A 111,890-nucleotide genomic window follows, 5' to 3' on the forward strand; every position below is an offset into this window, starting at 1 on the left:
GAAAGTAGGTCTTAGTGATCCGGTGGTTCTGTATGGAAGGGCCATCGCTCAACGGATAAAAGGTACTCCGGGGATAACAGGCTGATACCGCCCAAGAGTTCATATCGACGGCGGTGTTTGGCACCTCGATGTCGGCTCATCACATCCTGGGGCTGAAGCCGGTCCCAAGGGTATGGCTGTTCGCCATTTAAAGTGGTACGCGAGCTGGGTTTAGAACGTCGTGAGACAGTTCGGTCCCTATCTGCCGTGGACGTTTGAGATTTGAGAGGGGCTGCTCCTAGTACGAGAGGACCGGAGTGGACGAACCTCTGGTGTTCCGGTTGTCACGCCAGTGGCATTGCCGGGTAGCTATGTTCGGAAGAGATAACCGCTGAAAGCATCTAAGCGGGAAACTTGCCTCAAGATGAGATCTCACTGGAGCCTTGAGCTTCCTGAAGGGCCGTCGAAGACTACGACGTTGATAGGTCGGGTGTGTAAGCGCTGTGAGGCGTTGAGCTAACCGATACTAATTGCCCGTGAGGCTTGACCATATAACACCCAAACAATCTGACCGCAGGTCAGAGCGTGAGGAAGACGACGCCGAAAACGGGCGCGTGGGTTCGCAAGACCCAAGACGAGTTGTCTACTTCGATCACCGACCCAATTGGGCTAGCCAGGTAAGCTTCAACGCCTGGCCAGCCAACCGAATTGCTTGACGAACATAGAGCATTGGAACCACCTGATCCCTTCCCGAACTCAGAAGTGAAACGATGCATCGCCGATGGTAGTGTGGGGTTTCCCCATGTGAGAGTAGGTCATCGTCAAGCGCCTAACACCCAGCACCCCCGCTCAGATCACTCTGGCGGGGGTGTTGTCTTTGGGGCGGAAGAAAGTCGAACGGAGTTCGAGGATGCCGTTGCTGAAATTGCTGAGTGATGGAAAATTTCATTCCGGCGTCGAGCTTGGTGAGGCCTTGGGCGTCTCCAGAAGTGCCATCTGGAAGCGGCTGAAGACGCTGGAAGATGACCTGGGCGTCGAGGTGTTCAAGGTTCCGGGGCGGGGTTACCGCCTGGAAGAGCCCCTGTCGCTGCTCGATGCCGAACGGATCGCGGGGGAGGGTGGTTGGCCGGTAGCGGTCCTGGCTTCCATCGACTCCACCAATGCCGAGGCACAACGCCGTTTGCAACAACAGCAGCAACCGCCGTTCGCCTTGTTGGCCGAGCATCAGCAGGCCGGACGTGGCCGGCGTGGCCGCGCCTGGGTCAGTCCCTATGGCAAAAATCTCTATCTCACCGCCGTGGTCTCCAGCCAGGGCGGGATCCAGAAGCTGCAGGCCTTGAGCCTGACCATGGGCCTGGCGGTGATCCGTACCCTGCAACAGCTGGGAGTGGAGGATGCCTGGCTGAAGTGGCCCAACGACGTCCTGGTTCGTGGTCGCAAGCTGGCCGGTATCCTCATCGAATTGTCGGGTGATCCGCAGGACGTCTGCCAGGCCATCATCGGCATCGGTATCAACGTCAACATGCGCATGGCCAACGACATCGATCAGCCATGGATTTCCATGGCCGAGGTCCTGGGCGGTCTGCAGGATCGCAACCAGGTCGCCAGTCTGCTGCTGCGGGAGATCGACAGCCTGTGGCAGATTCACCGCCAATCCGGATTCGCCGCCCTGCGCGGCGAGTGGGAGCGTTATCATGGCTGGCAAGGTCGAGCGGTAACCCTGTCTTCGGGGGTTCGCTGTATTCAGGGCACAGTGGCAGGAGTTGCCGAAGATGGGGCTATCCTCATGCGCGTAGATGGGCAGATACAGGCATTCAGCGGTGGCGAATTGAGCCTGAGCCTAGATCATGATTCTTGAACTCGATTGCGGTAACAGCCTGATCAAGTGGCGACTGCTCTCCGCGGGAGCCGAAGTGGTCGACACCGGCATCGTCGACAGCGACGACGCCCTGATCGCGGCCCTGTCCCAGCCGGATACTCCCACCCTGGCGGCCTGTCGGTTGGTCAGCGTGCGCAGCGACGAAGAGACCCAGCAGCTCAAGGAGCGGTTGACGGCGACCTTCGCCATCCCCTGTCACCAGGCCGTGCCGGTAGAGGTGTGGAATGGTGTGCGCAATGGCTATCGGGATCATCAGCGTCTGGGTATGGATCGCTGGCTGGTGATCCTGGCCGCGGTGCAACTGGCCGAGGGCAAGGCCTGCGTGGTCCTGGATCTGGGCACTGCGGTGACGGCCGATCTGGTCGACGCCCAGGGTGAGCATCAGGGCGGGTTCATCTGTCCGGGGATTCCGTTGATGCGTCGGGAACTGCAGACCCATACCCGTCGGATCCGCTACGATCCACATTGGGCCAGTGGTGAACGCTACGAGGCGCCGGGACGTACGACCATCGAGGCCGTGGAGCGTGGGTGTCTGTACATGCTCAAGGGCTTTGTCCGCACCCAGTACGAACTAGCTCAGGAGATGTTCGCCGAAGGCTGCGAGGTGTTTCTGACCGGGGGTGACGCGGAACTGGTCAAACATGTCGTTCCGGGCGCGCGGATCGTGCCCGATATGGTGTTTGCTGGATTGGCTTTGGCGTGTCCGCTCGAGAACGAATGATGCGTTGGTTGTTTCTGCTATTGATGGTTTTGAACGTTTTCTACTACATATGGCATCAACAGCAGGTGCCTTTGCTAGGTAAGGAAATCGCCCCTCTGACGCTGTACAAAGGCGAGCGTGAAAACATTCGTCTGTTGAACGAGACGGCATCTGGTGACGCTGCACGGCGTCAGTGACGGCGGTACCCTTCGATGAGGAGCGAAGATGCTGACGCTAGGTAATCTCTGCCTGTTGCTGGGCGCAGTCGGCATCGGTCTGTGGTTTTGGCACGCCCACGGCATTCGCGAGCAGGCACTGGTGCTGGCCGAGCAGGAGTGTCGTCGCCGCAAGGTCACGCTGCTCGATGGCGCCGTGGCCTTTTCCCGTTTTCGCTGGCTGGCCGATGCCAAGGGCCGCAAGCGCCTGGCGCGGTTGTTCTCCTTCGAATTCACCGTGACGGGAGAGGAGCGACTCGACGCCTCTCTGGCCCTGTTCGGCAAGACGCTGGCCAAGGTCGAGTTCGCGCCTTTCGTGGTACCCGAGGTCGAACGCCCGGCGGCGGATTCGGTGGTGGCTTCGGCCCCTGCCTATCAGGCCAAGCCCGAGCACGGCCAGGTGGTCTATCTGGATCAATGGCGACAGCGCCAGCGTACCGAGACTAACAGGCGCCAGGAGCCGGAGTGATCCCCGGCACTATCTCCTGATATTTTTTCCTTCCGTAGTCTGACGGTCAGTTCCGGCTGATCCGTTCTGGCTTTCTGCTTCTTTTCATGTGATCCCTGATGTTCAGCCCTCTCGTTACCTTTCCTGCGCTCTATTTCGCCACCCTCCTGATGTTGGCCGGCTCCGGTCTGTTCACCACCTATATCGGTCTGCGACTGACTGAGCAGGGGGCAGGGGATTTCTGGACCGGCGCCCTGATGGCGGCCTACTACTTCGGGCTGGTGTGCGGCGGCAAGTTCGGCCATCGGCTGATCGCCAGTGTCGGCCATATCCGTTCCTATGTGGCCTGCGCCGGTGCGGCCACCGTTACCGTGCTCATTCACGCCCTGATCGACGACCTGAACGTCTGGATCGCGCTGAGATTCATCATGGGCGTGGTGATGATGAATCAGTACATGGTGATCGAGAGCTGGCTCAACGAGCAGGCGGAGAATCACCAGCGCGGCAAGGTGTTTGCCGGCTACATGGTGGCGGTGGACCTGGGGCTGGTGATCGGCCAGGCGCTGCTGGCTTGGCATCCGCAACTCGACTACAAGCCGCTGTTGCTGGTGGCCATCTGCTTCGCCTCTTGCCTGATTCCTCTGGCGATGACGCGGCGGGTGCACCCGGCCAAGCTGGTGGCGGCGCCGCTGGAGATCCGCTTCTTCTGGCAGCGGGTGCCCCAGTCACTGGTGACCATCTTTACCGCAGGCCTGCTGGTGGGGGGCTTCTATGGCCTGGCACCGGTGTTCGCCAGTCGCAGTGGCCTGGATACGGCGCAATCGAGCTTCTACGTCGGGCTGTGCATCGTCGCGGGCTTCTGCGCCCAGTGGCCGCTGGGCTGGCTGTCGGATCGACTCGACCGCTGCAAGCTGATCCGCGCCAATGCGGTGCTCCTGTGCCTGGCGGCGGTACCGCTGTGGGGACTGATCACCTTGCCCTATCCCTGGTTGCTGGCTGCGGGCTTCGTCTCGGGCATGCTGCTGTTCACCCTCTATCCGCTGGCGACCGCCTTTGCCAACGACCACGTCGAGCCCGAACGGCGGGTGGAACTGTCGGCGATGCTGCTGACCACCTATGGCGTCGGTGCCTGCATCGGGCCGCTGCTGGCCGGCGCGGCCATGGAGCATTTCGGCCCGGGCACCTTCTATGTGCTGACCTCGGCCTATGCGCTGATCCTGATCGTCTTCGTGCAGCCCCGGTTCGTCAGTGGCGAGCACCGGCTGGACGCGGCACCGCTGCATCATGTGGCCATGCCGGATTCCGTCAGTCCGATGGCAGCGGCGCTGGATCCGCGTATCGACGAGGTGCCGCAGGAAATGGTGGTGGAGGCCCCCGCCAGCATCGGACCGGGTAGCGAGAAGACCTGATAGGCGAGCCCGGCGCGAGGCCGGGCAGGAAGGAGCGGGTAGCGCTTAGGCCTGACGGGTCTGGCCGGGCTTGATCAGGCGGTCCAGGGTCTGGGCCGAGCCGTTTTCGGCCAGGGCGCCCTCCTGCAGACGATGCTGCTGATGCTCGATCAGTCGACCCACGGGACGCTGACCGCTTTCTTCGGCCACTTCGTCGCCACCGAGACGCTGTTGCTGGTCTTCGATCACCTGGCCCAGGGGACGCAGACTGGACTCTTCGGCGATCCGGCGGTCCTGCAGTTGGCGTTGCTGCTGCTTGATGACTTCACCCAGCGGACGCAGGCTGGATTCTTCGGCCAGGGTGCGCTGCTGCAGGCGCTGCTGCTGTTGCTTGATCAGATGGCCTAGCGGACGCTGGCTGGATTCCTCGGCGATCTGGGTGGCAGGGCTGGGGGTGAAGGAGAAGTCCTGGGCGAAGGTGTTCAGGGCCAGGGCGGTCAAGGCGAAACCGAAGGCGATACGCAGGTTCATGATGGTGTCCTCTGGGGAAACTGTGCTGGAGTGAGTTCAGTATCCCGAGCAGGACCGCTCGAAAAAAATAGACTGGCGAGATAGTGACTATCAGCGCCGTCGATGCCTTTCAAAAAACCTCTAGCCTCCCGTCGATGATTCCTGCTTTTCCGCTTCGCTCAGGTGCGTGCCACCGAACAGCTCGCGCAGAGCGGCGGCATAGGCACGTGTGCCTATCACCATGCTGTTGGAATGGGTGCCGCCCGGGATCAACAGCAGCCGCTTGGGGGGTTGCGCGGCGGCATAGAGGGCCTCGCTGAAGCGGGGCGGCACATAGCGGTCGTCGCTGCCGTGAACGATGAGCACCGGGATATGGATCTCCGGGATCTTGTCCAGGGAATCGAATTTCTCCGTCATCAGCCAGCGCAGGGGAAAGCGGGTGTCGACCACCGCCGAGGCGGCATCGGCCAGGGTGGTGAAGGTGGATTCGATGATCAGACCGGCCGCGGCGGGATAGTCGCCCGTGGGATCCCCGTCGCGGGCGATGCGCCAGGCCAGATCCACCGCCACGGCGCCACCCAGGGAATGGCCATAGAGGTATCTCTTGCGCGGATCGGGCTGCAGGCTCTGCAGGTGCTTCCAGGCGACCCGGGCGTCCTGGTAGACGCTGCGTTCGGAGGGAACGTCGCCAGGACTTTCGCCAAAGCCGCGATAGTCGATGGCCAGCACCGAGTAACCCAGTTGTCGCAGGGTGGCGATGCGCCGGACCTGGGCGGTGAGATTCCAGCGGGTGCCGTGCAGATAGAGCAGGGTGGGGGCGTCCGGGCGCCGGGCGGGCCACCACCAGGCATGCAGGTAGTCGGTGCCGGTCAGACCGTCCGGGACCGGCAGATTGAACTGGCGGACGCCTTCCGGCACCCCGGTGAACCAGCTGGCATTGCCGGGCTCGATGCTGAACACCCATTGACGTTCGCGGTAGGCCAGTTCCGAGCAGCCATAGGGGACCCCGACACCCACCAGCAGGGTGACGAAGAGCAGCGGGATCAGGCGACGGCGGAGCAGGGTGGCAAGGGGCATGGGTTTCTCTGGATACCGGAAGACGCAGGGTAGGGGCGTTCGTCGCCTGGCGCGAACCCCCGTTTCGGTTGGGCAGTCATCCTAGAGACAGCGACTGCAGTGACCCCACACCTGAGGTGAGCCATGAGTGCTACGGCCAAGAAGAGCGATCCCGAACTCTGGGAAAAGGTGAAGAAAGAGATTACCGAGGGCGACAAGGGCGGCAAGCCCGGCCAATGGTCGGCGCGCAAGGCGCAACTGGCGTCCCAGGAGTACCAGAAGCGCGGTGGTGAATACCAGGGCGGCAAGGGCAAGGACAATCATCTGCAACAGTGGACCGACGAGAAGTGGGACACCCGCTCCGGCAAGAAATCCGAAGAGACCGGCGAACGCTATCTGCCGGAAAAGGCCCGGGATTCCCTGAGCAAGGAAGAGTACCAGCGCACCACCGCCAAGAAGCGTCGCGACACCCGCCGCGGCAAGCAGCATTCCAAGCAGCCGGCCGATGTGGCGCGCAAGACGGCGACCGCGCGTGAGTCGGGTCTGGCCGGTCTGACCAAGGACGAATTGATGAAGCGTGCCGCGCGTCGCGAGGTGCGGGGCCGGTCGCGCATGAAGAAAGACGAACTGGTGAAGGCGTTGCAAAAGGCAGGTGAAAAATGAGCACCAAGAAGGCTTCCAACGACGACAAGAAAGACGACAGGAAAGAGGTTCGCAGCGAATTCAAGCAGGTGGTCAACATGACCCGCAGCCAGCTGCGCAAATGGCTCAGCGGAGATACCAGCAAGGGTGTGGGCATGACCAAGGGCGGCAAGAAGGTCACGGCCGCCAACGATGGCAAGGCGGTCGGCCATGCCATGGGTGAGCGCATCCTGGAGCTCAAGGGCAAGCGCCAGGCCGAGCTGGAAGACGATGACTACCAGGCCATGCGCAAGGTCATCGGCTATGTGCATCGCCATCTCAAGCAGCGACCGGAGGGCGATATCGAAGACTCGCGCTGGCGTAAGTCGCTGATGAACTGGGGCCATGATCCCCTGCGTGACAAGCGCAGTGCCTGATCCCGACGAACCGCAGCCCAGGCTGCGGTTTTTCGTTGCTAGGGAGTGACTGGCCGAATTTGTGGGCAACTGTGACGCCGCAGCGCGGACGCAAAGGAGTAGGGTAGCCGCCTATCTATCTAAAATCCTTCAAGGAGTTGGGAATGGCACCCCGGGATCTGTTGCTGGCATTGGTCGTCATCCTGGCCTGGGGGGTGAATTTCGTCGTCATCAAGGTTGGCCTGCATGGCGTACCGCCCATGTTGCTGGGCGCCCTGAGATTCTGTCTGGCGGCTTTTCCCGCCATTCTCTTCGTACGGCGGCCCCAGGTGTCCTGGCAGCTGCTGCTGGCCTACGGCCTGACCATCTCGCTCGGCCAGTTCGCCTTCCTGTTCTCGGCCATGTACGTGGGGATGCCAGCGGGGCTGGCCTCGCTGGTATTGCAGGCCCAGGCCTTCTTTACCCTGGCCTTCGCCGCGACCTTCCTGGGTGAGAAGGTACGGCGGGCGAGTCTGGTCGGGCTGCTGGTGGCGGCCCTGGGGCTCTTGCTGATCGGTACCGAGCATGGCGTCACCATGACCCTGGCCGGTTTTCTGCTGACCCTGGCGGCGGCGGCCATGTGGGGCCTGGGCAATATCGTCACCAAGAAGATCGGCAAGGTGGACATGCTCGGCCTGGTGGTCTGGGGCAGCCTGATTCCGCCCATCCCCTTCTTCCTCCTGTCGTTGCTGCTGGAAGGCCCGGAACAGATCGCCACGGCGCTAACGTCGCTGTCGGGCGGCTCGGTCTTTGCCATCGTCTACCTGGCCTTTATCGCCACCCTGGTCGGCTACGGCATCTGGAGCCGGCTGCTGTCGCGCTATCCGGCGGGCCAGGTGGCGCCCTTTTCGCTGTTGGTGCCGGTGGTGGGGCTGACTTCGGCCGCGGTGCTGCTGGGGGAGCAGATGACCATCCAGCAAGCGGTAGGTGGCCTGGCGGTCATGCTCGGCCTGTTGATCAATGTCTTTGGCGGTCGCTGGCTGGATGCGCGGGACAAGGCCTCAGCCTCTGCATGATGTTGCACGTTTATAAATGATTGTGCATGATCTGCTGATCCTCCAGGAGTATCAGCATGACTGCATCCATCCACCTCCCCGAAGAACGCCAGGCCGCGATCCTGGGCCTGTTGCGTGAGCAGGGCCGGGTCCTGTCGGCCGAACTGGCCGCCACCTGGGGCATTTCCGAAGACAGCGTACGTCGCGACCTGCGTGAACTGGCCCGCCAGGGCCTGTGCCGCCGGGTGTACGGTGGGGCGCTCTCGCTGCTGACACCGCCGCAGGCACTGCCGGCGCGGATCAGCCAGGACGAGACGGCCAAGCAGGCGCTGGGCCACGCCGCGGCCAGGCTGGTACAGCGGGGGCAATTGCTGCTGCTGGATGCCGGCTCGACCAACCTGGCCATCGCCCAGGCGCTGCCCACGGATCTCGACCTGACCGTGGCCACCAATGCGCCGGTGATCGCCACGGCGCTGCTGCAGCGGCCGGGCATCCGGGTGCTGATGATCGGCGGCCTGGCTGCGCCGCAGTCCGGCGCCTGCCTGGGCGCCCGGGCCCTGCGTGACCTGCGTGGCGTGCGCGCCGACCTGGCCTTTCTCGGGACCTGCGCCCTGGCGGTGGAAACCGGGGTGACCGGCTTCGACCTGGAGGAGGCCGAGTTCAAGGCGGCCGTGGCCGAACAGAGCGCCCAGGTCGCCGTCGCGGTGACCGCCGAAAAGCTCGACAGCGTGGCCTTCTATCACGTGCTCCGGCTCGATCAGCTGAACCATCTGGTGTTGGAGCCGGGGTTGAGCGAGGAGCGCCTGCAGCCCTATCGCGATGCCGGCCTGCACCTGCATTCGCTCGCTAGCGACCGCTGATCTCTCGCCCAAGGATTCCCATGACCTCTGCCGTACTGCGTCGCCAACGCCGCGCCACCTTTACCGTCTTTCTCGCCAATGGTTGCGGGATCGGTGGCTGGGCGGCCGCCATTCCCGAACTCAAGCGCGATCTGGCGCTGGGCGACGGCCAGCTGAGTCTGGTGCTGCTGGCGGTCGCCTTGGGCGCCCTGCTGACCATGCCCTTCGCCGGGGTGCTGGTGCCGCGCCTGGGCGGTACCGGACGCCTCACCCGGCTGAGCATCCTGGCCTTCGTACTGGTGCTGATCTGGCCTGGGGTGGCGCCGTCGCTGGGCTGGCTGCTGCCTTGCGCGCTGCTGCTCGGTGCCAGCAATGGCCTGATCGACGTGGCCATGAATGCCCATGCCAGCGATGTCGAAAGCCGCTGGAACGGCCCGCTGATGTCGTCCTTCCATGCCGCCTTCAGCCTGGGCGGATTTCTCGGTGCCGGCCTGGGGGCACTGGTGCTGCACCTGGGCGCCTCGGCGCTGGTGGTGTTGCTGGCCGCTGCCCTGGTGGCGCTGGTGCTGGCCTTGCCCGCGGCCCTGGCCCTGGACGAAGGCGATCGCAGTCCGGTGAGCCATGCCCTGCGGCTGCCGGATCGACGCGTGCTGGCGCTGGGGTTGATCGCCATGGGCTGCCTGATGCTGGAAGGGGCCATGACCGACTGGAGCGCCGTCTACCTGGGCCAGGTGGGCGGCGCGAGTCCGGTGGTGGCGACCCTGGGCTATGCGGCCTTTTCGCTGACCATGCTGGTGGGGCGGCTGTTCGGCGACGGCATCCGAGCTCGCTTCGGCGGCCCCCAGGTGATCGTTGGCGGGGCCTTGCTGGCGACCCTGGGGCTGGCCCTGGCGGTACTCCTGCCCGCACCCTGGACGGCGATCCTCGGTTTCGCGCTGGTCGGCCTGGGCCTGTCCAATGTGGTGCCCGCGGCCTTCAGCGCCGCCGGCCAGGTGGCCGAGACGCCGGCTGCGGGCATCGCCATGACCGCCACCGCCGGTTATCTCGGGTTCCTGCTCGGTCCGCCGCTGATCGGTGCCGTGGCGGGGCAGGTGGGCCTGCGTGGCAGTCTGTTGCTGCTGACCCTGATCGGGGTGGCGGTGGCGCTGCTGGCGCTACGCCAGCGCAAGGCATGACGTCTATTCAGGGAACCCCGCTGCGCTGCGCAGACCCAAGAGGGAACGGAAATCCAAGGAGGCGGCCATGACGCGCCCACGCAAGATCCTCGCCTGGCTGCTGGGAATCATCCTGCTGCTGTTCGTGCTGCTGCTGGTGGTCCTCGCCACCTTCGACTGGAATCGGCTCAAGCCGACCATCAACGAGCAGGTGTCGAGCGCCTTGCACCGGCCCTTCGCCATCGAGGGCAACCTGGGCGTGGTCTGGCATCGCGAGCCGGATCAGGGCGGCTGGCGCGCCTGGATTCCCTGGCCGCACATCGCCGCCGAGGACCTGACCCTGGGCAACCCGGACTGGGCCAAGGAAAAGACCTTCGTCCACCTCGACCGGGTGCAACTGCGGATCTCCCCGCTGGCACTGCTGGCCAAGCAGATCTATATCCCGCGCATCGACCTAAGCGGGCCGGTGGTCAATGCCCAGCGGCTGGCCGATGGGCGCAACAGCTGGACCTTCGAGACCGCCGAAAAGGATCCCAAGGCCGAGCCTTCGGCCTGGACCGTGGATATCGGCACCATCGGCTTCGACGCCGGCCAGGTCGGCTTCGACGATGCCCAGACCGCCACCCGGCTAAGGGCGCGGATCACCTCCCTGGATGCCCCCATCGCCTACGCCGATCTGGTCGGCAAGCAGGGCACTTCGCGCCAGCGCTCCCACGTCAAGCAGACCCAGCCCTTCCAGTTCGCCCTGGCGGTGGACGGCAGCTACAAGCAGGTCCCGGTCAGTGGCCGGGGCCAGATCGGCGGACTGCTGGCCCTACAGGACGCCGATGTACCTTTCCCCATCCAGCTCGATGCGCGGGCTGGCGAGACCCGCATCCAGGTCTTTGGCACCCTGACCGATCCGCGACGCCTGGGCGCCCTGGATCTGCACCTGGTACTGGAAGGCAAGAGTCTGGCGCAGCTCTATCCGCTGACCGGGGTCACCCTGCCGGAGACGGCGCCCTACGCCACCGATGGTCATCTCACGGTCAAGCTCAACGATCCGGCGGGCGCGCGCTTCAGCTATGAAGACTTCAACGGCCGGGTCGGCAAGAGCGATCTACATGGCGAGGTGCTGTTCACCGGTGGCAAGCCACGACCCAAGCTCAGCGGGACGCTGCGCTCCGATCAGTTGCTGTTCGAAGACCTGGCACCACTGATTGGCGCCGATACCAAGGAGCAGCAAGCCGCCAAGGGCGAAACCAGCCAGCAGCCGACGACCAAGGCGCTGCCCGTGTCCGAGTTTCGCACCGATCGGTGGCGCGCCATGGATGCCGATGTGCGTTTCACGGGTAAGCGCATCGTGCAGAACGCGCAGTTACCGATCACCGACCTCAACACCCATGTCCGCCTGACCGACGGGGTGCTCTTGCTCGACCCCCTGCGCTTCGGCGTGGCCGGTGGCGATCTGAACACCACAGTGCGCCTGGAAGGCGACAAGACGCCGCTGCAAGGGCGGGTCGATCTGCACGTGCGCCGGGTCAAGCTGAACCAGCTGTTCCCTACCGTGGAGACCATGAAGCGAAGCATGGGTGAGCTCAATGGCGATGCCACCCTGAGCGGCACTGGCAATTCGGTGGCGGCGCTGCTCGGCACCAGCAACGGCGAACTCAAGCTGTTGATGAACGACGGCCGCATCAGCCGCAGCCTGATGGAGCTGGCCGGACTCAACGTCGGCAACTACCTGGTCGATCGGTTGTTCGGCGATGACGAGGTGGAGATCAATTGCGCGGTCGCCGATCTCGACTTCAAGAAGGGCCTGGTGCAGCCCCAGGTCTTCGTGCTCGACACCGAGAACGCCCTGATCAACATCACCGGCACCATCAACCTGGCAAGCGAGCGACTGGATCTGACCGTCGATCCCCACAGCAAGGGCCTGCGCATCTTTTCCCTGCGCTCGCCACTTTATGTGCGGGGCACCCTGAAGAATCCCGCGCCGGGGGTGAAGGCACTGCCCCTGGCGGCCCGTGGCGCGGCAGCGGCGCTGCTCGCCACCTTCGCGGCACCGGCGGCCGGTCTGCTGGCGCTGGTGGCGCCCAGCAACGAGCAGGGTGCCCAGTGCAGTGCGTTGTTGCAACAGATGCGCACAGGGCGTTGAACTCCTGCGCTAGAGCCGGTTCGTGCGCCTTGACAGACGACCGTTCGGCGGCGTCTGACGGGTGGAAAAGAACCGCTCTGGTTGCCCAGGCTCTATAGAAATAACCCGAGTCGGGCAGCCTTTTCGCGGAGATCCCTCATGCGTGACGACACCGATAGCCATTACGAAATCCACTATAAATTGCTGGGCGAAAGCTATACCGACCGTATCAGCAATCTGGACGTGCCCATCACCGACGTGGTCCGTGACTTGGCCTGTCGGCACCTGGATGCGATCAACGACGAGCGCTTCCACCTGGCCGACATCGAGTCCGGTCAGGCGCTGGTGGCGCTGCACGATGTGTCCATCCATCGCGTCGCACCGGAAGCCCCATGAAGCGGCTACTGAGCGGTGGGTTGCTGGCCCTGACCCTGACGGGGCTGGCGGCCTGTTCCACCGAGACGGTAGTGACCCTGCAGGACGGTACCCAGTACATCACCGAAGATCGTCCCAACACCAAGACGGCCGACGGCTTCTATGAATTCACCGATGTGGCGGGTCGTCACGTGCGGGTGAAGGCAGCCGATGTAGCCACCATCAAGGCGGAAGACTAGGCCTTGCCTGACCTTCGCTCGGCGACTTTTCAAACAGGTCCTTCCCTGGAGACTGCCATGCCCCGCGGCGACAAATCCAAGTACAGCGACAAACAGGAACGCAAGGCCGAGCACATCGAGGAGAGCTACGAGAAAAAGGGCGTTTCCAAGGATGAAGCCGAAGCGCGGGCCTGGGCGACGGTGAACAAGCAGTCCGGCGGTGGCGAGAAGGCGGGTTCCGGCAAGGCTAAGAGCGGCACTGCCAAAAGCGCGGACCGCAAGGATTCCGCCAGGCGGGCGGTGGCGACCAAGCAAGGCCAGTCGCCCAACAGCGGTCGCGCCTCGGCGCGGCGTTCGCGCACTGGCAGCACCTCGCTAAGTGACCTGACTCGCGAGGAACTGGTCAAGAAGGCGGCCGAGCAGAACATTCGCGGTCGGTCGCGAATGAAGAAGGACGAGTTGATTCGTGCCTTGAGCTGATATTCCGACGCGCACAAAAGAGCCATACCACGCTGGAAGCCAAACAACGCCACGTTCTCTTCAAGGAGACGAGGCGTTTTTTCTTAGCTGGCGGGCATGAGAACCCGGCGCTCGGCGCGATAGAAAAGCGCTTGGTGATGGATAGGGCAGTAACGGGTGACACTTGGATCTGGCTTTAGACCTGCTATCGCGGCCATGGGCCGCTCCTACAAACACGAGCGTCACACGGGCGCCACCGTAGGAGCGGCCCATGGCCGCGATAAGACGTTGCTCCTACGATGCTCTGACTGTAGGAACGGCCGTGATCGGCTGCTTCTTTGCCTGGCGTTTAGCTGGGTAGCAGACGGCAGGTGAGGCTCTTGATGTAGCGGGTTTCCGGGATGGCCGGGTGCACCGGGTGATCCGGGCCCTGGGCACCGCGTTCGAGGATCTGCAGGTTGCGATCCAGATGGCGGGCGCTGCCGAGCAGGATGTTTTGCAGGTCGTCTTCGGGCAGGTGCATGGAGCAGGAGGCGCTGACCAGGATGCCGTCCTTGTTCAGCAGCCGCATGGCCTGTTCGTTGAGGCGACGATAGGCGGCCTCGCCGTTCTTCAGGTCCTTGCGCTTCTTGATGAAGGCTGGCGGGTCGGCGACGATGACGTCGAATTTCTCTTCACCGGCCTTGAGCTCCTTGAGCGCTTCGAAGACATCGCCCTCGACGCACACCAGCTTCTCCGCCAGGCCGTTGAGGGTGGCGTTGCGTTCCACGCCGTCGAGGGCAAAGCCCGAGGCGTCCACGCACATGACTTCGCTGGCACCGAAGGCCGCGGCCTGCACGCCCCAGCCGCCGATGTAGCTGAACAGGTCGAGCACCCGCTTGCCTTCGACATAGGGCGCCAGGCGCGCACGATTCAGGCGGTGGTCATAGAACCAGCCGGTCTTCTGGCCTTCGCGGACCGGCGCCTCGAAGCGCACGCCGTTCTCTTCCAGCGCTACCCAGTCCGGTACCTCGCCGTAGGCCACTTCCACGTAGCTGGAAAGACCCTCGGCCGTGCGGGCGCTGCCATCGTTCTTCCACAGCACGCCCTGGGGCTTGAACACCTGCAGCAGGGCGGCGAGGATGGCCTCGCGCTGGCGCTCCATGGTCGCCGAGGCGATCTGCACCACCAGGATATCGTTGAAGCGATCCACCACCAGGCCGGGCAGGAAATCCGCATCGCCATAGACCAGGCGATAGCAGTGGCTGCCGAACAACCGCTCGCGCAGGCTCAGGGCGACCTTGAAGCGATGCACCAGCAGCGACTTGTCCAGCGGGTAGCCGGTGTCGCGGGAGAACAGGCGGGCGCAGATCAGGTTGTTGGGCGACAGCGCCACCAAGCCCAGCGGCTTGCCGCTGGTGGTTTCCAGGATGGCCTGGTCGCCCGGTTCGAAGGCGGTGAGCGGGGTGGCGACGACGTCCACCTCGTTGCTGTACACCCAGAGGTGCCCGGCGCGCAGACGGCGGTCGGCATTGGCTTTGAGGCGCAGGCGAGGCAGGGTCATGAATCACTCCAACGAAGGGGGCAAAAGCGCGGAATTATAGCGCAAAGCCACCTGCCTGGGCCGGCCGTCAGTCCCGCTGGCTGACCTCGATATCGCTCAGCCCGGCTTCCTGGGCGCGACGGGCGATGCTCGGCTGGGCATGGCGCTCCCAGGGCGCATCGACCACCACCTGGGGTTCCTCGACGTGCTTGATGAGCAATTGCAGCAGCGCTTCCTCCTCGGTGACCGGCTCGAAGCTCTCCAGCTCGTGGCTGAGTGGCTCGCCATTGAGGCGATAGCGGATCTGGTAACGGTGCAGGGTCTGCATGGGGGTACCTCGGCAGCGGGGGATAAGCGATGGACTCCGCCAGGCGGCCGCGGTTGCGTCAGAACCTGTTCACGATCTGCTGCGCGTCGGCCAAACGGCGTTGAAAACGCCCTGGAAGGCCAGCCCCGTCAGAATGCTCATTTACCACTTGTAAACTCGAGCGCGAGTCCGATCCGCTTCCTCAGGCATTTTCGTGGGGCCGCCTAGGCCTTGTTTGGCTCTAGCTCGCGAGATCGTGAACAGGTCCTCAGCCGCCGAGGGTATCGAGAATCGGGCAGTCGGGACTGGCGTCGCCATGGCAGCAGGACACCAGCTCGCCCAGGGTGCTGCGCAGGCGGGTCAGTTCGGCTATCTTCAGATCCAGCTCGGCGATGTGCCGTTTGGCCAGCGCCTTGACGTCGGCACTGGCACGCTGCCGGTCCTGCCAGAGGCTGAGCAGCTGGCGGATCTCCTCCAGGCTGAAGCCCAGTTCCCGCGAGCGGCGGACGAAAGCCAGCACCCGCAGATCCTCGGCGCCGTACTGGCGATAGCCGCTGTCGGTACGCCCGGCAGGCGCCAGCAGACCGATGCGCTCGTAGTAGCGCAGCATCTTGGCGGTGAGTCCGCTGGCCTTGGCGGCCTGGCCGATGTTCATGACGAGAGGTCTCCAGACGGGCGCCAGCGGCCCAGTAGCAGGGCATTGGCCAGGACACTGACGCTGGAAAAGGCCATGGCGGCGCCGGCATAGACCGGGTCGAGCAGGCCAAAGGCCGCCAGCGGCAGGCCGATGACATTGTAGACGAAGGCCCAGAACAGATTCTGGCGGATCTTACGCTGGGTACGCCGGGCGATGTCCAAGGCCGCCACCACCTGGCGTGGATCCTCCTGCAAGAGGGTGATGCCGGCGGCATGGCGCGCGGCGGCGGTGCCCGAGCCCATGGCGATGCCCAGTTCAGCGGCGGCCAGAGCGGGGGCGTCATTGAGGCCGTCGCCGACCATGGCGACGCTGCCCTGGGTCGCTTGCAGACGGGCGACCACCGTGGCCTTGTCGGCGGGCAGTACCTCAGCCTCCCACTGCGCGATGCCCAGCGCCGCGGCCACCTGGCGGGCGCTGCCGCGGTTGTCACCGGTCAGCAGCCAGCTGTCGATACCGTCATGGCGCAGCTGGGCGATGGCCGCGGCGGCACCCGGACGGATCTCGTCGCCAAAGGCCAGCAGGCCCAGCACCCGCGGTTGGGCGCCGGTTTCCAGCAGCCAGGACAGGGTCAGTCCCTGGTCTTCCCAGGCGCGAGCGGCGTCGGCCAGGGGGCCGGCGTCCAGCTGCCGTTCGGCCAGCAGGCGGGCATTGCCCAGCAACAGCGGCCGTCCTTGCCAACTGCCCTGGAGGCCGCGGCCGGGGAGGGCGCGGACGTCCTGGGCGGGCGGGGTGTCCAGGTCACGGTCACGACAGGCTAAAAGCACCGCTGCGGCCAGGGGGTGTTCGCTGCCGCGTTGCAGGCTGCCGGCCAGACTCAGCAACTCGGCTTCCTCGATGCCAGGCGCCGTGGCCAGGTGGCGCAGGCGCAACTGGCCGGCGGTCAGGGTGCCGGTCTTGTCGAAGACCACGGTGGTGATGCCTTGGGCGCGCTCCAGGGTTTCGGCGTCCTTGATCAGGATGCCGTGCCGCGCCGCCACCCCGGTACCGGCCATGAGCGCGGCAGGAGTAGCCAGGCCCAGGGCGCAGGGGCAGGCGATGACCAACACAGCGACGGCGGCGAGCAGGCTGGGCTCCAGGGCGTGACCGACCAGCAGCCAGCCGAGCAGGGTGACCAGCGCCAGGGCCACCACGACCGGGACGAACACCCGGCTGATGCGATCCACCAGTTGCTGGATGGGCGCCTTGGTGGCCTGGGCGTCTTCCACCAGGCGGATGATGCCGGCCAGCACCGTCTCGCCGCCCAGGGCGGTGACCTCGACCTGCAGATTGCCCTCGCCATTGATGGCGCCACCCACCACCTCGTCGCCGGGGCCCTTGGCGACCGGGCGGCTCTCGCCGGTGAGCAGGGCTTCATCCACCTGGCTTTCGCCTTGCAGGATGCGGCCATCGGCGGGGATGCGTTCACCCGGACGAAGCTGCATGCGATCGCCCAGGCGCAGCCGGTTGAGGGCGACCTCCTCTTCGTTGCCGTCGGCATCCAGGCGGCGGGTGCTTTCGGGGCGCAGAGCTTCCAGAGCGCGCAAGGCCGCGCCAGTACGGCGCTTGGCACGGGTCTCCAGATATTTGCCCAGGCGCACCAGGGCGATGACCATGGCCGCCGTCTCGAAGTAGAGATGGGGGCTGTCCTTGACCAGCCAGAGATAGAGACTCAAGCCGTAGGCGGCGCTGGTGCCCAGGGCGACCAGCACGTCCATGTTGCCACTGCGGGCGCGCAGGGCATGCCAGGCGCCACGATAGAAGCGCGCGCCGATGAGGAATTGCACCGGTGTCGCCAGCAGAAATTGCAGCCAGGCGGGCGGCATCAGGTGCCAGCCGAAGGGCGTCAGCAGCATGGGCAAAATCAGCGGCGCGGCCAAGAGCAGCGCCAAGGCCAGCTCCAGGCGTTCCCAGCGCAGGCCCTGACGTACCGGGGCAGGGCGGTCGTCTTCGGCCAGGCGATCCTCGGCGCCGTAACCCGCCGCTTCCACCGCGACGATCAGGGCCTGCGTCTCGACCGCGGCCAGGGTCTTCACCCGGGCTCTTTCGCTGGCCAGATTGACCTCGGCGGTCAGCACCCCGGGCACCGTACGCAAGACCTTTTCGATCCGCCCGGCGCAGTTGGCGCAGCTCATGCCGGACAGTGACAGGTCATGCTCGACCTCGGCCACCTGGTAGCCAGCCGCGCTGACCGCCTCGGCCAGCGCCGGCGCCGCGTCGATTGGCGCGCTGACACGGGCCTTTTCGCTGGCCAGGTTGACACCGGCCGTACTGACGACCGGGACCTTCTGCAGGGCGCGCTCGACCCGCCCGGCGCAGGCCGCGCAGGTCATGCCGCTGATGGAGAGTTCGAATTCGTGCATGGGCACCTCCTGAGCTCAGTGTTGACCTTGACCTCGGGTCAAGGTCAACACTGGAACCCGGTCCTGGCGCTGGCGTCAGGAGAAAGAGGTCAAGACAGACAGGAGCAGACCATGCATGTCATCAAGGTAGTCGGAATGAGTTGCGCCCACTGCGTGAGCGCGGTCGAGGCGGCGGTCCTCAAGGTCGATGCCCGGGCGCGGGTCGAGGTGGATCTGCAGGCGGGCGAGGTGCGCATCGACAGCGCCGAGGTTGATGCGCCCTTCCGCGCGGCCATCGAGCAGGCGGGCTATACCGTCGTCGACTGAGTCCAGTCGCGCACGATGGCGCGGAAGAAGGTGGTGAACACCTGATCGGCGGCCAGCAGCGGGGCGAAGGTCTGTTCGTCGCGCAGCAGATCGGAGAGGGTGCCGAGAAACAGGCTGTGCAGCATCCGACTGGCCAGTTGTGGCGTCACGCCCGGCTGCAGGCGGTGCGCCTGGGCGGTGAAGAGGGCGTCGGTAATGCGAATGAACTGCCGCAGGAACTGCAGATCGCGTTCTTCGGCCTCGCGCAGCTCTTCGGTGAATTCGCAGCGGTGCAGCATGATCGTCATCACCCGCTGCTCGCGGCCAGGCTGGGTGAACTTCGCCATGCCTTCGATGCACAGTTTGAACAGCCGTTGCAGGCTATCTTCCTCGCCGTCGACGCGCAGGCGTTCGCTCAGTTCGTCGGCGGGGATCCTTATCTGGCTAAGCATTTCGTGGAACAGGTGGGCCTTGTTCTGGAAATGCCAGTACACTGCACCCCGGGTGACGCCGCATTCGCGGGCGATCATTTCCAAGCTGGTACGCGCCACGCCATTGGTCAGGAACAGGGCTTCCGCCGCATCGAGAATGGCTTGGCGGGTCTGTTCGGCTTCTTCTTTCGTACGACGCATGGGCGATCTGACTGGCAGTGGGTCTGCCACGCAGTCTAGCGCGCCTCGGCGCTTTTACAAACATGATTGTATGTAACTGCGCGACACTTCCGCTTCCATCGGATCAGGCTTCATGACTTTTCGCTTATTGTTGATTCTCGGGGCCCTCTCGGCCTTCGCTCCCTTCGCCATCGACATGTACCTGCCCAGCTTCCCGTCGCTGGCCAGGTCGTTCGCCACCGACATCGAACACGTGCAGCTGAGTCTGGCGGTGTATTTCGCCGGTCTGGCCAGCGGTCAGCTGTTCTATGGCCCCCTGGCGGACCGCTTCGGTCGCCGCCTGCCGCTGCTGATCGGCATCGGCCTGTTCTGCCTGGCGTCGCTGGGCTGCGCCCTGGCGCCGAGTCTGCCCTGGCTGATCGCCGCGCGCTTCGTCCAGGCCCTGGGCGGTTGCGCCGGCATGGTGATCGCGCGAGCCGTGGTGCGGGATCTCTGCGAGCCCATGGCCGCGGCGCGGGCCTTCTCGCAGATCATGCTGGTGACCGGGATCGCCCCCATCATCGCGCCCTTCGCCGGCAGCCTCCTGCTCAGCACCTTTGGCTGGCAGGCGATCTTCGTCAGCCTGGCGCTGTTCGCCGCCGCCTGCGGCACCGCCGTGGCGCTCTGGTTGCCCGAGTCCTTGCCGGCGCACCATCCGCGGCCGCCGCTGCGGGGGGCCTTGCGCAACTACCTGCGGCTGCTGCGTGATCGCACCTTCATCGGCCACACCCTCACCGGCGGTATCGCCATGGCCGGCATGTTCGCCTACATCTCCGGCTCGCCCTTCGTGCTGATCGAACTCTACGGCGTCAAACCCGAGCACTATGGCTGGGTCTTTGGTCTCAATGCCGCCGGCTTCATCCTGCTGGGGCAGCTCAATGCCCGCCTGGTGGTCCGCCAGGGACCGGCCTTCTGGTTGCGTCGCGCGGTGGTGGCCTATGCCGCGGCGGGGCTGGTCCTGCTGCTGGTGGGCGCCTTCCAGCCCAAGGCGCTGCCGGTGCTGATGATCCCGTTGTTCTGCGCCATCGCCCTGCTCGGTGGCATCGTGCCCAACGCCTCGGCCTGCGCCCTGGCGGGGCAGGGCGCCAATGCCGGCAGTGCCTCGGCGCTGATGGGCAGTCTGCAGTTCATCCTGGCGGCGCTGGCCTCCAGCAGCGTGGGCGCGCTGCACAACGGCACCGTGGTGCCCATGTGCGCGGTGCTGGCGCTCTGTGCGGTGGCGACCGCGCTGATGGCCCGCTGGACCCACAGATCCGCACCCGCCTGAAGCGGAGTGGATTTTTCCCGTCCAGGCAGGTCAGATAGGCGAACCCTCACACTTCCAGGGACGCCGACATGACCTTCGCCTACTGGTGCATCTTCCTCGTCTATCTCGTGCCCTATGGCGCGGCCTATTACGCCAAGTTCAAGGGCAGCGGCTTCACGCCCGAGGACAATCGGGATCCGCGCAGCTTCCTCGGCAAGCTGGAAGGCGCCCGGGCCCGGGCCAATGCCGCCCAGCAGAACGCCTTCGAGATCAATCCGCTGTTCGCCGCGGCAGTGATCGTCGCCCACGTCACCGGTGGCGCCGACCAGGGCACCATCAACTTCTGGGCCTTCCTCTTCCTGCTCAGCCGCATCGCCTACACCTGGCTGTATATCCGCGACCACGCCACCCGCCGTTCCCTGGCCTGGGCCGGTGGTTTCTTCTGCTGCCTGTGCCTGTTCATCGCCGCGGCCTGAACCTGCGGTGAGCCGACGTCATCGGTCTTGACCGGCGGCGTCGGCTCCGGCTTCATTAGCGGCCTATCTTTCCTGGCCAGCCGCCATGACTTCCGCTTCGCCCGCCCAGCAGGTGCTGGAGCATTTCGCCGATCTGGCCCAAGCCCGTGGGTACACTCTCGATAGCGCTCAACAGGCCGCCATCGAGCGCTTCGCCGTCTTGGCCGACGAACTCCTGCGCCCGCGCCTGTTTCGCCGCCAGACGCCGCGCAGCCTCTATCTCTGGGGGCCGGTGGGGCGTGGCAAGAGCTTCCTACTGGACGGATTTTTCGCCGCCCTGCCATTCGCCGAAAAACGCCGGGTGCACTTCCATGCCTTCTTTCGCGAGCTGCACGAGCGGATGTTTCGCCAACCGCCGGGGGGCGATGCCCTGGCCGCCAGCCTGGACGACTTGCTCGCCGGCTGCCGACTGCTCTGTTTCGATGAATTCCATGTGCATGACATCGGCGATGCCATGCTCATCACCCGGCTGTTCAAGGCCTTGTTCAGCCGCGGTGTGGTGCTGATCACCACCTCCAACTATCCGCCGGAGGGGTTGCTGCCCAATCCGCTCTACCACGAGCGCTTCCTGCCGGCGATCCGGTTGATCGAGACGCGCATGGACATCCTCTCGGTGGGCGGTCCCCAGGACTATCGCGGCGCCAGCCCTGCCGAGCCCGATCCCTTCGGCGTTGGCGCCTATCTCTGGCCGGGTAGCCCGGAGCAGCGTCGTCGGCTGACGCTGCCGCCATTGGCGCAGACCAGGATCAAGGTGCCGGTAGGCCATCGCAGCCTGCCCGCCATCAGCGCCGCGGGGGGTCTGCTGCACTTCAGCTTCGCCGACCTCTGCGAAGGCCCCACGGCAGTCCTCGACTACCTGACCCTGAGCGAAAGCTGGCAGCGCTGGCTACTCGATGCGGTGCCGCCGCTGCGCGACGCCAGCCCCGCCGCCCGTCAGCGCTTCATCAACCTGGTGGACGTGCTCTATGACCGTCGCCTGGCGCTGTTCCTGATCAGCGCCGCGCCGCTCGACGAGACCCTGGCCGACAGTGAGATCGCCGACATGTCGCGGACGCGTAGTCGGCTGTCACAGCTGCGGCAGATCGGCCCCGGTTAGTGCTGTTGCCGTAGCTTCGCACTGTCCAGATGCCAATGGCGCTGCTCGGCCGAGGCGCCGTCGACGTCGTTGACCCGGCGTAGCTGATAGCGGCCGCTGAAGGTCTGGCGGGTACCGTCGGCGAGGCGCGCCTTGACCGTCACCGGGATGCTGACATAGCTCGAACCGGCCGCACCCTCGACCGGGCCAGGTTGACCGAGGGTCACCTGGACGCTGCGAGTCCTGGCATAGCCCTGGCGGAATTTCTCGTAGCTGTTGCCGGGCTGGCCATCGCTTCCCCATAGCTGCCAGGCGGTGCCGTAGTCCCGCGCATCCAGCGCCCCGTAGTAACGCCGGACCACGGCCGCCGCCGCCTCGGCGCTACTGGGCAACGGACCGCAACCGGGTTCCCTGGCCGCCTCGCCATCGCCGAACAGGGCACAGCTGCGAGCGATCTCGTCCTGCATCAGCGCGCAGCTGTTGGCCGCGTTGCAGGGCGGTCGCGTGGCGGGGGAGAGCGCTCGGCAGGTGGTGGCCAGGGCCTGAGCGGGCCGCTGCCCGATTTCCTGGACGCAACTGCGCGGTGAAGGTCCGGTGGCAGCCATGGCGCCGGTGACGAGGGACAGCAGCAGGGGGCAGAGCAGCCAGCGCGGGGACATCGGCGAGATCCTTGAGCAAAGTCCCAGCCTAGCAGGGCAGGGGCGACGTGGAAAAAAGCCCGCGACGGTCATCCGTCGTCTGGCCACTTGGCTGACGTAAAAGCGTCATGTGGCCGGCGCAGGGTAGCCAGATCCCGTGTCGGAGTTCGCCCCATGCCTTCGTCCAGTCCAGCCGCCTCCCTGTCGCCGCTGTCCCATCCCCTGCACAGTTCGCGCAAGCCCGGTCCGCTGCGGATCGTGCTGTTCATCGTGCTGCTGCTGACCGGTCTGGCCGTGACCCTCGGCGGTATCCATAACGATGTCAGCGATGCCCAGTCGTCGCCCACCACCTGGCTGCCCTTCGCCGGGCTGACGCTGGCGCTGGTGATCGCCCTCGGTTTCGAATTCGTCAATGGTTTCCACGACACCGCCAATGCCGTGGCCACGGTGATCTACACCCATTCGCTGCCGCCCAATGCGGCGGTGCTCTGGTCCGGTTTCTGCAATTTCCTCGGGGTGCTGTTCTCCAGCGGTGCGGTGGCCTTCAGCGTCATCGCCCTGCTGCCGGTGGACCTCGTGGTGGAGATGGGCGCGGGCCGGGGCTTCGCCATGATCTTCGCCCTGCTGATCGCCGCCATCGTCTGGAATCTCGGCACCTGGTGGCTGGGGTTGCCGGCGTCGTCCTCCCATACCCTGATCGGCTCCATCATCGGCGTCGGCCTGATGCATGCCTGGCTGGGCGGCCTGGATGGCAGCAGCGGTGTGGACTGGGGCCAGGTGGCCAAGGTCGGTTATGCGCTGCTGTTCTCGCCGCTGATCGGCTTCGTCTGCGCGGCGCTGCTGCTGGTGCTGCTCAAGCGGATCGTGCGCGACCAGACACTCTATCAGGAGCCGAAAAGCGCCGAGCCGCCGCCACCCTGGATCCGCGGCCTGCTGATTCTGACCTGCACGGGGGTATCCTTCGCCCATGGCTCCAACGACGGCCAGAAGGGTATGGGGCTGATCATGCTGATCCTGGTCGGCGCCCTGCCGACCGCCTATGCGCTCAATCGAGCCGTACCGGCCACCGCCACTCCGGCCTTCGCCGCCGTCGCCGAGGTCACCGCCAGCGGGCTGCGCCAGGCGGCGCCCCAGGCCGCACCGGCCGATCCCCATGGGGTGCTGCTGGAATTCGTGCGTAAGCGGCAGAGCAATCCCGAGGTGCTGCCGGCGCTGGCGGCCATCACCGACGACATCGCCCGCGAGGTGCGCCAGTACGGCGCGCTCAACAACGTGCCGGCGCAGAGCATGCCCAACGTGCGCAACGCCATGTACCTGGCGTCGGAATCCATCCGCCTGCTGGAAAAGGAGCATCTGCCGGGGCTGGCGCCCAAGGCGCAGGAGGACCTCAAGGAATTCAAGCGGCAGATCGACCAGGCCACCCGTTTCATCCCGCTGTGGGTCAAGGTGGCGGTGGCCATCGCCCTGGGCCTGGGGACCCTGGTCGGCTGGCGGCGCATCGTCATCACCGTCGGTGAGCGTATCGGCAAGACCCACCTGACCTATGCCCAGGGCGCCTCGGCCGAACTGGTGGCCATGGGCACCATCGGCGCGGCGGACGCCTTCGGCCTGCCGGTCTCCACCACCCATGTGCTCTCTTCGGGCGTGGCCGGGACCATGGCCGCCAATGGCTCCGGATTGCAGTGGGCCACGGTGCGCAACCTGGCGCTGGCCTGGGTGCTCACCCTGCCGGTGGCCATGGCGCTGTCCGCGTCACTCTACTGGTTGCTGGTGCACCTGTTCTAAGAGCCTGTTCAAAATCTGCTGCGCGTCGGCCAAACTGTGTTGAAAATGGCTTCGGAATGCTCATTTACCACTCGTAAACTCCGCTTCCTCAGCCATTTTCGCCTTGTTTGTCTCTAGCTCGCGAGATTTTAACCAGGCTCTGACACGACCTCGGTCAGGCACTGGCGAAACAGCGCCACCGCCGGCAGATCGCGTCCGGCGTGGCGAGTGATGACCTGCAGTTCGCGATGGAAGGTGAGGGCACCGAGCGATAGCCGGCGCACCCGCGCATGCTCCAGCCAGAGGCCGGCGCAGGGCACCAGGGCCACCCCCAGGCCGTGTTCGACCATCTTGACGATGGCATCGAGTTCGTCCAGTTCGAGCACCTGGCGCACCGCCAGGCGCTGCTCGCGCAGAAAGGCGCTGACCCGGCGCCCACCAAAGGAGTGGCGGTCGTAGCGGATGAAGGGCTGGGTTTCCAGCAGCAGGCGCGGATCATCGCCGGACAGGTCCGGCGGCGCGATCAGCACGAAGGGTTCCTGCAACAAGGTGGTGGCGTGCAACTCCTTGGGCAGTTCGAAGGGCGGGCGGATGAGGATGGCCAGATCCAGCTCGCCGGCATCCACCTGGCTGAGCAGCGCCAGGGATACGCCCGGCACCAGCCGCGGTTCCAGGCGTGGCGCCTGCTGGCGCAGCCGTACCAGGGTGCCGGGCAGCAGGCCAGTCTGGACGCTGGCGATGGCGCCGATGCGCAATTCGCCCTGGATCTCGTCACCGGCGCCGGCCATGCGCGCATAGGTGGCGAGGATCTCTTCGGCCAGCGGCAGGGCCCGGCGACCGGCGGCATTGAGCAGGGCGCTGCGACCATTGCGGTCGAACAGGCTCACGCCCAGATTCTGTTCCAGGGTGCGGATCTGGGCGCTCACCGCCGAGGGCGTGAGGCCCACGTGCAGACCGGCCGCGGCGAAACTGCCGTGGCGCGCGACGGCGAGCAGGGTCTTGAGTTCGCGAAGCATGGCGGTTGCCTGAAGTCAGGAGAGGCCACTGTAGCGAGCCACAAAATTTTTGTCGCTCGGGGGCAGTAAAATACGCTTTATGCACAGGAAAACCTGGGGTGAGAATGGCTGCATTCCCCCTCAGCAGGATTTCCCAGCATGGCCTTGTCGCCCTTCCATCTCGCCATCCCCGTCTACGACCTGGCCGCCGCCCGGCACTTCTACGGGGATGTCTTCGGCCTCGCCGAAGGCCGCTCCAGCGACCACTGGGTCGACTTCGACTTCTATGGCCACCAGCTGGTGATCCACGAGCACCCCAAGACCGCGTCCCAGGACGAGGCTCACACCAACGCCGTGGACGGCCACAACGTGCCGGTGCCACACTTCGGTATCGTGCTCGGCTGGGACGAGTGGGAAGCCCTGGCCGACCGTCTGCGCGCCCGCGAGACCCAATTCGTCATCGAGCCCTATATCCGCTTCCAGGGCCAGGTCGGCGAGCAGGCCACCATGTTTCTCTTCGACCCTTGCGGCAACGCCCTGGAGTTCAAGGCCTTCAAGGACATGAGCCAGCTGTTCGCCAAATAGCGCGGCTCGGCCGGTCTGCCGTCACGAAACCTAGGCAAAAGACGCGGCAACGGCCATCCTTGAGGTCTTGCCCGTCGCCCGGTCGCCGTCATGAATGCCCGCCAGCCCTTTCTCGATCCCTATCACCAGACCATTCGCCAGCTGTCCGACCGCATCGTCGCGGCTCAGGCGCCGATCCGCATCCTCGATGCGGTGAAGTGGGACGACGGGGTGCGCCAGGGCTTCCTGGAGGGCAAGGGCAAGCGCCTGCCGGCGGTGGATCGCGCCTTCTACGAAGGGCGCCCGTTGGGCTTCGACGCCGATGCGCTCAAGGGCGAATTCCAGAGCATCGAGCGGGAGGTCACCCGCCAGCTCGGCCAGTTCAATCCGGTCGGCCAGATCATGAGGCGCATGTGCCGCGAGTACCGCATGGTGATCCGCATGCTGCAGGCGCGCGGCACCCCGGACTTCGGCCTGATTTCCCAGGAGCTCTATGGCGCCGCCTCGGATGCCTTCCATGCCGGCGATCCGACCCTGGCCGACCTGGGCATGATGATGTCCAGCTACCTGGACAACATCGCCCATCGCGGCGCCCTGGAAGACGAGCCCAAGACCCTGACCGCCAAGGACGCCGTGCCCATCCTGCAGGAACGGCTGAATCGGGTCTTTGGCGAGACGGAAGGCACCATCCGGGTGTTCGAGTCCGACGGTATCGTCGCCGACGCCGCGGCTGGCGCCGACTACATCAAGGTGCGCGCCGACGCCCTGTTCAACGAGCGTGACGTGCGCGCCCTGGAGGTCCACGAGGGCCTGGTGCACGTCGGCACCACCCTCAATGGCCAGAACCAGCCGATCTGCACCTTCCTGGCCAAGGGCCCGCCGTCGTCCACCGTGACCCAGGAAGGCCTGGCGATCCTCATGGAGGTGATCGCCTTCGCCTCCTATCCGACCCGCCTGCGCAAGCTGACCAATCGCACCCGCGCCATCCACCTGGCCGAGGATGGCGCGGATTTCCTCGAGGTGTTCCGCTTCTTCCAGGAGCAGGGCTATGACCTGGAGTCGGGCTACCAGAACGCCAGCCGGGTGTTTCGTGGCTCGACGCCGACCGGGCTGCCCTTCACCAAGGACCTGTCTTATCTCAAGGGCTTCATCCTGATCTACAACTACATCCAGCTGGCGGTGCGCAAGGGCAAGCTGGAGCAGATCCCGCTGTTGTTCTGCGGCAAGACCACCCTGGAGGACATGCGCATCCTGCGCCAGCTGGTGGATGAGGGCGTGGTGGTACCGCCCAAGTACCTGCCCGCGCAATTCCAGGACCTCAACGCCCTGGCGGCCTGGATGTGCTTCTCCAACTTCCTCAACCACCTGAGTCTGGATCGGATCGAGGCGGATTACGCCAATATCCTCTAGGAGCCTGTTCAGGCGCTGACATGAAAAAGCCCCGGCGGACCGGGGCTTTTGCGTTTCAGGGCGTCGCGGGTATCACTCGCCCTTGAAGGCCGCCGCGATGCTGTGTTCGCCGTCACCCGCGCGCGGGTCAGTCGAACGTTCCGGCACGAAGGCCAGGGCACGGTTGAGGGCGCCGCAGGCTTCCAGGCCGCTGGCGCGGGCGATGGCTTCGGCCACGGCACTGCCGGGAATGGTCTCGTCGCGCAGCAACTGGTCGGTGATGTCGTCCAGCGCCGGCTTGAGTTCGGTGATCAGCGCCAGGCAGCGATGATCCAGGCTGTGCAGCAACTGGTCGGCAGCGGCGATGCTGGGCGCGGCGTCGAAGTCGATGCCGGCGTCGCGCAGGGCCTGCAGGCTGAGCAGCGAGCCGCTCGGGCCCATGCCCAGGGAGGCGACCATGGACAGCGCCAGCTTGGAGGCTTCCTGCAGATCCTGGGCGGCACCCGAGGAAACCTCGTTGAAGTACAGCTGCTCGGCGCAGCGACCGGCCAGCAGCATCTGGATGCGGCCTTCGAGTTCCGATTTCAGGTGCAGGCGCTTGTCTTCGGTGGGGGTGATCAGCGTCACGCCCAGGGCCTGACCACGGGGCAGCAGGGTGACCTTTTCCACCCGACCGACATTGAGCACGGCGGCGACCAGGGCATGACCGGCTTCGTGCACGGCGATGCGGGTACGCTCGGCCGAACCCAGCGGGGTGACGCCGACCGGTTGCTCGCCGATGCGGCAGGTCTCGATGGCCTCGACGAAGTGAGCCATGGTCACGGCACTGGCGTTCTCACGAGCGGCCAGCAGGGCGGCGTGGTTGCTGATGTAGGCGATGGCCGCCGGGGTCAGGCCCACGGTGCCGCGGGAGAGGGCGGCCAGATCCAGCTCGCCCTGGCAGGGCAGCTTGCCGGCATAGAGTTCGAACAGTGCGCGACGGTCTTCCAGACTCGGCAGCGGCACGGCGATGGTGCGGTCGAAGCGGCCTTCGCGGCGCAGCGCCGGATCCAGGGAGTCGGCGAAGTTGGTGGCGCCCAGGACCAGTACGCCGCTGGTGCCATCGAAGCCGTCCAGCTCGGTAAGGAACTGGTTGATGATGCGGTTGGCCTCGGCATCGCTGGAGCGCGACTGCTCGGCGCGGCGACCGATACCGTCGATCTCGTCGATGAAGATGATGCAGGGCGCCTTCTTGCGCGCCGTGCGGAACAGCGACTTGACCTTCTGGATGCCTACGCCGAAGAACATCGAGGAGAAGTCGCTGCCGGTCACCTGGATGAAGTGGGCGTTGCACTCGGTGGCCAGGGCCTTGGCCAGCTGGGTCTTGCCGGTGCCGGGTTCGCCGGTCAGCAGCACGCCCTTGGGCGGACGGGCACCCAGGGCGGCGAAGGCCTTGGGATTGCGCAGGCAGGTGGTGACGTCTTCCAGGGCGCGCTTGGCTTCGGCGGCGCCGACCACATCCTTGAAGGAGATGCCGGTGCCCTTGCGGTGCAGCTTGAAGGGGCTGGCGAAGCGCAGCGCCAGGGGCACGGCCAGCAACAGCAGGAGCAGATAGCCCGGCAGGTTGAACAGCAGGGCATCCAGCCAGGGGTGGCGCTGGCCGGACTCGCTCCAGGTGGCGATCGGAAACAGCGGCTCGGCCTGGGTGGCGTAATCGGCCAGCAACCGGTCGGTCAGGCGACCGCCATTATCAGTCACCGCGTAGTGCTCGCCGCGGGTGGTGTCGACGTAGAGGGTACGGTCACCGATCACGGCGCCACTGATGACGCCGGCGCGCAGATCGGCCAGCAGTACGGAGAAATCGCGGGGCTCCTGGGTCCAGTGTTCGGGGGCCTGCTGCACACTGGCGAGCATGGCCGTGGCGGTCGGAGCCGGAGTGGAAGGCTTGAGCCACCACCAGCAGGCCAGGCTGACCAGGGTGACGAGGGCGAGAACGCCGGCGATCAGCAGGCGCGGATACTTGGAAACGACGGACTTCTTCATTCACATACCGTTGGGGTAGGAGCGACATCGGACGCGGACTCCCGGATTATCGGCCTGTAGCGCCAGGGTTGAACCTCAGTTCCCTGGAAAACGATGAGTGGACTCACCATCCGTCGAGTATCGTCACACTTTCGCCCTTTTCCGCGGTCCGCAAGACCCTGTTGTTTTGCCGCAGATGTCAGGAGCCAACGCCTTCATGCCCGATCCCATCGATTGCCGAGACGGCCTCGCCGCCTTACCGCCGGTGCTGCTCGACCGCCTGCGCCAGGCCGACGAGGTGCTGGTGCTGACCGGTGCCGGCGTGTCGGCGGAAAGCGGTATCGCCACCTTTCGCGAAGCCCTGACCGGCTTGTGGGCGCGCTTCGATCCGGCGCAACTGGCGACGGCCGCAGCCTTCGTCGAGGACCCGGTCCGGGTCTGGAGCTGGTACGAGTGGCGCCGTGCCCAGGTGCTGGCGGCCTCAGCCCAATTCCGCGCATCGCGCCCTGGCGGACTGGGGTAGCCGGCACGGGCGGCTGCGCCTGGTCACCCAGAATGTCGACGACCTGCACGAGCGCGCGGGCAGTGGCGACGTGATTCATCTGCACGGCAGCCTGCATGCGCCGCGCTGCTTCGAATGCGCGCGGCCCTTGGCAGCGCCGGCGTTACCGGAAGCCGAGGATCAGCTCGTGGCGCCACCACGTTGTGCCTACTGTGGCGGTCTAGCTCGGCCTGGGGTGGTCTGGTTTGGCGAGTCCCTGCCCGAGGCGGCCCTGGCCAACGCCTGGGCCCTGGCCGAGCGTTGCGACCTCTGCCTGGTGGTCGGCACGTCGGGACTGGTGCAGCCGGCGGCCAGTCTGCCGGAAGTGGCGCGCCAGCAGGGCGCCACGGTGGTGCGCATCGATCCGCAACCGGCAGCGGATTTCAGTGGCGACTGGCAACTGCTGGGCGCCGCCGGGGTGATCCTGCCGGCGCTGTTGGAGCGTCTCTAGAGACCTAGTGCAACGCCTGACCGCCGGTCCCCAGGGCATCCAGGGTGCGTTTGAGCGCGGTGTAGGCCTGGCGCTGGTCGTCGTCTTCGGTGAGCAGGCCATCGAACAGAGTGGCGACCAGGGCCGGATCCTGGGTGACGAAGCGATCGATGAGGACGTCGTTGTCCTGGCGCCCGGCGGTGATCAGCAGCACGGCGAGCTGGGCGACATAGCGTGCGGCCAGCGGATAGGCCTTGAGGAAGACCTTGAAGGGCGCATCGGCCAGACCCGGCGCGAAGCCCTTGGCCAGCCCCTGCTGGGCCGCGGCGATGGCCTGGCGGACGGCGTCCTGCCAGTTGCCGGCGGTCACCGCCCCTGCCGGCAGGGCGCGGCGCATCTGGCCCAGCAGGCTGTTGAGGAAGATGCGGCGATTGGCCTGGTAGTCGTCATCGGTATCGAGCAGTTCGCGGCGGATACGGGTCAGGACGCGATCGTCCTCGGCATCGGCGGTCACCGCCTGCTTGAAGGCCAGGGTCAACTCGCGATCCAGCAGACCGGGCTTGCGGCCCTCCAGTTCGGCCTGCAGCAGCGGGCCGCTGGAGTCGGCGAAGAAGAAGCGTTCGGCATGGGGCGCCAGGCGCTCGCGCAGGCGCGGCCAGAGCTCCGCCGCGAACAGTTGCTCGGCCGTGCCGCCGGAGACGATGACGCGGTGCTGCGGCGCCTCGGCCAGATAGTCGAACAGCGCAGGGCTATCGAGCGCGGTGCGATCGACGATGAGGTAACGGTGCTTCACGGCAACTCCTGAATACGACGGCCGGACCTTTCGAGGCGCGGCGGGATGGCCGTTAGTCTATAGGAAGGTGGGAACGCTTGGCCCGGCCTTTGGCCTAATCAGGCAGGGTGCAGCCCGCGACACCCTTCCTTTCGCGGCCGGAGGACACCAAGATGCGCAAGACCCCGCTGATCCTCGCCCTGAGCGCTGCCCTGGCCCTGTTGGCCGGTCCCAGCCTGGCCGCCAGCAGCAACAACGACGCCGGAGTGACCGGCAACGGCATCGGCGCGCCGGGCAGCTCCAACACCAGCAACAGAGACAGCGCCGACGACACGTCCAGCGCCAAGCCGTCCACCCAGAAGAAGGCCGACAAGACGCCTGCCACCAAGGCCCAGGGCAGTCAGCAGAAGCGCGTGCTCAACGATTGACAGGCAAACGAAAGGCGCCTCGCGGGGCGCCTTTGTTTGACCGCTCGATGCGACCTCAGGAGGCACGGGTGTAACGCACCTGCCAGTCGAGTCGCTCATGGGTCGCCCGCTCGATACGGGCGCGGCTGTCGCAGATGAAGGCTTCCAGCAGGGAGTTGTCCAACAGGTCGACCCGGGCGATGCGTCGTTGCAAGAGGGCCGTGCCGTTAGGTGCATAGACCTCGACGTTGAAGGTCGCGGGATCCTGAGCGGTCATGGCGCACAGCATCGGTTGAAAAGCGCCCTTGATAATGGTGTTCGCATCCGTGAACTTCAGCGGCTCGGCCATCGCAATCACTCCTGTCAGCTATAACGCTTCGACCGATTCTTGCGGTGCCCGTTCGATTTTCGCCATGACCGACTGGCAGATTTGTGATGGAGGCAGTGGCCTTGCCTGCGCACGGGACAGCCGGTCAGTTGATCAGGGTACCAAAGGCCTTGTCCGCCTCTATGACCTCGGGCAACTCGCCCAGCAGGTGATCCAGATCCACGCCTTCCAGCAGGGGATTGGCCAGGGCGGCCTTGGCCTGGTCATTGATACCGCCATGGCGGCGCAGGACAAAGGACACCAGCCGGGCCTGAGCGACCATCCGCGCCTGGGTGGAATCCTCGGGTGCATCCTGGGGATGCAGCTGGTAGGCGATGGCATGCTGGATCACCACCGGCAGTTGCCAGCGGCGGGCCAGCTCCGCGCCCACCTCGGGGTAGCCGAAGCCGATGGCCTGGTCGGCGGGCACCGGCGCGCGTTGCTCGGCGTCGATGCGCGCGGCGATGTCGGGCGCCGCCGTCTTGATCAGCAACTCGCCGATGCTGTGCAGCATGCCGCAGGTAAAGGCGGTCTCGGGATCGGCGCCGGCCTGGCGGGCGAGAACGCGGCAGATGCTGGCCACGTCGAAACTGTGCTGCCAGAAATCCCGCGGATCGAAGCTGGGATTGTGGCGGAAGGCCGCGGTCACTGCCGAGGCCAGCACCAGGGTGCGCAGAGCGTCGAAACCCAGACGGATGGCCGCGCCTTCGATGCTGGTGGAGGGACGGACGCCACGAAAGCGCACCGAATTGGCCAGGCGCAGGACCTTGGCCGACAGCACCGGATCCAGGGCCAGATTGCGGGCCACGTCCTCGATGCTGCTGTCCGGATCGTCGAATTGCTGGATCAGCTCCTGAGCCACCTTGGGAATGCTGGGAAGGGTATGCAGGTGATCGAACAGAGCATCGATTTCCATGATGGCGCCTGGTTTGTTCTATACCGGTAGTGGAAGCTGATAAAGCCTTGGAAGCATGAACGACGGCCTGGGCACTGCCAAGCCTAGTCGAAACTCCCGAAGCGAAGAGCTTAGCGGGACGGGCGCGCCGGTCCGCAGAGTGAGCTGACCGATGGCGTCATTTCGCCGCCGTCCGTTTGGTCAGTCTGCTCGCAGGCGTGGTCCTATGCGGTCTTGTCACCAGCAGTGCGCTGTTCAGACGTCTATTGTCTTGCTTGAGTCCGCTTCCCGCCGACGACGGGCCACGAATGGGATAGCATCCGGTGATATCGGTTGGCCACTAAATTTGGCGTTCGAGTTGTGCAATGACTTATCAGACTCATATCCGCCAGATGCTGCAGTTGCCCAATGTGCTGGCGCAGAGCACCGGCATCCTGGGCTGGTTGATCAGTGTGCTGATCAACCCCTTTCTGACCGCCGGGGTGCCGGTGTGGGGCTGGCTGGCCTTTGCCGGCATGATCGGCTCTTGCCTGGCGATGACCACTGCGCGCCGCTTTGCCATCTGGCGCCTGTTCGCCCTGGTGTTCGTGCTGTTCGAGGCCCTGGCCTTCCGCTTTCAGATCCTCGGCATGGGCGAGGCTGGCCATGCCTGGATGATCCCCACGGCCATCGTCATCATCCTCGGCTCGACCATTCTCTTTTCCCATGTGCTCGATTACGGCATCGCCGCCGGTGCGGTCTGGCTGCTGCTCTTCTATGGCGAGCTGGACACCGTCACGGCGGCGGCCCTGCCGCTGTTCGCGGTGATGCTGGGCGCCAGCCTGGCGCTGGGGCTGCTGCTCAACGCCACCTTCGTGCGTATCGTCGCCACCACCCTAGAGCTCAAGGAGCGCTATCGCCTGCAGGCGGAAACCGATGCCCTCACCGGGATCAGCAACCGCCGTGCGCTGATGCTGGACGCGGAGCAGGTCTGCCGTGAGGGCTCCCCGTCCTGGTATTTCGTCATGCTCGACATCGATGACTTCAAGCGGATCAACGACAGATTCGGCCACGACGTGGGCGACCAGGTGCTCAAGGAAACCGCGCTGATCCTTGGCCGGCATTTCCCCGACGGCCATTTCGGACGCCTGGGCGGCGAGGAATTCGGGGTACTGCTCAAGCCCGACGACGAGCGCCACCTGGCGCAGCGGCTGCAGGCGCTGCTGGACGACATCCGCAGCAACACCCGCACCGGCACCTGCTTTTCCTTCAGTGCGGGCGTGGCGCGCTTCGCGCCGGGTTACCAGCCCTCGGACCTGCTCAAGCAGGCCGACAGCGAGCTCTACCAGGCCAAGCGCGCGGGCAAGGACCGGGTGCACTATCGCGGCGGCATGATCTGCGGCTAAGGCAGGCCTGACCGGTCCTGGAGGGCGTCCGTCTCCGGCGGTGGATGGGTGCGATTGCGGCCCAGGTGCTTGGCGCGATAGAGGGCGGCATCGGCGCTGGCCAGCAGGTCGGCGGGCTGCGGCGGTGGCGATTGACCAGGCGGCTGGACGGCGATGCCAAGGCTGACGGTGATGCGGCCGAAAGGACTGGTGGCATGGGCCACCTCCAGCACCTGCAGGCGTTCCTGGACCGTGGCGGCTACCCGCTGGGCGCCGATCTCGTCGCAATTGGGCAGCAGCAGGACCATCTCCTCGCCGCCGTAGCGTGCCGCCAGATCGCCCGGGCGTCGCGCCGCCGAGGCCACCACGCCGGCCACGGCCTGCAGGCAGCGATCGCCCGCTGGATGGCCATAGTGGTCGTTGTAGGCCTTGAAGTGATCGATGTCGATCATCAGCAGGCTGAGCGACTGAGCGTTGCGCTGCGCCCGGGCCAGCTCCACCGGCAGCAGGTTGTCGAACTGGCGACGATTGCCCAGCCCGGTCAGGCTGTCCTTGAGGGTCAGCAGGTGCAGCTCGTCGTGGGCCAGACGCAGGGCCGCCGCGCTGCGTTCGCCGGCGCGGATCTCGCGCAGCAGGCTGAAGCCGAAGATCAGCATGCCGACGATGATGAGGCCGACCACCGTCACCGATCTCAGCATGTCCTGGCGCCAGCTGGCGAGGATATCGCTCCTGGAGATACCGGCCAGGGCCACCAGGGGATAGCCTTCCAGATGCTGGAAGGCATAGAGGCGTTCACGGCCGTCGATCATGGCCCGCACCAGGGCGGTACCGTTGGGCGCCTGGGTCACGTACTGGCGAAACAGCTCGCTGCTGGCGAGCGGGGTACCGACGTGCGCGGGTACATAGGGACGGCGGACCATCAGGGTACCGTCATCCTGCGCCAGGGTGATGGCACCCCGGGCATCCAGCTTGAACCGCTCGTAGTAGTCGACGAAGTACTGCAGGCGGATGGTGGCGAGCAGGACGCCGGCAAAGCGACCGTCGCGGTCCTCCAGGCGGCGTGATACCGGAATGATCAGCTCCTGGGTGCTGCGACTCTCGATCACCGTGCCGACGTGCAGCACATCGGCGGCGTGCTGGCGGTGAAACTGGAAGTACTCGCGATCGGCGTTGCTGGCCCGGGGCGGATCGCTGCTCTTGTCGGTCACCCGCCAGCCGCCGTCGCGATCATAGATGAACAGCCCGTGCAGTTGCGGCAACAGGGCGGCCTGGCGCGCCAGCAGGCGATGCACCCGGGGACGGTCCAGTTGATCGAGGGGTTGATCCTCCAGACGGTCACGGATACTGACCAGCAGCGAATCCGCTTCCTTGATGGCGTCATCGGCATGTTGGGCCGCCGCCAGGGCAATGTTGCCGACATCGCTGCGCGCACTGGCGAAGGCGTTCTGGTAATTGCGCCACACCTGCCAGGATTCCAGCGCCAGGATCACCGCGACCGCGCAGACGAGCAGCCACAGCGCCCGGCGCTGGGTGGCCAGATTGCGTGGTGGGAGGGGGGTATCGTCAGCGTCGACCATGGCGGGGCTGCTTCCTCGTCCTCGGTGTGCAGGAGACCGCTAGCCGGCCGATTCACGCCACTACACGGGGATAAAAGTCAGACAAGTCTACAGTTTCGTCGGAATCTTGCAGAGAGAACGAATCGTCGTGGCGCGTCCGTGGTCATTAGCGATACGGCCGTCGCTGGGACGGCGCCCTGTCAATGCCCGACCAGGAGGTCACAGATGTCGCAGATCGCCGAACAGATCGTCGAAGACGCCATGCAGCGCATCGAGGAGAACGAGTCGCAGCATGCTGCCGATCCCGTACGCAATTTCTCCCTGACCCTGACCGATCCCGCGGAGATCCGGGTTGGCGCGGAGATCTACTTTCTCTTCGAACAACGCCTCAAGGGCTTCTATCCGGATGCACGGGTAGTGGTCCGCGGCCATGCCGCCGAGGGCTACAACATCACCGCCCAGGTCGAGCGCCGCCGCTCGGCCTGAGCGCGCCGCCCGCATCCTCCGTCAGGTGCGGGCCAGCTTGACCAGTTGCCGGGCCAGTAGCGGTCCGGTCAGCACCACCCCGATCAGGCGCAACGCCTGCATGGCCAGTACCAGGCCGACATCGGCATGGGCATCCACGGCGATGATGGCCATGGAATCCAGTCCGCCTGGGCTGGTCGCCAGGTAGGCGGTAAGAAAGTCCACGTGCATCAGCTTCGCCATCAGCAGCGCCGACAGGGCGCAGAGGGCAATCAGCAGCAGCGAGGCAAAGATCATCTTGGGCAGGGCGCGCCAGACATAGGCGACCGTGGCCCGATCGAATCTCAGTCCCACATAGCAACCCATGGCGCCATAGGCCGCCGCGAGCAGCAGATGGGGCAGGGTGATGTCCAGCCAGCCATTGAGTTGCAGCAGCGTACCCAGGGCGATGGGCAGCAGCAGGGCGCCGGCGGGGAACAGGCGGCCGCCCAGCCAGCTACCGGCCAGGGCCACTGCCAGGGTCAGCATGAGATTGAAGGCGAAATGGCCGTCCAGGCTGACCACCGCGGCCTGATGGCCGGTGCCGCTGCCCTCGGCCCCCAGCAGCCGGCCGACCAGGGCACTGATCAGCACCACGCAGACCACCCGCACGTATTGCATGGTGGCGACGATCCGTGGATCGGCGCCGTACTCCTCGGCCATGGCCACCATGGCGGCGGCCGCGCCGGGCGTGGTGCCCCAGGCGGCGGTGCTGCCAGGCAGGCCGCCGAAGCGCACCAGCAGGGCGCCAGTGAGCAGGCTGAGCAGCACGGTCAGGGCGGTGGCCAGCAGCATCACCGGCCAGTGCTCGGCAACGGTGAGCAGGACCGCGGCGGTCATGGCGTGGGCGATCAGGCAGCCCACCACGCCCTGGCCAGTCTGGAACAGCCGACGGGGCAGACGGATGGTGGCGCCGCAGAAGCCGAAGGCGATGGCCACCAGCATGGGGCCGAGAAAGAGGGCCGCGGGCACCTGCAGCCAGCTGAGTCCGCCCCCGACCAGGGCGGAGCAGAGGATCAGGGCCAGCCATTGCAGCAGGGGAGGATAGGGCGAGGGTGCAGGTGGGGTGGGCAAAGCGGTCTCCGAACGGCGGGGGACCGGCGAGGCGTACCGACCCCGGGGCCGGCACGGGGCCGACCCTGGGGCGATTATACGACCTTTATGGCTTTCAATGGCCTTTCAGTCATTGAAAAAACCACTGGTTAACGCACCAGGTGCAGGAACTGCAGGTGGCGTTCGTACTGGTCGAGCATGTCGTTGAGGATCTGCTCGCGGTTGTAGCCCACCAGGTCGTAGTCCTGGCTGCCCTCGGTGAGATGCACCTCGGCGCGGTAGTAGCGACGATTCTTCAGGTGCAGGCCACCGATGCCGGCGCGGGCGAAGGAGGGGGTGAAATAGCCCTGCATGATCACCTGGTAGATGAAGGGATGCTCCTCGCCGTGGCCGATGATGAGTTGCAGGTTGGCGTTGGTGGCGTCGAACTGGGTCTCCACCACCAGACCTTTCTCCCGCGAGACCTCGACCATCTCTTCCATGGCCGGACGCACGGTGCTGTCCATGAAGCGATAGACCTCGTCCCGCGAGGGGAAGTACACCGCCTGGGACAGCCGCTGGCGCCAGCCGCCGTGCCGTGCCTTGCCGTTGGTCGCCACCGGCGCCAGGGAGTGCAGCCGCGCGCGCTGGCGCTGGGACTCCAGGTGCAGCGCCTTGTGCAGGCCCCACATCATCAGCAGCACCACCACCGAGAAGGGCAGCGAGGTCAGCACCACCGCCGATTTCAGCGCATCCATGCTGCCGGCGAACAACAGCCCGCCGGTGACCAGGGCCACGGCCGCGCCCCAGAACACCCGCAACCACTTGGGACCGTCTTCGTTGGCTTCACCGCCCTTGGACGACAGGGTGGACAGCACCACGGTGCCGGAGTCGGCCGAGGTGACGAAGAAGACGAAACTCACCAGCACGGCGACGCTGATCACCGCGCGGCTGGCCGGATAGGTTTCCAGCACCTGGTAGAAGGCCATGGCCGGATCGGTGAGGGCGGTCTGCGCCAGACCGGTCATGCCCTGGCCAAGCACCAGTTCCAGGGCGCTGTTGCCGAAGATCGACAGCCAGGCCAGGGTGAAGCCCAGGGGGATGAACAGGACGCCAAAGACGAATTCGCGAATGGTGCGGCCGCGGGAGATACGGGCGATGAACAGCCCGACGAAGGGCGCCCAGGCGATCCACCAGGCCCAGTAGAACACCGTCCAGCCACCGAGCCAGTCGGAGGGCTCGTCATAGGCATAGAGGTCGAAGCTCTTGCCTGGCAAGGCCGAGAGGTAGTCACCGATGTTCTGGATCAGGGTGTTGAGCAGATGCTGGGTCGGACCGGCGAACAGCACGAACAGCAACAGGGCGACGGCCAGCACCATGTTGATGTCGGACATGATGCGCACGCCCTTGTCGACGCCGGACACGGCCACGGCGATGGCCGCGCCCATCATCAGCACGATGAGGATCAATTGCACCCAGTGGCTGTGGCTGATGCCGAACAGGTAGTCCAGCCCGGCATTGAGGTGCAGCACGCCGAAACCCAGGTCGGCGCCGAGGCCGAAGATGGTGGCGATGATGCCGAAGGCGTCCACGGCATGGCCGATGGGGCCGTTGATGCGCTTGCCGATCAGCGGATAGAGCGCCGAACGCAGGGCGAGCGGCAGGTTGTGGCGATAGGCGAAGTAGGCCAGCGCCATGGCCACCAGGGCGAAGACCCCCCAGCCATGCAGGCCCCAGTGCAGGAAGAGGATCTGCATGGCCTGGCGCGCCGCCGCCGGATTACCCCCTTCGCCGGCGGGGGGCTGGGCGAAGTGGGTCAGGGGTTCGGAGACGCAGAAGAAGAACAGGGTGATGCTGATGCCCGCGGCGAACAGCATGCCGGCCCAGGACAGGTAGCTGAACTCGGGTTGGTCGTGGTCGGCACCGAGCTTGATCTTGCCGTAGCCGGACAGGGCGGTGACCACCACGAACACCAGATAGAGCGACATGGCCAGCAGGTAGTACCAGCCAACCGTGTTGGCGGCCCAGGTCTGGGCCTGCAACAGCCAGGCGCCGGCCTGCTCGGGACGACCGATGACGGCCAGGGAAAACAGCAGGATCACTGCAGCCGCGCAATAGAAGGCGGGGGGATTCAGCTTTACGGTGCCGGATGAGGGCGTCGCACTCATGGGGACTCCTTGCGAACTGCCAAAGGGAGAGAATTCTTTTTTTATTGATCGTTCGATTAAAAAAGAATACCACAGGAGACCCCTGAGGTGAACGCTTCGAGTCAGCGAGGCGCTGAAAGTTGCCGTTTAGAAGCCTTGCTTATGCCGGTGGTCGACTTTGGTCGAGCCCAGGCCGAATGGTCAGAACCGTGACCCCTTGGCAAAGTCTGTAGGTTATGACTCAAGCATCTTCTCCACTCGGCTCCTATCGTCCACTACTGTTGCTGGTAGAGGACGAGCCGTTGCTGCGGGAGTTGGCCACCGAGGCGCTGGAGTCCCTGGTGGATCTGCAGGTAGTGGCCGTATCGACTGCCGATGCGGCCTTGAGCTATCTGGAACAGACCGGTGCCCGCATCGATATCCTCTTTACCGATGTGCGCATGCCGGGACGGCTGGACGGCGAGGCCCTGGCCCAGTTGGTCTCCCAGCGTTGGCCGCATATCCCGGTGATCCTCACCTCCGGCGACCGTCTGACCGTACCCCGCGGCGCCGGTCGTACCCGCTTCATGCCCAAACCCTGGCATATCGACGACATGGCCAATTGCGTCAACGAGGCGCTGGGGCAGAGTCGGGTGGCGTGAGGGGATAGAACGCAAGATATCGTGGCCATGGCGGTCCGCCGATGCGGCCATTGCTACAGCCTTACGCTTTAGTTGTAGGGGTAGTCCGCGGTCGCGATGAATTACAGATTAATGAGTTGCAGAGTAGTAGCGTGGAAAACGGTGCAGCCTTTGCCACTGACAGCTTATTAGTCTGCTGCGCCCTCACCCCAACCCTCTCCCAGGGGGAGAGGGGGTTGCCTGAGCTGGCGTTCAGCTTTATCACCTCCGGCAAGATCGCGATCAACTGTCAGGCCGGCACCCGTGGGAGCGGCCGCATCGGCGGCCGCGATGGGTGCGGAGCGGTAGCACCGGTGCAGAGGGAATAGCTGGGCGAGATAACCTGCCTATCGGCAGCTTTCGGCCTTCCCATGATCGTCACGGCTCCTGATGGGGTCGCGGTCATGGGCCGCTCCTATGGATACCTCAGGAGCGACCCAGGACCGCCATTCAGGCCAATCTACGGCTGCCACTGCGGATCCCTGCCGCTCAGCTTGCGATCCAGGAAGAAGGCGGTGCTGATCAGGGCCAGGTGTGACAGGGCCTGGGGCAGGTTGCCCAGCGGGTAGCCGCGCTTGTCCAGTTCCTCGGCGTAGAGGCCCAGGGGGGTGGCGTAGCCCAGCAGTTTTTCGAACTCCAGGTGGGCTTCGTCGACACGACCGGCGCGGGCCAGGCATTCGACGTACCAGAAGGAGCAGGCGACGAAGGCGCCTTCTTCGCCCTTGAGGTTGTCCGCTGGCGTATCGGCCGGATTGTAGCGACGGATCATGCCGTCATAGGCCAGGTTGGTCTTGATGGCGTCCAGGGTGGACAGCCACATGGGATCGGTGGCGCTGACGAAGCGCACCAGGGGCATCAGCAGCAGGGCGGCGTCCAGGCTCCTGCCGTGGCGGGTCGAGGTGAAGTGACCCAGTTCGGCGTTCCAGAAGTTGTCCCAGATGTCTTCCTGGATGGCGGCGCGCGCGGCGTACCAGCGTTCATAGGGCATCGGCAGCGAACGCTTGACCGACAGCCGCATGGCGCGGTCGATGGCCACCCAGCACATCAGCCGTGAATGCAGGAAGTGCTCGGGATCGCCGCGCATCTCCCAGATACCGGCATCGGGTTGGTTCCAGTTCTCGCAGACGTGGTCGATCATCCGCACCACGTCCTTCCAGCCATGGTGGGAGATGGCTTCGCCATACTTGTTGGACAGGTAGATGGCATCCATCAGCTCGCCATAGATGTCCAGCTGAATCTGCTGGTAGGCCTCGTTGCCGATGCGCACCGGACTCGAATTGGCATAGCCCGCCAGGTGGTCGAGGGTTTCCTCGGGCAGGTCCAGGCCGCCGTCCAGGCGATACATGATCTGCAGCTTTTCCGGGGCGTTGTGGCTGTTTTCCACGCACTGGCCGACCCAGTGGGTGAAATCCTTGGCTTCCTGGGTGTAGCCCAGGCGCATGAAGGCGTAGACGGTAAAGGAGGCGTCGCGGATCCAGGAGGCGCGATAGTCCCAGTTGCGTTCACCGCCCAGGGCTTCGGGCAGGCTGAAGGTGGCGGCCGCGGCGATGGAACCGTGCTTGCAGGAGGTCAGCAGCTTCAGCGCCAGGGCCGAGCGGGTGACCATCTCGCGCCAGCGGCCCTGGTAGTGACTCTTGGCCGCCCAGGAGGTCCAGTAGGAGAGGGTATCCTCGAAGCAGAGATCGCTCTGGCCGGCGATGACCTTGTCGTCTTCCTCGCAGCCAAAGACGAAATCCAGCTGCTGCCCCTGCTCCAGTTCGAATTCGGCCAGGGCGGCGTTGCCGTCCACCTGCAGGGTGGCGCTCGAGGCCAAGCGCAGGGTCGGCTGGCCCTGGGCCTCGAACAGCGCGCCACCCTCCACCAGGCGCGCGCGGGTCTCGGCGCGGGCATAGTCGTGGGCCGGGGCGCAGACCAGGCGGAAGCGGCAGCGTCCGGCCACCACCTGCACGCGGCGGACGATGCGCGGCTTGGTGTCCTCGCTGCTGCACACCGGCATCAGGTCGGTGACCTCGGCGACGCCGTCCGCCGACAGCCAGCGGGTCTGCAGGATGTTGGTATCGGGTAGGTAGAGCTGCTGCTCGCGGGCGTCTTCCCAGACCGGGGCCAGGCTGAAGTAGCCGGCCTTTTCCGAATCGAGCAGGGCGGCGAACACCGAGGGGCTGTCCAGATTCGGCCAGCAGAAGTGGTCGATGGTGCCGTCGGTGGCGACCAGGGCGCAGGTGCGCAGGTCGCCGATGACACCGTGGGCGCCGATACTGCGGCGGGCGTGCACGGAGGAGGAATCAGCCATTGTCTTCGAATCCCGGATAGAGGCACATGCCGCCGTCGACGAACAGGGTGGTGCCGACGATGTAGTCGGCCAGGTCGCTGGCGAGGAAGACCGCCACGTTGCCCACGTCGTCGACATGGCCGACGCGCTTGTAGGGGATCAGCTTGAGCAGTTCGCGGGCCTTGGCCTCGTCACCGGTCACCTCTTCGTTGATGGCTGTGGCGATGGCGCCCGGGGCGATGCCGTTGACGCGGATGCCCTCGGCGGCGACTTCCTGGGCCAGGCTGCGCATCAGCAGGTTGACCCCACCCTTGGAGGCGGCGTAGTTGACGTGCCCGGCCCAGGGAATGACCTCGTGCACCGAACTCATGTGGATGATCTTGCCGAGGGCGCGGGAGATGTTTTCGTCGCGGCCCTGCTGGCGGAACTGGCGGATCGCCGCCCGGGCGCAGAGGAACTGGCCGGTGAGGTTGGTGTTGATCACCGTGTTCCAGTCCTCGAGCGACAGGTCGGCGACCGGTGCGTCCTTTTGCAGACCGGAATTGGCGACCAGGATGTCCAGGCGGCCGAAGGCTTCCAGGGTGCGGTCGAACAGCGCCTGGACCGCGGCCTCGTCGCCGACGTCACCGCCCACGGCGATGGCGCGACCACCGGCGTCCTGGATGCGCTTGGCCAATTCCTCGGCCGGTTCGGCGCTGGAATGGTAGTTGATGGCGACGGCGGCACCGGCCTTGGCCAGGGCTTCGGCGACGGCGGCACCGATCCCGGAACTGCCGCCGGTGACCAGGGCGACCTGGCCGTTGAGGGAAAGCTGCATGTCCAGACTCCTGCGCGGGAAAAGGTATCTGACTGCTGACCGCCACGCTCGCGTCTAGGTTCAGCCCGCAGGCGTTGCCGGATGTTCAGGCCGAGGCCGTGCGGAACAGGCTCATGCGCCGCTCCAGATCCTCGGCCAGTTCCGCCAGCTGGCGACTGGCGCCGGCGATCTGCTGCGAACCGCTGGCGGTTTCCAGGGTGGCGGCATGGATGCGGTTGATGTTCTCGTTGACCTCTTCGGCCACGGCGGTCTGCTGGGCCGCGGCGGTGGCGATCTGCGCATTCATGGCGTTCACCGAGCCGACGTCCGCTTGGATGGCCGCCAGGGCAGCGACGGCGCGCTGGGTCAGCGCGGCGGTCTCGTGGGCCTGGCCGCGGCTCTCTTCCATCTGCGCCGAAGCCCGCCCGGCGCCTTCCTGCAGGGTGGCGATCATGGCGCGGATCTCGCGGGTCGATTCCTGGGTGCGGGTGGCCAGGTTGCGCACCTCGTCGGCGACCACGGCGAAGCCGCGGCCCTGCTCACCGGCGCGAGCGGCCTCGATGGCGGCATTCAGCGCCAGCAGATTGGTCTGCTCGGCGATGCCGTTGATGACGGCGACGATGTTCTCGATGCTGGCGCTGTCGCTGGATACCTGTTGCACGGTGACGCTGGCCTGCTCCAGCGCCTGCACCAGCTGGCCGATGGCCTGGCCGGAACGGGTCACCAACTGATTGCCGGTGTCCACCTGGGCGCTGGCATTGCCGGTGGCCTGGGCGGCCTGGGCTGCGTAGCCGGCGACCTCGCCAATGGTGGCGGCCAGCTCGGTGACCGCCGCGGCCATGTGCTGGGCCTGGTTGGACTGCACATCGGTGTGGCGCTGGTTGGTCTGGGCGGTGCCTTGCAGCTGGGCCGCCGCCGTGGCGACCGAGCTGGCGGTATGGCGCACCTGGACGATGGTCTCGCCCAGGTGAGCGGTGGCGCTGCCCAGGGTGCCCATGACGCTGTCCGGGTGACGGGTGACGGGGCGCTCGTCCAGCCGGCCCTCGGCCAGCCGGCGGATGGCGGCGGCCACGGCATGGGGTTCGCCGCCCAGGGTCGCGCCCATCTGGCGAATGATCAGGATGGAGACGGTCACGCTCAGCAGCAAGGCGAGGGCGCAGGTCACCAGCATCAGCCAGCGGAAGCCACCGGCGATGCCGCGCACCTCGGTCAGGTGGCCACTGGCGATGGCCTCCTCGTGATCGATGAGCGCATTGATGCGCTTGAGCCACTCGACATAGGCCGGCGAGACGCGCTCCAGCAGGAACACCCGGGCGCCTTCCAGATCACCGGTCTGGCGCAGTTGCAGCAGGCGGTCGGTCAGGGGCAGGGCGGTGCCTTCGATGTCCTTGATGGCCGCCAGCAGGCGCTGTTCCTCGGCAGTGGCGCCCTGGCTGACGAACAGCTGATCCATGGGCTCGGCGGACTGGCGATAGAAGGCCTTGAGTCGGTCGATGTCGGCCAGGCGACTGGCCAGGGGCGCGGCGTCGTGGATCAGCACCGTATCGCGAATGGCGATGGCGCGGTCGTGCACGCTGCCGCGGAAGTTGATGGCGTAGCGCTGCTTGACGCTGGCGCCCTGGCTGACAGCGGTCAGGGTGTCGTCGATGACGCCGACGCGCTGAACGCCCACCAGGGTGATCAGCAGCATCAGCACCAGGATCAGGCCGAAGCCCAGGCCCAGGCGAGCGGCCATGGAAAGAGGGGTACGCATGCAGACCTCAACGCTTTAAAGGATGTGACATGGATCACATTTTGCGACAAAGGTTTGCGCGATAAGATTATTCCGGAGCGAGCGGTCATCCCCTGGGTATGAGTGGCAATTCGGGTGACAGGGCTGGATTCAGCCGTCCTGGCGCGGCTCCGTCAGCCGGTCGCGCTTGGCCAGGCCCGGGAACAGCTTCATCCAGACCCCGGTGATCACCAGGGTGCCGACGCCACCCAGCACCACCGCGGGCACCGTGCCGAAGAAGTGCGCGGTGACCCCCGATTCGAATTCGCCGAGCTGGTTGGAGGCACCGATGAACAGGCCGTTGACCGCACTGACCCGGCCGCGCATGGCATCCGGGGTCTCCAGCTGGACGAAGGAGCTGCGGATCACCACGCTGACCATGTCGGCGGCGCCGAGAACCACCAGGGTACCCAGCGAGAACCATAGCGAGGTGGACAGGCCGAAGGCGATGGTGGCGACGCCGAACAGCGCCACCGAGCCGAACATGATGCGACCCACGTGGCGATTGAGACTGACATAGGCGAGCAGAAAGGACATGCCCAGGGCGCCCACGGCCGGTGCCGAGCGCAGCAGGCCCAGGCCCCAGGGTCCGGTGAGCAGGATGTCGGCGGCGAACACCGGCAGCAGAGCGGTGGCGCCGCCCAGGAGCACGGCGAACAGATCCAGGGAAATGGCGCCGAGCACGTCCGGGCGACTCCTGATGAAGCGGATGCCGGCCAGCAGGTTGTCCAGGGTCGGCTTTTCCTTCTGGCTGGGCGTCTGCCGCGCCGGCAGACTCGTGACCAGCAGGATGGCGATGCCATAGAGCACCACGGCCGGGCCATAGACCCAGCCGGCGCCCAGGGCATAGAGCAGGCCGCCCAGCGCCGGGGCGATGATGGTGGCGCCCTGCATGGCCGAGGCCGCGGCGGCGATGGCGCGCGGAAAGATCGAAGGCGGCACGATGTTGGGCAGCAGCGCCTGGGTGGTGGGCTGCTCGAAGGCGCGCGCGGTGCCCAGGCAGAAGGCCAGGATGAAGATCAGCTCGCGGGTGACCGCCTGATTCAGGCTGCCCACCAGCAGCACCAGGGCGATCAGCCCCTGGCCGGTCTGGCAGAGGGCAGCCACCCGGCGGCGGTCGTAGCGATCGGCGACATGGCCGGTGTGCAGCATGAACAGCACCCGCGGCAGGAATTCCACCAGCCCCACCAGGCCGAGGTCGAGCACGTTGCCGGTGAGGGAATAGAGGTGCCAGCCGATGGCGACGGTGAGCATCTGGAAACTGCCGGCGGTACAGATGCGGGCGAACCAGAAGGCGACGAAGGGACGGTGGTGACGCAGCTGCAGGGTATCGCCGGACATGACTGGGGCTCGCGAGGGCAGAGGCGGCATCTTAGGCCACCTCAAGGCTAATCGTCAGACAACTTGCCGTGGTGGTTCAGCGGTTCACTTTAGGGGTGGCGAGTGATTCTTGCGGTTCTGCGCGTCCATCGGGCCATACGCGACGACGCGGCATGGATGAGGTATGGCGAGGCGTGGCCACGACGTCCAGAAGCAAAAAGCACCGCCCAAATGACGCAGGTGACTGCCGAAACACCGCCCTTGGGGTGCGACAGCCTGCCCGATGCGACATCGAACCACGTAAGCAAATGTATCCAGGAGGACTATTCTAAAGCCTGACGTTGATCCACGTCAGCTTCCGACCTGGCCCTTTGGGCTAGCAGCGGCGCCGCCTTTTTAGCGTCCCGCTAGAACCCCAGGCGACGCCGGAGGTTCGAACCTCGGTCAGCGTCAACTCGACCGGCTGCTCTCGATGGCCGGCGTGCCTGAGAGGAATAGCTATGTTCGGCCTCGAAGCCCTGGATCTCGCCCGGATCCAGTTCGCCTTCACCGTGTCCTTCCACATCGTCTTCCCGGCGCTGTCCATCGGTACCGCGAGCTTTCTCGCCGTGCTCGAAGGGCTCTGGCTGAAGACCGACAACCACGTCTACAAGGATCTGTATCACTTCTGGCTGAAGATCTTCGCGATCTTCTTCGGCATGGGCGTGGTGTCCGGTCTGGTGATGGCCTATGAGTTCGGCACCAACTGGAGCGGCTTCGCCGACTATGCCGGCGCCGTGACCGGCCCGCTGCTGACCTACGAGGTGCTCACCGCCTTCTTCATCGAAGCCGGCTTCCTCGGCGTCATGCTGTTCGGCTGGAATCGCGTGGGTCGCGGCCTGCACTTCTTTTCGACGGTGATGGTGGCCATCGGCACCCTGATGTCGACCTTCTGGATCCTGTCCTCCAACAGCTGGATGCACACCCCGAGTGGCTACGAGATCGTCGATGGTCGCATCGTCCCGGTGGACTGGCTGGCGGTGATCTTCAACCCGTCGTTCCCCTTCCGCTGGGCGCACATGACCATCGCCGCCTACCTGTCGGTGGCCTTCCTGGTCGGCGCCTCGGCGGCTTGGCACCTGCTGCGCGGTAACGACAACCCTGCGGTGCGCAAGATGTTCTCCATGGCCATGTGGATGGCCCTGCTGGTAGCGCCCATCCAGGCGTTCGTCGGTGACGCCCACGGCCTCAACACCCTGGAACACCAGCCGGCCAAGATCGCCGCGATGGAGGGCCACTGGGAGAATCCTCCGGGCGAAGCGACTCCGCTGATCCTGTTCGGCTGGCCGGACATGGAGCGCGAGGAAACCCGCTTCAAGCTGGAGATCCCGGTACTCGGCAGCCTGATCCTCAAGCACAGCCTCACCGAGCCGATCCCGGCGCTCAAGGACTTCCCCAAGGAAGACCGGCCGCCGGCCTATGTGGTGTTCTGGTCGTTCCGCATCATGGTCGCCCTGGGCATGCTGATGATCGCTGCCGGTCTGTGGAGCGCCTGGCTGCGCTGGCGCGGCAAGCTGTACGAGACCCGCGGCTTCCTGCGCCTGGTCACCTGCATGGGCCCGGTCGGCCTCATCGCCCTGCTGGCCGGCTGGTTCACCACCGAGGTGGGCCGCCAGCCGTGGATCGTCTACGGCCTGTTGCGCACCAAGGACGGGGTATCCAACCACAGCGTCACCCAGTTGAGCATCACCCTAGTGGCCTTCGTGGTGGTCTACTTCGCCGTGTTCGGCATCGGCACCCTCTATGCCCTGCGCATGATCGGCAAGGGTCCGCACACTGGTGAAGGCGACCTGCCCACCTCCGGCGGCCCGGGCACCGATCGTCATCCCAAGCGTCCGCTGTCCGGCGCCGATGGCGGCCTGGAAGAAGACAATCCCAATGACCAGCTGACCGGAGACCGCACATGAACGGCATCCCTGGCATCGACCTCCCGCTGATCTGGGCGATCATCATCATCTTCGGTCTCATGATGTACGTGGTCATGGACGGCTTCGACCTGGGCATCGGCATCCTCTTCCCCTTCGTCAAGGGCAAGGAAGACCGCGACGTCATGATGAACACCGTGGCGCCCATCTGGGACGGCAACGAGACCTGGCTAGTGCTCGGCGGGGCAGGGCTCTATGGCGCCTTCCCGCTGGCCTACTCGGTGATCCTGCCGGCGTTGTACCTGCCGCTGATCTTCATGCTGATCGGCCTGATCTTCCGCGGCGTGGCCTTCGAATTCCGCTTCAAGGTCCAGGAAGGCAAGGAAGCCCTGTGGGACAAGTCCTTCATCTTCGGCTCGCTGCTGGCCAGCTTCTGCCAAGGCGTGGCCCTGGGTGCCTTCATCGAAGGCTTCCCGGTGGAGAATCGCCAGTATGTCGGCGGGCCGCTGGACTGGCTGACGCCCTTCTCGATGTTCTGCGGCCTGGGCGTCATCGCCGCCTATGCGCTGCTGGGCAGCACCTGGCTGATCATGAAGACCGAGGGCCCGCTGCAGGCCACCATGCGTCGCCTGACCAAGCCGCTGCTGTTCCTGCTGCTGGCCTTCACCGCGGTGGTGAGCATCTGGACCCCGCTGAGCCAGGCGGCCATCTCCGCCCGCTGGTTCAGCATGCCCAATCTGGTCTGGTTCCTGCCGGTACCGATCCTGGTGGGCGTGGTGACCCTGGCCCTGCTGCGCGCCATCCTGCGCGAGGACTCGCACCACGCGCCCTTCCTGCTGACCCTGGCGCTGATCTTCCTCGGCTACAGTGGCCTGGGTATCAGCCTCTGGCCGAACATCATCCCGCCGGGCGTTTCCATCTGGGAGGCCTCGTCGCCGCCGCAGAGCCAGCTGTTCCTGCTCATCGGCACCCTGTTCATCATCCCCATCACCCTGATGTACACCTTCTGGGGCTACTACGTGTTCCGCGGCAAGGTACGCGCGGGGGAGGGCTATCACTGATGGTCGGCCGCTCGCGCGAACCCAACCCCGCGGACAACAAGCCGCTCTGGCAGCGGCTGGCCTGGATGGCCGCCATCTGGGCCTGCAGCCTGGTAGCGCTCGGCGTTGTGGCCTGGGTGCTGCGGCTGGTGCTGACGGCGGCGGGGCTCAAGTCGCATTGACCCTTCCATGTGTCGGTGGATGAGGCTGCGCCGTCATCCACCCTACGTGGGGGCCTGTTCCAGTGCTGGAAGGTATCCCGCGTGCGGGACCGCCCCCTCTCCCGCTTGCGGGGGAGGGCTGGGGTGGGGGAGTACGCTTATATCTGCTCGGATCGCCAAGCTGATTTACGGTGTGCTCGGTAAGCTTTTGTTCCGCCCCCGTCGGGCGGGTTACTTTTTTCAGTCGCCAAAAAAGTAACCAAAAACGCTTGCCCTGGTCATCCGGCCCTACGCTGCACTCCGGGTCCCCTCGCTCCGCCGCTCTTCCGGCGGGCCGCCGTCGAAGGGCCGTCCTGGCCCTCGACGCCTTTCGCGGCATCCCTGCCGCTCACCCAACTCCAGAGCGGCTGCGTTCGGCCTACTGAACAGGGCGCTTGGGTGCCGGCTGGAAGTATCTTTTTAAAAGCTGGTTAGCCTGGCGTGTTACGTAATGTCCTCGTGCCTTTCATTCAATAGGCATGGCAAGTAGCAAGCGTTAGCCAACGTCTTAAAACCGCTTGAATAACCCTAAACTTTCAGCTGGCACCCCAGTGCCCCGTCTGGCCGGCCGAACGTTAGTGCCGAGGAAGCGGGTGAGCGGCATGGATGCCGCGAAAGGGGCCAAGGGCCAGGACGGCCCTTCGGCCCCGGCCCGCTGGAGCGGCGCTGACGTGAGGGCATCCTGCGCAACGCGCAGGACCGGCTAGTTGGGGCGAGCGTTTTTGGTTACTTTTTTGGCAATTGAAAAAAGTGACCCGCCCGGCGAGGCGGAACAAGGAGCGTCAGCAGATTCCTAAAATCAGCTTGGCGGCCTGAGCAAAAGCACTACCCCCCACCCCAACCCTCCCCCGCAAGCGGGAGAGGGGGCGGTCCGGCGTGAAGGGATCGAGCGCTGCGAGTCAGCCTGGCCGTCGATCACAACTGCAACGCAGCCCACCCCCCAAACCTACAACTTTTCCCAGTTATCCCCCGCCCACCTACCCGCTAGCCTGACCCCGTTCCCATCCAGACGAGGAAGGCATCCATGCAGGTTCAAGAAGGCTACGCCGATTTCCAAGGCCACCAGACCTGGTACCGGGTCACCGGCGAGCTGGCCAGCGGGCGGTTGCCGCTGGTGGTGGCCCACGGCGGTCCCGGTTGCACCCATGACTATGTCGACAGCTTCAAGGACCTGGCCGAGCACGGCTGGCCGGTGGTGCATTACGACCAGCTGGGCAATGGCCGTTCCACCCACCTGCGCGGCATCGATCCGGGTTTCTGGACGGTGGAGCTGTTTCTCGACGAGCTGAACAACCTGCTGCGCCATCTGGGTATCGGCCAGTACGTGCTGCTCGGCCAATCCTGGGGCGGGATGCTGGCTGCCGAGCATGGGGTACGGCAGCCGGCAGGGCTGCGGGGGCTGATCATCGCCAATTCGCCTGCGTCCATGGCGCTCTGGCGCGAGGCGGCGGCTGGGCTGCGGGCCGAATTGCCGCTCGAGGTGCAGGCCACCCTGGCGCGACACGAGGCCGCCGGCACGACCGACTCGCCGGAGTACCGCGCCGCCAGCCAGGTCTTCTATGCCCGCCATGTCTGCCGGGTGCAGCCCCTGCCGGCCGAAGTGGCGCGCACCTTCGCCGCCATCGACGCCGACCCCACCGTCTATCACGCCATGAACGGCCCCACCGAGTTCCATGTGATCGGCAGGCTGCGGGATTGGAGCGTGATCGAGCGGCTGGCGCGGATCCAGGTGCCGACGCTGCTGATTTCTGGGCGCCATGACGAAGCGACGCCGGCCTGCGTGGAGCCCTTCGATCGACTCATCCCGGACGTGCGCTGGCGCATCTTCGAGAATTCCAGCCACATGCCCCACGTGGAAGAACGCGAAGCCTGCATGGCCACCGTGGCGATCTTTCTCGCCGAAGTGGAAGGCCGCTAGGCCTCGGCGTCGAGGGCCGCGGCGATCTCGTCGATGCGGGTCTGGCGGTCGTCGGCCTGCAGGCGCGGACGCGGATTGAGCGCCGACCATTCCGGGTGGGCCCGGGCTACCTGCACGGCGGCGGGCAGCTTGCCCTCGCGCCAGCGCTGCTCGTCAGGCGCGGCCACCTCGATGGCGCCCTGGGCGGCGTGGCCGCGGGTTTCCAGCGCCGCCAATAGCTGACGCTGCCGTAGCGCCAGCAGCCGCAGCACGGCATCGTCGATGGACAGCTCCCGCCCGCCACGCAGCTTGCCGAACAGCCGTCGGCCATAGTGGCCGCCGGTCTGTGCCAGGCCGCCAGCCAGAGCGCCCAGTACCGTGGCAGCGCCCAGGGTCAGGCCGCCGGCGAGCAGGTCGAGGCCGACCCCGGCCGCCGCCCCGGCCGCCACCCCGCCGCCCAGGCGGATGCCCAGCAGGCGCAGGGTTTCCGGATTGAACAGATCGTCGCCCCAGCGGCCGTCCAGCAGCGGCAGGTCGCTGGCATGGGCATCGCCCGGGCGAAAGCCGAACAGCCGCAGGAGTTCTTCCACGCAGCGTTGTTCGCGGCTACGCAGGGCGTCGCGCAAGTCGGCGGTCGCGTTGCTCACCTCGGCTTCGCCGGGCGCCACGCTGCGCCGGGCAGCGGCGGCATCCACCAGCAATTCGGCGATCAGCCGCACGCCCTGCTGATGGCGACGGCGGGCCTGTTCGGCATGGTCGGCGATCAGCCGTTGCAAGGCCGGGCGGCCACTTTCCAGCAGGGTCGCCAGGCTTTCGTAGAGACGCGCCTCGCCATCCGCCGGTGGCGCGACGCTGTCGAAGCGCACCAGGGCGTGCAGGCCGAGGCGGGCCAGGGTGGCGCGCCAGTCGTCGGCGCGGTGGCCGTCGGCGGCGACGAAGTTGAGCACTGGCACCAGCGGGCGCCCGCAGCCGGCCAGCACCGCCAGTTCGTCGCGGTACTTGGCCAGCACCGGCTCGCGGGCGTCGATGACATAGAGACCGGCGTCGGAGGCGCGCAGCTGGCGGATCACCTTGGCTTCCTGCTCGAAGCGTTGGCGGGCTTCGACGCTGTCGAGAAAACGGTCGAGCAGGGTGGCGGCGTCCAGGCGTTCGCCGGGTCTTTCCAGCTGCTCCAGGTAGTCGCGCAGGGCGATGGCGTCTTCCAGGCCGGGCGTGTCGTAGAGCTCCAGCAGCGCCTCGCCATCCACCGACAGGCGTGCACCCTCGACGTGGCGCGTGGTGCTGGGGCGATGGGAGACCTCGCCGAAGTCGACGTCGCGGGTCAAGGTGCGCAGTAGCGAGGTCTTGCCGACATTGGTATGGCCGACCAGCGCCAGGCGCAGGGGGCCGCTCATGGATTCGTCTCCAGCCAGGCCAGTTCTTCGAGATCGCCCTCGCAGTGTGCCAGACGCAGGGCGTCCAGTGCCTGGCGCCAGTCGTCCAGGCGAACCGGATCGAGCTTGCCACCCAGGGGCGCGGGCAATAGCCAGACGCGGGTCGCGGTGGCGCAGCGCGACAATTCCGCCAACAGCGTCAGGGTACCGCGATCCGGCGAGCGGCGGGGATCGCAGGCGATCAGCAGGCGGCGCGCCGGATAGCGGGTCAGCTGTTCGAGCAGATGACGGCGGCCCTGGCCGTCGTCGAGGACGCCGGCGTCACGCACGCCCTCGGGCAGCGGTGGCGGCCAGGTGTGGTCGGTGAGTTCGAGACCCACCAGCAGCGCCTCGTCGCCGGTGCGGGCGAGGCCACTGGCGTCCTGCTGGGGCAGGTGCGCGGGGGCGGCGTCGTTCACGCCCAGGCGTTCGCTGGTGGGCAGCAGGCGTTCGCGCAGGTGCAGATAGCCGGGGCGTTCCACGTCCAGCCGCAGGCGCCCGCGCCCGCGCCGCCAGCGCCACAGGCAGAGCAGGGTCAGCAGCAGCCGTGGCAGCAGGCCATAGACCAGCACCACGCCCAGCAGCCAGCCGGCCCAGGCCTGGCGCGCCGTGGCCAGGGGGCTGGCGGCATCGCCACTGGCGGCGATGCTGGCCGGGTCGGGCAGGGGAAAACCCAGCAGCTGGGGCAGGGCGCCCAGCACCTGGGTGAGCAGCACGAAGGTGTCGCTGCCGAGCAGGGTGGTCTCCCAGACGAACAGATAGCTGCGTCCGGAGAGCAGCGCCAGCAGGGTCGCCAGGGCACTGCCGAGGATCAGCAGCCAGAGACCGTGCACCAGGCCGCCCAGGGCCCATGGCAGCAGCCGCGCGCGGCCCAGCAGACCGACCAGTGCCGGCCCCAGGTGCAGGGCTCGGGCATCCCGCGCCAGGCGGCCGGAGAGCCACAACCAGAGTCGCGCCAGCGGTGAGGCCAGTTGCCGTCCACCCCCCAGCAGACCAAGGGCCCAGACCAGCAGGCTGAGCAGATGGAGGCCGAGCAGGCTGCCCAGCGCCCAGAACACATTGACCGGGCGACTGCCGTCACCCAGGGCGCCAGCGGCGAGCCCGGCGCCGCAGAACAGCGCCACGACGCCCAGCAGCCAGGCGGCCAGTACCGCACCCTGGCGCCAGCGACGTCGCGCGGCCAGCAGGCCATCGCGCTGGCCGAGCAGCCGGGCACGGGTCACCAGGCGCGTCTCGAAGGCGCCGCCGGCCGCCCGTGCCTGGCGATTGGCTTCGGCGTCTTCCAGCGGGCCGCTGTCTTCCTCGGTCAGGCGCAGGGCTTCGGTCAGCCAGAGGTCTTCGAAGACGGGGGAGGGGGTTGCGGTCACGCGTCGGTGCCCTTGCGGCAAAAACGTCGAGGATAGTCCCTGGCGCCCCGGCTGTTAACGCCTCTGTTATGCTCTGTCACCATGAAAACCTCTCTTCCCCTGAGCCTGATCGTCGCCGTGGCCGACAACGGCGTCATCGGCATCGACAATCGTCTCCCCTGGCACCTGCCGGCGGAGCTTAAATATTTCAAGGCCGTGACCCTCGGCAAGCCGCTGGTCATGGGTCGCAAGACCTGGGACTCCCTGGGCCGCCCGTTGCCGGGTCGGCTGAATCTGGTGGTCTCCCGTCAGACTGATCTGGTGGCCGAAGGTGCCGAGGTGCGGACGTCGCTGACCGCTGCGGTCGAGCGCGCCGAGGCCTGGGCCCTTGAGCACCAGGCAGCCGAGATCATGCTGATCGGCGGCGCCCAGCTGTTCGCCGACGCCCTGCCCCAGGCGCAGCGCCTCTACCTGACCCGAGTCGCCCTGGCGCCGCAAGGCGATGTCTTCTTTCCCCCATGGCAGGAGAGCGACTGGCAGCTTGTCTCGCGCCAGGAACACGCGGCCGAGGACGACCGTCCGGCCTATGCCTGCGAGGTCTGGGAGCGCCGGGCCTAGGGGCGGTCGCCTGCAGCCTTCCCGTCTAGCTCTGGTCATTGCCCCGACCTTAAGTAAAACCTAAGACGGGTGTGGCATAAGGACGCTGAGGCAGGCCGCCCGGGCGGCCGGAGGGCACGACCATGAGGGCGATCGACAGCCAGACTTCGACGGCAATGGCAGGGACTCAGCCTGCCAGTACGAGCGCTACCGGCAATCAGCGCGCACCCGCCGCCGACTCCGCCAGCGCGGGGGGAACCCCAGCCGGCACCGATGTCGCGGTGGACCTGTCGCCCGCCGCCCAGCTCATTGCCAGGCTGTTACCGGGCCAGTCGAACGGTAACAGCGATCTCGACGGTTTCATGCAGATCCTCCAGCAGCAGATCCGCAGCCAGGGCACCGACGCCGCCGTGCTCGGCGAACTGCCCCAGGATGCTAGTGCCGACCGTATCCAGTTGGCGAAGCAGGCGGCCAATCACCTGTTGGTGAGCTATTACCATGACGACAGTCGCTATGCCGACGCCTCCACCCAGGATCCTTTCGCCAACCTGGACAGCGACAGCCTGACGCGTATCGCCAGCGACGATTCCGGCACCTTCACTTCGGCTGAGCGTCAGCTCGCCTATTTCGAAGGCGCGCAGCGTGGCACTGATGCGGCCAACGTGGCCTTTTCCGGGCTCTCCCCGCAGGATCAGGGTGCCGCGTCCTGGAACTGGGCTCCCGCCGCCACGGAAGACGCCGGTATCCTCGGTACGCTGAATCCCGGCATGCCGAATTGGCAACCCAATCAGTTGAGCAGTCAGCTCATCGACGGCCTGAGTCCTGGCGGCGTGGCGACCGCTGCCGCCCAGGAAACCGCCCAGTTGTCGGCGCCGACCTTCAACGTCAGCACCGGTGCCGATGGTGCACCCCAGTGGACGGTGCTGCCGGTGGACGAACAGGGCGCAGGGGTAAACACCGCACTGGATGGCAGTATCCTCACCCAGATGACCGGCACGACGGCCGCGCCGGCGCTGTCGCTCTATCGGCAGATCGCCGCGTTCGGTTGAGTGGGGCTGTTGGGCAGGGCCTGCTTGTTGGGCTTCGACGATGAAGCCGTCTCAGCCCAACCTACGGTGCGGTAGGTTGGCGCTGAGCGCAGCGAAGCCCAACACCAAGCTGACCTCAGATAGCCCGCAGTTTCTTCGCCGGCAGGTAGTCGCGATGGACGCGTTCTTCCACCAGGTACAACCAGCAGGGGCCTTCCACCTGGGGAAAGAGGCGGACTTCCTGGATGCTGCTGGGCTTGGGTTCGCCATTGCCGACCTGCACCGCCACCGTCTGGCCCAGACGGAAGCGCGGGACCACGCCGGCGTCCACCACGCTCTGCTCGGCCTTGGTCGCCGGGCGGCCCAGGTATTCGCCCAGGTCCACCGGGCCGGAGGGGCCTTCGGCCACGGTGTCCACATGGAAGCTGTAGGCGGTGGCCAGGCCTTCGTCGCCACCGTGGGTCTCACCCTGCTTGATGCGCGACACGGCCTGGTCGAGGGCGGCGTCGAGCGTCAGTTCATTGTTCGATTGCAGGGTGATGACGATGCGGCGTTCGAAGGGGTACTGGCTCATGGTTTCGACTTTTTCGGCAGATAAGGAAAAGAAGGGACATCTTGTGCCCCCTTTGGCCGGCCACTGTCCAGCCGGGGGCGCCCGATCGGTGATCGCGTTTGCAACCCCAGGTGTCCAGGAGGCTCGACGGTCATTCGCGGATGACCGTGCTCGCTGCGCTCAGGCTAGTCATTACGCCGCTTGAGCTGGTCCTTGAGCTGGGTCGGCACCTCGCGAATGATCAGCAGATCCTGGCCTTCGTCGTATTCGATGCGCGAACCCAGCAGGTGCGCTTCGAAGCTGATCGACAGGCCTTCGGCGCGACCGGTGAAGCGGCGGAATTGATTGAGGGTGCGCTTGTCCGCCGGGATCTCCGGCGCCAGGCCGTAATCCTTGTTGCGGATGTAGTCGTAGAAGGCGCGCGGGGCCTGGTCGTCCATCAGCTCGGAAAGGGCGTCCAGGGCCACGGGTTCGCCGCGCTTGGCCTGGCTGCTGGCGTAGTCCACCAGGGTATCGGTCTTTTCCTTGGCGGCTTCTTCGGGCAGGTCCTCGCTTTCCACGTAGTCGCTGAAGGCCTTGAGCAGGGTGCGGGTCTCGCCCTTGGCGTCGACGCCTTCCTGGCAACCGATGAAGTCGCGGAAGTAGTCCGAGACCTTCTTGCCGCCCTTGCCGCGGATAAAGGAGATGTACTGGCGCGACTGCTTGTTGTTGCGCCATTCCGAGAGGTTGATGCGCGCCGCCAGGTGCAGCTGGCCCAGGTCCAGGTGCTTGGCCGGGGCGACTTCCAGGCTCTCGGTGACGGTCACCCCCTCGCTGTGGTGCAGCAGGGCGATGCTCAGGTAGTCGGTCATGCCCTGCTGGTACTGGGCGAACAGCACATGGCCGCCGGTGGAAAGGTTGCTGCTCTCCATCAGCCCCTTGAGATGCTCCACCGCCTGGCGACTGAAGGCGACGAAGTCCTGCTCGCCTTCCAGGTAGGCATGGAGCCAGCCGCTCAAGGGATAGGCGCCGGATTCCTCGTGGAACAGGCCCCAGGCCTTGTTGGGCTTGGCGTTGTAGCTGTCATTGAGATCGGCCAGCAGATTCTCGATGGCCTGGGAGTCGGCCAGTTCGGCGTCCCGCGCGTGCAGGGTCGCGGGCTGGCCGTCGGGCTTCTTGTCGATCAGATGGACGATGGCGTGACGGATCGGCATGACGGCCTCGGGTAACGGAGAAAAGTCCGCCAGTCTAACGCCCCCGCGCCCTGGCGGGCAGGCCCTGGGCGCCGCAGGCTCAGCGCGCCGCCGTGGCCTGCTTTTCCTGCAGCGCGTTGCCCAGGTGGCGGGTCATGAAGGTCGCGGCCTCTTCGCGGCGGCCCTCCAGCAGCAGATCGATCAGCTGCAGATGTTCCTGGCAGCGGCGCTGGGCCTGCTGGCGATCCACCGACTTCTGGTACTCGATCAAGCGGCGCAGGCGATTGAGCCGGCGCAGCGCATCAAGGATGAAGGCATTGCCCGAGCAGCGGGCGATGGTCTCGTGCAGGCGGGTGTTGGCGTCGAAGATTTCCGCGGGCGAGGCCTCGAACACCCGGCCTGCGGCCAGCAGCGCCTGCTCGTCGCGGCAGCGCCGCAAGGCTTCGGCATCCAGGGTGAAGTCGGCTTCACGGATGCCGGCCGGCTCCAGCAGCAGGCGAAAGCGATAGCTCTGGGCATAGGCGTCAGGCGAGGTGAGGCCTTCGACGAAACTCCAGCCATAGCCTGGCAGGCGCTCGGCCCAGCCTTCCTGGACGATGCGCCTGAGGATATCGGCCAGTTGCCCACGGGTGACCTGGTAGCGGCGGATCAGCTCGTTTTCCGTGACCTTCAGCGGCAATTCGCCCTCGATTCGGTCGCGGGCGATGGTCAGGTACAGGCGTTCGCTGGCGGACACCTCTTCGCGCGCCTGGGGCGTGGCGTCCAGGGCCGCGGCGGCCACGGCGAAGCCGCCTTCGGGATGGCGCGCCAGCAGGGACTGGTCGGCCATCTGCTGCAGGGCGCTGCGCACCGGCGAGCGCGACACCCGCAGCCGCTCGGCCAGGGCGCGCTCGGGCAGCCGGGTGCCGACCGCCAGCTGGTGCGAGGCGATGTAGGTGAGGATGTCGGGAATCAGTTGGGAGGCGAGGGTGGTGCCCATGGCAGCGCTGGCGAGTCGATCGGAAAGATCCGGGATGCTAGCACGGGACCCACCGGGCGCAGCCGGCAGGTCCCGCTGGCGGTCGCTCAGTCCCCGCTCGGACTGACGTCCATGTCCTTGAGCTTCACCAGGCGGCTGCGGTGCTTGCAGCGGTAGCCCAGCCAGACGGCGAGAAACAGCGGCAGGCTGATGTAGGTGGCGGCCAGGCCCAGCCAGTCGACGCCGTGCGGCCCGAACAGGGCGGCATAGTTCTGCCCCAGGGTGATCACCAGGCAGAGGGCGAAGGCCAGCAGCGGCCCGAAGGGGAACAGCTTGGCGCGGTAAGGCAGGTCTTCCAGGCGGCGACCCTGGGCCAGGTAGCCCTGGCGGAAGCGATAGTGGGAGACGGCGATGCCCAGCCAGGCGATGAAGCCGCACATGCCCGAGGTGTTGAGCAGCCAGCCATAGAGGGCCTTGTCGCCCACCAGCGAGGTAAAGAAGCACAGGGCGCCCACCGCGGTGGTGGCCAGCAGGGCATTGCGCGGCACGCCATTGCGCGAAACGCGGGCGAACAGGCGCGGCGCCTTGCCCTGTTCGGCCAGGCTGTGCAGCATCCGGGTCGAGGCGTACATGCCCGAGGTGCCGGCGGAGAGCACCGCCGAGAGGATCACCGCGTTCATCAGGCTGGCGGCGAAGGCCAGGCCGGCGCGCTCGAACAGCAGGGTGAACGGCGAGACGGAAACGTCGGTGGCATCGTTCTGCAAGAGGCGCGGATCGGTGTAGGGAATCAGCATGCCGATAACGAAGATCGCCAGCACATAGAACATCAGGATGCGCCAGAACACCTGGCGGATGGCGATGGGTACATTCTTGCGCGGATTCTCCGATTCACCGGCGGCGATGCCGATCAGCTCGGTGCCCTGGAAGGAAAAGCCGGCGATCATGGCCACCCCGACCATGGCCTGCAGGCCGCCGACGAAGGGCGCCTCGCCCTGGGTGAACACGGACAGGCCCGGCGGCTCGATGCCGCTGAAGATGCCGAGAATGGCGGCCAGGCCCAGGCCGATGAAGACCACCACGGTGGCCACCTTGATCAGCGCGAACCAGAATTCGCTCTCGCCGAAGCCCCGTACCGACACCGCATTGAGCAGGAACATCAGTGCGAGGAACAGCGCGCTCCAGATGAGCCCCGGCACCTCGGGAAACCAGAAGCCCATCACCAGCTGCGCGGCCACCAGTTCGGCGGCGATGGTCACCGCCCAGTTGTACCAGTAGTTCCAGCCCAGGGCGAAGCCGAAGCCATCCTCGACGAAGCGACTGCCATAGATGGAGAAGGAGCCCGACACCGGCTGGTAGGCGGCCATTTCGCCGAGGCTGGTCATGAGGAAGTAGACCATCAGGCCGATCAGCGCATAGGCCGCCAGGGCGCCGCCCGGGCCGGCGGTGGCCACGGTGGCGCCGGAGGCGACGAACAGCCCGGTGCCGATGGAGCCGCCGATGGCGATCATGTTGAGGTGGCGGGGCTTGAGCCGGCGCTGCAGACTCGGAGAGGCGGTGGACATGGAATTTCCAGCTGGCAGTTGAAGGGGCCGGACGTTGGCTCTGGCGGCCATTCACGGTCATGGGGCGCAGGGCGGTGCACCCACCGCCTGCCGCCACCTGCACAGGCAGGTGGCAAAAAAGCGGCGAAGCTTAGCAGGCTAAGGGCGCCAGGTGGGATGGCGGTCGTCGGTGCGCGGCCGGGCGAGGAAGCCAGCACGTCCGTTCTGGCTACGGGTAGGCGGCACAGGGCAAGCGCTAGCCAGCGAGATCAGCGCCGCAGCGAGCGGCGGACCGTCGCCACGTGGTCAGCCAGGGTACTGATGTCGAGCGCGGCCAGGCAGGGGAGGACGGTCCGCTACGCTGCGGCAGCGGACCGGGTAGCGTCTTTAGCTCGAGATCAAGACGCGTCGATCCAGATGGTCTTGATCTCGGTGTACTGGTCGTGGGCCCACAGCGACTTGTCGCGCCCGCCGAAGCCCGACTCCTTGTAGCCGCCGAAGGGGGTGGAGGCATCGCCCTCGCCGAAGCAGTTGACGGTGACGATGCCGGCACGGATGCCACGGGCCAGCTTGATGGCGTGGCGCAGGTTGCCGGTGTAGGCCGAGGCGGCCAGCCCGTAGGCGGTGTCGTTGGCCAGCTCCAGGGCTTCGTCGATGTCGTCGAAGGGGGTCACGCTCAGTACCGGGCCGAAGATCTCCTCGCGGAACAGGCGGCTGTCACGGTCCACGTCATCGACGATGGTCGGCTCGACGTAGACGCCGTCGCGGGTCGCGCCGCCGGTCACCAGCTTGAGCTGCTGCTCGCGGGCGTGTTCCAGGTAGGAACGCACCTTGTCGAAGTGCGCCTTGCTGACCAGGGAGCCCAGGCGATTCTCCGGATCCAGTGGATCGCCGAGTTGCCAGTCCTGCAGGTGCACCTGTATCCGCTCCAGCAGGGCGTCCTTGACCTCGCGATGGACGATCAGGCGGGAGGTGGCCGAGCAGTTCTCGCCCATGTTCCAGAAGGCGCCGTTGACCACGTGCTGGGCGACCTGGTCGAGATCCTCGACGTCGTTCATCACCACGGCGGGATTCTTGCCGCCCAGTTCCAGGACGATGCGCTTGAGATTGGATTCGGCGGCGTACTTGAGGAACAGCCGACCGGTGTCGGTGGAGCCGGTAAAGCTGACCGCGGCGATGTCCGGATGCCGACCGATGGGCTCGCCGGCTTCCTTGCCACCGCCGGGCACCACGTTGAAGACCCCGGCCGGCACCCCGGCCTGATGGGCCAGCTCGGCCACTCGCAGGGCACTCAGGGTGGTCTCCATGGCCGGCTTGACCACGATGGAGCAGCCGGCGGCCAGCGACGGGCCGATCTTCCAGGCCAGCATCAGCAACGGGAAGTTCCAGGGCAGCACCAGGCCCACCACCCCGATGGGCTCGCGGACCACCATGGCCAGGGCACCGGCCCCGGTGGGGGCGGTGGCGTCGTAGATCTTGTCGATCAGCTCGGCGTGCCAGCGCAGGGTGTTGATGGTCTCGGGCACATCGATGGTCTGGCACTCGCGCACCGGCTTGCCGCTGTCGAGACTCTCCACCACCGCCAGTTCATGGGCATGTTCTTCCAGCAGCGCAGCGAATTTCTGCAGCACGACCTTGCGCGCGGAGGGGGGCAGACCGCTCCAGCGACCGTCCTCGAAGGCGGTCTTGGCGGCAGCCACGGCAAGATCGACGTCGGCGGCGCCACAGGCCGCCACCCGCGCCAGCTCGACCCCGGTGGCGGGGTTGCTGGTGACGAAGGTCTGACCGCTCTGGGCGGCGACGAAGGCGCCATCGATGAAGGCCTGGGTGCGTAGCTCGACGGTGGCGGCGAGGTCGGCGTAGGCGGCTTTGCTCAAGAGATCGGTCATGGTCAGGCTCCTTGGACGATACGGGCGACGTTGTTCTTCAGCGCGGCGATCACCTGCGCCAGTTCGGCCTGTTCGGCTTCGCTCATGCCCTTGAGCGGCGCGCGGACGCCGCCGTTGGGCAGGCCGGCCAGTTCGCAGCCGTACTTGATCGACTGCACGAACTTGCCGCCTTCGAGGTAATCCATCAGCGGCAGCATGGCCGCCATGATCCGGCGCCCCTTGGCGAAGTCCTGCTCCAGCACGCAGGCCTCGTAGAGCGCCACGTGCTCGCGCGGCACGAAGTTGGAGCCGGCGCAGACCCAGCTGCGCGCGCCCCAGGCGAAGAATTCCAGGGCCTGGTCGTCCCAGCCGCAGGAGAGCTGCAGGTCCGGACGCTTGACCGCATGGCGGTGCAGGGCGGCCATGTCGCCGCTGCTTTCCTTGATCGACTGGACGTTGCGGCAGCCGGCGATGGCGGTGAAGAAGTCCTCGCCCATGGCCACGTTCATCCGCCCCGGATAGTTGTAGAGCATGATCGGCAGGTCGGCGGCGCGATCCACCGTCAGCACGTGTTCGGCGATCTCCTGCTGGGTCGGCAGGGCATAGGGCGGGGTGCCGACCAGGATGGCGTCGGCGCCGTGCTCACGCGCGGCTTGGGCGAACACCACCGAATCCTCGGTACGGATGGCGCCGGTACCGATCACCAGCGGCAGGCGCCCGCCGATCACGTCGCAGGCCTGGGCGATCAACGCCAGGCGCTCTTCGCCGCTGTGGGCGTAGTACTCGCCGGTGGAGCCACCGACCACGATGCCGTGCACCTTGGCTTCGATCAGGTATTCCAGGACCTGGGCGAAGCCGGCCTGGTCGATGGCGCCGTCCGCCTTGAGCGGGGTGATGGCCGGGGTGTAGATGCCGTCGAAGTTCATGGTGGAGCCTCCAGAGGTTGCACGGATGTCAGCGGGGAGGGCGCGGCCGTCAGCTTTCGCAGCCGGCCCGGTACTGTCCCCACAAGAGGTTGAAATTGACGCCGGCCGAGAGGAACGGCTGCGGCGGGTTGGCGTTGGGGCCGGGCGCGGCGAGCAGGAAATCGATGAGTTCGTCGCGTTCGCCGGCCAGCCAGTCGGCCAGCAGCTTGCCGGTGGCGGTGCCGCGGGTGACGCCCAGGCCATTGCAGCCCAGGGCGCCATAGACGTTGGGCGCCAGCTGGCCGAAGAAGCCGTTGTGGTTGCGGGTCATGGCCAGGGCGCCGCCCCAGGTGTAGTCGAAGGTCACCTGCGGCAGCATCGGGAAGCGGCGGGCGAAGGAGGCCTGGTGCCGCTGCAGCACTCGCTGCAGATGCTTGGGATTGCTGCGCCCGTCGGGGTTGAAGCTGAAGCTGTTGCGGATCAGCAGGCGCTGATCGGGGGTACGGCGCACCGTGGTGCCGAACGGGTCGGCGGGGATGGCGCCCCAATAGGGCCTGCCGCCCAGCAGCGCCTGCTCGTCGGGCGTCAACGGCCGCGTGAGACTGCCGTAGGTGAAGATCGGCAGCATGCGCCCCTGCAGGAAGCCGAAGTGCTGGCCGAAGGAATTGTTGGCCAGCACCAGTTTGCCGGCGGTGATACGGCCAGCGGCATGCCGCAGCTCGGGGCGCGAACCGTAGTCCACGTCCAGGATCGGCGTGCGCTCGAAGAGCGTGACATTGGCCGGTAGATTCTCGGCCAAACCCTTGACCAGGGCGCTGGGCTGGATCAGCACCGCGCCAGGGGTATAGAGCGCCCGCTGATAGAAGTCCGTGCCCAGGTGCTCGGGCAGGGTCTCGCGTTCGATCATCTGATAGGGCTGGTCGAGCTTGTCCAGGCCGCGGCGGTAGGCGTCGAGGACCGCCAGGCCGCGTTCCTCGACAGCGGCCTGATACTTGCCGCAGGCCTTGAGTTGGCAATCGATGCCGTAGCGCTCCACCTGCTGGCGCAGATAGGCCTGGCCGCTCAGGTTCAGCTTGAGCACGGTGCGGGCGATGCGGATGTCGCCGATGTAGTCCTCGGCGCCGATGTCATGGGGCAGGTCGATGGCGAAGCCGGCATTGCGCCCGGCCGGCCCCAGGCCGACCTCCTGGGCTTCCACCAAGATCACCTCGTCATCCGGGAAATTCAGCGCCAGTTGCCGTGCGGCGGCGAGCCCGGTGAACCCGGCGCCGACCACCACCCAGGGCGCCTCGCTATGACCGCGATGGCTGGGCCGGGGCGTGCGCGGGGTACTGGTGTGGTACCAGCCACAGGTGTTGTCGTCGGCGGGCAGGGCTTGGACTTTCATGGTGCGCAACCGTCTCTGGTGAAGCGTCTGGCCTGAACGCGAGGCGCACAGGGCTTGCCCGCCTCCCGAGGAGGCAGGATGTCGCTTTAGGTCGTTCAGAACCGAGCCGCGGGCTCAGGCCGTTCAGGCCCGGCGGTCCGGTACGTCGTGGTGGCGCTGTGCCCGACTACTGCTCGGTCACGGCGCGCTGGCGCCGTCTAGGCGATCACTTCTGCCCAGCGGCGCGGGCGTCCGCCAGCCAGCGGTCCCACTCGGCCTGGTGCGCCTTGATCCACTCGGCGGCCTGACGCTTGATGTCGTCCAGCGACTTCTCGCCGTTCTGCATCTTGAGGTTCTGGGCGCTTTCGTCGGCGGTGGCGATCTTCAGCTCCGAGAGGAACTTGACCGCGGCGGGGTTCTTCCTGGCGAAGTCCTTGTTGATCACCGCCACGACGTTGTCGATGGGAGCGCCCAGGTTCTTGCCCTCGAAGGTGGTGTTCACGTCGTTCTTGCCGTCGGGCAGCGAGGTGAAGGGCACTGGTAGCCAGACAACGTCCCGGCCTTCCACCAGCACGCTGGAGATCCACTGCGGCACCCAGGTGTAGTAGAAGATGGGCTTGCCGTCCTTGTAGCGCTGGATGGTGTCGGCCATCAACGCGAAATAGGAGCCGCGGTTGTCGGTGACGGTGTCGTTCAGGCCATAGGCCTTGAGCTGGTGCTCGACGATCACCTCGCAGCCCCAGCCGGGGTTGCAGCCGGTAAGGTCGGCCTTGCCGTCGCCATTGCTGTCGAACAGCTTGGCGATTTCCGGCTTCTTGAAGTCCGAGATGTCCTTGATGTGGTACTGGTCGGCCGTCTTCTTGTCGATCATGAAGCCCTGCAGCACGCCTGGCATCACGTTACCGGCCTTGACCATGGTGTCGTCGCCGCCGGCCTTGTCATAGAAGGCCTGGTGCATGTGTTCCCACATGTGCACGGTGAAGTCGGCGTCGCCGTAGGACAGCGCCAGGAACAGCGCCGGGTAGTCGGTCTCCTTGGGGGCCTTGACGTCATAGCCCAGCGCCTTGAGGCCGGCGATGGCGATCTCGCCGCGAAAGCGTTCTTCGGCGATGGTGGGGAAGATCGGCGTGACTTTCACCCCGGCGCCGGGTTGGTCGGCGCTAGCGGCATGGACGGCGCCGCTCAGGGCCAGACCTAGGAGGGAGGCGGCGAAGCCGGTCAGGAGCGCTTTCTTGCATGCGGATAGATTCATGAATCACCTGTCGCTGTGAGTGTTGGTTTTTTTAGGTGAAAGGCACGTTCAAGGGGTAACCGGCTGCGGCAGCGCTTTTTTCTTGCCGACCAGGCGCACCAGCAGACCGACCGGGCCGCTGTGGTACCAGCGTTGGCCGGTGGCCTGGTGGGCGCTGCGCTCGCCCATGGCCTGGGTGAAGCGGTCGAGGAAGATCGCCAGCAGCACCAGGCCGATACCGCCGACGCTGGCCAGCCCCATGTCCAGGCGACCGATGCCGCTGAGAACCATGAGACCGAGGCCGCCGACCGAGATCATCGAGGCCACCACCACCATCGACAGCGCCAGCATCAGGGTCTGGTTGACCCCGGCCATGATGGTCGGCGCCGCCAGCGGCAGCTGAACCTTGACCAGCATCTGCCAGGGCGTGCAGCCGAAGGCACGGGCGGCCTCGATCTTGTCTTCCGGCACCTGGCGGATGCCCAGATTGGTCAGGCGCACCAGCGGTGCCAGCGAGAAGATGATGGTGACGATGACCCCCGGCACGTTGCCGATGCCGAACAGCATCACCACCGGCACCAGGTAGACGAAGGCCGGCAGCGTCTGCATGGCGTCCAGCAGTGGGCGGATGCACATTTCCAGGCGATTGCTGCGGGCGCTGAGGATGCCCAGCGGGATGCCGATCACCGCGCAGAACACCAGGGAGGTGAGCACCAGGGCGAGGGTGACCATGGCATCGTTCCACACGCCGATCAGCCCCAGGGCGGTGAGCATGGCCAGGGTCAGGATGCCTATGCGGCGACCACCGATCTGCCAGCCGAGCAGGGCGGCCAGCAGGATGAACACGGTCGGTGGCACCGACATCAGCGCGGCCTGAATGCCGTCCAGGACCTGGTCCACCGGCCAGCGGATGGAGCGGAACACCTCGCGAAAGTTGTGCACCAGATAGCGCAACGCGGCTTCCACCCAGGAGCCCACCGGAACGGTGATCGTCTTGAAGGGATCGAGAATGCTGAAATCGGACATGAGCGGGGCCTCCGGCGCGCCTGCGCGCCCTCAACAAAGGAAAACAGCGATCAGTGGCCGCCGAGATAGCTCAGCAGGCGACCCTGGGAGATGCAGCCCTGATAGGCGCCGGCGGCGTCCACGACCGGCACCGGCGCGCTGGCCCGGGCCACGGTGCCGAAGATGTCCTTGATCGGCGTGTCCGCCGTGATCGGGGTTTCGCGACCGGGCATATAGACGATCTGCGCATCCCGCTGGGCGATGTCGCCGGCCTTGAGGATGCGGCTGGAATCGAAGCCATTGAAGAAGGTGCGCACGTAGTCGTTGGCCGGATTGCACAGCAACTCGCGCGGGGTGCCGATTTGCACGACGCGGCCGCCTTCCATGATGGCGATGCGGTGGCCGATACGGACCGCTTCCTCGATGTCGTGGGAGATGAAGATGATGGTGCGGTCCTGCTGCTGCTGCAGCTTGATCAGCTCGCCCTGCATCTCGTGGCGGATCAGCGGATCGAGGGCGGAGAAGGCTTCGTCCATCAGCAGGATGGCCGGATCGTTGGCCAGCGCCCGGGCCAGGCCCACGCGTTGCTGCATGCCGCCGGAGAGCTGGTGCGGATAGCAGTATTCCTGGCCGGCCAGGCCCACCTGGCGCAGCGCGGTGATGGAGCGGCTGTTGCGCTCCTTCTCGGCGACGCCGCTGATCTGCAGACCGAAGCCGACGTTTTCCAGCACCGTCATATGCGGCATCAGAGCGAAGGACTGGAACACCATGCCCATGTCCTTGCGCCGTACCTGCAGCAGGTCCTTGTCGTTTAGCCCGGTGATTTCCCGACCGTTGAGAAAGATGGCGCCGGCGGTGGGCTCGATGAGGCGATTGAACAGTCGCACCATGGTGGACTTGCCCGAGCCGGAGAGGCCCATGATCACGAAGATCTCGCCGCGCATGACCGAGAAGCTGGCATCGAAGACGCCGATGACCTGACCGGTCTGCTCGAACACCTCCGCCTTGGAAGCCCCCGCCCTGACCAGTGCCATGGCGGTATCCGCCTGGGAGCCGAACACCTTGTAGATGTTGCGGACCGAGATGATTTCGTCGGAGCGGGTCATGCCATGCCTCCTTCGCGCCCAGCACAGGCAGTCACCACCGCTGTGCAGTTCTGATTGATGAGAGATGCTGGGCAGAGGTAATGGGTGTCTGTCTTCACGACGGCGGTCCCTTCTTGTTGTTCTTGTGGCCCTCGGAACGGGGCTTTTCAGCAAATCTATAAGCTGACCCCGGGCAAATCCAACAACATTTCCAGCCGCGATTTGATAACGTCACGTTATGATTTCGCTGAGCGCGTCAGGGGTGTCGCCGTGAGATATGCCGGCTGTCTCCAGGGGCTCTAAGGTCGGGTGGTCGCGGCCAATAATGGCTGCCAGCTCTTTTTCCGCTCATCGAGAGTCACGATGTCCAAACCCGTCGATCCCGATACGCTGCTGCTGAAGATGCCGTCGTTGCGCGCGGTGAAGGCTTTTGTCGCGGCGGCCAAGTACGCAAGCTTCACCCGGGCCGCCGAGGCGCTGTGCGTGTCCCAGGCGGCGATCAGCCGGCAGATCCGCGAGCTGGAGGGCTATCTCGGTGCCCAGCTGTTCAGCCGGGTCGGGCGGGCGGTGGCCTTGACTCCGGCGGGCGAGCTGTTCTTCGATGCGGCCCAGTTATCCTTCGTCAACATCGCCCAAGCCGCCGAGCGCATCCGCAGCAACCAGACCGCCAGGCACATGCTGACCCTGTGCTGCTCGCCGGCCTTCTCGGCGCTGTGGCTGTCCCAGCATCTGCCGGACTTCTTCGCCAGCCATCCCGAGATCGAACTGAATCTGGTCACCACCCAGAACTTCCTGGCCATGGAGCCCGGGGTGCAGCCGGACGTCTTCATCACCAAGATGCCCAAGGTGCGCGATGGCTATCGCAGTACGGCGCTGTTCCACGACATCATCTATCCGGTGTGCTCGCCGCTGTATCTCGAACGCCATCCGCAGATCAGTACCCTCGAAGGGGTTCGTGACGCGGCCCTGCTCAACCTCAGTCCCTATGGTCGCTCCCAGGTGGCCGAGCACGTCGACTGGGGGGTGTGGCTGGCCTTCCAGGGGGTGGATCTGGACGAGCGTCCGGCGGACAGTCCGCCGCTGTTCAATGCCAACGATTACAATCTGATCATTGGCATGGTGCTGACCCACCAGGGCATCAGCCTGGGCTGGAATCATCTGGTGGCGGCGCTGCTGGAGCAGGGCCAGCTGGTGCGACCGATCCAGGAGCAGGTGGTGCTGCGCAACAGCCGCCACTACCTGTCGATCCGCGAGGACGCGGAAGACAGCGAGGCGGTGCGGCGCTTCCAGCAGTGGCTGCTCGGTCGCCTCGGGCGAGCGCCCGCCTGACCTGCGGTTATCCTTTTCCCGGCGAAAAGGTCGTTGGAGCTGCGGCGTGACCCTGACTCATTGTCTGTTGCCGGCCGACTTCGGCAGACAACAACAAGGAGCCCGCGGATGTCGCTATACGCCTTTTGCCAAGCCTTCACCCTCGACCAGGTACCCGCCCACACCCGGGCCATCCTGCAGAAGAGCCTGCTGGACATCCTCGGCACCATGGCCGGGGCGGTCTCCAACGCTACCAGCCAGACCCTCTATGGCTATGCGCGCAAGCACTATCCCGGCGGCGAGTTCCTTGCCCGGTTGCCCTTCGATGGCACCCCGGTGAATCTGCTGGGCGCGGGCTGGGCGGGCGGTTTCACCGCCGACAGCCTGGACGCCCACGAAGGCCACTTCACCTCCAAGGGCCATGCCGGCGCCACCGTGGTCCCAGCGCTGCTGGCCCTGGCCGACGCCCTGCACGCCCAGGGGCGGACGATCAGTGGCCGCGAGCTGCTCGAAGCCCTGTGCCTCGGCTACGAGACCGGTCTGCGCGCGGGCGTCGCCCTGATGGCCACCTCGCCGACCTACCATGCCTCCGGTGGCTTCTCCGGCCTTGGCGTGGTCTGTGGCGGAGCCCGCCTGCTGGGGCTGGACGAGACCACCTTTCGCCATGCCCTGGGGATCGCCGAATACTTCGCGGCTCGTTGCCCGATGATGCGGCTGATCGAGCATCCCACCATGCTGCGCGATGCCCATGGCGCCGGCGCCTATAACGGCCTCAATGCCCTGCTGCTGGCCCGCGAGGGCGTCACCGGGGCGCCGGCGGAAACCCTCGAAGCCGAGTCCGCCAGTCCTTTCTGGCGCGACCTGGGCCACCGCTGGGAGATCGATGCCCAGTACTTCAAGCCCTGGCCCGTGTGTCGCTGGGCGCAGCCGGCGCTCACCGCCATGACCCGGCTGCGCGCCGAGCATCCGCAGCTCTGCGCTGAGTCGGTGGCCAGCGTGCGGGTGGAGACCTTCCAGGAATCCAGTTGCCTGCAGGGGCAGCGCCCGGCCAATGCCGACGAGGCCCAGTACGCCCTGGCCTTCCCGCTGGCGGCGCTGATCGCCCGCGGCCGGGTCGGACCGCAAGAGGTCACCGGGGCGGCGATCGACGCGCCGGACATCCTCGCGGTGAGCGCGCGGATCGAGATCGTCGAAGCGGCGGACCTGTCGGCGCGCTTCCCGGAGGAGATTCTCTCGCGGGTGACCGTGCGCCTGAGCAACGGCGAAGTCTTCACCTCACCCATCACCGCGGCCCTGGGCGATCCGCAGCAACCGCTGACCCTGGCCGATATCGAGGCCAAGTTCGAGCTGTTCGCCGGGCAGAACCTCGATGCCGGCGCCCGTGCCGCGCTGAAGCGTGCCGTGCTGGAACTGGAGCATTCGCCCCTGGCCATCGAGGCCTTGGCGCCGCTGTTCACCCCCTGGGATCGATAACCTCAGCGCATGCTTTACCCGCCCGAAATGTCGTTTGTGACGGGGGCGGGCCGCGGCCTAGGCTGCGACCATCAGCGTTGTCCCCGAAGCCACCTCAGGCCTGCCTCGTCGCCTGCCAGTCCGCGACGACCGCCCTTGCGTTTCGAGCGTCGCTACGCCGTCCAAGAACAACAACAGCCCAACCGACTCCGCTCTCGACCTGACTTCTGAGGACACCTGACCATGACCCCCACGCAAGCCGTCATCGACCTGATCGCGCGACGCCAACCCCGGCACTCGCTGCCCCGTGAGCTGTACAGCGATCCCGATGTCTATCGCCAGGATCTCGAACAGCTCTGGCACCGCGATTGGGTCTTCGCCGGTCACACCTTCGAGATCGCCAAGCCCGGCCAGTACTTCACCCTGCAGATCGGCGACTATCCAGTGGCGGTGGTGCGCAGCAAGGACGGTCAGGTACGCGCCTTCCACAACGCCTGTCGCCATCGCGGCGCCAAGGTCTGCGAGCACGAGCGGGGCAAAGCGGCCAAACTGGTCTGCCCCTATCACAAGTGGACCTACGAGCTGGACGGCAACCTGCTGTTCGCCGGCAACATGGGTGCCGATTTCGACAAGACCCAATACGGCCTCAAGCCGGTACATGTCGAGGTGGTGGAAAGCTTCATCTATGTCTGCGTCGCGGCCAAGGCGCCGGACTTCGAATCCTTCCGCACGGCGGTCAAACCCTTCATCGCGCCGCACTTCCTCGACCACTGCAAGGTCGCCTTCACGTCCGACCTGATCGAGCGCGGCAACTGGAAGCTGGTATTCGAGAACAACCGCGAGTGCTACCACTGCGACGGCACTCATCCTGAGTTGATGAACTCCTTCGTCGAGAACCTCTCGGTGGCCGGCGTCGGTAGCGAGGACGATCCCGAGCTGGCCGCCCATTGGGCCCGCTGCGAGCGCGCCGGGATGCCGAGCAAGCTGGTGATGGACATTCATGGCCGCTTCCGCATGACCCGCATCCCACTGTCGGCCGGTGCGGTGAGCTACACCCTGGACGGCAAGCCAGCCGTGGCCGGGCGCCTGGACCAGAGTGGCGAGCCGGACATCGGCGCATTGCTGTACTTCAACTACCCCTCCACCTGGAACCACTTCCTCGGCGATCACGCCCTGAGTTTCCGCGTGTTGCCACTCGGCCCCAACGAAACCCTGGTGACCACCAAGTGGCTGGTGCCCGAGTCCGCCGTGGAAGGGGTGGACTATGACCTGGAGCGCCTGACCAAGGTCTGGATCGCCACCAACGACCAGGATCGCCGGCTGGTGGAAGGCACCCAGGCCGGGGTGAATTCGCCGTCCTACGAGCCCGGCCCTTACTCGGAAGTCGCCGAGAACGGCGTCTGCCAGTTCGACGACTGGTACTGCGCGACCATGCTGGAACGGTTGCGGGGGCCGATCCCGCTGAAATCGGTAGGCTGATTGCGCCAGTCGGGTGCCCGTCCACAACGCGATGGGCGCACGGAGCAGGTCGCTTGCGACAAGGTTGGTGGCGGTTCTCTCGCCAGGCGAGAAGGCAGCTTTCGGCTAGCATGAGCCCAAGGTCGGAGAAGGCAGCACAGTGTGATCGATTCAAGAACCTTTGGTAGCGGTATCCAGGGCAAGAACTACCTGCAGTTGCAGTCGACGCGGCCGCGACCGGAGTTTTCCCGGCTGGTCGGCTTCATCCTGCTCGATCACTTCTCCCTGCCGTCCTTCACCCAGGCGCTGGATACCCTGGTGACCGCCAACCTGCTGGCCGCCGGGACCTTCGCCACCCAGACCTACAGCCCGACCGGCGCCGAGGTGCTCAGCGACCTCGGCATCGTCATCCGTCCGGATGGCGACTACCGCGCCGTGGAGCAGGCCCGCTTCGACCTGCTGGTGGTCTGCGGCGGGCTGCGGACACCGCTGGAGCTGGATCCGCGGCTCAAGGCGCTGCTGCTGCGCGCCGCCAAGCAGCAGGTCACCCTGTGCGGCCTGTGGAATGGCGCCTGGCAACTGGGTCAGGCCGGGGTACTGGACGGCTATCGCTGCGCCATCCATCCCGAGCACCGCGGCGCCTTCAGCGAGCGGGTGCGTGGTTGCAAGACCTCGGCGGAAAGCCATGTGCTGGATCGCGACCGCCTCACCGCCGCCAGCCCCAGCGGCGCCTTCCACCTCTTTCTCGAATGGATCGGCGCCCAGTGCGGCAGTGCCCTGGCCGATGGCCTGGTCAATATCCTGGCCTTCGAGGAGTCGCGCTTCCGCCAGGTCAATCCGACGCTCAAGGTGCAGATGACCCCGCCGCTGCGCGAGGTGGTGACCCTGATGGAGGCCAACATCGAGGAGCCCCTGACCATCGAGCAACTGTGCGACTACGCCGGTCGCTCGCGGCGGCAGGTCGAGCGGCTGTTCCGCGAGCAGCTCGACACCGCGCCCATGCGCTACTACCTGGAGTTGCGCATCACCGAAGGGCGGCGCCTGCTGCAGCACTCCACCCTGTCGGTGCTGGAGGTGGCGGTGGCCTGCGGCTTCACCTCGGTCACCCATTTCAGCAAGAGATACTCGGCCTATTTCGGCTATCCGCCGTCCAAAGAGCGGCGGTTGAAGTACTAGCCTGTCGGTACGCCGCTAGGCAATGACAACCGCCAAGAAAACGCCTGCATGGCCTACTTCGGAGTGTTTCGTCGGTGAGCTGGAACGGCTGCGCGCCGTCCCGCTCGAAACATTACCCCCGGTGCAACACCGCCCGCATGATGCGTCGATGGGGATCCGAATGACCTACCAAGCCAAGGAAATCCCATGACCGATCCACGCAACGTCGCCCACGACAAGAAAGTGCAGCAAGAGAAAAAGCATCATGGCGAGGACATCGCCCCCGACGCCGAGCACGCGCCGCAACCAGGTAAGAAGCCTGCGCTCAAGGATCACGACGAGCAGGCTGACGAAAAGGAGTGAGCATGGGCGCGCCTCGTATCGAACGAGGCGCATGACGATGCTGACAGCCGTCAGCATCGCGTTCTGGAGACCCTCATCTGCCCAGTGCCGGCTCCAGGCGGCCGCTCCGCTCCGCGGCATTCAGGCACAGCAGCCCCGCCAGGGCGAACAGCAGGCCCAGTAGCATGCCCGGGGCCAGAGGTTCGTCGAAGCAGGCCCAGGCCCACAGCAGCGCCACCGGCGGGCTGAGATAGAGGGCGCCACTCACCGCCTGGGGGCTGCCCTGGCGCAGGCACAGCCAGTAGAGGCCGAAGCCGAGCAGGGTCGGGATCAGCAGCCACAGAACCGCCAGGGCGAAGCCAAGGGTCAGCGGTGGAGTCAGCGGGCCTTCCACTCCGGCCACTCCCAGCATCACCAGGCTACTGGCTGCGAGCTGGATGAACAGCTGGGTCCGCAGGGCCAGGCGACTGGGCGGCAGGCGACTCTGCACCAGGGTCGCCAGCGCCAGGGCCAGGGCGCTGCCCAGGGGCAGGGCATAGGCCCAGGCAGGCGCCACGCCCAGCCCCAGTCCCGCACCGGTCGCGAGCAGGACCCCGGCCAGGCCCAGCCCCAGGCCGAGCCACTGACGCCCGTTGGTACGCTGGCCCGGCAGCAGGCAGCAGCCCAAGGCCACCAACAGCGGCGACAGATCCGAGAGCAGCGCCGCCAGCCCGGGCGAGACGCCCAGTTCGATGGCCTTGGCCGCCGGCCCTACCACTCCGGCGAAGGCCAGGACGCCAATACCCGCCTGCTGGCCGATGATCTTCAGGGGTAATCGCCGCACCTCGGTCCAGGCGAACGGCAGCAACAGCAGGGCGGCCAGCAGCAGGCGCCAGAAGGTCACCAGCAGGGTAGGGGCCTGGTCCGCTGCATAGCGATAACCGACGAAACCGGCGCTCCAGCACAGCACCAGGGCGAATTGACGCAACAACGGAGAAGACAGCGCAGGGGACATGACCGGACTCCAGGTGACAGGATGCCTTGAGCCTGGACCGGGGTGGTAATACAATCAAACGACATTACATGCAGCTATTCTTCGATAAAAGTGCATCATGCCTGCTCCCCTCGATATCGACGTCCTGCGCACCTTCCATACCATCGTCCGGCTGGGGCAGTTTCGCGCCGCCTCGCTGCAGCTCAACCGCAGCCCCTCGGCGGTGAGCAGCCAGATCCGCCGGCTGGAAGAGCAGACCGGCGGCCGGCTGTTCGAACGCGACAACCAGGCCGTGACCCTGACCCCGCTCGGACGTCGCGTACTGCTGGAGACCGCCGAGCTGCTGCAGGCCCACGACCGCATCCTCGCCGGTCTCACGGGGCAGCCGGTGGTGGGCGAGGTGCGCCTGGGTGTGGCCGAGGACTATGCCGCGCGCCTGCTCAAGGCTGTCTTCCCGCGCCTGCAGGGCGAGCATCCTGGCATCGTTCTCGAAGTGCTTACCGGCAATAGCGGCCAGCTCCGCCGCTGGCTTGGCCAAGGGCTGCTGGACCTGGCGCTGCTGGTGGGGCCGCCGCGCACCGACCGGGCGGATGGCCAGCTGTTCGGCCATACCCAGCCGGTGTGGGTCGCCGGTCCCGGTCTGCAACTGAGCCCGGACGCTAGCGTGCCTCTGGCGCTGCACGGCGAAGGCTGCAGCTATCGCGAGTTGGGCATCGATCTGCTGATCCGCCAGGGCCGGCGCTGGCACGCGGTGGTGACCAGCGCCGCCTCGTCGGCGCTGGAAGCGGCGGTCGAACTGGGCCAGGCCGTGGCCATCACCGACCGGGCGCGCATGACCCCGCCGATGCGCGAATTGACGCCAGAGGAGGGCTTTGTACAACTGCCGGTGCACGAACTGCGGTTGGCCTCGCCACCGGGCGAACGCAGCCCCGCCTGCGCCTCTCTGGCCGGGCTGATCGCCGAGGATTTCCGCCTCTAGCCAGGCGGCCCCACGTTTGACCGGGCGACCGCGCAGCCACTAAGGTGCCCGCCTTGGCGCACGACCTCCGGCGCCTATCAAACCCAGCCCCACCTCCGAGACACGCGGGATCAGTCCGCCCGTCCGGCCCGCTACCGCCGCTCCTGTCCGCTTTTCTGGAATCCTCCGCCTGTCATGAATGCCCCACCCGCCATCCCTCGTCTCATCTATCTGCTGGCCCTCACCATCTTCGCGCTGACCACCGCCGAATTTATGGTCGCCGGCATGATGCCGACATTGGCCGCTGATCTCGGCGTCTCCATCGGCCAGATCGGCTATCTGATCTCCTGGTATGCCCTGGGCATGGCCTTGGGCGGCCCACCCCTGACCCTGCTGTTGCTGGCCCTGCGCCTGGCGGAAAAGTCGGCGCTGCTATGGCTGCTGTCGCTCTATCTGGTGGGCGCCGTGGTGGCCGCGCTGGCGGCCAATTATCCGGTGATGGCAGCAGGCAGGGTGCTCATGGGCGTCGCCAGCTCCGCCAGCATAGGGCTGTGCCTGACCCTGGGCGCCAACCTAGTCACGCCGGATCGTCGCGGTCGGGCAGCCTCGCTGATCCTGTCCGGACTCATGCTGGCGCCGGTGTTTGGCGTGCCGGGTACGGTATTGATCGAGCAGCAGGCCGGCTGGCGCGCCAGCTTCTGGGCGGTCGCCCTGCTGGCGGCCTGCTGCACCCTGCTGGTCGGTCTGTGCGTGCCCCGCTCACCGGCGCGCGCGGCCGGGCAGTTGCGCGGAGAACTGGATACCCTGGTCAGTGCCCGGCTCTGGGCGGCCTACCTCACCAGCGGCCTGATCATCGGTGCGACCTTCGCCGGCTTCAGCTACTTCTCGCCCATCCTCATCCAGGTGACGGGTTTCGCGCCCACCACCATTCCCTGGTTGCTGATGGGCTATGGCCTGGCCAACGTGCTGGGCAATCTGCTGGTGGGCCGGCTGGCCGATCGCCATACCCTGAGGGTGCAGGGCGTCGGCCTGGCCGTGCTGGCGCTGGGCTTCGCCCTGTTCGTCGGCTGCGCCGACAGCGCCGCGCCCAGCCTCCTGGCCCTTGCCCTGATCGGCCTGACCGGGGTGGCGCTCAACCCGGCCATGGTCGCTCGGGTCATGGCCGCGGCCACGCCAGGGCCCCTGGTCAATACCCTGCACACCTCGGTGATCACCGCGGGCCTGGCGGTAGGCGCCTGGGCCGGTGGCGCGGCCATCGATGCCGGTCAGGGCCTGCGCGCGCCGCTGTGGGTCGGCCTGGGGATGGCGCTGCTGGGGCTGCTGAGTCTGCTTCCCCTGGGCTTGCGAAGGGATGCGGCAATCGCGGCACGGCCCTGCGCGGAGTGACCGCTCGGCCGTGCGTACCGGCGCGGATTTCCCTCGGTGCAGCTGGAGGAGGATACTGCGCCTCTTTGCCGCTCTGACCGCCGATACCCATGGAAAACCTCCCGCTGTTCGATCTGCCCGCCGCTGCCCCCGAGGAAAAATCCAAGCCCAGACGCGCCCGCAAGGCCACCGCTCAAGGCGGCCTGCGCCTGCTGCACACTTCCGACTGGCACCTGGGGCAGCACTTTCTCGGGCGCACCCGCGAGGCCGAGCATCGCGCCTTTCTCGCCTGGCTGGTCACCCAGGTGGAGGAGCAGGGGGTGGACGTGGTGCTGGTGGCGGGAGATATCTTCGATACCGCCACGCCGCCGAGCTATGCCCGCGAGCTGTACAACTGCTTCATCGTCGCCCTGCGCGGTACCGGCGCCAGCCTGGTGGTGCTGGGCGGCAACCATGATTCCGCCGCGGTCCTGGCCGAGTCCCGCGAGTTGCTGGCCTGCCTGGACACCCGGGTGATCCCCTGCGTCAGCGAGACGCCGGCCGATCAGTTGCTGGAGTTGCGTCGCCGCGATGGCGAGATCGGCGCGCTGCTCTGCGGCATTCCCTTCGTCCGCCCACGGGACGTGGTGCAGAGCCAGGCCGGGCAAAGCGCCGATGAAAAACGCCAGGCGCTGCAGCAGGCCATCCAGGGGCACTATGCCGAGTTGCATGGTCTGGCCGAAGCGCGCCGCGCCGAGCTGGGCATGGCCCTGCCGATCATCGCCACCGGCCACCTGACAACCGTGGGCGCCAGCGCCAGCGAGTCGGTGCGGGAGATCTATGTCGGCAGTCTCGACGCCTTTCCCACCAGCGCCTTTCCGCCGGCGGACTACATTGCCCTCGGCCATATCCACCGGCCCCAGCGCGTCGGCGGCCTGGAGCAGGTGCGCTACAGTGGTTCGCCACTGTGCCTGAGTTTCGACGAAGAGCGCGCCAAGCAGGTCCTGCTGGTGGAGTTCGGCACCGCCCTGGAGCGAGTGACGCCCGTGGCGGTGCCCTGTTTCCAGCCCCTGGCCGTGGTGCAGGGCAGCCTCGATACCCTGGGTGCGGCGCTGATCGAGGCCGCTGCCGATGGTCGCCCCGGTTGCCCGGTGTGGGCCGAGGTGGTGGTGACCGGAGACGACTACCTGGCCGATCTGCAGCCACGCATCTCTGCCCTGGTCGCCGAGTTGCCGCTGGAGGTACTGCGGGTAAGGCGCGCACGTAGCGCGGTGGCGCCCACCCTGCAGGGTACCCAGCGCGAAACGCTGGAAGAACTTAGTCCCCTGGACGTGTTCAGCCAGCGCCTGGCCGAAGAGACCCTGGACGACGAGCTGCGCACCCGCCTGGAAGGGCTTTACCGCGAGGTTCTTGGCGAGTTGCCTGCCTGATCGCAGCGAAACGCGTCCATCGGGCCGATTTTCCCCTTCGGAACAACGTCCCACGCCCTGGGGTCACCCTCTCTATGTAGCCCATACCGGAGGAGACCCCATGCACGACCTATCCCAACCCCTCGCCGCCACGCGCCATGAGCGTTCCGACAACCAGGTCCCCAACGTCCAGGGCACCGAACGTGTGGTTTCCCTGCTCGGCGGCGGTCTGCTGATCCTTGGCGGCCTGCGCCGCGGTGGCCTGACCGGCTGCGTGAAGATGGCCCTGGGCGCCATGGCCCTCAGCCGCGGGGTACGCCAGCGCTGCGAACTCAAGGCCGCACTGCAGCCGTCGCCCTTCGAGCAAGCCTTGGGCGAACGCTGGGGCTGGCGCAATCCCACCGCCATCCAGCGCAGCGTGACCATCGCCAAGCCGCGTGAAGAGGTGTTCGCCTACTGCGCCGATCTGCAGCACCTGCGCGAGCTGCTGCCGTTCGTTGATCGCATCGAGCTGGGCGCCGATGGCGACAGCCACTGGCATGCCTCCGGTCCCCTGGGACGCACCCTGAGCTGGACCCTGGAGCAGAGCGAGCGCCGCGAGAACGAGTTCCTGCTGTGGAGCACCGTGCCCGGCACCTTCATGGCGCACAAGGCCAGTCTGACCTTCAGTGACGCCCCCCAGGGCCGTGGCACCCTGGTGCAGGTCGTGCTGGCCTGCGAAGCCCCGGCCGGCCTGCTCGGTCATGCCGTCACCGAAGGCATCAGCCGCTTCACCGGCAAGGCGGTCAACCTCGGCCTGCGCCGCCTCAAGCAGCAACTGGAGACCGGCGAGATCGCCACCCCCGAGGTCTCGCGCAGCGGTCGCCCGCTGGCGCCGCCCCATCCGCCGGTGACTCGCCCGGCCGATGAACCCTCGGCTGACATCGACGCGGGCCTCGGCACTCCGGGGAGGGCGAACTGATGCGTGCCCTGACCTGGCAAGCCCCCAACCGTCTACAGGTGGAAACCGTCCCGGATCCGGAGATCCTCAATCCGCGCGATGCAATCGTGCGCATCATCATGTCCTCGGTGTGTGGCTCGGACCTGCACCTGCTGGGTGGCTATGTCCCGGCGATGAAACCCGGCGACATCATCGGCCACGAATTCCTCGGCGAGATCGTCGAGCTGGGCAGCAGCCTGCGCAACCAGGGCCTGGCCGTGGGTGATCGGGTGGTGACCGTCTCCATCATCGGCTGTGGGGACTGCGAGCACTGCCAGCGCGAGGATTACAACTGCTGCGACAACAGCAATCCCAAGCCTGAAATGACCGAACTGGCCTACGGGCAGCCCTGTTCCGGCATCTTTGGCTACAGCCACGCCTTCGGTGGCTATGCCGGCAGCCACGCGACCTACGTGCGGGTGCCCTATGCCGACGTCAACCTGTTCAAGGTGCCCGACGGCGTCAGCGATGCCCAGGCGGTGTTCGTGTCCGACGCCGTGCCCACCGGCTACTATGCCGCTGACATCGCCGACATCCAGCCCGGTGATACCGTGGCGGTCTGGGGTTGTGGTGGCGTTGGCCAGATGGCCATTCGCAGCGCCTATCTGCTGGGCGCCGAGCGGGTCATCGCCATCGACCGCTTCAGTGATCGCCTGCAGCTGGCGGCCGAGAAAGCCGGCGCCATCGTCCTCGATTACGAGACCACCAACATCCATGAAGCCTTGCTGGAACTGACTGGCGGGCGCGGCCCGGATCGTTGCATCGATTGCGTCGGCATGGAGGCCCATGGCACCCAGTTGGATTACGCCTACGACAAGACCAAGCAGATGCTGCGCTTGCACACCGAGCGCGGGTCGGCGCTACGCCAGGCCATCCGCGCCTGTCGCAAGGGCGGTACGGTGTCGGTTATCGGTGTCTATGGCGGCTTGATCGACAAGTTTCCCATGGGCGCCATCGTCAACAAGGCCTTGACCCTGAGGTCGGGTCAGCAGCCGGGGCAGCGCTATGTGGAGCGGCTGTTCGAGCACATCCAGAAAGGCGAGCTGGATCCGTCCTACCTGCTCACCCATCCGATGAGCCTGGAAGAGTCGCCCTATGGCTACGAGCTGTTCAAGTCCAAGGACAAGAACTGCATGAGGGCGGTGTTCATGCCTTGAGGGGCCGCCCGGCGATCCCAGGATCGTCGGGCTTTTTATCCGCTAGACCAGCCAGGTTGTCAGCGGCTGCCAGAGCGCAGCGGTCTTGTCATCACCACCGCAACTGACCAATGCCAGGATGCCCAGGCCGATCAGCAGCGGCATGCCAAGGAAATCGAAGGGAGACAGAGGTGAGCGCACGACGGATCCTCCCGGGAAACGTTGTTGCAAGGCGGTACCTTTCTGTTGAGAACGGAGCGGGAGGCAAGTTCAGCAGCGGGCACGACCATAGGTCGAATGGTCGGTTGGCATGGGCGCGCGCGCCCAACAATGCCAGAATCGGCGGTTCGCCGAGTCGTCCTGGAAAAGCCTGATGAAGATCCTCACCCTGCGTCTGAAGAACCTCAATTCCCTCAAGGGTGAGTGGAAGATCGACTTCACCGCCGAACCCTTCGCCAGCAGTGGCCTGTTCGCCATCACCGGACCGACCGGGGCGGGCAAGACCACCCTGCTGGATGCCATCTGCCTGGCGCTCTATCACCGCACCCCACGCATGAGCAAGGTGGGCGGGGAGAGCAACGAACTCATGACCCGCCATACCGGCGACTGCCTCGCCGAGGTGGAATTCGCCGTGCGTGGCGAGCGCTACCGGGCCTTTTGGAGTCAGAGGCGCGCGCGGGATCGGGCCGATGGCGCCCTGCAGCCACCCAAGGTTGAACTGGCCCGGCTCGATGGGACCATTCTCGCCGAGAAGACCGGCGACAAGCTCAGGCTCACCGAAGAACTCACCGGCCTCGACTTCGAGCGCTTCACCCGCTCCATGCTGCTGGCCCAGGGCGGCTTCGCCGCCTTCCTGGAGGCCAGTGCCAGCCAGCGCGCCGAACTCCTGGAAGAGCTGACCGGGACCGCTGTGTACGGCCAGATCTCCCAGCGGGTATACGAGCGGGCGCGGGAGGCCAAGGGCGTGCTGGACGGCCTGCGCCAGCGCGTCGCGGGGGTCGAGGTGCTGGACGATGAACGCCGTCAGGCGCTGGCCGCCGAGGGTCTCGGTCTGGCGCAGCGCGAAGAGCAGCTGGGCGCCGACCTCAAGACCTGGCAGACCCAACGCCAGTGGCTGACCGCCCTGGAGCAGGCGGTGGCGGGCGAGCAGCAGGCCGAGGCGCGCCTGGCCGCGGCGCAGCAGGCCTGGGAGGCCGTCGAGCCGCAGCGCCAGCGATTGGCGGCGGCCGAACCGGCGGCGCGATTGCTGCCCATCGAACAGGCCTGGCGCGAGGCCCAGACCCGCGAACAGCGCAGCCGGGAAGAGCTGGAACAGCTCGATCAACGCATCCAGACCCTGGCCAGTCGCCGCGACGCCGCCCTGGCCCAGGCCCTGGGCGCCAGTGGCGAACAGCTGCGCCAGGCCGAAGCGGAGCAGGCGCGTACGCTCGAGGAGCAGCACCACCTGACCGAGAGCCTGGCCGAGCGTAGCCGCCATGCCGAACTCGGCGAACGCCTGGGCGATTGGCGCAGCCAACTGGCGCTGCGCGACGAAAGAGCCGAGGCCCTGACCCGCCTGACCCGCCGCCAGCAGGAGCAGACCCGCCAGCTGCAGTTGCTGGCCGAGGAGCGCGAGGCCCAGCAGGGGGCGCTGACCCGCGCCCGCGAGCAAGCCACCCAGGCCCAGGCGGCGGAGCAGGCCCAGACTGAACGCTGGCAGGCGGCGCTGGACGGGCGCGACGAAAAGGCCTGGCGCGCCCTCTGGCAGGCTGCGCTAGGCCGGGTCAATGAGGTGGACCAGCTGGATCAGCTGGTCGAGCGTCGGCGCCAGCTGCAGACCCAGCTGGAGCGCCTGGCCCGCAGCCAGGGCGAGCGCCAGCGCCAGCATGGCGATCATCAGGTGCGCCTGGATGCCCTGCGCGGACGCTATCGCGAAGTGGCCCAGCAGGTGCGCGAGCGCGAGAAGCTGCTCGAACAGGAGCGGGTCATCCGCAGTCTGGAGGCCCAGCGCGCTGCATTGCAGCCCGACGAACCCTGTCCGCTGTGCGGCTCTCGCGAGCATCCCGCGGTGGCCGACTATGCCGCTCTGGACGTCTCCGCTACCCAGACCGCCCTGCAGGACGCCAAGGCCGAGCTGGAGCGCCTGACCCAGGAGGGCAAGGAGCTCAGCGAGGCCCTGGCCGCGCTCAAGGCGCAACTCGATCAGGCCAACGAGCAGCAGACCGAGGCCAGTCAACAACTGGAGCAGTTGGGCGAACTCTGGCGCCAGCGTTGCACGGCCCTGGGCGCCGATCCCGAGGCGCCCGGCGCGGTGGCCGAATTACGCCGGCGTCAGGATCAGGAACTGGCGCGCATCCAGCAGGTGCTCGCCACCCTGGATGGTCTGCGCCAGCAGGGCGAGGAAAGTCGCCAGGAGGCCTTGCGCCTGGCGCGCCAGCAGGCCGATGCCGAACAGCGCCTGGCCCTGGCCGAGGCGGCCTGGGAGCGGGCTCGCCAGGCGCTGGCCGAGGGGGCCGACGAGCAGCGCGAAGCCCAGGCGCAACAGACCAGTGCCGAGCGTCGACTGGGCGAGGAGCTGGCCGGCTGGGGCCATGAGGTACCCCGTCGCGCGGCAGAATGGCTGGCCCAGCGCGACCAGGAATGGCGAGTCTGGCAGGCCGATTGCCAACGGGCGCAGGCGTTGCAGCAGCGCTTGAAGGACAGCGCCCAGCGCCTGGCCACGCTTGCCCCGCTGGTGGCGACCTGGCGCCAGCGCGCTGGCGAGGTCGCGCCTGCCACGGTAGCGCCGCAAGACGCCGCCGCCGTCCTCGTTGAGGCCACCACGACCTGGGAGGACTGCCGCGAGCAGGGCGCGGCGCTGCAGGGGACCCGCCAGGCGCTGCACGAGCGGCTGGCGGGTGAAACACGCCAGGCCCGCGAGGCCGACGAGCGCTGGCAGGCCGCCCTGGCCGCCAGTGCCTTCGCCGATGCCGACGCCTGGCGCGCCGCGCAACTGGACGAAGGCGAGCACGCCGCCCTGACCGCGGAGCGCAGCCGCCTGGAGACCGCCCTGACCGAGGCTCGCGCCCTGGCCGGTGCGGCGCAGGAACGCCTGGCAACCTTGAACTCCGCGCCGCAGACCGAGCGCAGCGCCGCCGAGCTGGATGCCGAACTGGCCGCCGCCAACGCCGAATTGCGTGCGCTGGGCCAGCGCCAGGGCGAGGTCAACGCCGCCCTGCGCGAAGACGAACGGCGCCGGGACGGCCTGCAGGCCCTGCTCGGCGAGATCGCCGCCCAGGAGCGCGATCACGATCTCTGGCAGCACCTCAACGGCCTGATCGGCTCGGCCGACGGCGCCAAATTCCGCAAGTTCGCCCAGGGCCTGACCCTGGATCACCTGGTGCACCTGGCCAATGGTCAGCTCATGCGTCTGCACGGCCGCTATCGGCTGATCCGGCGCCAGGCGGCGGAACTGGAACTGCAGATCCTCGACACCTGGCAGGCCGATGCCCTGCGCGACATCCGTACCCTGTCCGGTGGCGAGAGCTTCCTGGTGAGTCTGGCTCTGGCGCTGGCCCTGTCGGATCTGGTCAGTCAGCGCACCGGCATCGATTCGCTGTTTCTCGACGAGGGCTTTGGTACCCTCGATGGCGAAACCCTGGAGGTCGCCCTGGATGCCCTCGACCAGCTCAATGCCAGCGGCAAGACCATCGGCATCATCAGCCACGTGGAGGCGCTCAAGGAACGCATTCCGGTGCAGCTCAAGGTGCGCAAGGGCGTCGGTCTGGGCCATAGCGGTCTGGAGCGGCGCTATGCCGTGGAGAAAAACGCGACCGAGTGAGTAATTTTTCCGGCGCAGTGGTCGAAGCGCAGCGCGAAGCGAAACGATGAAACTGTTAACGTAGACAGGTTCGCCGTCTCTGATGGCGTTATGACATCTCCTTTTCCTACCGGCCACCTACCCACCATGTCCCAATTCCTTGCCGTCGGCCTGTTCGAATACGATCCCAGCCGCGCCGAATGGCGCGCGGATGCCGCCTGTGCGGCCATGCTGGAACGGGACGCCGAGGCGCTGGCCCGGGGCCTTTCGCCCGCCGAGCTGCTCAGCGGGCTGCAGAGTCGCAGCGCACCGCCCGAGGGGCTGCTGCCCGCCGCGGGCCAGGTCTGGGAGGCCTGGCGCCAGGGCACCGATGGCCAGTTGCGCTGCCTGCAATTCCAGCGGCGCGAGGCCGGCGGCGTACTGCTGGACGTCACCGCGCAGCGCCGCCATGAGGCGGAACTCTGGCAGGGCGAGGCCTTCAAGCGCAGCGTCATGGTCTGCAGCGTCGACTGCATCAAGCTGATCGATCTGGAAGGGCGCCTGGAATACATGAATCCGGGCGGCCTGATGGTCATGGAGATCGATGACTTCATTCCCTTCCAGGGGCGCCTCTGGGCCGAACTCTGGCCCGAGGGGCAGCGTCACGAGGTGCTGGCCGCGATCGAGGCAGCGCGCCACGGCGGCATTGGGCGCTTCACCGGGCTCGCGCCCACCGCCAAGGGCACCCGGCGCTGGTGGGACGTGGTGGTCACGCCGATCCTGGGCGATGACGGCAACCCCCTGAAATTCCTCTCCATCTCTCGCGACGTCAGCGAAACCGTGCGGGCCCGCGAGGCCCTGGACGAACTCAACCGCAACCTGGAAGAACGCATCGAGGTGCGCAGCCAGGAGCTGGTGGCCCTGGAAGAGGAACTGCGCCAGGCGCAGAAGATGGAAGCCATCGGCCAACTCACCGGCGGCATCGCCCACGACTTCAACAACCTGCTGACCGGCATCGTCGGCTCGCTCGACCTGATGCGTCGGCGGGTGCAGCAGGGACGCATCCAGGAGCTGGAGCGCTATCTGGACACCGCTACCCGCTCGGCCGAGAACGCCGCTGCCCTGACCCAGCGCCTGCTGGCCTTCGCCCGCCGTCAGGTGCTCGAACCGCGCCCGGTGGATGCCGGTCAGCTGGTGCAGGGCATGCACGAGTTGCTGCGCCACAGCCTGGGCAAGAAGATCCGCAAGGACGTCCAGCTGGACGCCGACCTCTGGCTGCTGCATTGCGATCCGCACCAGTTGGAAAACGCCATCCTCAACCTGGCCATCAACGCCCGCGACGCCATGCCCGAAGGCGGCAATCTGAGCATCCGGGTAGAAAACGTCAGCGGCCCCCTCAGCATCGGCTTGCCGATCGAGACGGTGGCCGGTGATTTCGTCCGTATCCAGGTCTGCGATACCGGCACCGGCATGGACGCCGATACCCTCAAACGTGCCTGCGAGCCCTTCTTCACCACCAAGCCCAGCGGTCGCGGCACCGGTCTCGGCCTGTCGATGATCTATGGTTTCGTCCGCCAATCCGGTGGCCAGGTGGAAATCCACTCGGTGGTGGGCGAGGGCACCTGCATCAGTCTCTATCTGCCGCGGTTGCTGGCCCAGCCCGAGGTGCAGCCCACCCCCAGCGAAGCCGAAGGCCCGGTGCTGCCGGAAGTCTCCGGTGACTGCGCGCTGATCGTCGAGGAAGAGCGCGAGGTCCGCGTCATCATCGGCGAGGTGCTGGCGGAACTGGGCTACACCCCATTGGCGGTGGCCGACAGCGCCACCGCGGTTGCCCTCATCGCTTCGGGCACCCTGCGCATCGATCTGCTGGTGACCAGTCTCGGCCTCTCCGGGCTGGATGGCCGGCAACTGGCCGAGCAGGCCAGGGCCACCACCCCCGGGCTGCCGGTGCTCTATCTGTCCGGCCAGGCCGATCCCGCGTCCTTGCCGGAGCTGGCCGAGGAGGGCGTCGAACTCATCGGCAAGCCCTTCGGCCTGGAGGAACTGGCGCGCAGCGTGAGGCGCCTACGCCCGGGTAGCTGAGCCCGTCGCGGCGAACTGTCGCGGCGCTTCAGGGTCGATCCTTTCGTGTCGCAACGTCTGTTGCGGCTGCTGTCGTGTCGACAAGAAAAGGAGCGCTTCATGAAACGCCTGCCACCTGCGCCACCCGCGCGGATGCTCGTCCTGTCCCTGTCCATCGCCTTTCTCGCCGCCTGCGCCCATGAGGGCAGCAAGCCGGAAACCCCGACCTGGAGTTGGCGTGACGCCAGCAACGCCCGCGCCGTGCCGCCGGACCAGGCCTATCCCGAGCTGTTCGCCGCGGTGCAGCAGGGCAAGCTGTTCACCGACCAGAAGCACTTCGTCGATGCCCTGCCCAAGCGCAACCCGGCCGACATCCGCCAGGACTACCTGGCCCAGCGCGACAAGCCAGGCTTCGATCTCAAGGCCTTCGTCAGCGCCAACTTCGAAGAATCCGCTCCGATCAAGGCCGAGCCGCCCAAGGCGGGCGCCGACCTGCCCACCCACGTCAAGGATCTCTGGCCGGTACTGACCCGCCATTACGAAGAGGTCCCGGCCTACAGCAGCCTGTTGCCACTGCCCAAGCCCTATGTGGTACCGGGCGGTCGCTTCCGCGAGGTGTACTACTGGGATTCCTACTTCACCATGCTGGGCCTGGCCAAGGATGGGCGCACCGACCTGGTCCGCGACATGGTGGACAACTTCGCCCATGAGATCGACGTCTACGGCCACATCCCCAATGGCAATCGCAGCTACTACCTGAGTCGCTCGCAGCCGCCGTTCTTCGCCTACATGGTCGATCTGCAGGCCAGTCTGGAAGGGGATTCCGCCTATCGTCGCTATCTGCCGCAGCTGCAGAAGGAATACGCCTACTGGATGGCCGGCGCCGAAGGGCTGCAGGCAGGCCAGGCCAATGCCCATGTGGTCAAGCTGGCCGACGGCACCCTGCTCAATCGCTACTGGGATGCCCGCGATACCCCGCGCCAGGAATCCTATATGGAAGACCTGGCCACCGCCGCCCAGGCCAAGGGTCGACCGGCCGGCGAGGTCTATCGAGACCTGCGCGCGGGTGCCGAGAGTGGCTGGGACTTTTCCTCGCGCTGGCTCGGCGATGGCAAGACCCTGGCGACCATCCGCACCACCGCCATCGCCCCGGTGGATCTGAACAGCCTGCTCTATCACCTGGAACAGACCATCGCCAAGGCCTGCGAAAAGACCGGCGAGGCCAGTTGCGTCCAGGCCTACAGCCAGAAGGCCAAGACCCGCCAGCAGGCCATCGATCGCTACCTGTGGAATCCCGCCGGCTACTACACCGACTTCGACTGGCAGGCCAAGCGCCGCACCGACAAGGTCACCGCGGCGACGTTGTTCCCATTGTTCGTGGGTGCGGCCAGCCAGAGCAGCGCCGACCAGACCGCCGCGACCGTGGCCAACCAGCTGCTGCGTCCGGGCGGCATCGCCACCACCACGGTCAAGACCGGCCAGCAATGGGATGAGCCCAATGGCTGGGCACCGCTGCAGTGGGTGGCCGTGGATGGCCTGCGCCGCTATCAGCAGGACAAGCTGGCGGCGGACATCGGCACCCGCTTCCTGACCCAGGTGCAGAATCTCTACGCCCGGGAGCAGAAGCTGGTGGAAAAATACGACCTCACTGGTGGCCAGGGCGGTGGCGGCGGCGAGTACGAGCTGCAGGACGGCTTCGGCTGGACCAACGGCGTCACGCTCAAGTTGCTCGAACTCTACCAACCGCAACCCGGCCCGAAATAAGGCCAAAGAAAAGGTCCGCCATGGCGGACCTTTTTCATGATGCGGAATATCCGTAGGTTGGGCTGAGACGGCTCCATCGTCGAAGCCCAACAAACCTGTGCCGGCCCGAAAAGCGTTGGGCTTCGCTGCGCTCAACCCAACCTACGGGCCACCATTCACCCTCCCCCTCGGGGAGAGGGTTGGGGTGAGGGCAAACCCTACGCCTGACCCGTCACAGCGGATCCACGGGCGGCGCATCGTCTTCGTCCGCGGGCAGCTCCGCAGGATGCAGCCCTTCCGGATCTTCATCCTCGGGCAGCGGCAGGATGGCGTTCATCAGCTGTACTCCGGACCGCGCGGATTCTTCTGCGGCAGGCGTTCCTCGACCGGCTTGTCATCCGGATTCTCGCCCACGGGCTCTTCGGGATCGGGCGCGATGTCCGGATCGATGTCCAGGTCGTCGGGGTTTTCCTTGATCTGATCGTTCATGCGGCCTCCGCGAGTGGTTGTTAAGGTTGGGCAGAGCGCCCTGCGCGAAGTTCGCCACCGGCGATCAGCGATAACCCCGGGCCTGCAGATCGAACAGCTGGGCATAGCGGCCGCCGCTGGCCAGCAACTCCTCGTGATCGCCACGCTCGCGGATCTCTCCGTCTTCCAGCACCAGGATCTGATCGGCGTTGCGCACGCTGGAGAAACGGTGCGAGATCAGCAGGGTCATGCGTTGCTGCGCCTGGGCCCGAAAGCGCTCGAAGATCACCGCCTCGGCCGCGGCGTCCAGGGCGGCGGTGGGTTCGTCCAGCACCAGGATGTCGGCGTCTTCGCGCATGTAGGCGCGCGACAGGGCGATCTTTTGCCACTGCCCACCGGACAGCTCCTGACCGCCCAGGAACCACCGCCCCAACTGGGTCGCGTAACCTTCGCGCAAGCCGGCGATGACCTCGTCGGCCAGGCCCTGCTCGGCCGCCTTGCGCCAGCGCGTCTCGTCGTGGAAGGCCGCGGTATCGCCGACCCCCAGGTTCTCGCCGGCGGTGAGCTGGTAGCGGATGAAGTCCTGGAAGATGACGCCGATGCGTCTGTGCAGCGCCGCCGGCTGCCACTCCTGCAGATCGCTGCCATCGAGCAGGATACGGCCACGCGTCGGGCTGTGCAGGCGGGTCAGCAGCTTGATCAGGGTGGTCTTGCCCGAGCCGTTGGCGCCCACCAGGGCCAGGCTCTGGCCCGGCGCCAGGTGAAAGCTGATGTCCTTGAGCGTCGGCGCGGTCGCACCCGAATAGGTGAAGCCGACCCCTTCGAATCTCAGGCCATCGCCAGGCTGGCTGCCCAGGGTGAGACTGCCGCCCTCGGCACTGGTCGGCTGGCCCAGATAGTCGTAGAGATTGCTCAGGTAGAGGCTGTCTTCGTAGAGCCCGCCCAGGGCCGTCAGGCTGGCGCTGACCGCCGCCTGACCCTGGCGGAACAGGGTGAGATAGAGGGTCATCTGGCCCAGGCTCAGGCGACCGCGCACGGTATCGAGCACCACCCAGGCATAGGCGGCATAGAAGGCGAGGGTGCCCAGCAGGCCAAAGACGAACCCCCAGCCGTCACGCCTCAGGGTCAGGCGGCGGTCCTCGGCATAGAGCTTGGTGAAGGTGGTGCGATAGCGCTCCAGCAGCAGCGGCGCCAGGCCGAACAGCTTGACCTCCTTGATGTAGGCCTCGTGGGAGAGCAGGGTTTCCAGATAGGTCTGGCGGCGGGTCTCGGGCGCACGCCGGCTGAACAGGCGAAAGGCATCGCCGGAAAAGCGCGCCTCGGCCAGAAACACCGGCAGGGCGCCCACCACCAGGAGCAGCAGGGCCCAAGGCGAGAAATGCACCAGCAGCACGGCGAAGCTGACCAGGGAGATGAGGTTCTGCAACAGGGTCAGGGACTTGGTCACCAGCGCCAGGGGCCGGATGGAGGCCTCGCGCCGGGCCCGCACCAGTTTGTCGTAGAAATCCGCGTCCTCGAATTGCGCCAGCGACAGGGTCTGGGCCTTTTCCAGGATCAGCAGATTCACGGTCTGCCCCAGGCGCACCCGCAGCAGCGATTGCTGCACCGACAGCAGGCGCTGGGCGCCCGCCAGGGCGGCCAGCACCCCGGCTTCGGCCAGCACGAATTTCAGTACCGGCCACAGTGGTGCCTGGCCCTGCTCGGCATGCAGCCGCATGGCCGCTACCACGGCATCGACGATACGCTGTCCCAGCCAGGCGGCCAGGGCCGGCAGCAGGCCGGCGACCAGGGTCGCCAGGAACAGGCCGATCATCAGTGCGGGAGAGGTGCTCCAGACCAGGCCGGCAGCACGGCGCATCTGCTGTTGCACGATAGCGAAGGAGGTGGAGAGGGCCATGGTGGGTCTTCGGCAGGGGTCAGCATTAGGTGGGGCAGCGGTCGTCGTGTTCCCCAGGCTATGGCAAAAGGCTTACACGTCCTGGTGTCACCTGGCCATGTCGCCACCACCGTGGGATGCGTAATCTACACCCATCAGCCGCGCAGGATGCGCAGCCCTGAGGTCACGGACGAAGACCAGGCCAGGATGGCGCCTGACAGGACGTTGGGATGGTCGCAACAAAGAACCCGCTTCGGCGGGTTTTTTGTTGGGCGCGATTTCTGGTTGGCAGGCGGACCTGGCGGGCTATGGCAAAAGGCTTACACGCCCTGGTGTCACCTGGCCATGTCGCCACTGCCGTGGGCCGCGTAATCTACACCCATCAGCCGCGCAGGATGCGCAGCCCTGAGGTCACGGATGAAGACCAGGCCAGGATGGCGCCTGACAGGACGTTGGGATGGTCGCAACAAAGAACCCGCTTCGGCGGGTTTTTTGTTGGGCGCGATTTCTGGTTGGCGGGCGGACCTGGCGGGCTATGGCAAAAGGCTTACACGCCCTGGTGTCACCTGGCCATGTTGCCATCCGCGGGGGCTGCGTAATCTACACCCATCAGCCGCGCAGGATGCGCAGCCCTGAGTTCACGGATGAAGACCAGGCCAGGATGGCGCCTGACAGGACGTTGGGATGGTCGCAACAAAAAACCCGCTTCGGCGGGTTTTTTGTTGGGCGTCATTCCTGGCTGGGCGGCGAGACGGGGCCGGACTCGGCGGCGATGCGGTTGCGGCCAGCGCCCTTGGCCGCATAGAGCGCTCGATCAGCGCCTTCGGTGAGGGTGTAGGCATCCATCCCGGCCCTGTGGGTAGCCAGACCTACGCTCAGGGTGATGGGGCGCCGCGACCAGGCATGGTTGGCGACCGCAGCGCGACAGCGTTCGGCCACCAGGTGGGCCGCGGTGAGATCGGCACCTGACAGCAGGATGGCGAATTCCTCGCCGCCGTAGCGAAAGCAGGCGTCATTGTCGCGACAGCTCTGCAGCAGCAACTGGCCAACGGTCTGCAAGGCGGTGTCGCCAGCCTGGTGGCCAAAGGCGTCGTTATAGGCCTTGAAGTGATCGACGTCGATCAGCAGCATGGACAGCGGCGTGCCCTGGTCTTCGGCACGTCGCAGATGCTCCGCCAACCGCAGGTCGAAGGCGCGTCTGTTGTACAGGCCGGTCAGGGCGTCGGTGACGCTGCGCTGTTCGGCGGCCTGCATCATGTCCAGCAGCTGGCGCTGAGAGGCCTCCAGCATGTGTTGCTGCTCTATGTGCTCGGTGACATCCACCGACAATCCGGCCAGGGCGATGCCCTGCCGGGTGACCAGGGGAAACTTGTAGGACTGCCAGAAGATGCGCCTACCGTCGTGGACAGTCATGCGCTCGACGAGTCGGCTCGGCTTGAGTTCGTTCATCACCTGCTCGTCGACCTGGCGAAAGCGTGGCGCCGCCTCTGGCCAGATGCTGAAGTCGTCCTGGCCGAGGACCTCGTCGCGGGTCAGCTCCAGTTGCTGCAGGAAGGGTTCGTTGACATAGGCATAGCGCCAGTCGCGGTCCTTGATATAGGCGATGAAGGGCCCGTTGTTCATGAAGGCGGAAAAGTTGATGTCCAGCTCTTCCAGCTGGCGCAGGGTGTCGCGCTGCTGCAGCAGCCTCGTGACCTGCCGGGCCAGGCGTTGCAGATTTTCCACCTGGACGGCCTCGAAGCGGCGGACGCGATCGTCCATCACGCAGAGAGTGCCGAGGGCGATCCCGCGCCCATCGAGCAGGGGAATGCCCAGGTAGGCACGCATCCGTTCCAGGCCGGGGGCCGATCTGAGGTGCGCGACCCGTGGATCTTCTTGCAGGTCTTCCACCAGAAAGGGCTGACGAGGGGTGCGGATCGCCAGGTGGCAGAGAGAGGCGTCGACCGGCATCTCGCTCATCGTCACGCCCTGGCAGGCCTTGAACCAGAGTCGGTGCCGATCGGCCAGGGTAATGAAGGCCACGGGCGCCCGGGTCAGCTGGCAGGCCAGCGCGACGATGTCCTCATAGGCGGCTTCGGCTCCGCTATCGAGAATCTGCAATTCGCTCAAGGCGTGGAGACGCTGGACGTCATCGGGGAGAGTCATGCGGGCTCGCGAAGGCGGGTCTCTGGCTAGTGTGGTGTTTCAGAAGTTAACTGCACAATGTTGGCGGTGCTTTTGCTCCTTGGACGGCGTTACCACGCCTCGCCATAGCCCTGCCATGACTCGTCGCGGCGCCTTGCCCAAGAACAAAAATCACTCGCCCTTTCTTGCGCGAACTTCTTAAACACCGCACTAGAGCATAGTATCCAGGGCGGCCGAGGAAAACTGCCGCCTTGTTGCAGTCTGCCACGGTGCCGGCCGGGGCCGGCACCGTGGCGTGCTCGGGCTAGCGCCGGGGTTGCAGCAGCAGTGCCACCAGGGCACTCCAACCGGTCTGGTGCGAGGCCCCGAGTCCACGGCCATTTTCGCCATGGAAGTACTCGTGGAACAGCACCAGGTCGCGACTGCGCGGATCGTTCTGCAATTGCGGATAGTCGACCATGCTCGGGCGCTTGCCGTCGGCGTCCTTGAGGAACAGCCGGGTCAGGCGCTGGCTGAGGCCGTCGGCGACCTCTTCCAGATTGGCCAGGTAACCGGAACCGCTGGGGTATTCCACCGAGAAGCTGTCGGCGTAGTAGCGGTGGAATTCGTGCAGCGACTCGATGAGCATGTAGTTGATCGGCATCCACAGCGGCCCGCGCCAGTTGGAGTTGCCGCCATAGAGGCGCGAATCCGATTCCGCCGGCTGGTAGCGGGCACTGAGCAGGTTGCCGTCGGCCTGGCGCATCTCGAAGGGCTGCTGCTCGTGAGCCTTGGACAGCGAGCGGATGCCGTATTCGGAGAGGAATTCCTGGTCATCCAGCATGCGCTTGAGCAACAGCTTGGTGCGATGGCCGCGCAGCAACGAGAGCAGGAATCTATTGCCCTGGCCGGGTTCGGTCCAGCGCGAGACCAGTCGCGCGAGGTCCGGACGCTGGCGCAGGAAGCCGCGTAGCCGTCCGCCCAGGCCGGGCAGGCCTTCATGCTCGCGCTGTTCCAGCACCTGCACCGCAAACAGCGGGATGAGGCCGACGATGGACCTCAGGCGCAGCGGCTCGGCGCTGCCATCGGCCTTGTGCAGGACGTCATAGAAGAATTCGTCCTGTTCGTCCCAGAGGCCGTCTTCGCGATCATCGCTGTGGTTGATGGCGCCGGCGATGTGCAGGAAGTGCTCGAAGAACTTGACCCCCAGATCGACGTACACCGGATTTTCCTTGGCCAGCTCCAGGGCGATGCGCATCAGGTCCAGGGCATAGGCGGCCATCCAGGCGGTACCGTCGGCCTGATCCAGGTGATAGCCCTCTGGCAGGGGCGCCGAGCGGTCGAAGAGGGCGATGTTGTCCAGGCCGAGGAAGCCGCCCTGGAAGATGTTGCGACCCTCGGTGTCCTTGCGGTTGATCCACCAGGAGAAGTTCAGCAGCAGCTTGTGGAAGACCCGTTCGAGAAAGACCCGATCGCCCACGCCGGTCAGGGACTTGTCCTGCAGGTAGACGTGCCAGGTGGCCCAGGCGTGCACCGGCGGATTGGCGTCCTCGAAATTCCACTCGTAGGCCGGCAACTGGCCGTTGGGGTGCATGAACCTGTCTTTCACCAGGAGCAGCAGCTGCTGCTTGGCGAAACCGGGATCGATCAGCGCATAGGCGACCGCCTGGAAGGCCAGGTCCCAGGAGGCGTACCAGGGGTACTCCCATTTATCCGGCATGGAGACGATGTCGAAGTTGAGCAGGTGGCGCCAGTGACCGTTGCGGATGCGCTGGCGCTGGGCAGGTGGCGTCGGCTGGGCCGGGTCGCCATCGAGCCAGCGATTGACCTCGAAATAGTAGAGTTGCTTGGACCAGAGCAGGCCAGCCAGGGCCTGGCGCTGTACCAGGCGCGCATCGGGCTCGGCGATCTTTTCCTGCAGGGCGGCATAGAAGGCATCGGCTTCGGCGATGCGCTCGGCAAAGACGGCGTCGGCATCCACCGACAGAGCGTTGGTGGGCGCCAGGCGCAGGTAGACCACGGTCTTGGCGCCACCCTCCAGCTCCACGGCGAAATGGGCGGCCGCCTTGCTGCCGAAGTCGCGGCGGATCGCCTCGCGGGCACCGCGCACCACGTAGTCGTTGATGCCGTCCTTGAAGGGGCCTTCGGCCGGCTCACCGGTGAGGCGGGGCAGGTTGGTTTCGTTGTTGCAGAACAGCCACTCGACTTCGCGGGGGCCCCAGGCGCTCACCACCAGGTCGGGCCGGTCGAAATAGCTGGCGCGGACCTGGTCGCCTTCCAGGCTGAGCATGGAGCGCGGCGGGGTGCCGGTCCAGGCCCAGGTGTTGCGCGACCAGATCTGCGGCAGCACCCGCAGGCTGGCGCGCTCGGCCCCGCGGTTTTCCACGGTGACCCGCATGAGGATGTCGTCGGGGGTGTGCTTGGCGTATTCGACGGTGACGTCGAAATAGCGATCTTCGGCGAAGACGCCAGTATCGAGGATCTCGTACTCACGATCGTTCAGGCCACGCCGGGCGTTTTCCTCGGTGAGCTGGGCATAGGGAAAGGCGGCGTGGGGATACTTGTAGAGCATCTTCTGGTAGGCGTGACTCGGCACCCCGTCCAGGTAGAAGTACAGCTCCTTGACGTCTTCGCCATGGTTGCCCTCGGCGTTGGTCAGGCCGAACAGGCGTTCCTTGAGGAAGGGATCGCGCTCGTTCCACAGGGCGATGCCCAGGCACCATTGCTGAGCCTTGTCGCAGAAACCGGCGAGGCCGTCTTCGCCCCAGCGATAGGCGCGGCTGCGCGCATGGTCATGGGGAAAGTAGCGCCAGGCGTCGCCATCGGCGCTGTAGTCTTCACGGACCGTGGCCCACTGGCGCTCGCTCAGGTAGGGCCCCCACTGCCGCCAGGCGGCGGCATCGGTATCAGCCAGGCGCTGGCCTTCTCGGGTATGCAGGATGCCCGGGGCGGGATGTGCCGTCATCGTGTCTCCAGATTCAGGTAACGGTTAAGGCTCGAGGATAGATCAGCATTGTGGCGTGCAATGAGCTGCCTTGGCGTATCGCTGCTGTTTTAGTGCCTGTCTGGCGGGAAAAAATTCACGCCGTTGCGGTTTTTGTCACAGGGCCTGGCTGGGCGCAAGGGCTCTATCACGGCCAATGCAGGGGCGAAAAAAAGCCCCACGCCGGATCGGGGTGGGGCCTTTGCTTATCGCGGTGAGCCCGCTGCTTGCACAGCGGGCCTGACGGCGATTTACAGCGCCATGTCGTTGGCGGCCTTGTCGGCGCGCGGAGCGCTGACGGTGGCCTTGGCGTTCTGGCTGCCGGTGGCGACCGGCGGGGTGGCCAGTTGCAGCACTTCGGCGGTGTAGTTCCACTCCTGCTGCACGCGCTCGGGGTCGCCGTTGAGCTTGGTGCCGTAGCTGGGCACGATCTGGTGCAGCTTGGCTTGCCACTCCGGGGTCGCGACCTTGTCCTTGAACACCTTCTCCAGCACGCTCAGCATGATGGGCGCGGCGGTCGAGGCGCCCGGGGAGGCGCCCAGCAGCCCGGCGATGCTGCCGTCCTTGGCCGCGACGATCTCGGTGCCCAGCTTCAGCACCCCACCCTTGTCGGCGTCGCGCTTGATGATCTGCACGCGCTGACCGGCCTGCCACAGGCGCCAGTCTTCCTTCTTGGCGTTGGGGAAGTACTCGCGCAGGGCGGCCATGCGGTCGTCATCCGACAGCATCAGCTGACCGGCGAGGTATTCCACCAGCGGGTATTCGGCCACGCCCACGCGCACCATCGGCCAGGCGTTGTGGGTGTTGGTGCTGGTCAGCAGGTCCAGGTAGGAGCCCTGCTTGAGGAACTTGGTGGAGAAGGTGGCGAAGGGCCCGAACAGGATCACGCGCTTGCCATCGAGCATGCGGGTGTCCAGGTGCGGAACCGACATCGGCGGTGCGCCCACCGAGGCCTTGCCATAGGCCTTGGCCAGGTGCTGCTGGGCGATCTCGGGATTGTCGGTGACCAGGAAGGAGCCACCCACCGGGAAGCCGGCGTAGTCGTTGGCCTCGGGGATGCCCGACTTCTGCAGCAGGTGCAGGGCACCGCCGCCGGCGCCGATGAAGACGAACTTGGCGTCGGTCTCGGTCTTCTTGCCGTCCTTGAGATTCTTGTACTCCACGCGCCAGCTGCCGTCGGCATTGCGGGTGATGTTCTCGACTTCGCTGGACAGGTTCAGCTTGAAGTTCGGCTTGGACTGCAGGTTGGCGGCGAACTGGCGGGTGATCTCGCCGAAGTTGACGTCGGTGCCCAGCGGACTCCAGGTAGCGGCGATCTTCTGCTTGGGATCGCGGCCTTCCATCATCAGCGGAACCCACTGCTTGATCTGCGCGGGATCTTCCGAGTACTGCATGCCGGAAAACAGCGGGCTGGCCTTGAGCGCTTCGTAGCGCTTCTTCAGGAAGGCGATGTTCTCGTCACCCCAGACGAAGCTCATGTGCGGGGTGCTGTTGATGAAGCTCTTCGGATCCTTGAGGACGCCGTTCTTGACCTGCCAGGACCAGAATTGACGGGAGATCTGGAAGGCTTCGTTGATCTCGATGGCCTTAGCGATGGTGACCTTGCCGTCCTTGTCTTCCGGGGTGTAGTTCAGCTCGGCCAGGGCGGAGTGGCCGGTACCAGCGTTGTTCCAGCCGTTGGAGCTCTCGTCGGCGACCTTGTCCAGGCGCTCGACCATTTCCATGGTCCAGTTCGGTTCCAGCTCGTTCAGCCAGATGCCCAGGGTGGAGCTCATGATGCCGCCGCCGATCAGCAGGACGTCGACCTTCTTGATGTCTTCGGCCTGTGCGGTGCCCAGGGCGGAGGCGATAGCTACGCCGAGCAGCGCGCCAGTCATTTTCTTCAGCATATGGTCTCTCAATCGATAGAAGCGGGGTCTGCTTATCGAGTTTCGGTGCGGTGCGGCACCATGGCACATGGGTAGATGTGCAGTGGGCAAGGCAGAATGCAGCCGGAAACACGCAAGGGCAGGTTCTTGTCCCTCCACCGCCCCTCTCTTGTGCGTCACCGGAGGAGTCGGAGCAAAAACGTAATGCGCGGCCTTGGCAGCGGCTGACCGGAGGCAGAGGTCTCGGGCGCGGCTACGTGCGCATGCGTTTTTGTTGCTGGACATTTTAATGAGAAGGGTCGGGGATGCCTAGCCCGTAATTCATAGGCTTTGCCTATTATCCTTTGGTCTAATCTCTTGCGACCTGGGTCAAAGTCCCGCCAGATGCCTCGGCGGGCGAACCGCAGCGGTGCCGGGGCCACTCCGCGAATAGCCGGCGGTACCGACGAAACCGGCCAGAAAGCCGCCGAAGGGTCGTCGTCCGTAGCGGTAAGCAAAGGGTGGAAAGATCGACCAGGTGCTGTACGAAAGGTCGACGAGCTAAGGTCAGACGAGGGCTAGGTTGGGCTGGCGATCCACGCCTTTTTCAACGAAACATCGCCGCGCGGGCATTTTTCGTACAGCACCTAGCCGAAACGCCAGGCGAGAAAGCGACTCTGCTTCTGGCCCTGGGCCATGGCCACGACACGGATCTCGCTGGCTTGCTCGCGGCGCAGCGCCGCCTGTAGCAGCGGCAGGTTGCTGACCTTGGACACTAGGCAGGTGAACCAGCCGACCTGCTTGGCGAAGGCGCGGCTCTCGCGAATCATCCGTTCGATAAAGGCTGCCTCGCCGCCGGGGCACCAGAGTTCGGCCGCCTGGCCGCCGAAGTTGAGCAGGGGAACCTGCTTGCCCGTGGTCTTGCCCAGGTTCTTCCATTTGCGCGTGCTGCCGCGCACGGCATCGTCGGGGCTGGCGTGGAAGGGCGGATTGCACAGGGTGGCGGCGTAGCGCTCTCCAGGTTGCAGGATGCCGGCGAAGATCGCCTGGGGATCCGGCTGGTGGCGCAATTCGATGGCGGCGGCGCAATCCGGATTGGCGGCCAGGGTGCGGCCGAAAGCGTCCAGGGCCGCTGGGGCGATGTCGCTGCCCACGAAGTGCCAGCCATACTCCTTGAAACCGATCAACGGGTAGACGCCATTGGCGCCGGTGCCTACGTCCAGCAGCCGCGTCGTCGCGCCACGGGGAATCCGGCCACCCGTGCCCTCGGCCAGCAGATCGGCCAGATGATGCAGGTAATCCGCCCGACCGGGAATCGGTGGGCAGAGGAAATCGGCGGGGATGTCCCAGTCCCGCACGCCATGGTGCAGCGCCAGCAAGGCCCGATTGAGCGCCCGAACCGCCTGGGGATCGGTGAAATCGATGGACAGATTGCCCCGCGGCGTTGGTGCCACGAAGGGCCTGAGCGCTGGGCTCGTCCGCATCAGGGCCGGAAAGTCATAGCTGCCCTGGTGGCGATTGCGCGGATGCAGGGGTGCGGGGCGGCCAGGCAGGGGGCGGCGGGGCGAGGTCATGGCGGTGGACAGGGTCGAAAAGGGGGCGGCGAGCCTAGCACAGCCGCCCCCTTGACTCACGCAAAGGGGCTCACGCTGGCGTCGGTGCATCTTCCGGCAATGCCCCGATCTCACGCAGATTGCGCCAGAAGGCAGCGGGGATAGGCGCCCGCAGCAGTTCAGCGTTCTGCCGGGCCCGCGCCGGGGTGCTGCTGCCGGGGATGGTGGCGGCCACGGTGGGATGGGCCAGGCAGAACTGCAGGGCCGCGGCGCGGATATCCACTCCGTGATCCTGGCAGACGCCTTCGATCAATTCGACCTTGCGGCGCAACGCGGGCTCGGCTTCGGCATAGTTGTAGTGCTTGCCGCCGGCCAGCAAGCCGGAGTTGAAGGGCCCGCCCACCACGATGCCCACGCCGCGGCGTTCGCATTCGGGGAAGAGGGTGTCCAGGGCTTCGCGGTGGTCCAGCAGCGAATAGCGACCGGCCAGCAGGAAGGCGTCGGGATCGCTTTGCTCCAGCGCCAGCCGGCAGGGTTCCACCAGGTTGACGCCCAGGCCCCAGCCCAGGATCAGGCCTTCCTCGCGCATCTCGGTGAGGGCCTTGGCCGCCCCCTGCATGGCCTGGGCGAAGTAGTCGCGCCAGGCCGGACCGTGCTGGTCTTCCGAGAGATCGTGAATCCAGACCAGGTCGAGGCGGTCGGTCTTGAGGCGTTCCAGGCTGGCTTCGATGGAGCGGCGGGCACCCTCGGCGGAATAGTCGAGCACCCGCTTGAAGGGCAGTTCGTTGACGAACGGCGGGGCGTTTTCTGGTTGGTCAGCCGGTTCCAGCAGGCGACCGACCTTGCTGCAGAGGACGAAGTCATCGCGCGGTTTGTCGGCCAGCACCTCGGCGAAGCGGCGCTCGGACAGGCCGGCGCCATAGTGCGGCGAGGTGTCATAGAGGCGGATGCCAGCATCCCAGGCGGCTTCGAGGGTCGCCCGGGCGTCGGCGTCGCCTACCTCGCGGAACATGTTGCCCAGAGGGGCGCCGCCGAAACCGAGGGAGGGGATGTCGATACGCATGAAAGGTCTCCGGGAGGGTGCGTGTCTGCATCCCGACCGGTACTCCCGAGGTCCTGTTCCCCTAATCCGCCGGACGTAGCACGGCCACCTCGGCAGCGGTGAGCGAGCGATAGGCGCCCTCGGCCAGCGCCGGATCCAGGGGCAGCGCGCCGATGCGATCGCGGTGCAGGGCGATGACCTCGATGCCGAAGCGGCCGAACATGCGCTTGACCTGGTGATAGCGGCCCTCGACCAGGGTCAGGTAGGCGCTGTGCTCATCCAGCAGCTCCAGCTGGGCGGGCTGGGTGGTGAGGTCTTCGTAGGCGAAATAGAGTCCTTCGGCGAAGGCGGTCACCAACTGCGGTGGGATGACCTCGGCGGTGGTGACCCGGTAGCGCTTGGTCTGCTTGTGGCGTGGATGACTGAGGCCGCGCGACCACTGGCCGTCGTTGGTGAGCAGCAGCAGGCCGGTGGTGTTGAAGTCCAGCCGGCCGGCCAGGTGCAGATCGGCACGCTGGTCCGCTGCCAGGCAGTCCAGCACCGTGGCATGGCGGGCGTCGACGGTGGCGCTCACGCAGCCGCGTGGCTTGTGCAGCATCAGGTAGCGACCGCCGGGACCGTCCTGCAGCAGGCGTTCGTCGGCCTCGATGCGATCGAAGGTGAACACCTCCTGCTCGGCCTGCTGGGTGGTGGCGCCATTGACCCGCACCCGGCCTTCGGCGAGCAGACGGCGGGCCAGTTGGCGACCCAGTTCGGGTCTGTTGCCCAGCCAACGGTCCAGACGCATCAGCGGGATTCGCGCGCAATACCCGCCGCGCAGGCCGGGCACAGGCAGCGCTGGTTGCGCTCGTCCTCGGGCAGGCGCGTCAAGGCCGCTGGATCGACCGGCGTCTGCAGGCACCAGCAATCGTGGATCTCGCCACCGGTGGCGAGGGCGCAGCTATTGGCCTTGCCGCACAGCGGGCAGCGGGTGGGATCGCAGGGGATGGGTGATGCAGCCATGGTGATCTCGTCAGGCGAAGCGGGCGGCAGAGTACCGGAAATTGCGACCTGGATAACGTCTGCTGCCCCGGGTGTCTGCCCAATGTCACATCCGGGGTGCAGTCTGCCACCTGAAGGCTGTTCAGGGGGGCGGTGTAGGGGATAGACGACAGGCTGTCGTCCTTGATCGACCGACCCATCCGCTCACCTTGAGCTAGGCTTCTGCAGCTGTTTACGTGGAGCCGCAGCCGAACCTGCAAGGGGCGTGCGATCTCCAGCAGCCTCAGCGCTACCCGTCGGACCACCCGAGGACCCCATGACAATAAACGCCTTGCGCACCCTGATCCGTACCCTCATACCCGGAACCCTGCTGGTCAGCCAGCTGGCCCTGGCCACCGAAGCCGACGTCGGCCAGACCCTGGCCCGCCAGGCCGGCATTCCCTGGCCGGCGGTGATCGCCCATCGCGGCGCCTCCTTCGATGCGCCGGAATCCACCGCCCCGGCCTATCTGGTGGCACGAGAGCTGGGTGCCGACTACCTGGAGCTCGATCTGCAGCGCACCAAGGACGGCCAGCTCATCGCCCTGCACGACGACACCCTGGAACGCACCACCGATGTCGCCAAGCGCTTTCCCGAGCGTGCCAAGGCGCCGGTCAGCCAGTTCACCCTGGCCGAGCTCAAGTCGCTGGATGCCGGCAGCTGGTTCAACCAGGCCCATCCCGACCGCGCCCGAGCCAAGTTCGCCGGACTCAAGATCCTCACCCTCGACGAGGTCATCGACATCGCCGAGGGCGGGCGCAACAAGCCGGGCCTCTACATCGAGACCAAGCAGCCCAAGCTGTTCCCCGGCATCGAGCGCGATCTCAAGGCCAAGCTGACCCAGCGCGGCTGGCTCGGTCAGCCCAAGGCCGGTGCCACCGGTGTCGCCTCCATGCCCGGGGGGGTGATCCTGCAGACCTTCGAGAAAGGCAGCCTGGAGCTGCTGCAAAAGGAGATGCCCAATACGCCGAAGATCCTGCTGCTGTGGCTGGGCGACGACTACATCCCGGCCAAGCCCGGGCCGACCTATGCCGAGTCGGGCGAGGCCAGCAAGGCGGCCTACTACGCCAAGCAGCAGGTACGTTCCGAGGGTGACTTCACCGCCTGGGTCGAATGGGCCAAGGCCCATGGCGCCGTCGGCATCGGTCCGTCGGCGGCACTGGAGGAGGGTGGCGACCAGAGCTACGCGGACCTGGTGAAGCCCTGGATGAACGACGTGGCCCACGAGCGCGGCCTGCTGGTGCACGCCTATACCGTGGATTCGGCGGTGGACTTCGCTCGCCTGGCGCCGCGTGGTGTGGATGGCTTCTTCACCAACCGCAGCGCCGAACTGCTGAAGTTCTATGAGCGGCCGGCCAAGCAGGCACCTGGCGCCCTGCTCAAGCAGTTGGGTTATTGAGGCCCGGCGGGGAGGCCTGGCGGTCTCCCCGTCATCACTGGAAGTTCAGCATGTCCCGCCATGCCTTCAACGGCGCCAAGCTGGCGCTGCTCTGCGCTGACCAGATCCTGGTCTATCAGCGCGACGACAAGCCCGACATCCCCTGGCCGGCCCTCTGGGACCTGCCCGGAGGTGGTCGCGAAGACGGCGAGACCCCGGAGCGTTGCGCCTTGCGCGAGCTGGACGAGGAATTCGGCCTGGTCTTGGATGAAGCTCGTCTGACCTGGGGTCGCTGTTATCCACCGCGCCAGCCCGGCTACCTGCCCAGCTGGCTGTTCGCCGGAGAACTGCACCCGGCCGAGATCGCTGCCATTCGCTTTGGCGACGAAGGGCAGCACTGGCAACTGATGAGTCTCGCCGACTTCCTCGCCCATCCCCAGGGTATACCCCATCTGCAGGAGCGACTGCGGGACTACTTGAGCGAACAGGACGAGCGCTGACCGACGTCTCTTAATCCCGGCTGAATGAACGCACGATAAGCAAGCGTGAGCAGCAGGCGCAGCTTAGCCTTTCTCCAGGCTCATCCGGGCCGTCCTGGAGATCTCTCATGCGCCATCTTCTCTTGGCGTCGCTCTGTGCCCTGACCCTCACCGGCTGCACCGTCTACGACACGTCCCCGCGCTATTACAGCCGTCCGGCACCCCCTGCGGCGGTCTTCTACGGCACGCCGGCCTATCCGCCGCCCGCGGTCATCGTGCGGCCCTATGGCTACGGCTACTACTATCGACCGGCCCCGCCGCCACCGCCTCACTGGGGGCCGGGTCCCGGTTGGGGACCGCCAGGCTGGGGGCCGCGTCCGGGTTATGGTCCGCCCGGCTGGGGCCCGCGCTATGGTCCGCGCTGGTAGCGGGTTTGACAGGGGCAGCCAGCTTTCCTAGGGTGCTGCCCTTGTCTTGACCAGGAAGCCCCGAATCGTGGACGACGATCGCATCAAGCTCGACCCCCAATGGAAAGCCGCGCTGCGCGACGAATTCGAGCAGCCCTACATGCGCCAGCTGAGCGAATTCCTCCGACGCGAGAAGGCAGCAGGCAAGGTCATTTATCCGCCCGGTCCGCTGATCTTCAATGCTCTCAATACCACCCCTTTGGATCAGGTCCGGGTGGTCATCCTCGGGCAGGATCCCTATCACGGGCCGGGCCAGGCCCACGGCCTGAGCTTTTCGGTGCAGCCTGGTGTGCCGGCACCACCGTCGTTGCAGAACATCTTCAAGGAACTCAAGCGCGACCTGAACCTGCCCATTCCCAATCACGGCTATCTGCAGCACTGGGCCGAGCAGGGCGTCCTGCTGCTCAACACCTCGCTGACGGTGGAGCAGGCCAACGCCGGTTCCCACGCCAAGGCCGGCTGGCAGCGCTTCACCGACCGTATCATCGAGGTGGTCAGCGCCGAGCGCGAGAATCTGGTGTTCCTGCTCTGGGGCAGCCATGCCCAGAGCAAGCAGACGCTCATCGATCCCCAGAAGCACCTGATCCTCAAGTCGGCGCATCCCTCGCCGCTGTCGGCCCATCGTGGCTTCATCGGCAACGGCCACTTCGGCCGCACCAACGAATTCCTGCGCAACGCCGGCCTCGCCCCTATCGACTGGGCGCTGCCGCCACTGTCCTAGAGCGGTTCAGGCGTTTACACCTTGTAATCCTCCGGCGCTTGTTGACTGACCGGTCATCCGGGACAGTCGAGGCACGTCCCACACCGGAGAGAGCCCATGACCGAAAACAACAACAAGGTCGCGCCCACCCCCTCGGCGGCCGATCCGTCGCAACCGCCCCGCGGTACCCTGGCGCGCTGGAAACTGGTAGGCCCGGGCATCGTGGTCGCGGTGACCGGGGTCGGCGCCGGCGATCTGGTCGCCACCCTCATCGCCGGCTCGCGCTTCGGCTATGCCCTGCTCTGGGCCGCGGTGGTGGGCTGCATCGTCAAGATCGCCCTGGCCGAAGGCTCCGCGCGCTACCACCTGGCCACCGGCTCGACCATGCTCGAAGGCTGGCGCTCCCTGGGCATCTGGACCTACTGGTACTTCGGCATCTACATCGTGCTCTGGGGCTTCGTCTATGGCGGCACCGCCATGAGCGCCACGGCCTTGCCGCTGGCCGCGCTATTCCCGGACGTGCTGCCGTTCTGGGCCTGGGGCGCCCTGTCGGGCATCGCCGGCGCGGTTTTCGTGCTGCTCAATCGCTATGCGGTGTTCGAGGCGGCGATGAAGTTCTTCATCGGCGTGATGTTCGTGGTGGTGGTGGGGCTGGCCATCCTGGTCATGCCCAACCTCGGCCATGCCGTCACCGGCCTGGTGCCGACCATCCCCGAAGGCTCGGCGATCTACACCCTGGGCCTCATCGGCGGCGTCGGTGGCACCATCACCATGGCCGCCTATGGCTACTGGGTGAACGCCAAGGGTTGGCGGACTCCGGCCTGGATGGGCGTGATGCGCCTGGACAACCAGGTGGCCTATATCGCCACCGGCATCTTCGTCATCGCCATGCTCATCGTCGGCGCCGAGTTGCTCTATACCGCGCAGATCACCCTTTCCAGCGGGGATCGCGGCCTGCTCGACCTGGACGAGGTGCTGGAGCAGCGCTTCGGCCCGGTGGTCTCCACCGTCTTCCTGATCGGCTTCGCGGCGACCACCTTCTCCTCGATCCTGGGGGTGTGGCACGGCGTGTCCCTGCTGTTCGCCGACTTCGTCCGCCAGGCCACCGGTGGCACCGGCGACCGGGGTGATCTGGAGAAGACCCCGGCCTTCCGTTTCTATGTGCTCTGGCTGACCTTCCCGCCGATGGTGTTGCTGCTGCTCGGCCGACCCTTTGGTCTGATCATCGCCTACGGGGCCTTTGGCGCCTTCTTCATGCCGTTCCTGGCCCTGACGCTGATCTGGCTGCTCAACTCCAAGCGGGTACCTAAGGAATGGCGTTCGGGCTGGCTGTCCAACGGCCTGCTGGGTCTGGCCGCGGCGCTGTTCATCGTGCTCAGCCTGAACGAGATAGCCCGGTTGTTCTAGGGCTGCGCTGCTAGCAGGCCGACCCGGCTGGCGCGCTGGTCGGGACAGGCTGCTGGTGGCACCTCAGGCACCAGACCACCCCCACGATCAGCAGGCCGATGGCCAGGGCTTCCAGCAGCGTCGGTAACCGCCACTGCCAGAGAAAGCCGTAGAGCAGCGAAGACAGCGTTTCGATGACGATGGCCTGGCCGCTCAGGGTCAGCGGCAGGTGGCGACTGGCCTGGTTCCAGCAGAAGCCACCGACCACCGAGGCGAGCAGCGCCACGCCTGCGGCTACCACCAGCGGCTGCACCCAGTCCTGGGGTGCCCGTACCAGCAGTTCCGGCCCCAGCAGGATGGGCGCGGCCAGCAGCGCCTGGAGGCCGGTCACTCCGCCCAGCAGCAGGGCCCAGTCGTGGCTGCCGATGGCAGTCACGGTCAGGTGACGGGTATTGGCTACCGCGAACCAACTCCAGGCCAGCAGGGCGCCGCAGGCGCAGAGCAAACCCAAGGCCGGTTGGGCGCCCAGGGCCGTGACGGTCAGCGCCTCGTAGCTGATCAGCCCCACCCCGAGCAGGGCGCAGGCCATTGATGGCCATAGGCGATCGACACCCACGGCCCCGGTGTCTGCGTGCCCGGCCAGGGCTACCAGCAGCGGAATCAGGCCGACGATCAGGGTGGTCGCGGCGATGCCGGCCTGCTGCACCCCGGCGCCTACCAGGGCGTAGTAGCCCAGGTTGCCGATCAGGCTCAGCCAGAACAGCCGTCTCCCATCGCTACGGGTGAGTTGTGCGCGCAGCCTGTGCCAGCGTGGCAGGAGCAACACCAGCGAGACCCCGCCGTAACAGAGAAAGCGCAGCACGGCGAACTGGGCGCCGCCGAGATCGGGCACCAGCGCCGGGGCGAGAAAGATCACGCCCCAGCACAGGCCTGCCGCGACCCCATAGCCAATTCCCGTTGCCGATACCCGTCGTTCGCTCATGTCACTCGCCTTCGCTGTTTCGGCAGCAGTCTGGCGATAGCCTGAGGGGTGGGTCTTGCGCGAGGCTCCGGCGTTTTTTACCCAGGCGTGCGCTGGCTGCGCCGCCAGGCGGCGGGGCTGATGCCCTGGCGACGGGTCATGGCCCTGGTGAGGGCGGCCTGATCGGAAAAGCCGACGCGCAGGGCGATCTCGACGATGGGCAGGCGGCTGTCTCCCAGCCAGCGCTGAGCCTGGCGCAGCCGCAGATCGGTCAGCCAGGCCTGGGGTGTCTGGCCGAAGCGCTCGTGGAAAAGCAGGTGCAGGCGACTCAGGCCGACCCCGGCCAGATTGGCCATGGCCGCATTGGTCCAGTCACCCGCCGGCTGGGCCTCTACCCGTGCCAGCAAGAGCTCGAAGGCCGAGGCCGGGACTGTGATGGTAAGGGAGTGCAGGAGCAGGCGTATGAGTTCGCTGGCGTGCTGGGTGAGGGCTGCCGCTGGAGTCAGTTCGGCAAAGGTGATCAACTGCCGTGCCGCCGGTGGAATCGGCAGGCCGGGTTGGCGCAGCGCCTGATCCAGCGTCCGGGCCGGCAGCCAGTCGGTGGCGCAGTCGATCACCAGGAAGCGGCTGTCCGGCGCGGACAGCTGCGCATGACCGCAGTCAGGCGTCACCAAGGCCGCGAGACCGGTATGCAGTCGCGTCTCGCCTCGACCTTCCAGCTCCAGCTGCATCCCGCCCTGAATGGGCAGCACCAACTGGGCGAAGGCATGGGCATGGGGCCGATGTTCGCCCTCATAGCTCTTGATGGCGAGGCGTGGCGTCACGAGTCACCTTGGGAGAAGGGTAAGAGCCAGGATCTTCGCACGGAACCCAGGACGAGGCGTAGCAGGGGAGTCAGGTATATCGCCTCGCGACCGCGATGGACGCCAGGATGAAAGCGGCGCCGAGAAGCATGCCCATCGTCGGTCGTTCGTCCAGCCAGAGAAAGGCGGCGACCAGGCCGAATACCGGAATGAGGGCGAGATAGAGACCGGCGCTGGCGGCGCTCAGGTGGCGCAAGCCCAGGAGGTAGAGCCAAAAGGGCAGGGCGTATTGTAGAACCCCGGACAGCGCCGCCTCGGCGATCACTGCCTTGTCCAGGGCATCCCAGCGGGGGGTGGCGAACCCCGCGGCGACGATGACCCCTTGCAGCGCCAGGATGAACAACAGTCCAGCGCCTTGTTGCACCAAGGCCAGGCTGGCGGGTGGATAGAGATTTGCCAAGCGCGACGAAGCGATGACGTAGCCGGCGGCGAACAGCGTCCCCAGCACGATCAGCAGATCGCCCCGGAGCGAGGTTGCCGAATTCCCGGTCTCGCTACCGCAGAGGCCGATCAGCGACAAACCGATCACGGTGCTCAGCAGACAAGCGAGCAGGCGTCGCCGAGGACGTTGCCCCAGTAGTAGCCAGCCCAGCAGGACGATGAACATGGGTTCGGCCGAACCTATCACCGCGGCATGGCCGGCGCTGGTCAGGGAGAGACCGGCGAGCCCTATACCATAAGCCAGCCCTGGTTCGAGCACGCCTGGCCAGGCGGTACGCAGCAAGAGCGGCCACGATGCCGGCCGGCGGCTCTCGCGCGATGCGAGAATAGCCAGAAAGAGCAGACTGGCTAGCAATTGGATCGGCAGCAGGGTCGCGGCGGGCACCTGTTCCAGCAGGTCGCGGCTGGCGACGGTGGCCAGGCCCCAGCAGGCTGCCGAACCTATCATGGCTAGCGTCGCCAGACTGCGGTCGCGCTTGAAGGGGATCGCTTGGATGGCTGTCATTTAAGCTAGGCTCGCATTCTGAGAAGTCATGGGGATGAAGCTGATGAATAGTGACGTTTTTTTAAATGTATGCGGAACACATATATTAGGGCCATGAACGAAGCGCAACTGGAAAATCTCTTGGGGGCCTGCGCTCTGGCCGTGGCCGATGCCCAGACCCAGGCTTTACAGCAGGCGAGTGGCGTCAGCAGCGCCGGCTGTACCGTGCTCAATGCCCTGGCTCAGTATCCCGGCCTGACGATCCGTGAGCTGGCGGCCATTGCCGGTCTCAGCCATTCGGTCATGGTGCGCACGCTCGATGCCCTGGTCGGTGCGGGCCTGGTCAGTCGCCAACCTGGGCAGGATCGCCGTGAAGTCCAGGCCAGCCTGACTTCGGCGGGCGAGGTGCAACGTGAGCGGCTGATCGCGGCGCGAACGGCGGTATTGACGCGGGCGCTGGATGCCGTACCCCAGACCCAGCGGGACGCCTTGCAGCAGGCCTTGGTAGCCATACTGGCCGCGCTGACGACCGGCGCGCAGCAGGCCGATCATCTCTGCCGCTTCTGCGATGAGTCTGCCTGTGGCTCGAGTTGTCCGGTAGCAGCCGAGGTCGAGCACTTGGCTGCCAAAAAAGCCTAGTCGGCGTTACGGTAAGCGCATTTTCGAAGGCTGCCGCGCGTCAGCCAAGGGTTATTAGGTCTGCGCTACCGGCCATTCTTGCGCCAGCACCGCGTAGACGTACTCGTCCCCCCACATTCCGGCGAAGCGGTCGTTCTCGACGAAGTGGGCTTCCCGGCGCAAGCCCAGGCGTTCCACCACGCCTATCGAGCCCTGATTAAGCACGTCCAGGCGAGCGAAAATGCGGTGCAGGCCTAGCTCCGCGAAACCGAAGGTGAGTAATCGCGCAACGGCCTCGGTGGCGTAGCCCTGGCCTGCGTGTTCAGGATCGAAGATGTAGCCGACCTCAGCTTGCCGTGCGTCCACGCTTGCCAGCTTGAGCAACACCTCGCCCAAGACCCTGCCATCAGCCTTCCTCACGACGGCCAACCTTAACTCGTCGCCCGTCGTCTCGAAGCGGGGCTGCTGCGGATCGCGGAAACGCTCGACGAGCGCCGCTGGGGTAGGGGGTTCGCTATAAAGATACCGGTAGACACCCGGCTTGCTGTGGTATGACGCATAGGTCTCAAGGTCAGACGGTTGGAAAGGCCTGATCGAAAGTCGGGGTGTCGTGAGCGTTAGTTGGGCAAAGTCCAAGAGCGGGTTCCTGAGCGATCATGGAACCCGGACCTTGCCTTTTATCGCTATCGCTTAACCAGTCAGCGGACAGCTGCTGTTACGAAATGGACATCCAGAGTGGCTGGACCTCAACGCACCGGCTGCAACGGCAACTCCACCTCGCCACCGCTGTTCAGGTCCACCACTACCGGCTCCTGGGTCAGGTACAGTGGGCGACCGCCCAGCAGGATGCGGCCGCTGAGCAGGTAGCGCTCGCCGTTCTTGACCTTGGCTGGGGCGTAGTCGAGGCGGAAGGGCACCTGGCCCTGCTGCTTGACGAACAGGGTGCGCTGGGCCAGCCGACCGGCAGGGGTGTCGCCGGCGCTGGCGCTGTAGAGGCTGACGGTGAGCTTGGCGGTGGGCGGCACCGGCTCGTTGGCGGTAAAGGTGGCCTGACCGCTGAGACTGGTCATGCTTGGCTGGGCGGGTACGCCAGGGGTGGTGGTCTGCGGCTGCTCGGTGGGCGGCAGCGGCTGGCCGCTCGGCGGCGGTGGTGTCGCGGGGCCGGGGCGCAGCCCGCTACAGGCGCTGAGCAGCAGCGAGGTGGCGAGCAGGGCGGCGATTCTTTTCATGGCTAGATCCTGGACTGAAATCGACTGCTGTGACCCACGGACGCCGGCTTAGTTGCCGGCGACAACGGGTGTTTCCGGATCCGGCAGGTCCGGGGCATCGGGGCGGTCCAGGGCCACCTGGCGGATCGACAGGCGAATCTCCGCCGGCAACACCCGCTTGCCGGCACCCTCGGCCAACTCGCCGAGCAATTCATGGTGGCCCAGGGTGCCGTCGTCGGCCTTGCGCAGTACCCCCTCGGCCAGCAGCGTCTGAATGAAATGGCGGAACAGCGACTTGTCGAAGAATTCCGGCGCATTGAGGCCGTGCAGCACCGACAGCCGCTGGGCCATCACCGTGCAGAGTTCTTCCAGCTGCGGAGCGGTCAGGCTGTTCTGGCCGTGGTTGAGGATCAGTGCGGTGGTCATGTAGTAGCGCTGCAGGGTCTGCAGGACGGCCCGCGCCAGCAGGGTGAGGCGGACGAATTGCCGCGAGCTGGGCGCGGCGCGCACGAAGACGTCGTCCTCGATACGCAGCAGGCCGCGCTCCACCATGGCTTCCAGCCAGCCGTCCAGCACCAGGGGCAGCTCCTCGCGCTCCCAGTGGATGAACAATTCGGCCTGCAGATAGGGATAGAGCGCCAGGGCGAATCTATGGATCAGCTCACGGGTCATGCGCCCGGTGTTCTGGAAGAAACTGGCGATCAGCGCCGGGATGGCGAAGAGGTGCAGGACGTTGTTGCGGTAGTAGGTCATCAGCACCGCGTTCTGCTCGTCCAGGTAGAGGATGCGGCCCAGGGCGTCCTGCTGCTCGGAGAGGAAACCCAGGGCGCGCACCTCTTCGATGATCGCCTGGCCGTCGCCCTCGGGCAGGGTGACGCTGGTGGAGTAGGGCACCCGCTTCAGCAGATCCAGATAGAGGTCGATGGCGCGTACCAGGGCGCCTTCGTCGAGGGCCTGGCGATGGGTCGAGAGCAGCGCCAGGGCCACCAGGTTGACCGGGGTGACGGCCGCCGCGGCATTGATGCGGCGTACCACCCGCTCGCCCAATTCGTGGGTGACCGAATTGAACCAGGCGGGCTTCAGGTCTTCGTCGAGGGGTTCGTCGCGCCAGCCCGGACGGCGGGCATCGAGAAAGCCCTGCAGCGGAATGGGTTCGCCGAAGTTGACCCAGACCCGGCCGAAGCGCTGGCGCAGGGCGCCAAAGACCTTGACCAGGTCGAAGATGGATTCCTTCTTTTTCGCCGCGCCGCGCAATTCACCCAGGTAGGTGCGGCCCTCGAAGACCTTCTCGTAGCCGATGTACACCGGCACGAAGACGATGGGCCGCCGGGAGTCGCGCAGGAAGCTACGCAGGGTCATGGCCAGCATGCCGGTGCGCGGCTGCAGGGTGCGTCCGGTACGCGAGCGACCCCCCTCGACGAAGTACTCGGTGGAGAAGCCGCGGCTGAACAGGCTGTGCAGGTATTCGTTGAACACCGCGGCATAGAGGGCGTTGCCCTTGAAGCTGCGCCTCATGAAGAAGGCGCCGCCACGTCTGAGGATGTTGCCCACCACCGGCATGTCCAGGTTGATGCCGGCGGCGATGTGCGGCGGCGTCAGGCCATTCTGGAACAGCAGGTAGGACAGCAGCAGGTAGTCGATGTGGCTGCGATGGCAGGGCACATAGACCACGGTGTGACCGGGCGCCATCTCCTGGATCCGCTCGATGTGGCTGACCGTGACGCCATCGTAGATGCTGTTCCAGAACCAGCGCAGACCCACGTCCAGGCAGCGCACCACTGGATAGGAGAAGTCCGAGGCGATCTCCCGCGCATAGTGCGCCGCCTCGTCTTCGATGCGCCCGGGGGTAGCCTTGCGCTGGGTGATCTCGTGGGCGATGGTCGCCCGTACCTGGGGCGCCCGCAGCAGGCCGCGCAGCAGGGTGCGTCGGTGCGACAGGTCCGGGCCGATCACCGCCTGGCGCACGTTGCGGAAGTGGATGCGCAACCGCCGCATCACCAGACGTTCCAGGCGCTGTGGATCGGGGCGCTGGCTGGCCAGTTCGCCCAGCGACAGCGGCTTGGAGAACTGCACCCGGGTCAGCCGGCCCAGCACCAGGATGCGCGCCAGCTTGCGCAGCCGTCCGGTCACCACCCAGTTGTCCGCCCAGAGCAGCTTCCAGGGACTGGTCTCGCGATCCGGCGACTGGCCCCAGAAGACGCTGACCGGTACCAGCTGGACGTCTTCCAGCTGCTGCTCGGTCACTGCGGTCACCACCCGACGCAGGGTAGGAGGTACCGAGCGCCGGGCGGGGCGCCCGCGCCAGTTCGCCTTGCCGGTGGCGTTGAAGTAGGCCATTGGTTCGGTCTTGCTCCCCAGCACCAGCGGGCGTAGCGGTCGTGGCAGGCCGGCCTTGCGGCATTCCCGGTCGAGCACCGCCAGATCGCTCAGCGAGGCCTCGGGCAGTACGTAGAGCACTGGTTTGGTGGGATCGATGCGGCTGAGCAGGCTGGCCGCCTGGGTGGTCTCGGAGCGAACCCAGAGATAGAGCAGGTGCTTGAGCAGCGAGAAGGCCAGCAGACGCAGCGGCGAACGGGTCATGGAGGGCTACCGGGTGGACGGGGCGG

Annotated in this window: 99 protein-coding genes, 2 rRNA genes and 2 pseudogenes (1 of these 103 only partly in view); 53 read left to right on the forward strand and 50 right to left on the reverse strand. The window is 66.3% G+C overall.

Features of this window, described 5'->3' with window-relative positions:
- The 7 genes from V6W80_RS04525 to V6W80_RS04555 all read left to right on the forward strand — a co-directional run.
- Positions 1-530: ribosomal RNA gene (locus tag V6W80_RS04525) — 23S ribosomal RNA — on the forward strand (it extends 2,363 nt beyond the left edge of the window).
- 160 nt (positions 531-690) lie between these two features.
- A 5S ribosomal RNA gene (rrf, locus tag V6W80_RS04530) occupies positions 691-806 on the forward strand.
- A gap of 83 nt (positions 807-889) precedes the next feature.
- On the forward strand, positions 890-1,837 hold the full coding sequence (gene birA, locus V6W80_RS04535; RefSeq protein WP_338545961.1) for a bifunctional biotin--[acetyl-CoA-carboxylase] ligase/biotin operon repressor BirA: 948 nt from the start codon (positions 890-892) through the stop codon (positions 1,835-1,837).
- Positions 1,827-2,579, forward strand: a complete 753-nt coding sequence (locus V6W80_RS04540) for a type III pantothenate kinase (RefSeq protein WP_338545962.1) — start codon at positions 1,827-1,829, stop codon at positions 2,577-2,579. Before birA ends, V6W80_RS04540 begins: the two co-directional genes overlap by 11 nt.
- On the forward strand, positions 2,576-2,755 hold the full coding sequence (locus tag V6W80_RS04545; RefSeq protein WP_338547514.1) for a hypothetical protein: 180 nt from the start codon (positions 2,576-2,578) through the stop codon (positions 2,753-2,755). Before V6W80_RS04540 ends, V6W80_RS04545 begins: the two co-directional genes overlap by 4 nt.
- 28 nt (positions 2,756-2,783) lie before the next feature.
- A complete protein-coding gene (locus V6W80_RS04550; RefSeq protein WP_017638740.1) occupies positions 2,784-3,242 on the forward strand; it encodes a DUF3301 domain-containing protein in 459 nt (152 codons plus the stop codon).
- Between the two features lie 98 nt (positions 3,243-3,340).
- Positions 3,341-4,630 carry an MFS transporter gene (locus tag V6W80_RS04555; protein WP_064308909.1) on the forward strand — a complete coding sequence of 430 codons (1,290 nt, stop codon included), beginning with the start codon at positions 3,341-3,343 and terminating at the stop codon, positions 4,628-4,630.
- A 45-nt stretch (positions 4,631-4,675) separates the two neighbouring features.
- Here the strand turns inward: V6W80_RS04555 and V6W80_RS04560 are convergent, their stop codons facing one another.
- Both V6W80_RS04560 and V6W80_RS04565 read right to left on the reverse strand, forming a co-directional pair.
- The gene (locus tag V6W80_RS04560; protein ID WP_338545963.1) at positions 4,676-5,140 is read right to left on the reverse strand and encodes a hypothetical protein; all 465 of its coding nucleotides are present in this window, start codon (positions 5,138-5,140) and stop codon (positions 4,676-4,678) included.
- A 120-nt stretch (positions 5,141-5,260) separates the two neighbouring features.
- Positions 5,261-6,196, reverse strand: coding sequence for an alpha/beta hydrolase (locus V6W80_RS04565; protein WP_064308911.1), 936 nt, complete (start codon positions 6,194-6,196; stop codon positions 5,261-5,263).
- A 123-nt stretch (positions 6,197-6,319) separates the two neighbouring features.
- On the opposite strand from V6W80_RS04565, the gene V6W80_RS04570 reads away from it, so the two are divergent.
- The 9 genes from V6W80_RS04570 to V6W80_RS04610 all read left to right on the forward strand — a co-directional run bounded on the left by V6W80_RS04570 (position 6,320) and on the right by V6W80_RS04610 (position 13,428).
- The gene (locus V6W80_RS04570; protein ID WP_064308912.1) at positions 6,320-6,838 is read left to right on the forward strand and encodes a hypothetical protein; all 519 of its coding nucleotides are present in this window, start codon (positions 6,320-6,322) and stop codon (positions 6,836-6,838) included.
- Positions 6,835-7,233, forward strand: coding sequence for a DUF3140 domain-containing protein (locus V6W80_RS04575; protein WP_338545964.1), 399 nt, complete (start codon positions 6,835-6,837; stop codon positions 7,231-7,233). Before V6W80_RS04570 ends, V6W80_RS04575 begins: the two co-directional genes overlap by 4 nt.
- A gap of 143 nt (positions 7,234-7,376) precedes the next feature.
- Positions 7,377-8,267, forward strand: coding sequence for an EamA family transporter (locus V6W80_RS04580; protein WP_338545965.1), 891 nt, complete (start codon positions 7,377-7,379; stop codon positions 8,265-8,267).
- A gap of 56 nt (positions 8,268-8,323) precedes the next feature.
- Entirely contained in the window at positions 8,324-9,106 is a 783-nt protein-coding gene (locus V6W80_RS04585) for a DeoR/GlpR family DNA-binding transcription regulator (RefSeq protein WP_338545966.1), read from the forward strand.
- Between the two features lie 20 nt (positions 9,107-9,126).
- Entirely contained in the window at positions 9,127-10,260 is a 1,134-nt protein-coding gene (locus V6W80_RS04590) for an MFS transporter (protein WP_338545967.1), read from the forward strand.
- Between the two features lie 67 nt (positions 10,261-10,327).
- The gene (locus V6W80_RS04595; protein ID WP_338545968.1) at positions 10,328-12,376 is read left to right on the forward strand and encodes an AsmA family protein; all 2,049 of its coding nucleotides are present in this window, start codon (positions 10,328-10,330) and stop codon (positions 12,374-12,376) included.
- Between the two features lie 138 nt (positions 12,377-12,514).
- A complete protein-coding gene (locus V6W80_RS04600; protein ID WP_017638749.1) occupies positions 12,515-12,751 on the forward strand; it encodes a hypothetical protein in 237 nt (78 codons plus the stop codon).
- Positions 12,748-12,969: a YgdI/YgdR family lipoprotein gene (locus V6W80_RS04605; RefSeq protein WP_257704208.1), complete on the forward strand. Its 222-nt coding sequence runs from the start codon at positions 12,748-12,750 to the stop codon at positions 12,967-12,969. The genes V6W80_RS04600 and V6W80_RS04605 overlap by 4 nt, the downstream gene beginning before the upstream one ends.
- A 57-nt stretch (positions 12,970-13,026) precedes the next feature.
- Entirely contained in the window at positions 13,027-13,428 is a 402-nt protein-coding gene (locus V6W80_RS04610) for a Rho termination factor N-terminal domain-containing protein (protein ID WP_338545970.1), read from the forward strand.
- Positions 13,429-13,756: 328 nt separating this feature from the next.
- Here the strand turns inward: V6W80_RS04610 and V6W80_RS04615 are convergent, their stop codons facing one another.
- From V6W80_RS04615 to V6W80_RS04630, 4 genes are all read right to left on the reverse strand, one after another.
- Complete coding sequence (locus V6W80_RS04615; RefSeq protein WP_064308918.1) at positions 13,757-14,950, reverse strand: class I SAM-dependent rRNA methyltransferase; 1,194 nt, start codon at positions 14,948-14,950, stop codon at positions 13,757-13,759.
- A gap of 67 nt (positions 14,951-15,017) precedes the next feature.
- Complete coding sequence (locus V6W80_RS04620; RefSeq protein WP_093250907.1) at positions 15,018-15,257, reverse strand: hypothetical protein; 240 nt, start codon at positions 15,255-15,257, stop codon at positions 15,018-15,020.
- A gap of 247 nt (positions 15,258-15,504) precedes the next feature.
- The gene (gene cueR, locus V6W80_RS04625) at positions 15,505-15,891 is read right to left on the reverse strand and encodes a Cu(I)-responsive transcriptional regulator (RefSeq protein WP_017638754.1); all 387 of its coding nucleotides are present in this window, start codon (positions 15,889-15,891) and stop codon (positions 15,505-15,507) included.
- Positions 15,888-18,272, reverse strand: a complete 2,385-nt coding sequence (locus V6W80_RS04630; RefSeq protein ID WP_338545972.1) for a heavy metal translocating P-type ATPase — start codon at positions 18,270-18,272, stop codon at positions 15,888-15,890. The genes cueR and V6W80_RS04630 overlap by 4 nt, the downstream gene beginning before the upstream one ends.
- A gap of 111 nt (positions 18,273-18,383) precedes the next feature.
- On the opposite strand from V6W80_RS04630, the gene V6W80_RS04635 reads away from it, so the two are divergent.
- Complete coding sequence (locus V6W80_RS04635) at positions 18,384-18,578, forward strand: cation transporter (protein ID WP_017638756.1); 195 nt, start codon at positions 18,384-18,386, stop codon at positions 18,576-18,578.
- Here V6W80_RS04635 and V6W80_RS04640 read toward each other — a convergent pair.
- Positions 18,560-19,189, reverse strand: coding sequence for a TetR family transcriptional regulator (locus V6W80_RS04640; RefSeq protein ID WP_160923564.1), 630 nt, complete (start codon positions 19,187-19,189; stop codon positions 18,560-18,562). The genes V6W80_RS04635 and V6W80_RS04640 overlap by 19 nt on opposite strands.
- A 112-nt stretch (positions 19,190-19,301) precedes the next feature.
- Between V6W80_RS04640 and V6W80_RS04645 the strand changes: the two genes are divergently transcribed.
- From V6W80_RS04645 to zapE, 3 genes are all read left to right on the forward strand, one after another.
- On the forward strand, positions 19,302-20,474 hold the full coding sequence (locus V6W80_RS04645; protein WP_160923565.1) for a multidrug effflux MFS transporter: 1,173 nt from the start codon (positions 19,302-19,304) through the stop codon (positions 20,472-20,474).
- Between the two features lie 68 nt (positions 20,475-20,542).
- A complete protein-coding gene (locus tag V6W80_RS04650) occupies positions 20,543-20,929 on the forward strand; it encodes an MAPEG family protein (RefSeq protein ID WP_017638759.1) in 387 nt (128 codons plus the stop codon).
- Between the two features lie 85 nt (positions 20,930-21,014).
- Positions 21,015-22,064 (forward strand): cell division protein ZapE, encoded by a 1,050-nt coding sequence (gene zapE, locus V6W80_RS04655; RefSeq protein WP_338545973.1) that lies wholly within the window; start codon positions 21,015-21,017, stop codon positions 22,062-22,064.
- Here zapE and V6W80_RS04660 read toward each other — a convergent pair.
- Positions 22,061-22,702, reverse strand: a complete 642-nt coding sequence (locus V6W80_RS04660; protein WP_338545974.1) for a hypothetical protein — start codon at positions 22,700-22,702, stop codon at positions 22,061-22,063. The two genes, zapE and V6W80_RS04660, sit on opposite strands and share 4 nt — an antisense overlap.
- A gap of 153 nt (positions 22,703-22,855) precedes the next feature.
- On the opposite strand from V6W80_RS04660, the gene V6W80_RS04665 reads away from it, so the two are divergent.
- Positions 22,856-24,466, forward strand: coding sequence for an inorganic phosphate transporter (locus tag V6W80_RS04665; protein WP_338545975.1), 1,611 nt, complete (start codon positions 22,856-22,858; stop codon positions 24,464-24,466).
- A gap of 128 nt (positions 24,467-24,594) precedes the next feature.
- Here the strand turns inward: V6W80_RS04665 and V6W80_RS04670 are convergent, their stop codons facing one another.
- Positions 24,595-25,461 carry a LysR family transcriptional regulator gene (locus tag V6W80_RS04670; protein ID WP_338545976.1) on the reverse strand — a complete coding sequence of 289 codons (867 nt, stop codon included), beginning with the start codon at positions 25,459-25,461 and terminating at the stop codon, positions 24,595-24,597.
- 138 nt (positions 25,462-25,599) lie between these two features.
- Between V6W80_RS04670 and V6W80_RS04675 the strand changes: the two genes are divergently transcribed.
- On the forward strand, positions 25,600-26,025 hold the full coding sequence (locus tag V6W80_RS04675) for a VOC family protein (RefSeq protein WP_017640917.1): 426 nt from the start codon (positions 25,600-25,602) through the stop codon (positions 26,023-26,025).
- Positions 26,026-26,115: 90 nt separating this feature from the next.
- Positions 26,116-27,414: a flavohemoglobin expression-modulating QEGLA motif protein gene (locus tag V6W80_RS04680; RefSeq protein WP_160923570.1), complete on the forward strand. Its 1,299-nt coding sequence runs from the start codon at positions 26,116-26,118 to the stop codon at positions 27,412-27,414.
- Positions 27,415-27,486: 72 nt separating this feature from the next.
- On the opposite strand, the gene V6W80_RS04685 is transcribed toward V6W80_RS04680, so the two are convergent.
- Positions 27,487-29,415, reverse strand: coding sequence for an AAA family ATPase (locus V6W80_RS04685; RefSeq protein WP_338545977.1), 1,929 nt, complete (start codon positions 29,413-29,415; stop codon positions 27,487-27,489).
- Positions 29,416-29,611: 196 nt separating this feature from the next.
- On the opposite strand from V6W80_RS04685, the pseudogene V6W80_RS04690 reads away from it, so the two are divergent.
- A pseudogene (locus V6W80_RS04690) lies at positions 29,612-30,386 on the forward strand (SIR2 family NAD-dependent protein deacylase).
- Positions 30,387-30,390: 4 nt separating this feature from the next.
- Here the strand turns inward: V6W80_RS04690 and V6W80_RS04695 are convergent.
- Positions 30,391-31,158, reverse strand: coding sequence for a hypothetical protein (locus V6W80_RS04695; RefSeq protein WP_338545978.1), 768 nt, complete (start codon positions 31,156-31,158; stop codon positions 30,391-30,393).
- A gap of 152 nt (positions 31,159-31,310) precedes the next feature.
- Here V6W80_RS04695 and V6W80_RS04700 point away from each other — a divergent pair, with 152 nt between their 5' ends.
- Positions 31,311-31,565: a hypothetical protein gene (locus V6W80_RS04700; RefSeq protein WP_064308584.1), complete on the forward strand. Its 255-nt coding sequence runs from the start codon at positions 31,311-31,313 to the stop codon at positions 31,563-31,565.
- Positions 31,566-31,620: 55 nt separating this feature from the next.
- Here V6W80_RS04700 and V6W80_RS04705 read toward each other — a convergent pair whose 3' ends face one another.
- Together V6W80_RS04705 and V6W80_RS04710 are read right to left on the reverse strand one after the other, a co-directional pair.
- Positions 31,621-31,893 carry a hypothetical protein gene (locus tag V6W80_RS04705; RefSeq protein WP_007162578.1) on the reverse strand — a complete coding sequence of 91 codons (273 nt, stop codon included), beginning with the start codon at positions 31,891-31,893 and terminating at the stop codon, positions 31,621-31,623.
- Positions 31,894-32,017: 124 nt separating this feature from the next.
- Positions 32,018-32,830 carry an HDOD domain-containing protein gene (locus V6W80_RS04710; RefSeq protein ID WP_197480265.1) on the reverse strand — a complete coding sequence of 271 codons (813 nt, stop codon included), beginning with the start codon at positions 32,828-32,830 and terminating at the stop codon, positions 32,018-32,020.
- A gap of 341 nt (positions 32,831-33,171) precedes the next feature.
- Between V6W80_RS04710 and V6W80_RS04715 the strand changes: the two genes are divergently transcribed.
- Positions 33,172-34,191 carry a GGDEF domain-containing protein gene (locus V6W80_RS04715; RefSeq protein WP_064308582.1) on the forward strand — a complete coding sequence of 340 codons (1,020 nt, stop codon included), beginning with the start codon at positions 33,172-33,174 and terminating at the stop codon, positions 34,189-34,191.
- Here the strand turns inward: V6W80_RS04715 and V6W80_RS04720 are convergent.
- Positions 34,188-35,747 (reverse strand): GGDEF domain-containing protein, encoded by a 1,560-nt coding sequence (locus V6W80_RS04720; RefSeq protein WP_338545980.1) that lies wholly within the window; start codon positions 35,745-35,747, stop codon positions 34,188-34,190. The genes V6W80_RS04715 and V6W80_RS04720 overlap by 4 nt on opposite strands.
- A 204-nt stretch (positions 35,748-35,951) precedes the next feature.
- On the opposite strand from V6W80_RS04720, the gene V6W80_RS04725 reads away from it, so the two are divergent.
- Positions 35,952-36,212, forward strand: a complete 261-nt coding sequence (locus tag V6W80_RS04725) for a hypothetical protein (RefSeq protein ID WP_007162574.1) — start codon at positions 35,952-35,954, stop codon at positions 36,210-36,212.
- A gap of 21 nt (positions 36,213-36,233) precedes the next feature.
- On the opposite strand, the gene V6W80_RS04730 is transcribed toward V6W80_RS04725, so the two are convergent.
- Together V6W80_RS04730 and betT are read right to left on the reverse strand one after the other, a co-directional pair.
- Positions 36,234-37,304, reverse strand: a complete 1,071-nt coding sequence (locus V6W80_RS04730) for an AbrB family transcriptional regulator (protein ID WP_338545981.1) — start codon at positions 37,302-37,304, stop codon at positions 36,234-36,236.
- A 128-nt stretch (positions 37,305-37,432) separates the two neighbouring features.
- On the reverse strand, positions 37,433-39,397 hold the full coding sequence (betT, locus tag V6W80_RS04735) for a choline BCCT transporter BetT (protein ID WP_085984311.1): 1,965 nt from the start codon (positions 39,395-39,397) through the stop codon (positions 37,433-37,435).
- Positions 39,398-39,645: 248 nt separating this feature from the next.
- Between betT and V6W80_RS04740 the strand changes: the two genes are divergently transcribed.
- Positions 39,646-40,050 (forward strand): response regulator, encoded by a 405-nt coding sequence (locus V6W80_RS04740; protein WP_231893081.1) that lies wholly within the window; start codon positions 39,646-39,648, stop codon positions 40,048-40,050.
- Positions 40,051-40,528: 478 nt separating this feature from the next.
- On the opposite strand, the gene V6W80_RS04745 is transcribed toward V6W80_RS04740, so the two are convergent.
- The 5 genes and pseudogenes from V6W80_RS04745 to V6W80_RS04760 all read right to left on the reverse strand — a co-directional run bounded on the left by V6W80_RS04745 (position 40,529) and on the right by V6W80_RS04760 (position 46,245).
- Positions 40,529-42,358: a glycoside hydrolase family 15 protein gene (locus V6W80_RS04745; protein ID WP_338545983.1), complete on the reverse strand. Its 1,830-nt coding sequence runs from the start codon at positions 42,356-42,358 to the stop codon at positions 40,529-40,531.
- Positions 42,351-43,154 carry a glucose 1-dehydrogenase gene (locus V6W80_RS04750; RefSeq protein WP_338545984.1) on the reverse strand — a complete coding sequence of 268 codons (804 nt, stop codon included), beginning with the start codon at positions 43,152-43,154 and terminating at the stop codon, positions 42,351-42,353. Before V6W80_RS04750 ends, V6W80_RS04745 begins: the two co-directional genes overlap by 8 nt.
- Positions 43,155-43,239: 85 nt before the next feature.
- Positions 43,240-44,304, reverse strand: a complete 1,065-nt coding sequence (locus V6W80_RS23950; protein WP_430707800.1) for a methyl-accepting chemotaxis protein — start codon at positions 44,302-44,304, stop codon at positions 43,240-43,242.
- Positions 44,305-44,415: 111 nt separating this feature from the next.
- Positions 44,416-44,886 (reverse strand): annotated as a pseudogene (locus V6W80_RS23955) (MCP four helix bundle domain-containing protein); the annotation flags it as partial.
- A gap of 129 nt (positions 44,887-45,015) precedes the next feature.
- Entirely contained in the window at positions 45,016-46,245 is a 1,230-nt protein-coding gene (locus V6W80_RS04760) for an MFS transporter (RefSeq protein WP_338545987.1), read from the reverse strand.
- Positions 46,246-46,724: 479 nt separating this feature from the next.
- On the opposite strand from V6W80_RS04760, the gene V6W80_RS04765 reads away from it, so the two are divergent.
- From V6W80_RS04765 to V6W80_RS04780, 4 genes are all read left to right on the forward strand, one after another.
- Entirely contained in the window at positions 46,725-48,170 is a 1,446-nt protein-coding gene (locus V6W80_RS04765; protein WP_017640934.1) for a cytochrome ubiquinol oxidase subunit I, read from the forward strand.
- Positions 48,167-49,189 (forward strand): cytochrome d ubiquinol oxidase subunit II, encoded by a 1,023-nt coding sequence (gene cydB, locus V6W80_RS04770; RefSeq protein WP_017640935.1) that lies wholly within the window; start codon positions 48,167-48,169, stop codon positions 49,187-49,189. The genes V6W80_RS04765 and cydB overlap by 4 nt, the downstream gene beginning before the upstream one ends.
- A complete protein-coding gene (locus V6W80_RS04775; RefSeq protein WP_160923579.1) occupies positions 49,189-49,350 on the forward strand; it encodes a DUF2474 domain-containing protein in 162 nt (53 codons plus the stop codon). The genes cydB and V6W80_RS04775 overlap by 1 nt, the downstream gene beginning before the upstream one ends.
- Positions 49,351-50,392: 1,042 nt before the next feature.
- Positions 50,393-51,286 (forward strand): proline iminopeptidase-family hydrolase, encoded by an 894-nt coding sequence (locus V6W80_RS04780; RefSeq protein ID WP_338545988.1) that lies wholly within the window; start codon positions 50,393-50,395, stop codon positions 51,284-51,286.
- Here V6W80_RS04780 and V6W80_RS04785 read toward each other — a convergent pair.
- Positions 51,283-52,659: a GTPase/DUF3482 domain-containing protein gene (locus tag V6W80_RS04785; protein ID WP_184291781.1), complete on the reverse strand. Its 1,377-nt coding sequence runs from the start codon at positions 52,657-52,659 to the stop codon at positions 51,283-51,285. The genes V6W80_RS04780 and V6W80_RS04785 overlap by 4 nt on opposite strands.
- Positions 52,656-54,044 (reverse strand): DUF2868 domain-containing protein, encoded by a 1,389-nt coding sequence (locus V6W80_RS04790; RefSeq protein ID WP_338545990.1) that lies wholly within the window; start codon positions 54,042-54,044, stop codon positions 52,656-52,658. The genes V6W80_RS04785 and V6W80_RS04790 overlap by 4 nt, the downstream gene beginning before the upstream one ends.
- 81 nt (positions 54,045-54,125) lie before the next feature.
- Between V6W80_RS04790 and V6W80_RS04795 the strand changes: the two genes are divergently transcribed.
- Positions 54,126-54,641: a dihydrofolate reductase gene (locus V6W80_RS04795; RefSeq protein ID WP_338545991.1), complete on the forward strand. Its 516-nt coding sequence runs from the start codon at positions 54,126-54,128 to the stop codon at positions 54,639-54,641.
- 122 nt (positions 54,642-54,763) lie between these two features.
- Positions 54,764-55,669 (forward strand): hypothetical protein, encoded by a 906-nt coding sequence (locus V6W80_RS04800; protein WP_338545992.1) that lies wholly within the window; start codon positions 54,764-54,766, stop codon positions 55,667-55,669.
- A 115-nt stretch (positions 55,670-55,784) separates the two neighbouring features.
- Here V6W80_RS04800 and V6W80_RS04805 read toward each other — a convergent pair whose 3' ends face one another.
- From V6W80_RS04805 to V6W80_RS04850, 10 genes are all read right to left on the reverse strand, one after another.
- Positions 55,785-56,222 carry a hypothetical protein gene (locus V6W80_RS04805; RefSeq protein WP_017640942.1) on the reverse strand — a complete coding sequence of 146 codons (438 nt, stop codon included), beginning with the start codon at positions 56,220-56,222 and terminating at the stop codon, positions 55,785-55,787.
- Between the two features lie 164 nt (positions 56,223-56,386).
- Positions 56,387-57,394, reverse strand: a complete 1,008-nt coding sequence (gene yejK, locus V6W80_RS04810) for a nucleoid-associated protein YejK (RefSeq protein WP_338545994.1) — start codon at positions 57,392-57,394, stop codon at positions 56,387-56,389.
- Positions 57,395-57,473: 79 nt separating this feature from the next.
- The gene (locus tag V6W80_RS04815; RefSeq protein ID WP_338545995.1) at positions 57,474-58,352 is read right to left on the reverse strand and encodes a GntR family transcriptional regulator; all 879 of its coding nucleotides are present in this window, start codon (positions 58,350-58,352) and stop codon (positions 57,474-57,476) included.
- Between the two features lie 86 nt (positions 58,353-58,438).
- Positions 58,439-59,893, reverse strand: coding sequence for an amino acid permease (locus V6W80_RS04820; RefSeq protein WP_338545997.1), 1,455 nt, complete (start codon positions 59,891-59,893; stop codon positions 58,439-58,441).
- Between the two features lie 377 nt (positions 59,894-60,270).
- Positions 60,271-61,761, reverse strand: coding sequence for an aldehyde dehydrogenase (locus V6W80_RS04825; protein WP_338545998.1), 1,491 nt, complete (start codon positions 61,759-61,761; stop codon positions 60,271-60,273).
- Between the two features lie 2 nt (positions 61,762-61,763).
- The gene (locus tag V6W80_RS04830; protein WP_338545999.1) at positions 61,764-62,666 is read right to left on the reverse strand and encodes a dihydrodipicolinate synthase family protein; all 903 of its coding nucleotides are present in this window, start codon (positions 62,664-62,666) and stop codon (positions 61,764-61,766) included.
- A 49-nt stretch (positions 62,667-62,715) separates the two neighbouring features.
- A complete protein-coding gene (locus tag V6W80_RS04835) occupies positions 62,716-64,032 on the reverse strand; it encodes an NAD(P)/FAD-dependent oxidoreductase (protein WP_338546001.1) in 1,317 nt (438 codons plus the stop codon).
- Between the two features lie 205 nt (positions 64,033-64,237).
- Positions 64,238-65,263, reverse strand: a complete 1,026-nt coding sequence (proX, locus tag V6W80_RS04840; RefSeq protein ID WP_338546003.1) for a glycine betaine/L-proline ABC transporter substrate-binding protein ProX — start codon at positions 65,261-65,263, stop codon at positions 64,238-64,240.
- 48 nt (positions 65,264-65,311) lie between these two features.
- Positions 65,312-66,268, reverse strand: coding sequence for a glycine betaine/L-proline ABC transporter permease ProW (proW, locus tag V6W80_RS04845; protein ID WP_257704134.1), 957 nt, complete (start codon positions 66,266-66,268; stop codon positions 65,312-65,314).
- Positions 66,269-66,318: 50 nt separating this feature from the next.
- Complete coding sequence (locus V6W80_RS04850) at positions 66,319-67,353, reverse strand: quaternary amine ABC transporter ATP-binding protein (protein WP_184291758.1); 1,035 nt, start codon at positions 67,351-67,353, stop codon at positions 66,319-66,321.
- Positions 67,354-67,695: 342 nt separating this feature from the next.
- Between V6W80_RS04850 and V6W80_RS04855 the strand changes: the two genes are divergently transcribed.
- From V6W80_RS04855 to V6W80_RS04875, 5 genes are all read left to right on the forward strand, one after another.
- Complete coding sequence (locus V6W80_RS04855; protein WP_184291756.1) at positions 67,696-68,661, forward strand: LysR substrate-binding domain-containing protein; 966 nt, start codon at positions 67,696-67,698, stop codon at positions 68,659-68,661.
- Between the two features lie 108 nt (positions 68,662-68,769).
- Complete coding sequence (locus V6W80_RS04860; RefSeq protein WP_338546005.1) at positions 68,770-70,113, forward strand: MmgE/PrpD family protein; 1,344 nt, start codon at positions 68,770-68,772, stop codon at positions 70,111-70,113.
- Between the two features lie 222 nt (positions 70,114-70,335).
- Positions 70,336-71,571: an aromatic ring-hydroxylating oxygenase subunit alpha gene (locus tag V6W80_RS04865; protein WP_338546006.1), complete on the forward strand. Its 1,236-nt coding sequence runs from the start codon at positions 70,336-70,338 to the stop codon at positions 71,569-71,571.
- 141 nt (positions 71,572-71,712) lie between these two features.
- Positions 71,713-72,726, forward strand: coding sequence for a GlxA family transcriptional regulator (locus tag V6W80_RS04870; RefSeq protein WP_093250807.1), 1,014 nt, complete (start codon positions 71,713-71,715; stop codon positions 72,724-72,726).
- A gap of 186 nt (positions 72,727-72,912) precedes the next feature.
- Positions 72,913-73,068, forward strand: coding sequence for a hypothetical protein (locus tag V6W80_RS04875; RefSeq protein WP_085984310.1), 156 nt, complete (start codon positions 72,913-72,915; stop codon positions 73,066-73,068).
- A 73-nt stretch (positions 73,069-73,141) separates the two neighbouring features.
- Here the strand turns inward: V6W80_RS04875 and V6W80_RS04880 are convergent, their stop codons facing one another.
- Positions 73,142-74,041: a DMT family transporter gene (locus tag V6W80_RS04880; protein WP_338546007.1), complete on the reverse strand. Its 900-nt coding sequence runs from the start codon at positions 74,039-74,041 to the stop codon at positions 73,142-73,144.
- A gap of 97 nt (positions 74,042-74,138) precedes the next feature.
- Here V6W80_RS04880 and V6W80_RS04885 point away from each other — a divergent pair, with 97 nt between their 5' ends.
- The 5 genes from V6W80_RS04885 (at position 74,139) to V6W80_RS04905 (ending at position 79,867) form a co-directional block, all read left to right on the forward strand.
- Positions 74,139-74,999: a LysR family transcriptional regulator gene (locus V6W80_RS04885; RefSeq protein ID WP_017640949.1), complete on the forward strand. Its 861-nt coding sequence runs from the start codon at positions 74,139-74,141 to the stop codon at positions 74,997-74,999.
- A 174-nt stretch (positions 75,000-75,173) separates the two neighbouring features.
- On the forward strand, positions 75,174-76,364 hold the full coding sequence (locus V6W80_RS04890) for an MFS transporter (protein WP_338546009.1): 1,191 nt from the start codon (positions 75,174-75,176) through the stop codon (positions 76,362-76,364).
- Between the two features lie 182 nt (positions 76,365-76,546).
- The gene (sbcD, locus tag V6W80_RS04895) at positions 76,547-77,752 is read left to right on the forward strand and encodes an exonuclease subunit SbcD (RefSeq protein ID WP_338547348.1); all 1,206 of its coding nucleotides are present in this window, start codon (positions 76,547-76,549) and stop codon (positions 77,750-77,752) included.
- Between the two features lie 100 nt (positions 77,753-77,852).
- Positions 77,853-78,692 carry an SRPBCC family protein gene (locus V6W80_RS04900; protein WP_338546011.1) on the forward strand — a complete coding sequence of 280 codons (840 nt, stop codon included), beginning with the start codon at positions 77,853-77,855 and terminating at the stop codon, positions 78,690-78,692.
- Positions 78,692-79,867 (forward strand): zinc-dependent alcohol dehydrogenase, encoded by a 1,176-nt coding sequence (locus tag V6W80_RS04905; RefSeq protein WP_064308622.1) that lies wholly within the window; start codon positions 78,692-78,694, stop codon positions 79,865-79,867. Before V6W80_RS04900 ends, V6W80_RS04905 begins: the two co-directional genes overlap by 1 nt.
- 42 nt (positions 79,868-79,909) lie before the next feature.
- Here the strand turns inward: V6W80_RS04905 and V6W80_RS04910 are convergent, their stop codons facing one another.
- On the reverse strand, positions 79,910-80,047 hold the full coding sequence (locus tag V6W80_RS04910) for a hypothetical protein (RefSeq protein ID WP_156522344.1): 138 nt from the start codon (positions 80,045-80,047) through the stop codon (positions 79,910-79,912).
- A 172-nt stretch (positions 80,048-80,219) separates the two neighbouring features.
- Here V6W80_RS04910 and V6W80_RS04915 point away from each other — a divergent pair, with 172 nt between their 5' ends.
- The 3 genes from V6W80_RS04915 (at position 80,220) to treA (ending at position 87,428) form a co-directional block, all read left to right on the forward strand.
- Positions 80,220-83,645 (forward strand): AAA family ATPase, encoded by a 3,426-nt coding sequence (locus tag V6W80_RS04915; protein ID WP_338546014.1) that lies wholly within the window; start codon positions 80,220-80,222, stop codon positions 83,643-83,645.
- A gap of 126 nt (positions 83,646-83,771) precedes the next feature.
- Positions 83,772-85,685, forward strand: coding sequence for an ATP-binding protein (locus V6W80_RS04920; protein ID WP_184291742.1), 1,914 nt, complete (start codon positions 83,772-83,774; stop codon positions 85,683-85,685).
- Positions 85,686-85,784: 99 nt separating this feature from the next.
- Positions 85,785-87,428 carry an alpha,alpha-trehalase TreA gene (gene treA / locus V6W80_RS04925; protein ID WP_064308619.1) on the forward strand — a complete coding sequence of 548 codons (1,644 nt, stop codon included), beginning with the start codon at positions 85,785-85,787 and terminating at the stop codon, positions 87,426-87,428.
- Positions 87,429-87,743: 315 nt separating this feature from the next.
- Here treA and V6W80_RS04930 read toward each other — a convergent pair whose 3' ends face one another.
- The 9 genes from V6W80_RS04930 to V6W80_RS04970 form a co-directional block, all read right to left on the reverse strand.
- Positions 87,744-87,896: a hypothetical protein gene (locus tag V6W80_RS04930; RefSeq protein ID WP_338546016.1), complete on the reverse strand. Its 153-nt coding sequence runs from the start codon at positions 87,894-87,896 to the stop codon at positions 87,744-87,746.
- Between the two features lie 64 nt (positions 87,897-87,960).
- Positions 87,961-89,772: an ABC transporter ATP-binding protein gene (locus V6W80_RS04935; RefSeq protein ID WP_257704109.1), complete on the reverse strand. Its 1,812-nt coding sequence runs from the start codon at positions 89,770-89,772 to the stop codon at positions 87,961-87,963.
- Positions 89,773-90,480: 708 nt separating this feature from the next.
- Complete coding sequence (locus tag V6W80_RS04940) at positions 90,481-91,896, reverse strand: GGDEF domain-containing protein (RefSeq protein ID WP_184291736.1); 1,416 nt, start codon at positions 91,894-91,896, stop codon at positions 90,481-90,483.
- A gap of 283 nt (positions 91,897-92,179) precedes the next feature.
- Complete coding sequence (locus V6W80_RS04945) at positions 92,180-94,819, reverse strand: MGH1-like glycoside hydrolase domain-containing protein (RefSeq protein WP_017641719.1); 2,640 nt, start codon at positions 94,817-94,819, stop codon at positions 92,180-92,182.
- Between the two features lie 269 nt (positions 94,820-95,088).
- Positions 95,089-96,726, reverse strand: a complete 1,638-nt coding sequence (gene mqo / locus V6W80_RS04950; RefSeq protein ID WP_338546019.1) for a malate dehydrogenase (quinone) — start codon at positions 96,724-96,726, stop codon at positions 95,089-95,091.
- Between the two features lie 605 nt (positions 96,727-97,331).
- On the reverse strand, positions 97,332-98,258 hold the full coding sequence (gene rlmF / locus V6W80_RS04955) for a 23S rRNA (adenine(1618)-N(6))-methyltransferase RlmF (RefSeq protein WP_160923604.1): 927 nt from the start codon (positions 98,256-98,258) through the stop codon (positions 97,332-97,334).
- A gap of 70 nt (positions 98,259-98,328) precedes the next feature.
- Positions 98,329-99,300: an aldo/keto reductase gene (locus tag V6W80_RS04960; RefSeq protein ID WP_173148348.1), complete on the reverse strand. Its 972-nt coding sequence runs from the start codon at positions 99,298-99,300 to the stop codon at positions 98,329-98,331.
- 61 nt (positions 99,301-99,361) lie between these two features.
- Positions 99,362-100,066, reverse strand: coding sequence for a pseudouridine synthase (locus V6W80_RS04965; RefSeq protein WP_338546020.1), 705 nt, complete (start codon positions 100,064-100,066; stop codon positions 99,362-99,364).
- Positions 100,066-100,281, reverse strand: coding sequence for a cysteine-rich CWC family protein (locus V6W80_RS04970; RefSeq protein WP_017641724.1), 216 nt, complete (start codon positions 100,279-100,281; stop codon positions 100,066-100,068). Before V6W80_RS04970 ends, V6W80_RS04965 begins: the two co-directional genes overlap by 1 nt.
- Positions 100,282-100,576: 295 nt before the next feature.
- Here V6W80_RS04970 and V6W80_RS04975 point away from each other — a divergent pair, with 295 nt between their 5' ends.
- The 5 genes from V6W80_RS04975 (at position 100,577) to V6W80_RS04995 (ending at position 104,730) form a co-directional block, all read left to right on the forward strand.
- The gene (locus V6W80_RS04975; RefSeq protein ID WP_338546021.1) at positions 100,577-101,698 is read left to right on the forward strand and encodes a glycerophosphodiester phosphodiesterase; all 1,122 of its coding nucleotides are present in this window, start codon (positions 100,577-100,579) and stop codon (positions 101,696-101,698) included.
- A gap of 50 nt (positions 101,699-101,748) precedes the next feature.
- A complete protein-coding gene (locus tag V6W80_RS04980; protein ID WP_257704098.1) occupies positions 101,749-102,177 on the forward strand; it encodes an NUDIX hydrolase in 429 nt (142 codons plus the stop codon).
- 107 nt (positions 102,178-102,284) lie between these two features.
- Positions 102,285-102,584: a hypothetical protein gene (locus V6W80_RS04985; RefSeq protein ID WP_338546023.1), complete on the forward strand. Its 300-nt coding sequence runs from the start codon at positions 102,285-102,287 to the stop codon at positions 102,582-102,584.
- Positions 102,585-102,648: 64 nt separating this feature from the next.
- Positions 102,649-103,344, forward strand: a complete 696-nt coding sequence (gene ung / locus V6W80_RS04990) for a uracil-DNA glycosylase (protein ID WP_338547349.1) — start codon at positions 102,649-102,651, stop codon at positions 103,342-103,344.
- A gap of 96 nt (positions 103,345-103,440) precedes the next feature.
- Positions 103,441-104,730, forward strand: coding sequence for an Nramp family divalent metal transporter (locus tag V6W80_RS04995; RefSeq protein ID WP_093250755.1), 1,290 nt, complete (start codon positions 103,441-103,443; stop codon positions 104,728-104,730).
- Between the two features lie 10 nt (positions 104,731-104,740).
- On the opposite strand, the gene V6W80_RS05000 is transcribed toward V6W80_RS04995, so the two are convergent.
- From V6W80_RS05000 to V6W80_RS05010, 3 genes are all read right to left on the reverse strand, one after another.
- Positions 104,741-105,691 carry a DMT family transporter gene (locus V6W80_RS05000; protein WP_338546025.1) on the reverse strand — a complete coding sequence of 317 codons (951 nt, stop codon included), beginning with the start codon at positions 105,689-105,691 and terminating at the stop codon, positions 104,741-104,743.
- A gap of 77 nt (positions 105,692-105,768) precedes the next feature.
- Positions 105,769-106,494 carry an AraC family transcriptional regulator gene (locus V6W80_RS05005; protein ID WP_338546027.1) on the reverse strand — a complete coding sequence of 242 codons (726 nt, stop codon included), beginning with the start codon at positions 106,492-106,494 and terminating at the stop codon, positions 105,769-105,771.
- Between the two features lie 70 nt (positions 106,495-106,564).
- Positions 106,565-107,479: a DMT family transporter gene (locus V6W80_RS05010; protein ID WP_338546029.1), complete on the reverse strand. Its 915-nt coding sequence runs from the start codon at positions 107,477-107,479 to the stop codon at positions 106,565-106,567.
- A gap of 93 nt (positions 107,480-107,572) precedes the next feature.
- Here V6W80_RS05010 and V6W80_RS05015 point away from each other — a divergent pair, with 93 nt between their 5' ends.
- Positions 107,573-108,097 (forward strand): MarR family winged helix-turn-helix transcriptional regulator, encoded by a 525-nt coding sequence (locus tag V6W80_RS05015; RefSeq protein ID WP_173148356.1) that lies wholly within the window; start codon positions 107,573-107,575, stop codon positions 108,095-108,097.
- Between the two features lie 54 nt (positions 108,098-108,151).
- Here V6W80_RS05015 and V6W80_RS05020 read toward each other — a convergent pair whose 3' ends face one another.
- The 3 genes from V6W80_RS05020 to plsB form a co-directional block, all read right to left on the reverse strand.
- Positions 108,152-108,712 carry a GNAT family N-acetyltransferase gene (locus V6W80_RS05020; protein WP_338546031.1) on the reverse strand — a complete coding sequence of 187 codons (561 nt, stop codon included), beginning with the start codon at positions 108,710-108,712 and terminating at the stop codon, positions 108,152-108,154.
- A gap of 110 nt (positions 108,713-108,822) precedes the next feature.
- Positions 108,823-109,305, reverse strand: coding sequence for a YbaY family lipoprotein (locus V6W80_RS05025; RefSeq protein WP_338546033.1), 483 nt, complete (start codon positions 109,303-109,305; stop codon positions 108,823-108,825).
- A gap of 48 nt (positions 109,306-109,353) precedes the next feature.
- Entirely contained in the window at positions 109,354-111,864 is a 2,511-nt protein-coding gene (plsB, locus tag V6W80_RS05030; RefSeq protein ID WP_338546035.1) for a glycerol-3-phosphate 1-O-acyltransferase PlsB, read from the reverse strand.
- Between the last annotated feature and the right edge of the window lie 26 nt (positions 111,865-111,890).

This window comes from Pseudomonas benzopyrenica (genome assembly GCF_036884265.1).
In the GTDB taxonomy this organism is placed as follows: Bacteria; Pseudomonadota; Gammaproteobacteria; order Pseudomonadales; family Pseudomonadaceae; genus Chryseomonas; species Chryseomonas benzopyrenica.

What these genes read in the sequence shown, in the direction of transcription:
- birA (WP_338545961.1), top strand. Translation starts at nt 890, where the DNA reads ATGCCGTTGCTGAAATTGCTGAGTGATGGAAAATTTCATTCCGGCGTC.
- V6W80_RS04540 (WP_338545962.1), top strand. Translation starts at nt 1,827, where the DNA reads ATGATTCTTGAACTCGATTGCGGTAACAGCCTGATCAAGTGGCGACTG.
- V6W80_RS04545 (WP_338547514.1), top strand. Translation starts at nt 2,576, where the DNA reads ATGATGCGTTGGTTGTTTCTGCTATTGATGGTTTTGAACGTTTTCTAC.
- V6W80_RS04550 (WP_017638740.1), top strand. Translation starts at nt 2,784, where the DNA reads ATGCTGACGCTAGGTAATCTCTGCCTGTTGCTGGGCGCAGTCGGCATC.
- V6W80_RS04555 (WP_064308909.1), top strand. Translation starts at nt 3,341, where the DNA reads ATGTTCAGCCCTCTCGTTACCTTTCCTGCGCTCTATTTCGCCACCCTC.
- V6W80_RS04560 (WP_338545963.1), bottom strand. Translation starts at nt 5,140, where the DNA reads ATGAACCTGCGTATCGCCTTCGGTTTCGCCTTGACCGCCCTGGCCCTG.
- V6W80_RS04565 (WP_064308911.1), bottom strand. Translation starts at nt 6,196, where the DNA reads ATGCCCCTTGCCACCCTGCTCCGCCGTCGCCTGATCCCGCTGCTCTTC.
- V6W80_RS04570 (WP_064308912.1), top strand. Translation starts at nt 6,320, where the DNA reads ATGAGTGCTACGGCCAAGAAGAGCGATCCCGAACTCTGGGAAAAGGTG.
- V6W80_RS04575 (WP_338545964.1), top strand. Translation starts at nt 6,835, where the DNA reads ATGAGCACCAAGAAGGCTTCCAACGACGACAAGAAAGACGACAGGAAA.
- V6W80_RS04580 (WP_338545965.1), top strand. Translation starts at nt 7,377, where the DNA reads ATGGCACCCCGGGATCTGTTGCTGGCATTGGTCGTCATCCTGGCCTGG.
- V6W80_RS04585 (WP_338545966.1), top strand. Translation starts at nt 8,324, where the DNA reads ATGACTGCATCCATCCACCTCCCCGAAGAACGCCAGGCCGCGATCCTG.
- V6W80_RS04590 (WP_338545967.1), top strand. Translation starts at nt 9,127, where the DNA reads ATGACCTCTGCCGTACTGCGTCGCCAACGCCGCGCCACCTTTACCGTC.
- V6W80_RS04595 (WP_338545968.1), top strand. Translation starts at nt 10,328, where the DNA reads ATGACGCGCCCACGCAAGATCCTCGCCTGGCTGCTGGGAATCATCCTG.
- V6W80_RS04600 (WP_017638749.1), top strand. Translation starts at nt 12,515, where the DNA reads ATGCGTGACGACACCGATAGCCATTACGAAATCCACTATAAATTGCTG.
- V6W80_RS04605 (WP_257704208.1), top strand. Translation starts at nt 12,748, where the DNA reads ATGAAGCGGCTACTGAGCGGTGGGTTGCTGGCCCTGACCCTGACGGGG.
- V6W80_RS04610 (WP_338545970.1), top strand. Translation starts at nt 13,027, where the DNA reads ATGCCCCGCGGCGACAAATCCAAGTACAGCGACAAACAGGAACGCAAG.
- V6W80_RS04615 (WP_064308918.1), bottom strand. Translation starts at nt 14,950, where the DNA reads ATGACCCTGCCTCGCCTGCGCCTCAAAGCCAATGCCGACCGCCGTCTG.
- V6W80_RS04620 (WP_093250907.1), bottom strand. Translation starts at nt 15,257, where the DNA reads ATGCAGACCCTGCACCGTTACCAGATCCGCTATCGCCTCAATGGCGAG.
- cueR (WP_017638754.1), bottom strand. Translation starts at nt 15,891, where the DNA reads ATGAACATCGGCCAGGCCGCCAAGGCCAGCGGACTCACCGCCAAGATG.
- V6W80_RS04630 (WP_338545972.1), bottom strand. Translation starts at nt 18,272, where the DNA reads ATGCACGAATTCGAACTCTCCATCAGCGGCATGACCTGCGCGGCCTGC.
- V6W80_RS04635 (WP_017638756.1), top strand. Translation starts at nt 18,384, where the DNA reads ATGCATGTCATCAAGGTAGTCGGAATGAGTTGCGCCCACTGCGTGAGC.
- V6W80_RS04640 (WP_160923564.1), bottom strand. Translation starts at nt 19,189, where the DNA reads ATGCGTCGTACGAAAGAAGAAGCCGAACAGACCCGCCAAGCCATTCTC.
- V6W80_RS04645 (WP_160923565.1), top strand. Translation starts at nt 19,302, where the DNA reads ATGACTTTTCGCTTATTGTTGATTCTCGGGGCCCTCTCGGCCTTCGCT.
- V6W80_RS04650 (WP_017638759.1), top strand. Translation starts at nt 20,543, where the DNA reads ATGACCTTCGCCTACTGGTGCATCTTCCTCGTCTATCTCGTGCCCTAT.
- zapE (WP_338545973.1), top strand. Translation starts at nt 21,015, where the DNA reads ATGACTTCCGCTTCGCCCGCCCAGCAGGTGCTGGAGCATTTCGCCGAT.
- V6W80_RS04660 (WP_338545974.1), bottom strand. Translation starts at nt 22,702, where the DNA reads ATGTCCCCGCGCTGGCTGCTCTGCCCCCTGCTGCTGTCCCTCGTCACC.
- V6W80_RS04665 (WP_338545975.1), top strand. Translation starts at nt 22,856, where the DNA reads ATGCCTTCGTCCAGTCCAGCCGCCTCCCTGTCGCCGCTGTCCCATCCC.
- V6W80_RS04670 (WP_338545976.1), bottom strand. Translation starts at nt 25,461, where the DNA reads ATGCTTCGCGAACTCAAGACCCTGCTCGCCGTCGCGCGCCACGGCAGT.
- V6W80_RS04675 (WP_017640917.1), top strand. Translation starts at nt 25,600, where the DNA reads ATGGCCTTGTCGCCCTTCCATCTCGCCATCCCCGTCTACGACCTGGCC.
- V6W80_RS04680 (WP_160923570.1), top strand. Translation starts at nt 26,116, where the DNA reads ATGAATGCCCGCCAGCCCTTTCTCGATCCCTATCACCAGACCATTCGC.
- V6W80_RS04685 (WP_338545977.1), bottom strand. Translation starts at nt 29,415, where the DNA reads ATGAAGAAGTCCGTCGTTTCCAAGTATCCGCGCCTGCTGATCGCCGGC.
- V6W80_RS04700 (WP_064308584.1), top strand. Translation starts at nt 31,311, where the DNA reads ATGCGCAAGACCCCGCTGATCCTCGCCCTGAGCGCTGCCCTGGCCCTG.
- V6W80_RS04705 (WP_007162578.1), bottom strand. Translation starts at nt 31,893, where the DNA reads ATGGCCGAGCCGCTGAAGTTCACGGATGCGAACACCATTATCAAGGGC.
- V6W80_RS04715 (WP_064308582.1), top strand. Translation starts at nt 33,172, where the DNA reads ATGACTTATCAGACTCATATCCGCCAGATGCTGCAGTTGCCCAATGTG.
- V6W80_RS04720 (WP_338545980.1), bottom strand. Translation starts at nt 35,747, where the DNA reads ATGGTCGACGCTGACGATACCCCCCTCCCACCACGCAATCTGGCCACC.
- V6W80_RS04725 (WP_007162574.1), top strand. Translation starts at nt 35,952, where the DNA reads ATGTCGCAGATCGCCGAACAGATCGTCGAAGACGCCATGCAGCGCATC.
- V6W80_RS04740 (WP_231893081.1), top strand. Translation starts at nt 39,646, where the DNA reads ATGACTCAAGCATCTTCTCCACTCGGCTCCTATCGTCCACTACTGTTG.
- V6W80_RS04745 (WP_338545983.1), bottom strand. Translation starts at nt 42,358, where the DNA reads ATGGCTGATTCCTCCTCCGTGCACGCCCGCCGCAGTATCGGCGCCCAC.
- V6W80_RS04750 (WP_338545984.1), bottom strand. Translation starts at nt 43,154, where the DNA reads ATGCAGCTTTCCCTCAACGGCCAGGTCGCCCTGGTCACCGGCGGCAGT.
- V6W80_RS23950 (WP_430707800.1), bottom strand. Translation starts at nt 44,304, where the DNA reads ATGCTGGTGACCTGCGCCCTCGCCTTGCTGCTGAGCGTGACCGTCTCC.
- V6W80_RS04760 (WP_338545987.1), bottom strand. Translation starts at nt 46,245, where the DNA reads ATGTCCGGCGATACCCTGCAGCTGCGTCACCACCGTCCCTTCGTCGCC.
- V6W80_RS04765 (WP_017640934.1), top strand. Translation starts at nt 46,725, where the DNA reads ATGTTCGGCCTCGAAGCCCTGGATCTCGCCCGGATCCAGTTCGCCTTC.
- cydB (WP_017640935.1), top strand. Translation starts at nt 48,167, where the DNA reads ATGAACGGCATCCCTGGCATCGACCTCCCGCTGATCTGGGCGATCATC.
- V6W80_RS04775 (WP_160923579.1), top strand. Translation starts at nt 49,189, where the DNA reads ATGGTCGGCCGCTCGCGCGAACCCAACCCCGCGGACAACAAGCCGCTC.
- V6W80_RS04780 (WP_338545988.1), top strand. Translation starts at nt 50,393, where the DNA reads ATGCAGGTTCAAGAAGGCTACGCCGATTTCCAAGGCCACCAGACCTGG.
- V6W80_RS04785 (WP_184291781.1), bottom strand. Translation starts at nt 52,659, where the DNA reads ATGAGCGGCCCCCTGCGCCTGGCGCTGGTCGGCCATACCAATGTCGGC.
- V6W80_RS04795 (WP_338545991.1), top strand. Translation starts at nt 54,126, where the DNA reads ATGAAAACCTCTCTTCCCCTGAGCCTGATCGTCGCCGTGGCCGACAAC.
- V6W80_RS04800 (WP_338545992.1), top strand. Translation starts at nt 54,764, where the DNA reads ATGAGGGCGATCGACAGCCAGACTTCGACGGCAATGGCAGGGACTCAG.
- V6W80_RS04805 (WP_017640942.1), bottom strand. Translation starts at nt 56,222, where the DNA reads ATGAGCCAGTACCCCTTCGAACGCCGCATCGTCATCACCCTGCAATCG.
- yejK (WP_338545994.1), bottom strand. Translation starts at nt 57,394, where the DNA reads ATGCCGATCCGTCACGCCATCGTCCATCTGATCGACAAGAAGCCCGAC.
- V6W80_RS04815 (WP_338545995.1), bottom strand. Translation starts at nt 58,352, where the DNA reads ATGGGCACCACCCTCGCCTCCCAACTGATTCCCGACATCCTCACCTAC.
- V6W80_RS04820 (WP_338545997.1), bottom strand. Translation starts at nt 59,893, where the DNA reads ATGTCCACCGCCTCTCCGAGTCTGCAGCGCCGGCTCAAGCCCCGCCAC.
- V6W80_RS04825 (WP_338545998.1), bottom strand. Translation starts at nt 61,761, where the DNA reads ATGACCGATCTCTTGAGCAAAGCCGCCTACGCCGACCTCGCCGCCACC.
- V6W80_RS04830 (WP_338545999.1), bottom strand. Translation starts at nt 62,666, where the DNA reads ATGAACTTCGACGGCATCTACACCCCGGCCATCACCCCGCTCAAGGCG.
- V6W80_RS04835 (WP_338546001.1), bottom strand. Translation starts at nt 64,032, where the DNA reads ATGAAAGTCCAAGCCCTGCCCGCCGACGACAACACCTGTGGCTGGTAC.
- proX (WP_338546003.1), bottom strand. Translation starts at nt 65,263, where the DNA reads ATGAATCTATCCGCATGCAAGAAAGCGCTCCTGACCGGCTTCGCCGCC.
- proW (WP_257704134.1), bottom strand. Translation starts at nt 66,268, where the DNA reads ATGTCCGATTTCAGCATTCTCGATCCCTTCAAGACGATCACCGTTCCG.
- V6W80_RS04850 (WP_184291758.1), bottom strand. Translation starts at nt 67,353, where the DNA reads ATGACCCGCTCCGACGAAATCATCTCGGTCCGCAACATCTACAAGGTG.
- V6W80_RS04855 (WP_184291756.1), top strand. Translation starts at nt 67,696, where the DNA reads ATGTCCAAACCCGTCGATCCCGATACGCTGCTGCTGAAGATGCCGTCG.
- V6W80_RS04860 (WP_338546005.1), top strand. Translation starts at nt 68,770, where the DNA reads ATGTCGCTATACGCCTTTTGCCAAGCCTTCACCCTCGACCAGGTACCC.
- V6W80_RS04865 (WP_338546006.1), top strand. Translation starts at nt 70,336, where the DNA reads ATGACCCCCACGCAAGCCGTCATCGACCTGATCGCGCGACGCCAACCC.
- V6W80_RS04875 (WP_085984310.1), top strand. Translation starts at nt 72,913, where the DNA reads ATGACCGATCCACGCAACGTCGCCCACGACAAGAAAGTGCAGCAAGAG.
- V6W80_RS04880 (WP_338546007.1), bottom strand. Translation starts at nt 74,041, where the DNA reads ATGTCCCCTGCGCTGTCTTCTCCGTTGTTGCGTCAATTCGCCCTGGTG.
- V6W80_RS04885 (WP_017640949.1), top strand. Translation starts at nt 74,139, where the DNA reads ATGCCTGCTCCCCTCGATATCGACGTCCTGCGCACCTTCCATACCATC.
- V6W80_RS04890 (WP_338546009.1), top strand. Translation starts at nt 75,174, where the DNA reads ATGAATGCCCCACCCGCCATCCCTCGTCTCATCTATCTGCTGGCCCTC.
- V6W80_RS04900 (WP_338546011.1), top strand. Translation starts at nt 77,853, where the DNA reads ATGCACGACCTATCCCAACCCCTCGCCGCCACGCGCCATGAGCGTTCC.
- V6W80_RS04905 (WP_064308622.1), top strand. Translation starts at nt 78,692, where the DNA reads ATGCGTGCCCTGACCTGGCAAGCCCCCAACCGTCTACAGGTGGAAACC.
- V6W80_RS04915 (WP_338546014.1), top strand. Translation starts at nt 80,220, where the DNA reads ATGAAGATCCTCACCCTGCGTCTGAAGAACCTCAATTCCCTCAAGGGT.
- V6W80_RS04920 (WP_184291742.1), top strand. Translation starts at nt 83,772, where the DNA reads ATGTCCCAATTCCTTGCCGTCGGCCTGTTCGAATACGATCCCAGCCGC.
- treA (WP_064308619.1), top strand. Translation starts at nt 85,785, where the DNA reads ATGAAACGCCTGCCACCTGCGCCACCCGCGCGGATGCTCGTCCTGTCC.
- V6W80_RS04930 (WP_338546016.1), bottom strand. Translation starts at nt 87,896, where the DNA reads ATGAACGATCAGATCAAGGAAAACCCCGACGACCTGGACATCGATCCG.
- V6W80_RS04935 (WP_257704109.1), bottom strand. Translation starts at nt 89,772, where the DNA reads ATGGCCCTCTCCACCTCCTTCGCTATCGTGCAACAGCAGATGCGCCGT.
- V6W80_RS04940 (WP_184291736.1), bottom strand. Translation starts at nt 91,896, where the DNA reads ATGACTCTCCCCGATGACGTCCAGCGTCTCCACGCCTTGAGCGAATTG.
- V6W80_RS04945 (WP_017641719.1), bottom strand. Translation starts at nt 94,819, where the DNA reads ATGACGGCACATCCCGCCCCGGGCATCCTGCATACCCGAGAAGGCCAG.
- mqo (WP_338546019.1), bottom strand. Translation starts at nt 96,726, where the DNA reads ATGCTGAAGAAAATGACTGGCGCGCTGCTCGGCGTAGCTATCGCCTCC.
- rlmF (WP_160923604.1), bottom strand. Translation starts at nt 98,258, where the DNA reads ATGACCTCGCCCCGCCGCCCCCTGCCTGGCCGCCCCGCACCCCTGCAT.
- V6W80_RS04960 (WP_173148348.1), bottom strand. Translation starts at nt 99,300, where the DNA reads ATGCGTATCGACATCCCCTCCCTCGGTTTCGGCGGCGCCCCTCTGGGC.
- V6W80_RS04965 (WP_338546020.1), bottom strand. Translation starts at nt 100,066, where the DNA reads ATGCGTCTGGACCGTTGGCTGGGCAACAGACCCGAACTGGGTCGCCAA.
- V6W80_RS04970 (WP_017641724.1), bottom strand. Translation starts at nt 100,281, where the DNA reads ATGGCTGCATCACCCATCCCCTGCGATCCCACCCGCTGCCCGCTGTGC.
- V6W80_RS04975 (WP_338546021.1), top strand. Translation starts at nt 100,577, where the DNA reads ATGACAATAAACGCCTTGCGCACCCTGATCCGTACCCTCATACCCGGA.
- V6W80_RS04980 (WP_257704098.1), top strand. Translation starts at nt 101,749, where the DNA reads ATGTCCCGCCATGCCTTCAACGGCGCCAAGCTGGCGCTGCTCTGCGCT.
- V6W80_RS04985 (WP_338546023.1), top strand. Translation starts at nt 102,285, where the DNA reads ATGCGCCATCTTCTCTTGGCGTCGCTCTGTGCCCTGACCCTCACCGGC.
- V6W80_RS04995 (WP_093250755.1), top strand. Translation starts at nt 103,441, where the DNA reads ATGACCGAAAACAACAACAAGGTCGCGCCCACCCCCTCGGCGGCCGAT.
- V6W80_RS05000 (WP_338546025.1), bottom strand. Translation starts at nt 105,691, where the DNA reads ATGAGCGAACGACGGGTATCGGCAACGGGAATTGGCTATGGGGTCGCG.
- V6W80_RS05010 (WP_338546029.1), bottom strand. Translation starts at nt 107,479, where the DNA reads ATGACAGCCATCCAAGCGATCCCCTTCAAGCGCGACCGCAGTCTGGCG.
- V6W80_RS05015 (WP_173148356.1), top strand. Translation starts at nt 107,573, where the DNA reads ATGAACGAAGCGCAACTGGAAAATCTCTTGGGGGCCTGCGCTCTGGCC.
- V6W80_RS05025 (WP_338546033.1), bottom strand. Translation starts at nt 109,305, where the DNA reads ATGAAAAGAATCGCCGCCCTGCTCGCCACCTCGCTGCTGCTCAGCGCC.
- plsB (WP_338546035.1), bottom strand. Translation starts at nt 111,864, where the DNA reads ATGACCCGTTCGCCGCTGCGTCTGCTGGCCTTCTCGCTGCTCAAGCAC.